Origin of the sequence: Paenibacillus sp. FSL H8-0122 (genome assembly GCF_038005345.1) — a bacterium.
In the GTDB taxonomy this organism is placed as follows: Bacteria; Bacillota; Bacilli; order Paenibacillales; family Paenibacillaceae; genus Paenibacillus_AQ.
Genome location: NZ_JBBOTB010000001.1, coordinates 4151235 through 4266577, shown reverse-complemented (window position 1 = coordinate 4266577; position 115343 = coordinate 4151235). Strand labels below are relative to the sequence as shown.

General features: G+C 54.0%; 92 protein-coding genes, 3 tRNA genes and 3 pseudogenes. 63 read left to right on the top strand and 35 right to left on the bottom strand.

Going from position 1 to position 115343, the window contains the following annotated elements; genetic code table 11:
• Positions 1-67 precede the first annotated feature (67 nt).
• A complete protein-coding gene (locus NSS64_RS18475; protein ID WP_341141080.1) occupies positions 68-1771 on the top strand; it encodes a fumarate hydratase in 1704 nt (567 codons plus the stop codon).
• Positions 1772-1858: 87 nt separating this feature from the next.
• On the opposite strand, the gene bioB is transcribed toward NSS64_RS18475, so the two are convergent.
• Entirely contained in the window at positions 1859-2857 is a 999-nt protein-coding gene (gene bioB, locus NSS64_RS18470) for a biotin synthase BioB (RefSeq protein ID WP_445667803.1), read from the bottom strand.
• 407 nt (positions 2858-3264) lie between these two features.
• Between bioB and NSS64_RS18465 the strand changes: the two genes are divergently transcribed.
• From NSS64_RS18465 to NSS64_RS18415, 11 genes are all read left to right on the top strand, one after another.
• Positions 3265-6276 (top strand): carbohydrate binding domain-containing protein, encoded by a 3012-nt coding sequence (locus NSS64_RS18465; RefSeq protein ID WP_341141079.1) that lies wholly within the window; start codon positions 3265-3267, stop codon positions 6274-6276.
• An 83-nt stretch (positions 6277-6359) separates the two neighbouring features.
• Positions 6360-10280: a carbohydrate binding domain-containing protein gene (locus tag NSS64_RS18460; protein ID WP_341141078.1), complete on the top strand. Its 3921-nt coding sequence runs from the start codon at positions 6360-6362 to the stop codon at positions 10278-10280.
• Between the two features lie 808 nt (positions 10281-11088).
• Positions 11089-12882, top strand: coding sequence for a two-component system histidine kinase PnpS (gene pnpS / locus NSS64_RS18455; protein WP_341141077.1), 1794 nt, complete (start codon positions 11089-11091; stop codon positions 12880-12882).
• Between the two features lie 130 nt (positions 12883-13012).
• Positions 13013-13741 carry a response regulator transcription factor gene (locus tag NSS64_RS18450; protein ID WP_076082862.1) on the top strand — a complete coding sequence of 243 codons (729 nt, stop codon included), beginning with the start codon at positions 13013-13015 and terminating at the stop codon, positions 13739-13741.
• Between the two features lie 160 nt (positions 13742-13901).
• Positions 13902-14657 carry a phosphate ABC transporter ATP-binding protein PstB gene (pstB, locus tag NSS64_RS18445; protein ID WP_036725565.1) on the top strand — a complete coding sequence of 252 codons (756 nt, stop codon included), beginning with the start codon at positions 13902-13904 and terminating at the stop codon, positions 14655-14657.
• An 80-nt stretch (positions 14658-14737) separates the two neighbouring features.
• Positions 14738-15397 (top strand): phosphate signaling complex protein PhoU, encoded by a 660-nt coding sequence (gene phoU, locus NSS64_RS18440; RefSeq protein WP_076082856.1) that lies wholly within the window; start codon positions 14738-14740, stop codon positions 15395-15397.
• Between the two features lie 128 nt (positions 15398-15525).
• Entirely contained in the window at positions 15526-18198 is a 2673-nt protein-coding gene (polA, locus tag NSS64_RS18435) for a DNA polymerase I (RefSeq protein ID WP_341141076.1), read from the top strand.
• 51 nt (positions 18199-18249) lie between these two features.
• Positions 18250-19092: a DNA-formamidopyrimidine glycosylase gene (gene mutM / locus NSS64_RS18430; protein ID WP_341142841.1), complete on the top strand. Its 843-nt coding sequence runs from the start codon at positions 18250-18252 to the stop codon at positions 19090-19092.
• Positions 19093-19291: 199 nt separating this feature from the next.
• On the top strand, positions 19292-20014 hold the full coding sequence (locus NSS64_RS18425; RefSeq protein WP_340942212.1) for a manganese efflux pump: 723 nt from the start codon (positions 19292-19294) through the stop codon (positions 20012-20014).
• 9 nt (positions 20015-20023) lie between these two features.
• Entirely contained in the window at positions 20024-20620 is a 597-nt protein-coding gene (gene coaE, locus NSS64_RS18420) for a dephospho-CoA kinase (protein ID WP_341141075.1), read from the top strand.
• Complete coding sequence (locus NSS64_RS18415) at positions 20620-21183, top strand: lytic transglycosylase domain-containing protein (RefSeq protein WP_340995568.1); 564 nt, start codon at positions 20620-20622, stop codon at positions 21181-21183. Before coaE ends, NSS64_RS18415 begins: the two co-directional genes overlap by 1 nt.
• Before the next feature lie 101 nt (positions 21184-21284).
• Here the strand turns inward: NSS64_RS18415 and NSS64_RS18410 are convergent, their stop codons facing one another.
• Positions 21285-21503, bottom strand: coding sequence for an alpha/beta-type small acid-soluble spore protein (locus NSS64_RS18410; RefSeq protein ID WP_036695868.1), 219 nt, complete (start codon positions 21501-21503; stop codon positions 21285-21287).
• A gap of 165 nt (positions 21504-21668) precedes the next feature.
• On the opposite strand from NSS64_RS18410, the gene nrdR reads away from it, so the two are divergent.
• The 3 genes from nrdR to NSS64_RS18395 all read left to right on the top strand — a co-directional run bounded on the left by nrdR (position 21669) and on the right by NSS64_RS18395 (position 22551).
• A complete protein-coding gene (gene nrdR / locus NSS64_RS18405; protein ID WP_036695870.1) occupies positions 21669-22145 on the top strand; it encodes a transcriptional regulator NrdR in 477 nt (158 codons plus the stop codon).
• A 248-nt stretch (positions 22146-22393) separates the two neighbouring features.
• Positions 22394-22469: transfer RNA gene (locus tag NSS64_RS18400), tRNA-Ala, on the top strand.
• A gap of 9 nt (positions 22470-22478) precedes the next feature.
• Positions 22479-22551, top strand: a tRNA-Lys gene (locus tag NSS64_RS18395).
• Positions 22552-23001: 450 nt separating this feature from the next.
• On the opposite strand, the pseudogene NSS64_RS18390 reads toward NSS64_RS18395, so the two are convergent.
• Positions 23002-23542, bottom strand: a pseudogene (locus NSS64_RS18390) (transcriptional regulator).
• Between the two features lie 213 nt (positions 23543-23755).
• Between NSS64_RS18390 and NSS64_RS18385 the strand changes: the two are divergent.
• The 4 genes from NSS64_RS18385 to NSS64_RS18370 all read left to right on the top strand — a co-directional run bounded on the left by NSS64_RS18385 (position 23756) and on the right by NSS64_RS18370 (position 25539).
• Positions 23756-23917 carry a hypothetical protein gene (locus tag NSS64_RS18385; protein WP_340992095.1) on the top strand — a complete coding sequence of 54 codons (162 nt, stop codon included), beginning with the start codon at positions 23756-23758 and terminating at the stop codon, positions 23915-23917.
• 203 nt (positions 23918-24120) lie between these two features.
• Positions 24121-24258 (top strand): hypothetical protein, encoded by a 138-nt coding sequence (locus tag NSS64_RS18380; protein ID WP_341141074.1) that lies wholly within the window; start codon positions 24121-24123, stop codon positions 24256-24258.
• Between the two features lie 214 nt (positions 24259-24472).
• Positions 24473-25066, top strand: a complete 594-nt coding sequence (locus NSS64_RS18375; protein ID WP_341141073.1) for a TetR/AcrR family transcriptional regulator — start codon at positions 24473-24475, stop codon at positions 25064-25066.
• A 20-nt stretch (positions 25067-25086) separates the two neighbouring features.
• Positions 25087-25539, top strand: coding sequence for a DoxX family protein (locus tag NSS64_RS18370; protein WP_341141072.1), 453 nt, complete (start codon positions 25087-25089; stop codon positions 25537-25539).
• On the opposite strand, the gene NSS64_RS18365 is transcribed toward NSS64_RS18370, so the two are convergent.
• Positions 25522-26418 carry a LysR family transcriptional regulator gene (locus NSS64_RS18365; RefSeq protein WP_341141071.1) on the bottom strand — a complete coding sequence of 299 codons (897 nt, stop codon included), beginning with the start codon at positions 26416-26418 and terminating at the stop codon, positions 25522-25524. The two genes, NSS64_RS18370 and NSS64_RS18365, sit on opposite strands and share 18 nt — an antisense overlap.
• 110 nt (positions 26419-26528) lie before the next feature.
• On the opposite strand from NSS64_RS18365, the gene NSS64_RS18360 reads away from it, so the two are divergent.
• From NSS64_RS18360 to NSS64_RS18345, 4 genes are all read left to right on the top strand, one after another.
• On the top strand, positions 26529-26915 hold the full coding sequence (locus NSS64_RS18360) for a tautomerase family protein (protein ID WP_341141070.1): 387 nt from the start codon (positions 26529-26531) through the stop codon (positions 26913-26915).
• A gap of 30 nt (positions 26916-26945) precedes the next feature.
• The gene (locus tag NSS64_RS18355) at positions 26946-27272 is read left to right on the top strand and encodes a carboxymuconolactone decarboxylase family protein (RefSeq protein WP_341141069.1); all 327 of its coding nucleotides are present in this window, start codon (positions 26946-26948) and stop codon (positions 27270-27272) included.
• A gap of 276 nt (positions 27273-27548) precedes the next feature.
• The gene (locus tag NSS64_RS18350; RefSeq protein ID WP_341141068.1) at positions 27549-32306 is read left to right on the top strand and encodes an Ig-like domain-containing protein; all 4758 of its coding nucleotides are present in this window, start codon (positions 27549-27551) and stop codon (positions 32304-32306) included.
• Positions 32307-32429: 123 nt separating this feature from the next.
• Positions 32430-32672 carry a hypothetical protein gene (locus NSS64_RS18345; protein ID WP_341141067.1) on the top strand — a complete coding sequence of 81 codons (243 nt, stop codon included), beginning with the start codon at positions 32430-32432 and terminating at the stop codon, positions 32670-32672.
• Between the two features lie 64 nt (positions 32673-32736).
• On the opposite strand, the gene NSS64_RS18340 is transcribed toward NSS64_RS18345, so the two are convergent.
• The 4 genes from NSS64_RS18340 to NSS64_RS18325 all read right to left on the bottom strand — a co-directional run bounded on the left by NSS64_RS18340 (position 32737) and on the right by NSS64_RS18325 (position 36898).
• Entirely contained in the window at positions 32737-34044 is a 1308-nt protein-coding gene (locus NSS64_RS18340) for a TerD family protein (RefSeq protein WP_341141066.1), read from the bottom strand.
• Between the two features lie 55 nt (positions 34045-34099).
• Positions 34100-34663: a hypothetical protein gene (locus tag NSS64_RS18335; RefSeq protein ID WP_209874654.1), complete on the bottom strand. Its 564-nt coding sequence runs from the start codon at positions 34661-34663 to the stop codon at positions 34100-34102.
• Positions 34664-34802: 139 nt separating this feature from the next.
• Positions 34803-36185: a sensor histidine kinase gene (locus NSS64_RS18330; protein ID WP_341141065.1), complete on the bottom strand. Its 1383-nt coding sequence runs from the start codon at positions 36183-36185 to the stop codon at positions 34803-34805.
• Positions 36185-36898 carry a response regulator transcription factor gene (locus tag NSS64_RS18325; RefSeq protein ID WP_341141064.1) on the bottom strand — a complete coding sequence of 238 codons (714 nt, stop codon included), beginning with the start codon at positions 36896-36898 and terminating at the stop codon, positions 36185-36187. The genes NSS64_RS18330 and NSS64_RS18325 overlap by 1 nt, the downstream gene beginning before the upstream one ends.
• Before the next feature lie 163 nt (positions 36899-37061).
• Here NSS64_RS18325 and NSS64_RS18320 point away from each other — a divergent pair, with 163 nt between their 5' ends.
• The 3 genes from NSS64_RS18320 to NSS64_RS18310 are packed head-to-tail and all read left to right on the top strand — an operon-like array spanning position 37062 to position 39466.
• Positions 37062-37979 (top strand): ABC transporter ATP-binding protein, encoded by a 918-nt coding sequence (locus tag NSS64_RS18320; protein ID WP_341141063.1) that lies wholly within the window; start codon positions 37062-37064, stop codon positions 37977-37979.
• Complete coding sequence (locus tag NSS64_RS18315) at positions 37976-38728, top strand: ABC transporter permease (RefSeq protein ID WP_341141062.1); 753 nt, start codon at positions 37976-37978, stop codon at positions 38726-38728. The genes NSS64_RS18320 and NSS64_RS18315 overlap by 4 nt, the downstream gene beginning before the upstream one ends.
• A gap of 12 nt (positions 38729-38740) precedes the next feature.
• Complete coding sequence (locus NSS64_RS18310) at positions 38741-39466, top strand: ABC transporter permease (protein WP_341141061.1); 726 nt, start codon at positions 38741-38743, stop codon at positions 39464-39466.
• Between the two features lie 75 nt (positions 39467-39541).
• Here the strand turns inward: NSS64_RS18310 and NSS64_RS18305 are convergent, their stop codons facing one another.
• Positions 39542-40684, bottom strand: a complete 1143-nt coding sequence (locus NSS64_RS18305; protein ID WP_341141060.1) for an asparaginase — start codon at positions 40682-40684, stop codon at positions 39542-39544.
• Positions 40685-41272: 588 nt separating this feature from the next.
• Here NSS64_RS18305 and NSS64_RS18300 point away from each other — a divergent pair.
• The 5 genes from NSS64_RS18300 (at position 41273) to NSS64_RS18280 (ending at position 47717) form a co-directional block, all read left to right on the top strand.
• Positions 41273-42310 carry an ABC transporter substrate-binding protein gene (locus NSS64_RS18300; protein ID WP_341141059.1) on the top strand — a complete coding sequence of 346 codons (1038 nt, stop codon included), beginning with the start codon at positions 41273-41275 and terminating at the stop codon, positions 42308-42310.
• A 45-nt stretch (positions 42311-42355) separates the two neighbouring features.
• Entirely contained in the window at positions 42356-43462 is a 1107-nt protein-coding gene (locus NSS64_RS18295) for an ABC transporter ATP-binding protein (RefSeq protein ID WP_341141058.1), read from the top strand.
• Entirely contained in the window at positions 43459-45114 is a 1656-nt protein-coding gene (locus NSS64_RS18290) for an ABC transporter permease (RefSeq protein ID WP_340942171.1), read from the top strand. The genes NSS64_RS18295 and NSS64_RS18290 overlap by 4 nt, the downstream gene beginning before the upstream one ends.
• An 82-nt stretch (positions 45115-45196) precedes the next feature.
• On the top strand, positions 45197-46915 hold the full coding sequence (locus NSS64_RS18285) for a sensor histidine kinase (protein WP_341141057.1): 1719 nt from the start codon (positions 45197-45199) through the stop codon (positions 46913-46915).
• A complete protein-coding gene (locus tag NSS64_RS18280) occupies positions 46887-47717 on the top strand; it encodes a response regulator transcription factor (RefSeq protein ID WP_341141056.1) in 831 nt (276 codons plus the stop codon). Before NSS64_RS18285 ends, NSS64_RS18280 begins: the two co-directional genes overlap by 29 nt.
• 64 nt (positions 47718-47781) lie before the next feature.
• Here NSS64_RS18280 and NSS64_RS18275 read toward each other — a convergent pair whose 3' ends face one another.
• Both NSS64_RS18275 and NSS64_RS18270 read right to left on the bottom strand, forming a co-directional pair.
• Positions 47782-48549, bottom strand: coding sequence for an ABC transporter ATP-binding protein (locus NSS64_RS18275; protein WP_341141055.1), 768 nt, complete (start codon positions 48547-48549; stop codon positions 47782-47784).
• On the bottom strand, positions 48549-49655 hold the full coding sequence (locus NSS64_RS18270) for a FecCD family ABC transporter permease (protein ID WP_340942163.1): 1107 nt from the start codon (positions 49653-49655) through the stop codon (positions 48549-48551). The genes NSS64_RS18275 and NSS64_RS18270 overlap by 1 nt, the downstream gene beginning before the upstream one ends.
• 293 nt (positions 49656-49948) lie before the next feature.
• Between NSS64_RS18270 and NSS64_RS18265 the strand changes: the two genes are divergently transcribed.
• A complete protein-coding gene (locus NSS64_RS18265; protein WP_341141054.1) occupies positions 49949-51013 on the top strand; it encodes an ABC transporter substrate-binding protein in 1065 nt (354 codons plus the stop codon).
• A 43-nt stretch (positions 51014-51056) separates the two neighbouring features.
• Here NSS64_RS18265 and NSS64_RS18260 read toward each other — a convergent pair whose 3' ends face one another.
• Genes NSS64_RS18260 through NSS64_RS18245 form a run of 4 tightly spaced genes read right to left on the bottom strand, consistent with a single transcriptional unit; the run spans position 51057 to position 54896 of the window.
• On the bottom strand, positions 51057-52073 hold the full coding sequence (locus tag NSS64_RS18260) for an ABC transporter ATP-binding protein (RefSeq protein WP_341141053.1): 1017 nt from the start codon (positions 52071-52073) through the stop codon (positions 51057-51059).
• Entirely contained in the window at positions 52073-52855 is a 783-nt protein-coding gene (locus NSS64_RS18255; protein ID WP_340992112.1) for an ABC transporter permease, read from the bottom strand. The genes NSS64_RS18260 and NSS64_RS18255 overlap by 1 nt, the downstream gene beginning before the upstream one ends.
• Positions 52856-52884: 29 nt before the next feature.
• The gene (locus tag NSS64_RS18250) at positions 52885-53703 is read right to left on the bottom strand and encodes an ABC transporter permease (RefSeq protein WP_340942157.1); all 819 of its coding nucleotides are present in this window, start codon (positions 53701-53703) and stop codon (positions 52885-52887) included.
• Positions 53703-54896 carry a serine hydrolase domain-containing protein gene (locus tag NSS64_RS18245; RefSeq protein WP_341141052.1) on the bottom strand — a complete coding sequence of 398 codons (1194 nt, stop codon included), beginning with the start codon at positions 54894-54896 and terminating at the stop codon, positions 53703-53705. The genes NSS64_RS18250 and NSS64_RS18245 overlap by 1 nt, the downstream gene beginning before the upstream one ends.
• Before the next feature lie 220 nt (positions 54897-55116).
• Between NSS64_RS18245 and NSS64_RS18240 the strand changes: the two genes are divergently transcribed.
• From NSS64_RS18240 to NSS64_RS18230, 3 genes are all read left to right on the top strand, one after another.
• A complete protein-coding gene (locus NSS64_RS18240) occupies positions 55117-56424 on the top strand; it encodes an APC family permease (RefSeq protein WP_341141051.1) in 1308 nt (435 codons plus the stop codon).
• Positions 56425-56568: 144 nt separating this feature from the next.
• Positions 56569-56641, top strand: a tRNA-Lys gene (locus NSS64_RS18235).
• Between the two features lie 459 nt (positions 56642-57100).
• The gene (locus NSS64_RS18230) at positions 57101-58768 is read left to right on the top strand and encodes a DUF6138 family protein (RefSeq protein ID WP_341142840.1); all 1668 of its coding nucleotides are present in this window, start codon (positions 57101-57103) and stop codon (positions 58766-58768) included.
• Between the two features lie 92 nt (positions 58769-58860).
• On the opposite strand, the gene NSS64_RS18225 is transcribed toward NSS64_RS18230, so the two are convergent.
• Positions 58861-59229: a VOC family protein gene (locus NSS64_RS18225; RefSeq protein ID WP_341141050.1), complete on the bottom strand. Its 369-nt coding sequence runs from the start codon at positions 59227-59229 to the stop codon at positions 58861-58863.
• A gap of 84 nt (positions 59230-59313) precedes the next feature.
• Here NSS64_RS18225 and NSS64_RS18220 point away from each other — a divergent pair, with 84 nt between their 5' ends.
• From NSS64_RS18220 to NSS64_RS18210, 3 genes are all read left to right on the top strand, one after another.
• Entirely contained in the window at positions 59314-59679 is a 366-nt protein-coding gene (locus NSS64_RS18220; RefSeq protein WP_341141049.1) for a DUF4180 domain-containing protein, read from the top strand.
• A gap of 132 nt (positions 59680-59811) precedes the next feature.
• Positions 59812-62742: an insulinase family protein gene (locus tag NSS64_RS18215; RefSeq protein WP_341141048.1), complete on the top strand. Its 2931-nt coding sequence runs from the start codon at positions 59812-59814 to the stop codon at positions 62740-62742.
• 161 nt (positions 62743-62903) lie between these two features.
• Entirely contained in the window at positions 62904-63953 is a 1050-nt protein-coding gene (locus NSS64_RS18210) for an Atu2307/SP_0267 family LLM class monooxygenase (protein ID WP_341141047.1), read from the top strand.
• A gap of 103 nt (positions 63954-64056) precedes the next feature.
• On the opposite strand, the gene NSS64_RS18205 is transcribed toward NSS64_RS18210, so the two are convergent.
• On the bottom strand, positions 64057-64944 hold the full coding sequence (locus tag NSS64_RS18205; protein ID WP_340992120.1) for a fructose bisphosphate aldolase: 888 nt from the start codon (positions 64942-64944) through the stop codon (positions 64057-64059).
• Positions 64945-65118: 174 nt separating this feature from the next.
• On the opposite strand from NSS64_RS18205, the gene NSS64_RS18200 reads away from it, so the two are divergent.
• Complete coding sequence (locus tag NSS64_RS18200; RefSeq protein ID WP_340942146.1) at positions 65119-65766, top strand: hypothetical protein; 648 nt, start codon at positions 65119-65121, stop codon at positions 65764-65766.
• A gap of 307 nt (positions 65767-66073) precedes the next feature.
• Positions 66074-67315 (top strand): RICIN domain-containing protein, encoded by a 1242-nt coding sequence (locus NSS64_RS18195; protein ID WP_341141046.1) that lies wholly within the window; start codon positions 66074-66076, stop codon positions 67313-67315.
• A gap of 111 nt (positions 67316-67426) precedes the next feature.
• Here NSS64_RS18195 and NSS64_RS18190 read toward each other — a convergent pair whose 3' ends face one another.
• Together NSS64_RS18190 and NSS64_RS18185 are read right to left on the bottom strand one after the other, a co-directional pair.
• Positions 67427-68947 (bottom strand): DUF4179 domain-containing protein, encoded by a 1521-nt coding sequence (locus tag NSS64_RS18190; RefSeq protein ID WP_341141045.1) that lies wholly within the window; start codon positions 68945-68947, stop codon positions 67427-67429.
• A 20-nt stretch (positions 68948-68967) separates the two neighbouring features.
• On the bottom strand, positions 68968-69459 hold the full coding sequence (locus tag NSS64_RS18185; RefSeq protein ID WP_339255164.1) for a sigma-70 family RNA polymerase sigma factor: 492 nt from the start codon (positions 69457-69459) through the stop codon (positions 68968-68970).
• A gap of 259 nt (positions 69460-69718) precedes the next feature.
• Between NSS64_RS18185 and NSS64_RS18180 the strand changes: the two genes are divergently transcribed.
• Genes NSS64_RS18180 through NSS64_RS18165 form a run of 4 tightly spaced genes read left to right on the top strand, consistent with a single transcriptional unit; the run spans position 69719 to position 72083 of the window.
• On the top strand, positions 69719-70435 hold the full coding sequence (locus NSS64_RS18180; RefSeq protein ID WP_341141044.1) for an alpha/beta hydrolase: 717 nt from the start codon (positions 69719-69721) through the stop codon (positions 70433-70435).
• Positions 70436-70453: 18 nt separating this feature from the next.
• Positions 70454-70651 (top strand): hypothetical protein, encoded by a 198-nt coding sequence (locus tag NSS64_RS18175; protein ID WP_341141043.1) that lies wholly within the window; start codon positions 70454-70456, stop codon positions 70649-70651.
• A complete protein-coding gene (locus NSS64_RS18170) occupies positions 70648-71670 on the top strand; it encodes an aminoglycoside phosphotransferase family protein (protein WP_341141042.1) in 1023 nt (340 codons plus the stop codon). Before NSS64_RS18175 ends, NSS64_RS18170 begins: the two co-directional genes overlap by 4 nt.
• A gap of 26 nt (positions 71671-71696) precedes the next feature.
• Positions 71697-72083 (top strand): iron chaperone, encoded by a 387-nt coding sequence (locus NSS64_RS18165; RefSeq protein ID WP_341141041.1) that lies wholly within the window; start codon positions 71697-71699, stop codon positions 72081-72083.
• A 472-nt stretch (positions 72084-72555) separates the two neighbouring features.
• On the opposite strand, the gene NSS64_RS18160 is transcribed toward NSS64_RS18165, so the two are convergent.
• Entirely contained in the window at positions 72556-74247 is a 1692-nt protein-coding gene (locus NSS64_RS18160; RefSeq protein WP_341141040.1) for a M3 family oligoendopeptidase, read from the bottom strand.
• 385 nt (positions 74248-74632) lie between these two features.
• Here NSS64_RS18160 and NSS64_RS18155 point away from each other — a divergent pair, with 385 nt between their 5' ends.
• Positions 74633-74908 (top strand): CD3324 family protein, encoded by a 276-nt coding sequence (locus tag NSS64_RS18155; RefSeq protein WP_209874583.1) that lies wholly within the window; start codon positions 74633-74635, stop codon positions 74906-74908.
• 720 nt (positions 74909-75628) lie between these two features.
• Here the strand turns inward: NSS64_RS18155 and NSS64_RS18150 are convergent.
• Positions 75629-76276, bottom strand: coding sequence for a transcriptional regulator (locus NSS64_RS18150; protein ID WP_341141039.1), 648 nt, complete (start codon positions 76274-76276; stop codon positions 75629-75631).
• Positions 76277-76613: 337 nt separating this feature from the next.
• Here NSS64_RS18150 and NSS64_RS18145 point away from each other — a divergent pair, with 337 nt between their 5' ends.
• The 3 genes from NSS64_RS18145 (at position 76614) to NSS64_RS18135 (ending at position 79006) form a co-directional block, all read left to right on the top strand.
• Positions 76614-77051 (top strand): LytTR family DNA-binding domain-containing protein, encoded by a 438-nt coding sequence (locus NSS64_RS18145; protein ID WP_341141038.1) that lies wholly within the window; start codon positions 76614-76616, stop codon positions 77049-77051.
• Between the two features lie 34 nt (positions 77052-77085).
• Positions 77086-77541, top strand: a complete 456-nt coding sequence (locus NSS64_RS18140) for a hypothetical protein (protein WP_341141037.1) — start codon at positions 77086-77088, stop codon at positions 77539-77541.
• Positions 77542-77698: 157 nt separating this feature from the next.
• Positions 77699-79006, top strand: coding sequence for an amidase (locus NSS64_RS18135; RefSeq protein WP_341141036.1), 1308 nt, complete (start codon positions 77699-77701; stop codon positions 79004-79006).
• 92 nt (positions 79007-79098) lie between these two features.
• Here NSS64_RS18135 and NSS64_RS18130 read toward each other — a convergent pair whose 3' ends face one another.
• Complete coding sequence (locus tag NSS64_RS18130) at positions 79099-80382, bottom strand: S8 family peptidase (RefSeq protein ID WP_341141035.1); 1284 nt, start codon at positions 80380-80382, stop codon at positions 79099-79101.
• Positions 80383-80547: 165 nt separating this feature from the next.
• Here NSS64_RS18130 and NSS64_RS18125 point away from each other — a divergent pair, with 165 nt between their 5' ends.
• Together NSS64_RS18125 and NSS64_RS18120 are read left to right on the top strand one after the other, a co-directional pair.
• Positions 80548-80910 carry a hypothetical protein gene (locus NSS64_RS18125; RefSeq protein ID WP_341141034.1) on the top strand — a complete coding sequence of 121 codons (363 nt, stop codon included), beginning with the start codon at positions 80548-80550 and terminating at the stop codon, positions 80908-80910.
• Positions 80911-81281: 371 nt separating this feature from the next.
• The gene (locus NSS64_RS18120) at positions 81282-82685 is read left to right on the top strand and encodes an NAD(P)/FAD-dependent oxidoreductase (protein ID WP_341142839.1); all 1404 of its coding nucleotides are present in this window, start codon (positions 81282-81284) and stop codon (positions 82683-82685) included.
• A 108-nt stretch (positions 82686-82793) separates the two neighbouring features.
• Here NSS64_RS18120 and NSS64_RS18115 read toward each other — a convergent pair whose 3' ends face one another.
• Positions 82794-83882, bottom strand: coding sequence for a low temperature requirement protein A (locus NSS64_RS18115; RefSeq protein ID WP_341141033.1), 1089 nt, complete (start codon positions 83880-83882; stop codon positions 82794-82796).
• Between the two features lie 187 nt (positions 83883-84069).
• Here NSS64_RS18115 and NSS64_RS18110 point away from each other — a divergent pair, with 187 nt between their 5' ends.
• Positions 84070-85917, top strand: coding sequence for a UbiD family decarboxylase (locus tag NSS64_RS18110; protein WP_341141032.1), 1848 nt, complete (start codon positions 84070-84072; stop codon positions 85915-85917).
• A gap of 356 nt (positions 85918-86273) precedes the next feature.
• On the opposite strand, the gene NSS64_RS18105 is transcribed toward NSS64_RS18110, so the two are convergent.
• The 4 genes from NSS64_RS18105 to NSS64_RS18090 form a co-directional block, all read right to left on the bottom strand.
• Positions 86274-86663 (bottom strand): hypothetical protein, encoded by a 390-nt coding sequence (locus NSS64_RS18105; RefSeq protein ID WP_341141031.1) that lies wholly within the window; start codon positions 86661-86663, stop codon positions 86274-86276.
• Between the two features lie 96 nt (positions 86664-86759).
• Positions 86760-87932, bottom strand: coding sequence for a copper amine oxidase N-terminal domain-containing protein (locus NSS64_RS18100; protein ID WP_341141030.1), 1173 nt, complete (start codon positions 87930-87932; stop codon positions 86760-86762).
• 143 nt (positions 87933-88075) lie between these two features.
• Positions 88076-89473: a transcriptional regulator gene (locus NSS64_RS18095; protein ID WP_341141029.1), complete on the bottom strand. Its 1398-nt coding sequence runs from the start codon at positions 89471-89473 to the stop codon at positions 88076-88078.
• A gap of 168 nt (positions 89474-89641) precedes the next feature.
• Positions 89642-90799 carry a glycosyltransferase family 4 protein gene (locus NSS64_RS18090; protein ID WP_341141028.1) on the bottom strand — a complete coding sequence of 386 codons (1158 nt, stop codon included), beginning with the start codon at positions 90797-90799 and terminating at the stop codon, positions 89642-89644.
• Positions 90800-91091: 292 nt separating this feature from the next.
• Here NSS64_RS18090 and NSS64_RS18085 point away from each other — a divergent pair, with 292 nt between their 5' ends.
• Positions 91092-91280: a hypothetical protein gene (locus NSS64_RS18085; protein ID WP_209994245.1), complete on the top strand. Its 189-nt coding sequence runs from the start codon at positions 91092-91094 to the stop codon at positions 91278-91280.
• A gap of 780 nt (positions 91281-92060) precedes the next feature.
• Here NSS64_RS18085 and NSS64_RS18080 read toward each other — a convergent pair.
• The 4 genes from NSS64_RS18080 to NSS64_RS18065 form a co-directional block, all read right to left on the bottom strand.
• Positions 92061-93044 carry a zinc dependent phospholipase C family protein gene (locus tag NSS64_RS18080; RefSeq protein WP_341141027.1) on the bottom strand — a complete coding sequence of 328 codons (984 nt, stop codon included), beginning with the start codon at positions 93042-93044 and terminating at the stop codon, positions 92061-92063.
• A 251-nt stretch (positions 93045-93295) separates the two neighbouring features.
• Entirely contained in the window at positions 93296-93775 is a 480-nt protein-coding gene (locus NSS64_RS18075; RefSeq protein ID WP_340942110.1) for a GNAT family N-acetyltransferase, read from the bottom strand.
• Positions 93775-95586, bottom strand: a complete 1812-nt coding sequence (locus NSS64_RS18070; protein WP_341141026.1) for a family 20 glycosylhydrolase — start codon at positions 95584-95586, stop codon at positions 93775-93777. Before NSS64_RS18070 ends, NSS64_RS18075 begins: the two co-directional genes overlap by 1 nt.
• Entirely contained in the window at positions 95583-96347 is a 765-nt protein-coding gene (locus NSS64_RS18065) for an SIS domain-containing protein (protein WP_341141025.1), read from the bottom strand. The genes NSS64_RS18070 and NSS64_RS18065 overlap by 4 nt, the downstream gene beginning before the upstream one ends.
• A gap of 353 nt (positions 96348-96700) precedes the next feature.
• Between NSS64_RS18065 and NSS64_RS18060 the strand changes: the two genes are divergently transcribed.
• The 7 genes from NSS64_RS18060 to NSS64_RS18030 all read left to right on the top strand — a co-directional run bounded on the left by NSS64_RS18060 (position 96701) and on the right by NSS64_RS18030 (position 105418).
• Positions 96701-97555: a carbohydrate ABC transporter permease gene (locus NSS64_RS18060; protein ID WP_036725519.1), complete on the top strand. Its 855-nt coding sequence runs from the start codon at positions 96701-96703 to the stop codon at positions 97553-97555.
• 67 nt (positions 97556-97622) lie between these two features.
• Positions 97623-98411, top strand: coding sequence for a carbohydrate ABC transporter permease (locus NSS64_RS18055; protein ID WP_051478036.1), 789 nt, complete (start codon positions 97623-97625; stop codon positions 98409-98411).
• 115 nt (positions 98412-98526) lie between these two features.
• Positions 98527-99888, top strand: a complete 1362-nt coding sequence (locus NSS64_RS18050; RefSeq protein WP_340942101.1) for an ABC transporter substrate-binding protein — start codon at positions 98527-98529, stop codon at positions 99886-99888.
• 125 nt (positions 99889-100013) lie between these two features.
• Positions 100014-101840: a cache domain-containing sensor histidine kinase gene (locus tag NSS64_RS18045; RefSeq protein WP_341141023.1), complete on the top strand. Its 1827-nt coding sequence runs from the start codon at positions 100014-100016 to the stop codon at positions 101838-101840.
• A complete protein-coding gene (locus NSS64_RS18040) occupies positions 101833-103476 on the top strand; it encodes a response regulator transcription factor (RefSeq protein ID WP_341141022.1) in 1644 nt (547 codons plus the stop codon). Before NSS64_RS18045 ends, NSS64_RS18040 begins: the two co-directional genes overlap by 8 nt.
• A complete protein-coding gene (locus NSS64_RS18035) occupies positions 103470-104249 on the top strand; it encodes a glucosamine-6-phosphate deaminase (RefSeq protein WP_340942095.1) in 780 nt (259 codons plus the stop codon). The genes NSS64_RS18040 and NSS64_RS18035 overlap by 7 nt, the downstream gene beginning before the upstream one ends.
• The gene (locus tag NSS64_RS18030) at positions 104246-105418 is read left to right on the top strand and encodes an N-acetylglucosamine-6-phosphate deacetylase (RefSeq protein ID WP_341141021.1); all 1173 of its coding nucleotides are present in this window, start codon (positions 104246-104248) and stop codon (positions 105416-105418) included. Before NSS64_RS18035 ends, NSS64_RS18030 begins: the two co-directional genes overlap by 4 nt.
• Positions 105419-106092: 674 nt before the next feature.
• On the opposite strand, the gene NSS64_RS18025 is transcribed toward NSS64_RS18030, so the two are convergent.
• Complete coding sequence (locus NSS64_RS18025) at positions 106093-106662, bottom strand: YdeI/OmpD-associated family protein (protein ID WP_341141020.1); 570 nt, start codon at positions 106660-106662, stop codon at positions 106093-106095.
• Between the two features lie 386 nt (positions 106663-107048).
• Here NSS64_RS18025 and NSS64_RS18020 point away from each other — a divergent pair, with 386 nt between their 5' ends.
• Entirely contained in the window at positions 107049-109136 is a 2088-nt protein-coding gene (locus tag NSS64_RS18020) for a methyl-accepting chemotaxis protein (RefSeq protein ID WP_341141019.1), read from the top strand.
• On the opposite strand, the gene NSS64_RS18015 is transcribed toward NSS64_RS18020, so the two are convergent.
• Both NSS64_RS18015 and NSS64_RS18010 read right to left on the bottom strand, forming a co-directional pair.
• Positions 109116-110015, bottom strand: a complete 900-nt coding sequence (locus NSS64_RS18015; RefSeq protein ID WP_341141018.1) for an NAD-dependent epimerase/dehydratase family protein — start codon at positions 110013-110015, stop codon at positions 109116-109118. The genes NSS64_RS18020 and NSS64_RS18015 overlap by 21 nt on opposite strands.
• Before the next feature lie 50 nt (positions 110016-110065).
• Entirely contained in the window at positions 110066-110836 is a 771-nt protein-coding gene (locus tag NSS64_RS18010; RefSeq protein ID WP_341141017.1) for an RNA polymerase sigma factor, read from the bottom strand.
• Positions 110837-111012: 176 nt separating this feature from the next.
• Between NSS64_RS18010 and NSS64_RS18005 the strand changes: the two are divergent.
• A pseudogene (locus NSS64_RS18005) lies at positions 111013-111600 on the top strand (ATP-dependent Clp protease proteolytic subunit); the annotation flags it as partial.
• A gap of 19 nt (positions 111601-111619) precedes the next feature.
• On the top strand, positions 111620-111826 hold the full coding sequence (locus NSS64_RS18000) for a hypothetical protein (protein WP_340942085.1): 207 nt from the start codon (positions 111620-111622) through the stop codon (positions 111824-111826).
• Positions 111827-113596: 1770 nt separating this feature from the next.
• On the opposite strand, the pseudogene NSS64_RS32780 reads toward NSS64_RS18000, so the two are convergent.
• Positions 113597-113755, bottom strand: a pseudogene (locus tag NSS64_RS32780) (DapH/DapD/GlmU-related protein); the annotation flags it as partial.
• Between the two features lie 574 nt (positions 113756-114329).
• On the opposite strand from NSS64_RS32780, the gene NSS64_RS17990 reads away from it, so the two are divergent.
• A complete protein-coding gene (locus tag NSS64_RS17990) occupies positions 114330-115166 on the top strand; it encodes an AraC family transcriptional regulator (RefSeq protein ID WP_341141015.1) in 837 nt (278 codons plus the stop codon).
• Positions 115167-115343 lie beyond the last annotated feature (177 nt).

Below are 115343 nucleotides of genomic sequence, written 5' to 3'. Positions count from 1 at the left end.
TATTATAGTAACTAATTGTACCAGAGTTAGGGCCGCTTGAACCAGATGGAGAGGAGACTGAATGAAGATGCAGCATTTTGAAGAGAGCATTTATAATTTGATTGTAGAGACCTCCACGAACCTGCCGGGCGATGTGCGCCGGGCAGTGGCCAGAGGGCGGGCGCTGGAAGACCGGGCGACACGCTCCGGACTGGCACTAACCACGATAGCGCAGAATATCGGAATGGCGGAGCAGCAAATATCGCCGATCTGCCAGGATACGGGGATGCCGACTTTTATAATTCATACGCCGGTGGGCGTGAATCAGATAGAGATGAAGAAGGATATTCACAGCGCAATTATCCGCGCTACGAAGAACGGGAAGCTGCGGCCCAATTCCGTAGATTCGCTAACCGGCGAGAACAGCGGGGATAATCTGGGGGCAGGCACTCCGGTGATTCACTTCGAGCAGTGGGAGGAAGAGAGCATTGATGTCCGGCTGATTCTGAAGGGCGGCGGCTGCGAGAATAAGAACATCCAGTACAGCCTTCCGGCAGAGCTGGAGGGACTCGGCAAAGCCGGACGCGACCTCGACGGTATCCGCAAGTGCATCCTGCATTCCGTGTACCAGGCGCAGGGCCAAGGCTGTAGCGCAGGATTCATTGGTGTAGGCATTGGCGGCGACCGTACCACGGGCTATGAGCTGGCGAAGAAGCAGCTGTTCCGCAAGGTTGAGGATGTGAATCCTAATGAAGATTTGGGCAAGCTGGAGCATTACATTATGGAGAATGCCAACAAGCTCGGAATCGGCACGATGGGCTTCGGCGGTGAAGTGACGCTGCTGGGCTGCAAAATCGGAGTAATGAACCGGCTGCCAGCCAGCTTCTTTGTCTCCGTAGCCTATAACTGCTGGGCCTTCCGCCGTCAGGGCATTCTGGTTCATCCGGCTACCGGTGACATTCAGGATTGGCTGTATGAGAGCGGCACCGGGATATCTGTTGAGGGGGAAGCGGCACCGCAGCCTGTTGCTGAACCTGTGGGTGTAGCTGCGGCAGAACGGACAGCTTCCGGCGTGGTGCCAGAGGATGCTACGATTCCTGCGGCACCGGCTATTGTATCCGGGACGGGTGAAGCAGCTTCGGATGCGGCCGTCTCAGGGAATGGGGCAGCATCTGAACCGGCTGCGGCAGCTTCCGCCGGCTCAGGCGGCTCGCGCGAGATCCGCCTGACCACACCGATCAGTGAGGAGGATATCCGCAGCCTGCGCGTCGGCGATGTGGTGATCCTCTCCGGCGAGATGCACACCGGCCGCGATGCCCTGCACAAATACCTCATGGATCACGATACCCCTGTCGATCTCAACGGTGCTGTCATCTATCACTGTGGCCCGGTCATGCTGAAGGATGATGAAGGCTGGCATGTGAAGGCGGCTGGCCCGACGACCAGTATCCGCGAGGAGCCGTATCAGGGCGATATTATCAAGAAGTTCGGTATCCGCGCCGTAATCGGCAAAGGCGGTATGGGACCCAAGACCCTTAAGGCCTTAGGGGAGCACGGCGCGGTCTACCTCAATGCCATCGGCGGTGCAGCGCAGTATTACGCAGAATGTATCAAGAAGGTCAACGCGGTAGACTTCATGGAATTCGGTATTCCTGAAGCGATGTGGCATTTACAGGTGGACGGCTTCGCAGCGATAGTGACTATGGATGCGCACGGCAACAGCCTGCATGCCGATGTCGAGAAGGATTCCGCCGCCAAGCTGGCCCAGTTCCGGGAACCGGTGTTTAAGTAACCCATAAAAGAAACAGCGGCAGTTAAGGACGAGAAATTGAAGTCCGGACTGCCGCTTTTTTTTATTGAATGAATGCTCTGCACCTTCCTAAAGGGCATTTTGTTCAATCTCAAAGCCCAAGTCCTCAATCATTTGATGATCAGCCGATATGTCTTGGCCTGTTGTCGTTAGATAATCACCTACAAAGAGTGAATTTGCAGCGAACAGAGATAAAGGCTGCAGCGTACGGAGGCTGATCTCCCGGCCGCCAGCCACGCGGATTTCTTTAGACGGACAAATGAAACGGAACAGGGCGAGTACCTTCAACGCTTTAGTCGACGGCGTGCGGCCAGCGTGCTGCAAGGGTGTTCCCGGTATGGAATTCAGGAAATTGATTGGAATCGAATCCGCATCCAGTTCGCGGAGCGCATAGGCCATTTCAACAATTTCTTGATTGGTTTCGCCCATACCGATAATGACACCAGAGCAGGGGGACATGCCGTGTGCTTTTACCTTCTCCACAGTTTCAATACGTTGATCAAAGGTATGGGTCGTCGAGATGGAAGGATAATTGGCTCTACTGGTGTTCAAGTTGTGGTTGTACCGATGTACGCCGGCTTCAGCAAGACGTCTGGCTTGATCATCCCTGAGAATGCCCAGACATGCGCAAATTTTTAGCGGCATTGTCTTGCGGATTTCTCTAACCGCGTCCGCCACTTGGTCTAGCTCCTTGTCTGTCGGCCCTTTTCCGGATGCTACAATGCAATAGGTCCCGGCTTTGCGTGCTATAGCTTCACGTGCGCCTGAGAGCAAGGTGTCTTTATCTAGCAAGGGGTATTTTTTAACCGGAGCCGTCGACACAATAGATTGCGAGCAGTAGCCGCAGTCCTCGGGGCAAAGGCCGCTTTTGGCGTTGATGATCATATTGAGCTTGACTTTTTTACTGTAAAAATGCTTTCGCACCTTAAACGCTGCATGCATGAGCAGAAGCAGCTCATCGTCGTTGGCTTCGAGTACAGCATGTCCTTCCTCTAATGTTAAACATTCTCCACGTAGTGCTTTATCGGCAAGCAGTTGCCATTCCATCTCCGCTCCCATTGTGGTCATTTCAATCATCCTCCCATAGGTTGAACAGCCAATTAAGCTCGAATTGTATTGTTTTTGGTACGCTGAAGTATTAGAGCGCCGTATATTTCTATTGTAGACCTAATAACTAATTTAGGTTTACAATTAGCTTTGGATATTCTAGCAGACCTGAACATCTCTGTAAAGGGAATTTTAAGAGCTGTGCTGAATAATGATTTTTTCATGTTTTGCAGAGTCGGCAGCCCATATAGGAACCCGCTTGCGGAAGTCATAAATTATTATGTCTTGACAGCGCATACAGGGACATGTTAATTTTTAGTGGGGAAACCGGTTTCCCCGATGTTTAGTTAGACTCAAGTTATTGACGGCAAGAGTATCCGCTGGCTCCAAAGTGTTGCATTCGGTTTTACATGAGAGGGAGATGAGGAATGAAAAGAAAACGTAACCGCCTGCTTGTTCCCGTTCTAATCACATCCATTGTATTGTCGGTCATGATGAATCTGTTTGTCCTGCCGCAAGCTAAGGTGGAAGCAGCCAGTATTGGCACCGTAACCGAGAATGACACGATTTATCAGATTATGGTTGACCGCTTCCATGACGGGGATTCTTCCAATAATGCAACAGGTGCGGCTATCCGCTTCGGGGAGAACTCCGAGGAGGACTTCCGTTATATGAAGGGCGGCGACTGGCAGGGGGTCATTGACAAGCTCCCGTATATTCACAATATGGGCTATACCGCGATCTGGATCTCACCGGTAGCCGAGCCGCAGATGACTAACCGCGAGAACAACGGCACAGGCAAGAACACGGCCTACCACGGCTACAATGTCAAAGATCCAAACAAGGCCAACCCTTACTTCGGCACCAAAGAAAAGCTGAAAGAGCTCGTAGACTCCGCGCATGCGCTCGGAATTAAGGTGATCATCGATGTCGTTCCCAACCACATCGGCGATTACATGCTGGGCACCCAGGCTTATTATGATATCCCTTCCTTGCAGCCTGCCGCTCCATTCAATAATCCGGCCTGGTATCACCACAACGGTGACATTAACTGGTCGCTTGCCGATGGACGCTACGATCAGTGGGCCCAGGATTATCTGGAGAATCATGATCTGGGCGGTCTGGATGATATCGACTTCGATGTTCCTGCTGCCAAGCAGGCCATCTTCAGCTCAATTAAGGGCTGGTTTGATTATACGGGGGCAGACGGCGCCCGGGTCGATGCGGCCAAGCTGATGAAGCCGACCGATATCGGCGAGCTGCAGAATTTACTGGGCGTGAATACTTTTGGGGAGAATTTCGACGGCAATGCCGAATTCGTCTCCCGCTGGGTCGGTACCAATAAGGAGTGGGGGATGCTCGACTTCCCGTTGTTCTTCTCCGTGCTGAACAGCTTCGCGTACGGGCAGTCTTTTGACGCGAAGATTAAAGGCACCCTGGCTCAAGATTCCTACTACGGCGGCAACGCTAACCATATGGTAACCTTCATCGACAATCATGACCGCAACCGCTTCCTGACCGAGGCCGGGGGCAGTGTAGAGAAGCTGCAGAATGCTTTGTCCTTTATCTTCACCGTGCGCGGAACGCCTGTGGTCTTCCAGGGAACCGAGCAGAACAAGGGCAACGGCAACGGGCAGATTATGACGGGCGGAATCGCGGATACGTGGAACCGCTGGTCGATGGTGAAGCGGGATGCAAACGGCAATGTACTGGAGAATTATTTCAATGAGAATGCCAGTACCTTCAAGCATGTAGCCAAGCTGAACGAGATCCGTAAAAACAACCCGGCCCTGCGCACCGGCACCCAGCGCGAAATGTGGTCCGCACAGAATCTGTACGCCTTCTCCCGGCGGATTGATACAGGCACGAATGTCGGCCAGGAAGTGATCTCCGCATTCAGTAATGCGTCTGGGGGATCACAGACAGTGACGCTGCCGCTGCGCGCCGAAAGCACGCTTACCGCAGGTACGGTTCTGGTGAATCAGCTGAACCCCTCCGATACTGTGACCGTGCAGGCAGGCGGTGTCACTGGTAAGCAAATTACAGTTACCCTGGGCGCCAATTCGGCCAAAATCTACTCCAAAACCCAGCCGGTAACCGATACGCAGGCACCAAGTGTTCCGGGGAATGTAACGGCCACCGTACAGAATGCCTCCAGCGCGCTGGTATCCTGGTCAGCTTCCACTGATAATGTCGGGGTTACCGGCTACGAGATTTACCGCAACGGGGTGAAGATCGGGACTTCGGCAACGACCTCTTTTACAGATAACGGACTTGTAGGCAGCACTAATTATTCTTATACGGTAAAAGCGTATGACGCCGCCATGAATCTGTCGGCCTTCAGCGCAGCCGCTCTGATCGTTACCCCTGCCGGTAACAGTGTGACGATCTACTACAAGCAGGGTTACACCAATCCATATATTCATTACCGCCCGGTGGGCGGGACTTGGACGACATCTCCGGGGGTAGCCATTCCAGCCGCCGAAGTAGCAGGCTATAACAAAATCACGATTAACATTGGCGCAGCCACCCAGCTCGAAGCCTGCTTCAATAACGGCAGCGGCACTTGGGACAGCAACGGCGGCAGCAATTACCTGTTCGGCACAGGCACTTGGACCTATACGCCTACAGGCAATATCCAGGCAGGTGGTCCAGTGACGCCAACGGCTACGCCGACCGCGACACCGACCGCGACACCGACGGTAGCACCAACAGCGACACCAACCGTGACGCCAACACCAACCGTAGCACCAACAGCGACACCAACTGTAGCGCCGACGGCAACACCTACACCGACTGTAGCGCCAACGGCGACACCTGTGCCAACCGCTACTCCGGCGGGCAACACGGCGACGATCTATTACAAGAATACGGCCTTCAGCAATTCGTATATCCATTACAAGCTGGACGGGGCAACCACCTGGACGACTTCACCGGGAGTGCCTATGCAGGCCTCAACCTTCAGCGGCTATAAGTCCATTACCATTCCGCTCGGCACTGCCACAGGACTAACCGCAGCTTTCAATAACGGCAGCGGCACCTGGGATAACAATGGCGGGAATAACTATCATTTTGGTACCGGCAGCTCCAGTCTGGTTGGAGGAAGCTTGACCTCCGGGGAACCGCAGGCGGACAGCGTCACCTTCCGGGTGAGCGTTCCGGGCTCGACTCCAGCGAATGCTCCGGTCTATCTGACGGGTTCATTCAATAGCTGGAATGCGGCTGATCCCGCCTACCTGCTGACCCGTGGCAGTGACGGCGTCTATTCCATCACCTTGAGCCTTCCGGCAGGCAGCGCCGTGACGTATAAGCTGACGCGCGGGAGCTGGGCCACGGTAGAGACCGCGTCCAACGGTACAGATATCGCGAACCGGACGCTTACACCGGCAGGCGGAGCACAGACAGTGACGCTAAGTGTGCAGCGCTGGAAGGATCAGTAAGCAGCTTGAGGGGGTGAGGGATAGATGTCCGTCGCCCCCGTTTTTTTTGACAAAGAATGAACCCGATCAGAAGGAGTTGACCAATGACCAAGCAATCCAGGTACCTGCGCAAAATTACAGCCCTGCTCCTGGGCGGGCTTCTGACCGTTCCGGCATTAGTGTCCCCTGTCTCGGCAGATATTGCCGCTACGCATGTCTATCATAATCATATGCCGAATTTCTGGGCTTACTATGATCTGAACACTTATAATTCCACGCCTGTAGGCAGCCCGATCCGTTATACCTACGATGGTGAAGTCATCCAGCTGAAGCAGAATCCGCCCGCGGGATATCCCTATTATCTGCCGAATGGATCTCCCATGCCCCACGATGACCTGGTCTCTTACTATTCCCATCACGCCAAGACAGGCGCGTATTTAACCTGGCCCTGGAGTGTGGCGAACACGCTGCAAAGCAATCATCCCCAGGCACAGATGCATGTCACCATGTCGGGGTCAGTAGTGAACAATGTGAACAGTATTATTCAACAAGGAAATGTAAGCGGATACAATAATTCGGCCTGGGGAACCCCTTGGAAGAACGCTGTGAATCAGCTTCGGACCACAGGCGGCGACAACATGCTCGACCTGATACATTTCTCCGGACACCATTCTATGGGACCTCTGGTCGGCAACGATTATTTGCTCAAGGATATGATCTATCATGGAGCTACGATGGCTCAGCCTTATTTCCTGAGCAGCAGCTATAAGTCATCGAAGGGATTTTTTCCGACAGAGCTGGGGTTCTCAGAGCGGATCATCCCGGTGCTGAATAAGCTCGGCATCCAGTGGTCCGTGATCGGCAATAACCATTTCTCCCGCACACTTAAGGATTATCCGCTGCTGGACAGTCCAGGCACAGATACGATGATCTCACCGCCCAACCGCAGCGATCTGCAGAATGTAAGCACGGCCGGGGCCTGGGTGAGTGAACCGATGTTCAATGAACAGCAGGTGGTTCACAATAAATATCCTTTTGCCTCAACGGCCCATTGGGTCCGTTATGTGGACCCGGCAACCGGGGCAGAATCGAGAGTGGTTGGTGTGCCTGTTGCCCAGGCGCAGTCCTGGGAAGAAGGATATCTGGGCCAGGTAAAAGCAGATGCGCTTAAGCCGTATGAGAATCTGGTTGCGCAGAAGCAGATTTTTGTCGTGGCCCATGACGGGGATAATTCTTCGGGCCGGGCTGGCTCCGAGGAGACCTGGCGCAATGCCGGGAATGTCACCTATGCCAGCAGCGGTGTGACTGGAATGGGGATCGATGAGTATCTGCGCAGCAATACACCGGCCGCTTCCGATGTGGTCCATGTGCAGGACGGCTCCTGGATCGATACCCGGGATTCGTCCTCCGATCCAACCTGGTACCACTGGCATCTGCCGTTTGGGATCTGGAAAGGCCAGTTCGCGGCCTTCAATCAGGTGAACGGGACTGCTTACGCCCCGAAGAAGAATCTGGCGGGTGCCGAGGAAGGCATGACGGTATCCTTCGAGAAGGGCTATCATTATCTGGAGCGTAATTTCGCGTTATTACAAGCTTCCCTGAACTATGCCAAGACCGCCGAGCAGATCTGGCTGGAGGAGCATCCGAATTACTGGAAGCCGGCGAACCCGCTGGACCGTGAGGTGACCTACGAAGGCAACCAATTGAATCCGTGGATGCTTTCTTATCCTGTGAAGGGGAACGCTGCGAATGATTACGCCGGAGGTGCCAATCCCGCTGAGCTGGCCTGGTATTTCCTGCTGCCTGCGATGGACTCGGGGTTCGGCTATTACGATGAGAATGTGGATGACAGTGTGAAGCCGGCGTTGTCCTTCAATCAATCGCTGTATTTCTCGAAGCCCTATGTGTCGCAAAAGCTGGCCAAAGACAAAACCGGCCCCTCCGTCTGGTGGCCCCAGCGTTACCCGTACAATCCGGGCAGCGCCAATGTCAGCAAGGCAGAGGGCTGGACCCTGCAGCATTACAATAATGCTTTTGCCATCTATACGTATGCCTTCGACACCAGCGGAATCAGCGAGATCAAGGTAAAGGTCCGGCCACACCGCGATAAGACGGCAGACGCAGCGGATAATACTTTCAAAGTATATGATCCCGCAGGTCTGTCCGCAGCAGGAGTACCTGATATTGATCCCGCCAAGGTTGGTGCGTGGACAGAATACCCGATGAATGTCCGTGACCTGAGCGCCGATATCAACGGTGTCGACTGGCAGCCGAGCAGCAAGACGATTATGCAGAAGGTTCCGGCCACGGATATCGGGAACCTGTATTTCTCCTACATCTCCGATTACCGGGATCAGCTGTTAGACTACTATATTGAAGCCAAGGATGCCAAAGGCAATGTGACCAAAAGTGATATCCAGCAGGTCTATGTCGGCGCCGGCAAATATAAGCTGGAGAACGGCAAATATAAGGAGAGCATGCAAGGTACTATTGAAGGAACGCATCCGTTCATCACAGATGTGCCCGCTGTCCCGGATACTGAAGCTCCGGCTGTTCCAGGTAATTTTCAGGCCACAGTGGTTAATGCTTCCTCTATCGGGCTGACCTGGAATGCCGCTACAGATAATATCCGTGTCACCGGCTATGAAATCTACCGCAATGGCGTCCGAATCGGAACAACAACTTCTACCTCATATACAGACAGCGGCTTGTCAGCCAATACAGCATATGAATACAGAGTTAAAGCCTATGATGCCTCCGGCAATCTCTCCGGCTTCAGTGCGGCAGCAACTGCCACCACACCGGCGGGCAATAATGTAACGCTCTATTATAAGCAGGGTTATTCGACTCCGTACATCCATTACCGCCCGGCTGGGGGGACTTGGACGACAGCCCCTGGCGTAGCGATTCCGGCGGCGCAAGTGGCAGGCTATCACAAAATCACCATTAATATCGGCGCAGCCAGCCAGCTCGAAGCCTGCTTCAACAACGGCAGCGGCACCTGGGACAGCAACGGCGGCAGCAATTATCTGTTCGGCACCGGTACCTGGACCTACACCGGGTCTGGTAAAATCCAGCCGGGCCCCCCGGCTGAGTCAACGGCAACGCCGAGTGTTACGCCCACTGTAGCTCCGACAGCTACACCAACCGTAGCACCAACAGCGACAGTTAAGCCAAGTGCAACGCCTGTTGTAACACCGACCGCAACACCGACCGCAACACCGACCATGGCGCCTACTCCAACACCAACGGCAACGCCAACGGTGGCACCGACAGTTAAACCAAGTGCAACGCCTATTGCAACGCCAACAGCTACACCAACTGTATCGCCGACCGCCACACCGACTGTAGCACCAACGGTAGCACCGAGCGCAACACCAACCATAGCACCAACACCGACCCCTGTGCCAACCGCCACTCCGGCGGGCAACACCGCGACGATCTATTACAAGAATACGGCATTCAGTAACTCATACATTCATTACAAGCTGGATGGAGTGACAACCTGGACTACTTCACCAGGTGTGCAGATGCAGGCCTCAACCTTCAGCGGCTATAAGTCCATTACCATTCCACTCGGCACTGCCACCGGATTGACCGCAGCTTTCAATAATGGCAGCGGGACCTGGGATAACAATGGCGGGAATAACTATCATTTTGGTACCGGCAGCTCCAGTCTGACGGGAGGCCACCTGATTACCAGCGAACCGCAGGCGGATAGCGTAACCTTCCGGGTCAGCGTTCCCGGGTCCACTCCGGCGAATGCTCCGGTCTATCTGACGGGTTCATTCAATAGCTGGAATGCGGCAGATCCGGCCTACCTGCTGACCCGTGGCAGTGACGGCGTCTATTCCGTCACCTTGAGCCTTCCGGCAGGCAGCGTCGTGACGTATAAGCTGACGCGCGGAAGCTGGGGCACGGTAGAGACCGCATCCAGCGGTGCAGATATTGCGAACCGCACGCTCACGCCGGCAGGCGGTGCACAGACAGTGACGTTAAGCGTGCAGCGCTGGAAGGACCAATAGCGCTTGTAGCTTGTAAGTAACAAGCAGTAACGCCTTTTCTAAATGGTGCGGTCGCCATTTAGGAGGGCGTTTTCTGGTTGGTGAGGTAAGCGGATCAAATGTAATCGAAAAACCGATCACAATGCGCAGCGGCAGGGTGAGCGAGCCAAATGTAATCGAAAAAACGATTACAATGCGCCGGTCTGGGGTAAGCGAGCCAAATGTAATCGAAAAACCGATTACAATGCGCAGCGTCGGGGTAAGCGGACCCAATGTAATCGGAAAACCGATTACAATGCGCCGGTCGGGGGTGAGCGGATCAAATGTAATCGAGAAACCGATTACAATGCGCTGGAGCGAGGATGCACGAGCTAAATGTATGCGGGGGGTTGAGGTATACAGGGTTTACTGTAACTCCCACTCTCAAACAGCGTAGCGGGCGGACTGATTGTGGAGAAGCGGTAGCGTTCGCCTTTGTGTCCGGATTTTCACCGATCAGGTAAAAATAATAAAAATCTGGACACAACAGCGATCGGAACAACGGTCCGTTTGCGGAGCGTCCATTAGAACTCCCACAACGGTCCGTTTGCGGAGCGTCCATTATAGATCCCACAGCGCTCCATCCTCGGCCCAGGCTCTTGGATCTCAGATACCGCTCCTCCCTCAACTTAATATCCCAATCCTCCCTGGCGCTTCCTCCCAGCCCCCGCATCCCGCTGAGCACACATTTTACACCCCGTTGATAATCGCCGCCGGAACTGGTATTTTGCCGAAAATGAAGGTAGAGTGTTCTCATGGACATAAACACGAGGGAAGAGGACCGCCGCCGATGAAACCATTCCGCATTCGACTTACCATCATACTTATGGCATTGATAGGAATATCAATGACCGGGGCCGGGATCACCATGGCTCAGCTGTTCAAGGATTCGCATATTTCCGTGCTGGAAGAGAACATGTCCCGGGAAATAAAGCTGCTCTCCGGCACCTTCTCATTCATGGATACCAGCAGCCCGGATGCCCTGAACTACTATACAGAACAGGCAGAGAGGATATCCGTCTTGACCGGATCACGCGTCACCTTCATTACGAAGCAAGGCCGGGTCATTGGGGACTCGGAGAAGAATCCGCGTGAGATGGACAACCACTCTACCCGCGAAGAGGAGCTGCTGGCCGCGAAGGAAGGGATTGGCCGGGCGATCCGTTACAGCGATACATTAGACCGTGAAATGATGTATGTGGCGGGTTCCGTGTCCTCGGATCAGGGCTTTGACGGGTATATACGGCTGTCTATGGGGCTGGATACCGTATCCGAAGGACTGAACCGGGCGTGGATGATCATGGCAGGGGGGCTGGTGCTGCTGTTCATTGCCGCAACCTTGGTGAGCTACAAGGTGGCTTCCAGTATGACCTCACCGCTGGAGCAGATCACCAGAGTGGCGCGGCGGATTACCGATCTCGATTACGATGCCCGGGTGCCCATGAAGCGCAAGGATGAGATCGGCCAGCTGGCTACAGCCATCAACGCGATGGCCGACAGTCTCCAGGCCCAGCTGAAAACCATCCGCGACAATGAGGACCTGCTGCAGAGCGTACTCGACAATATGACCGGCGGTATCGTGATGATCAACGCTGAAGGGGAGATTGCTCTGCTCAACCGGGCCGCCGAACGGCTGCTCGATGTGAAGCACAGCGAGATGACTGGACATTCCTATAAGGAGATTAAGCATCATTATGAGCTTACCCGGCTGATTGATGATGGAGTGTCCGCAGGTGTACCTATTCACGAGGAGCGCAGCATTTATAATCCGGTGGAGCGGATTGTGCGTCTGGACGGGGTGCCGATGATTCAGGACGGCTGCTCCCGGGGCATGCTGTTCCTGCTTCAGGAGGTTACAGAGATTCGTAGGCTTGAGAAAATGCGCAGCGAATTCGTCGCCAATGTCTCCCACGAGCTGAAGACCCCTGTCGCTGCGGTAAAAGGCTTCGCCGAGACCCTCCTCGGGGGTGGCGTTACGGATGAGAAGACGGCGCGTTCGTTCCTGCAGATTATTTACGATGAGAACGAACGGCTGAACCGCCTGATCGGCGACATCCTGGAGCTGTCCAAAATCGAATCCAAACGCGTTCAGCTGGAATGCTCCCCGGTTCATCTGATCGAGTTCTTCGACTCCGTGCTGGAAACGCTCAGCAAGGTAGCGGAGAAGAAGAAGATTACGCTCAGCTCGGATGTGCCTGCGGAGTTATTCATTGAGGGAGATGAAGACAAGCTTCGCCAGATCTTCATGAATCTGCTCTCCAATGCGATCAACTACACCCAGGACGGGGGCAATGTCAGAGTCACCGCAGTGAGCATCCAGAAGAAGGATGGCACCGAGAGCGTGCGCTTTACAGTCAGTGATACGGGGATGGGAATTCCGCGCAAGGATCTGCCCCGGATCTTTGAACGCTTTTACCGGGTGGACAAAGCCCGCTCCAGAAGCTCCGGCGGAACCGGCCTCGGTCTATCCATCGTGAAGCATCTGGTCGAGCTGCACCGCGGGTCCATTAACGTTGAGAGCGATCTGGGCATCGGCAGCTCGTTCATCCTTGAACTGCCGTTGCTGCAGGAAGAGAATCTATAACCCTTCAGATCATAGCGGATCATCATAGAGAATAAATTTATGATTTTACACCAAGTTAACATTGTGGTGCTATGATGTGCATGTGTGCAGTTTTGTAAAATTAATAACCTATGAAAAGACGGGGGAACCTATGGCACAACGATTGCTTGTCATTGAAGACGAACCGACACTGGCCCGGCTGCTGTCTTATAACCTGACACAGGAAGGCTACGAGGTGACGGTGGAGGATCATGGAACGGCAGGATATGACCGTGCGACTAGAGAACCTTTTGACTTGATCGTACTGGATCTGATGCTGCCCGGCATGAACGGCATTGACATTCTGGATAAATTGCGTGGACAAGGCATCCGCACACCGGTTATAGTGCTGACGGCCAAGAATGCGGAAGAGGATGTCGTCCGCGGACTGAAGTCCGGGGCGGATGACTATATTACGAAGCCCTTCGGCGTATCCGAGCTGCTGGCGCGGGTCAGCGCTGTACTGCGGCGGATCTCAGGTATTGCCGAAGAAGCTCCGCCCGAGACGGCGGTGTCTGCATCGACGATTATTCTCGGACAGCTGGAGATCTACCCCGAGCGTTATGAAGTCTCGCTGGGCGGACAGAGCATCAATCTGCGGCCGAAGGAATTTGAAGTGCTGCTGTATCTGGCCCGCAAGCCGGGCGTCGTCCTGACACGGGATGATCTGATGAATGCGGTCTGGGGCTTCGACTATATCGGAGGCCAGCGTACCGTCGATGTGCATGTCAGCTCCCTGCGCAAGAAGCTGGAGCTTGACCCTGAATCCGTGCATATTGATTCCATCCGCGGCGTGGGCTACAAGCTGGTCGTCAACAAGAAGAGAACACCGGTCATTTAACATGACGGTGTTCTTTTCTCACAAGAAAAGCATCTTCTCCTCCGGTATTGTCTAACTGTACAAGGATTTTTACACTGCGTTAACAATTCTCTGGAGCTCTATTTACACTGAAAGCTTATCATGGGGAACGAAGATGATGAGAAGGAGACAACAGAAACTAATGAAATCCATCATTGACATAGAGAAGCTAGATCTCTACTATGAGTCATTCCATGCCCTGAAGAAGGTGGATTTGCAGATTCCGGAGAAGCAGGTGACTGCGTTTATCGGACCCTCCGGCTGCGGGAAATCCACATTGCTGCGTACCCTTAACCGTATGAACGACATGATTCCCGGAACACGTATTGAAGGTAAAGTGAATATCGGCGGCAAAAACATCTACAGCGACGAGATCGAAGTGGAGAGTCTGCGCAAGCAGGTGGGGATGGTGTTCCAGCAGCCCAATCCTTTTCCCAAGTCGATCTATGATAACGTGGCTTATGGCCCGCGCCTGCACGGTGTGAAGAGCAAAGCCGAGCTGGATGTCCTGGTAGAGCAAAGCCTGCGCCAGTCTGCACTCTGGGAGGAAGTGAAGGATTTCCTCAAGAAGTCTGCCTTAAGTCTGTCCGGAGGCCAGCAGCAGCGTCTCTGTATTGCCAGAGCCCTTGCCGTACAGCCGGATATTCTGCTGATGGATGAGGCGACTTCAGCGCTCGACCCGGTGTCCACACTCAAGATTGAAGAGCTGGTCCAGGAGCTGCGGGATAAGTATACCATTGTAATGGTCACGCATAATATGCATCAGGCCGCCCGGGTATCGGGACGCACTGTATTTTTCCTGAACGGTGTTATTGTGGAGGCTGCGGACACGGAGCTGCTGTTCTCGAACCCTAAGGATTCCCGCACAGAAGACTATATTTCCGGCCGCTTCGGCTAAGAATGGCTGATTCGTAAGTCTAAGGTTCACTCTTGTTCACCCGATATGACCAAATGTTTGTGAGGAGGATCACTTTCGATATGATTCGCAGAAAAGAATTCGATAAAGATCTGGAAGAACTGCGCTCCCTGCTGCAGCAGATGGGCGAGCATGTAACGGATGCACTCGACGGTGCGATACTGGCCCTGCAGACCCTTGATACGGTACGGGCGCAGGAGATTGTCAAAGCGGACCTGCGGCTGAACGCCATGGAAGACCGGATTATGGAGATCGGCTCACGGCTGATCATCACCCAGCAGCCGGTGGCGAAGGATCTGCGCCGCATTATTGTAGCCTTCAAAATCTCCAGCGATCTGGAGCGGATGGGTGATCTGGCACTGGATGTAGCCAAGGTAACGATGCGCATTCAGGGACAGCAGCTGATTAAGCCGCTTGTGGATATTCCGCGCATGGCTGAGCTTGTCACGATCATGACCACAGAGGCTATTCAGTCTTATCTGGACGAGAATACGGATCTGGCCTACAAAATGGCGCAGGATGACGATCAGGTCGATGGCCTGTACAGCGCGATGATTAACGAACTGTACACTTATATGGTTCAGAAGCCTGAAACAGTGAATCAGGCGATGCTGCTCACACTGGTTGGCCGTTACATTGAGCGGATTGCCGATCATGCCACGAATATTGGCGAGAGTGTAGTGTATCTGGTTACAGGTAAACGTCCGGATTTGAATCAATAAAAGCACAGCGTACGACAGCAAGCCTTCATTCCCGGGGGCTTGCTTTTTTTTGTGCAAGGCGATTTCAACTTGGTGCGGAGCATATGTTACTATGTAAGGAGAAAGCAAGAAAAAGGCGAGGTGCTAGTGTGGACAAGCTGATACTCATTGATGGAAATAATATCATTTACCGGGCGTTCTTCGCCATGCCGCCGCTGACGAATACAGCGGGACAACAGACGAATGCGGTATACGGTTTCACGACGATGCTGCTGCGTCTGCTGGAGGAGCATAAACCGACACATATGATTGTGGCCTTCGACGCGGGGAAGATTACCTTCCGGCATGAAGGCTATGAGGAGTATAAGGGCGGGCGCCAGAAGACCCCGCCGGAGCTGTCCGAGCAGTTCCCGCTGCTCAAGGAGCTGCTGAAGGGTCTGGGGGTTCCGCAATTCGAGATTGCAGGCTACGAGGCTGACGATATTATCGGCACCATCTCCAGGGAAGCGGATGCCGCCGGCCGTCAGGTGATGATTGTGTCCGGGGATAAGGATATGCTGCAGCTGGCTTCCGAGCATAGCACCATAGCGCTGGTGCGCAAGGGAGTTACGGAAGTGGAGCTCTACGGACCTAAGCAGATCCGTGACAAATATGATCTCACCCCTGAGCAGATCATTGATCTGAAGGGGCTGATGGGCGATGCCAGCGACAATATTCCCGGGGTGCCGGGAGTCGGAGAGAAGACAGCGCTTAAGCTGCTCCAGCAGTTCGGATCGGTGGAGGGCGTGCTGGCCGGAACCGGTGAGCTGAAGGGGAAGATGAAGGAGAAGCTGGAAGAACACGCGGACAGCGCCGTCATGAGCAAAAAGCTGGCGACGATCTACCGCGAGGTTCCGCTTGAGCATACGTGGGAGGATATGGTGTTCAGCGGGATTAACACGGACACGGCTGGGCCTGCGCTCGCCAAGCTAGAATTCCGCTCGCTGCTGGAACGCCTGTCGCTGAGCGCCTATTCGCATGCGGCGGACGGCGGTCTGTCCGGCCCCGCAGCGGTGGAAGCGGCAGAGCTTACGATTACGATCGTTGAAGAAGCCGGCATAGGCGGGCTGGTTCAGGCACTGCCGGGCATCTCCGCCCTGCATGTGGAATCTAACGGGGAGAACCCGCACCGTTCCGAAGTGATCGGCCTCGGGCTGTCTTCGCCGGAGCAGCATTATTTTGTGCCTTTTGCCCTGCTGAAGAGTAAGGCTGCGGCACCTCTGCTGGACTGGCTCGGTGACGAGCAGGCGCCGAAGAGCGGGTATGATCTGCACCGTGCCGATCTGGCGCTGCATTGGCAGGGGATTGCTTTTGCCGGAGCCGCTAACGATGTTCAGCTTGCCGCTTACCTGCTGGACCCGACCGAAGCGAGCCAGAATCTGAATGACCTGACCACGAAATACGGCCTGCCCCGCTTGTCGCCGGATGAGGATGTCTTCGGTAAAGGGGCCAAATATAGAATTCCTGAGCTTAAGATTCTTGGTGAGCATGTCGCCCGTAAGAGTGCGACCGTGCTAGGCATTGTGCAGAAGCAGCAGGTGGAGCTGGACAAGACGGACATGACCGGTCTGTTCCAGGACCTGGAGATGCCGCTGTCACGGATTCTCGCCGATATGGAGAAGCAGGGCATTGCTGTAAACAAGGATGATCTCGTCCAGCTCGGTAAGGAATTTGAAGCCCAAATCTCCCGGCTGGTCACTGAGATCTACTCTGCCTGCGGAACCGAATTCAATCTTAATTCTCCGAAGCAGCTGGGCGAGGTTCTGTTCGTGAAGCTGGGTCTGCCGGTCGTGAAGAAGACGAAGACCGGGTATTCGACGGATGCCGAGGTACTGGAAAAGCTTGCGCCTTATCATGACGCCGTGCGCCTGATCCTGCAATACCGATCCATTGCCAAGCTGCAATCCACGTATGTGGAAGGTCTGATGAAGGAAATCTCGCCGGAGACCGGCAAGGTACACACCTTCTACCGGCAGACGATTGCCGCCACGGGCCGGCTAAGCAGCCAGTTCCCGAACCTGCAGAATATTCCGATCCGGCTCGAAGAGGGCCGCAAGATCCGTAAGGTATTCGTCCCCTCCGAGCCGGGCTGGTCGATTCTGGCGGCGGATTACTCGCAGATCGAGCTGCGTGTGCTGGCGCATATCTCGGGTGATGAGCGGATGAAGGAAGCTTTTGTAGAGGATATGGATATCCATACCAAGACAGCTATGGACGTATTCGGCGTTCCTGCCGAGAGTGTGGACAGCAATATGCGCCGCTCCGCCAAAGCGGTTAACTTCGGCATTGTGTACGGCATCAGCGATTACGGCCTGTCGCAGAACCTGAACATTCCCCGTAAGGAAGCTGCCCGGTTCATTGAACAGTATTTCGACGTGTTCCAGGGTGTGCGCCGTTACATGGATGATATTGTGGTCGAGGCCCGTAAGCAGGGGTATGTGACTACGCTGCTGGAGCGCCGCCGTTATCTGCCGGAGATTAATGCGAAGAACTTCAATCTGCGTTCCTTCGCAGAACGTACGGCGATGAATACGCCGATCCAGGGAACCGCTGCGGATATTATCAAGCTGGCCATGGTCCATATGGATAAGGCGCTGCATGAGCGCGGCCTGAAGAGCCGGATGCTGCTCCAGGTACACGATGAGTTAGTGTTCGAGGTGCCGGAGGAGGAGCTGGAAGAGATGAAGCAGCTGCTGCCTGAGGTGATGGCCGGAGCGCTGCAGCTGTCTGTTCCGCTGAAGGCAGAGGTAAGTTATGGCAGCAACTGGTACGAAGCGAAATAGGCTCCCCGCACATGGCAGATATCCGGTATAATGGAGTAGAGGTGAGCCATGATGCCGGAATTGCCGGAAGTCGAAACAGTCAGAAGAACACTTAATGAGTTAATTACAGGTAAGCAGATAGAGCATGTCACCGTCCGGCTGCCGCGGATTATTCAGCGCCCGGATGATATTCAGGCCTTTGCCCATATGCTGGCCGGCCATAGTGTGGTTACAGTTGAACGCAGAGGCAAGTTTCTGCGGTTCGTCTTTGACGGGCTGGTGATGGTCTCCCATCTGCGGATGGAGGGCCGTTACGGAGTGTACCGTGAGGGCGAACTGCTGGACAAGCATACGCATGTTATTTTCCATTTCACAGATGGGACGGAGCTGCGTTATACGGATGTGCGCCAATTCGGGACGATGCATCTGTTCCAGCCGGGAGAGGATCTGCAGCTGAAGCCGCTGAACAAGCTGGGGCAGGAGCCGCTGGATGCCGATTTCACGCTGGAGCGGTTCAAGGAGATTGTCGCCAAGCGGAGCACCAAGATCAAGCCGCTGCTGCTCAATCAGGAATATATAGTAGGTATCGGCAATATTTATGTAGATGAGTCCCTGCACCGTGCAGGCATCCACCCGGAGGAGACCGCGAAATCCCTCACGGAGGATCAGTTGGCCAGACTGCACCATGCTATCGTCGCAACGCTGACGGAAGCGGTGAATGCCGGAGGCTCCTCGGTGAAGTCGTATGTCAACGGCCAGGGGGAGAGCGGAAGCTACCAGGATCAGCACAAGATCTACGGACGCAAGGATCAGCCGTGTGCCACCTGCGGCACGCTGATTGAGAAGAGCGTGGTCGGCGGACGGGGAACGCATTATTGTCCCCGCTGCCAGCCGGTACCTGTATTGATTCTATGATTTTTATTTAGAGTCAGCGCTGCATTTACAGCCCGTTTCCGGATTAGTTACACCTGAGTTACAACCGTTATGTATAAAGGCAGGCACTTCCTGCCCGTCCCGCCCATATAATGTGTGAAGATTGCTGATTATGGCGAAACGGAGATCCGGCTTGGATACTTAATCCACCGGCTCCGGTTCTTCACGGGAGGGATTGCGGGTGCTTAGCCCATTGTTGTCACTGCTGTTGCTTGCGTTTGCGCTTAGTCTGGATGGATTTGGTGTAGGCATTACATATGGACTGCGTAAAATGAAAATTCCCCTGCTCTCCATTATCATTATCTCGCTCTGTTCAGGGGTCGTCATTTATGGTTCTATGCAGGTCGGCGTGCTGCTGGCCAAGGTAGTCTCCCCGAATGCCGCTTCCAGTGTCGGAGCGGTTATTCTCGTCTTAATGGGCTGCTGGTCCCTGTTCCAGATGCTGACGCAGAAGGAGAAGGAGCAGGAAGAGCCTGCGCCGGCAGCCGATAAAGGCTATTCGGGGCAGGAGACCAGGCAGGAGACGGCTGCTGCCGCACAACTTGCTGAGACAGAGCTGAAGCCGGCCGTATTCTCGCTGGAGCTTCGCCATCTGGGCGTGGTTATACAGATTCTCCGCACACCATCTTCTGCGGATATGGATGCCTCGGGGAGCATCTCCTCCATGGAAGCCATGATTCTGGGGATTGCGTTGTCGCTGGATGCCTTCGGAGCCGGTCTTGGTGCAGCGTTGCTCGGATTCAGCCCGTGGTCCACCTCGCTGATGATCGCTGTATTCAGCGGGACCTTTCTGCTGATGGGGATGAAGACAGGACTGAGATTATCAGGCAGCTACTGGATGAAGCATGCGGCTGCGCTGCCCGCGATATTATTAATTGTAATGGGTATAATGAAGTTATTATGAGGTGAGTACATGATTATAGGCTTAACCGGAGGCATCGCTTCGGGAAAAAGCACCGTGTCTGCACTGTTTGTCCGCAAGGGAGCTGCGCTGGTGGATGCTGATGTCATCGCCCGAGAGGTGATGCTCCCCGGACACCCGGTACTGGCGGCAGCGGTGGAGGCTTTTGGAGACCGCATCCTGCTGCCTGACGGTTCGCTGGACCGGGCAGGTCTTGGCGAGATTGTCTTCCGGGACCCGGAGGCGCTTAAGACACTGAATAACCTGACCCATCCGGCAATCCGCAGGGAGATCACGGACAGGATGTATGCGCTTGAACAGGAGAATCCGCAACGGCTGGTCATTGTGGATATTCCGCTGCTCTTCGAATCAGAGCTGGATTCCTTGTTTGATCAGATTATTGTGGTCTATGTTCCGAGGAGGGTGCAGTTAGCCCGCCTCATGGAGCGCAGCGGAATGAAGCTGGAACAGGCGGAGGACCGGCTGCGGTCCCAGATGGATATTGAACTGAAGCGCAGGAAAGCAACATTTGTGATCGACAATAGCGGTGATCTGGAGTCTGCAGAGCTTCAGGTTGCCCGGCTCTGGGACAGGCTGGGCCTGATATGATGAAGTGGCTGCGTAAAAAAAGAGTTCTGCTGCTGCTGTTCATCGGCTTCACCGCGATCCTGTTTCTTGGCTCCAACTGGATGTCATGGTTTTATCCTATTCATTATAAAGCAGAGATCCGCCAGCACAGCCAGACGTATGAGATGGACCCGTTTCTGGTGGCGTCCATCATCCGTGTGGAGACCAATTATAAGACCGGCCGCGAATCCAAAAAAGGCGCACTGGGGCTCATGCAGCTCATGCCGGATACCGCCAAGTGGGCGCTCGAAAAGGCCAAGCTCCCCGACGTGTCGCTGGAGCGGCTGAAGCAAGAGCCCTCCTCCAATATTGAACTGGGCACCTGGTATTTGTCTACGCTGTCCAAGCAGTTCGACGGCAACCGTATAGCGGTCATAGCCGCCTATAATGCCGGGCCCGGTAAGGTGCAGAGCTGGTTGGATGAAGGGCAATGGGACGGAACAGAAGCCTCTGTGAAGGACATTCCGTTCGGTGAGACGCGTCACTACGTGCAGCGTGTAATTTATTATTATGATCAATACACCGAGCTCTACAGTGAGTTCTAGGGTGCTTGTTACTTCTGCTGCTGTTATGTAAAAAGAAGCATCAAACGGCCGGAGGCCGTTCGATACTTCTTAGGCAAGCTCATGTCGCGCTTAGCAGGTTATTATTTGTACTGACCTGCCAATTGCTGTTCAGCCAGGGTTACAAGACGTTTAGTGATGTAACCACCGATCGAACCGTTTTCGTAAGAAGTTTTATTGCCTTGGTATCCGTCTGGGGAGAGGGTGATACCTAGTTCCTGGGCAACTTCATATTTCAGTTGTTCCAAGGCACCGCGTGAGTTTGGAGCTACCAGGTTATTGGAGTTGTTATTTTGGCTCATTGCTGTTCACCTCCTATCGGTTGGTAACTGTATTATGTGCCGGACATGTCAGATTCATAACAACAAATAAACGGTGTTTTCTGGAAATTAAATTAATCCCGCATAGCCCTTGTGTATCAAGGGGCGGGGCCTGACCATTCTAATGATGAGGAAGTGAAGAAGCTTATGAAATGTCCTTACTGCGACCACACCAATACCAAAGTCCTGGACTCGCGCCCGGCCAATGAGAATAAGTCCATCCGCCGCAGGCGGGAATGCGAGCTGTGCAGCCGCCGTTTCACCACCTTCGAGATGATTGAAGAGACCCCCCTGATTGTGATCAAAAAAGGCGGCAGCCGTGAAGAGTTCAGCCGTGACAAAATCCTCCGTGGCCTGATCCGTGCCTGCGAGAAGCGTCCGGTCCCTGTTGAGCGCCTGGAGGTCATCGTATCCGAGGTGGAAAAAAGCCTGCGCGGCATCGCCCTCGCCGAGATCGAGAGCCGCCAGATCGGCGAGCTGGTCATGGAGCAGCTCTACCCTGTCGACGAGGTAGCCTACGTCCGCTTCGCGTCCGTGTACCGCCAGTTCAAGGACATTAACATGTTCATGAAGGAACTGAAGGGACTGCTGTCCAAGAACACGGAGGAGCTGGACGGGCTGTAAGCGGTTTAGGGAGTAGAGGGGTTTGATTGGGGTAGCGGGGCTGGCTCTGGGGTTATAGGGCCAGTTCCCGGGTAGGGCGTTTGTCCTCAAAAATAATTTCGAAAAAGTGTTGACACTGAAAGCAGATTTCTGTATTATATAGAAGTCGCCTACGAAACACATTGATGAATAAGCGGCTTGAGCTTATCACTAAGGTTAGATTTTAGAATACATAATGTAATTCTAAATTGGCAAAATTGTAAAATTATGGGGCCATAGCTCAGCTGGGAGAGCGCATCGCTGGCAGCGATGAGGTCAGGGGTTCGATCCCCCTTGGCTCCACCAATTTCATACGGACTCTTAGCTCAGTTGGTAGAGCAGTAGACTCTTAATCTATTTGTCCAGGGTTCGAGCCCCTGAGAGTCCATCACATGAAGAACGGCAGAGATGCTGTTCTTTTGCTGTTTCAGGGGATGCGGATGATTAAGTGGGGGAACAGCAAGGGCTTGAGATCCATTCCCGAACCGTGAACCCCCGAACCTCAACTGCGAAGTATGGTTTCCGTCTATATCCTTCGGTTCTAAATGTGTCTAAAGGACTGCTACGGACTCCACAGCCCTTATTTTCTCTATTCAACATAATTAAAAGGGCTAACGGACCTTATCGCGCTTATTGTTTCATCACCATCCATATATGAGATGAAATCTAGTAAATAGCGCCATCTGAGTCCGTAAGCTTGGTGAAATTGTGCTTTTTGTAGAAATAGGCGCGCCTCGGTCCGTTACAGCTGATTGATACCTCTACTTCTCACGCTCACAGCCACGGAATTCAAGTGTTTTTACCATATCAGCTTTATAATTATGCTCCTAAACATACGTTACACTCTAAGCTGATATGTCCGGTTGCGCTGCTGTCCTCCAGCGACATCCAGTAACTGTTGTTCGACCAAATGATGCAGAATTCGTCTGGAGTGCCTGTCCGTTACCCTGAGATGCTTAGCAAGCTCCAAAGGTGTGAATGCCCTGAGCAGACGTCTTGCGTAACGAAGGGTCTCCGCTTCGAGCCAAGTTAAGGTGGAAGCAACATCCGTCGCAATGAATTTGCCGATAAAAGACAACACCAACTGTTGACATTGCTTGGGTTCTTCGATAATCGAAGCCTTGAATCTCAATCCCGCCTTTTGCACCTCCAGGCATATAAGCTAAGTCCAGATAGCGGTACCCGTTATTGAAATCACGCACTTCCCATTCTGGAAACAAATGATCGAAATTGCCTATTGCCGGAAACCATACCTTGCGGAGAAATTCAACTGTTCCGTGGCCTAATCCTTTGCCAAGTAGCTCCTTTCGCCTGTGGTTGCTCTCATTCTTAAGATTGCTAACTAACCATTCCTCGTACTGCTGCTCAAATCGCGGCATCCGTACTCCTCCTCGAACGCTCAACTTAGTGTTTATTTTTCCCGCAAAAAAGCCGCCTCAATACTCAACCCTCTCCAAGAAACTAACTCGGAAGGGGCAAAGCATTACAAGCGGCGTGTGCTTCACAACCTATGTTTCTTATTATAGCGCTACAAATCCAGGAATCAATAAGTTATACTACCCTTAAGTCCTCATAGGAGGCTGAAATCAGACATGCTTGTGCCAAAAAGAATGGAAAAACAAACAACTAATGGGCTAGCTGAAGATGACTATTCAATTGACGATATTCTTGAATCTGAAGGTATACTGACGCCTAATGAAGCAAAAGAACTGTACAATGAGATTCGGAGAATGCGTGAGGAAGAGTGGAATTGATAAAAGGGGAGAGTCTGATGACTAAGAATGAACAAGCCAGATTATTCAAAGTAACCTTAAGCGACTGGAACGGTGCGGTGCGTGGACGGCCGAACCGGAGGATTGCAATATCTGCAAAGGCATCGCTGTAGGATCTTGCGGCAGTTACGAATACCCCCAAACATAAGCTGCTCCTCTTATTCGATTATGGCGATGAGTGGAGAATGATTATTCAATATCTGGGAGAGACAGAAGTGAAGCCGGGACAAAAGCTGCCTATGATTACGGAGATCGAGGGAGAGGCACCGGATCAACATGGAGATTTTGATGATGCTGAAGACGAAGAGGATGAAGAGGCATAACTGGATATAAGATCCAGATCGGACAGGTATTAAAATCACGGGTGCGGTAGTCGGAGAAATGATGGAGGAATTAATCCACGTTATCCGGAACATTCCGAGCCTTTTTTTATTTACACACCAATTTACAAACCGACGGTCGGTATGTATAATCAACAGTAATCATATCCTAATTTAATCTAATCTTAACTATGCCAGGCAGAAGAGGAGAATAGCGATGAAGAACGCAGACCGGCGGGAGCAGACGATCCGGCAGCTGCTGGAGGCTACCAAGCAGCTGCTGCGGGATAAGAGCTGTCATGCCATCACTTTGAAGGACATTATGGAGCAATCGCAATTGTCGAAGGGGGCTATATTTCATTACGTGAAGAGTAAGGATGAGATTTTTGCCTGGGTGCTGGAGGAGCGGCTTGACGCTGTGAATAATCGTTTTGAGGAGGAGGTGGCAGGCAGTCCGGATAAAGCTTTTGACGGGCCGATGCTGGCCATTGCCAGAAGTCTGGCTGGTCTTGAGGACAGCCATGAAGCGACCAACAAGGTGCTCCTATATCTGCTGGGCAAGGAGAATGAACCGGCGGTAGCGGAGGTACTTGAGCATTTTCATGAGCGGTCGGTGTCAGTCTCCAGACAGTGGATTATCACGGGGCAAAAATACGGGGTGATCAAAGACAGCGTTAATCCTGATGAGACGGCGGAGCTGTTCGTCCTGCTGTCGCTGGGTCTGCGGGTACGCACCTCCATGCGCGCCTCTCCCGAGTCCCTGTCAGCGAAAGAGGTAGCCGGCTTTATGGCGGGTATCCTGAAGAATTAATGGTGAAGGAGGAGTATACAATGGTTCCTTTTATCGCGCTTATCGCATCCTTTTTGCTGTTCCGGGGGATGGGTCTCCTGGGCTTGACATATTGGAATGACTGGCAAACCGCCCTTCAGTGGGCCGTAGCCATTATGCTGCTTCTGGGTGCTTCGGCTCACTGGGGACGGCGGCGGGCTGATCTGGTCAGAATGGTACCGCCCCTTTTTCCAAGGAAGGAATGGATTGTTACGGTTACCGGAATGCTGGAGATCGCCGGGGCTATTGGATTATTGCTGCCAGCTGTTTCCTTGGCCGCTGCCGTGTGCCTGATTGTGCTGCTGATTGCCATGCTCCCCGCCAATATCTATGCAGCACGCACTCGGTTGACGATTGGCGGCAAGCCGGTCCCGAAATTACCGGTCCGCATAGGGATTCAGCTCGTTTTTATCACTGCAGTGCTGCTCGCATCCCCGTTACTCTACCTGCCTTAATCGTGGACAGGACTCCAGCTCCTCTTTTACAAATTGCATTAAAAGCTTCTTGGATGAGGAATGATACTCAACGTTGCGTGATTGCAGCAGGCCTACGGGAATGGCGGCGTTCTTCAGCTCAACATGAAGTCTTACGACATTCGGCGGTAACGGCGTAGATTCGAGGACGGCTCCGATAGAAGGGATTTGCCGGACGAAGCCCGCAATGGCGGAGATTTGACTTACTGTATGCAGAAAAGGAGTGTCGGTGTACCGGGAGAAATGCTTCGCTAATTGGGAATGATATAGACAGGTAGCTCCCCCGGCAATGATTGGATAACCAAGCAATTCCTCGAAAGCGATCTCATCTTTTGCGGCCAAAGGGTGGTTGTTCCCTGCGATAAAAGATATCCGCTCCTGATACAAGGGTTCGAAGTGATACGAAGATAGGTCAACAGGCTCTCCACAGATGGCAAAATCCAATTGATTCTGAAGCAGTGCATGCGAGAGTGAAGCGGTGTTACCGATCACAAAATGGCAGGATACATTAGGCTTATGCTCCATGAAGCGAAGAAGCGACTTTGGCAGTACATGCTCCGTCAACGTTTCCAGCCCGCCGATACTAAGCGTACCGATCTCTTCTTTTTGCAGAGCCTTGGCCTGACCCGCAACATAGGTCCAATGTCGAATCAGACTATCGATCTCAGCGGCAAATATCCGCCCCGAAGCTGTAAGCTCAGAGTCCCAGCCCCGTTTGAACAGCTTGATGCCCAGTTCCTTCTCCAGACGTTGAACCTGATTGGTGATTGTGGACTGCGCGTAGTTCAGTTTGGCGGCGGCTTTAGAGAAGTTTCCTTCTTGCAGGATGGTTTGAAATGTAGTTAGTTCTTTTAGGTCCATTAGCAGATATCTCCATCGAATAAATTGAATTTTTATATCATTTAATTCAATTATACAGAATGAGAGGCGGAGAGTACAATGAAGTTACACCAGTAAAGGAGTGAAGTGACATGCCTTTTGTCAGAGTCAGTTACTTGGAGAACAAATATGATGACCAACAGCTGCCCATCATTAGCCGTGAAATTATGAGTGCTCTCGTGGAGCATTTTAACGTGCCGCCAGATGATTTCTTTCAGGTATTTCATGCCCATAAAGCAAGCGGATTTTATTACAGCCCGAATTACTTAAACATAGAGCGGAGTGATGGGTTGCTCTTTATTCAAATTACGCTGAAATCCGGGAGAAGCAAGGAGCAGAAAAGGGGCTTTTACAGCAAGCTGGCTGAGACGTTGTCGAGCACACTGGGCATCAGGAAAGAAGACGTCTTCGTCGTACTGGTCGATACAGAATTCGAGGATTGGACGTTTGGCAATGGCATCGCTCAGATGATTGAATGAATGATCCTTGAAGGAAATGGAGGTTTTGGAATGAAGCATCGGAAAATTGCATCGAATGCCCATGAGGCCTTCGGAGATATTGCTCCTTCGTTCGCGCGTTATTCGGAGGAGGTGCTCTTCGGGGAGGTATGGAGAAGGGAACAGTTATCGCTTCGGGAACGCAGTCTCCTGACGATATCGGCCCTGGTTGCCGGCGGGCTTACCGGACAGTTACCCTTTCATATCCGTCTGGCCCTGGACAACGGTCTATCCGAGGAAGAATTGATCGAGGCCATGACTCATCTCGCCTTTTATGCAGGCTGGCCGCGTGCCGCATCGGCGATACTGGTTGCCAAGGGGATTTTCGAGGAAATATAACCACAATTGCGCATGTGAGCGAAAGCTCCGTGCGCTTTTTTTGGTTTAGACAATTTTTTTGATAAGTGGTTAGAAAATCGCTGTTTTTTCATTTTTTTTAGAGCTATACCCCAATTAGGTCCTGGTGAATCGGTTTTTGTCGAGAATTGTTAAGAGTTTGTTTAGAGCTGTCTGCTAGAATGGAGCCCAGATATGAATTTTCTAAGGGGGCAGGTGCTACACTCCAGCAGAATTTGCAATATAGCACAGGATGAATGAACAAGGGGGAGCGATACATTGTTTAAGGGTAAGGGATTGAAAAAATATTTCTCGTTGTTACTCGTGATCAGCTTAGTTTGGACCGGAGCCTTTCCGGTATATGCGGGTTCGACAGACAATGGTGCGGCAAGCTGGTTGTCTCTCGATACGGCGCCAGGCGGAATTACATTAAATGCAGTAGCAATAGGCACCGGTACAGTAATGGTGGGCAATGGAGGAGAAATTGGTGCATTAAGCAGCTCCATGACCTGGACAGACCGCGAATCAGGTGTGACCGAGAATTTGAACGATATTATCCATACGGGTACAGATGGCGAATATGTTGCAGTCGGTGACTATGGGATAGTCCTAACGTCAACAGATGGCGTGTCCTGGACACCCTCCGATGGATCCGCCGGTTTTAACTGGAATGGAGTCAGTTACGGTGATGAAAAATTAGTTCTAGTCGGCGATTCAGGATTTATCATGATAAAAAATGACAACGGCACTGACTGGGATATACGATACTCAGACACTACTGAGAATCTGAACGCTGTGGCTTACGGCAACGGTACGTTTGTAGCAGTGGGCGATAACGGTACGGTGGTAATTTCCGAGGATGGACTTGAGTGGACCCCGGTAACACGTAAAACAACCGAAAATTTAAAGGGCATCAGCTTCGGCGGTGGCATGTTCATGGCTGTCGGGGCGTCGGGAACCATTATTATCTCTCCGGAAAGTAAAAAAGGCGTTGAGCAGACCCTGGATTCTAAAGTGAATCTGAACGGAGTGGCTTCCGGGAACGGGGTATTTATGGCCGCAGGAGACGGCGGTAAGGTTTTCTCTACTAGTGATATGGGGCAGAATTGGAAGCCTGAAAATACAGGTGTGACTACAACCCTTAATGGAATTGCATTTAATCAGAACCATAACCGCTTTATCGCTGTGGGTGTAACGGGTGTGATCATTGAGTCCAATGCCGTTCCAAACATTCCGCGGGTGCTCAGTCTGACTCCGGGAAATGATGAGACCGATGTAGCAGTAGATGCAAACCTGCAGCTGATGTTTAATCAGCCGGTGACGGCAGCCACTGGAGACGACTTTAATATTAAAATATTCAAGGCTGCGGATCTGTCCGCTCCGGTTGAAATCATCCCGGCGGATGACACCAGCAGAGTAACGGTAAATCCAGCTACCAATACGGTAACGGTTAATCCGGGTAAGAATTTCGATCAAGGTACGAAATATGCTGTAACAATTGACGCGGATGCTTTCACTAACGGTGACAGCGGCAATGCAGCTATCGCAGCGGGTGATTGGAGCTTCACGACTGTTGCTGGACCAGGAGATGAGACCGCTCCAACCGTTATCGATTATTCTCCTGTGCCAGGGGCGACAGGGGTTGATATTGAATCGAATCTGACGCTTACGTTCGATGAGCCTGTGACGAAGGATAGCGGCAACATTGAGATTTACAAAAGTACGGATGAAGTTAATCCGGTAGAAGTCATTCAGCTTGATGATGTTACAGTTCTTGATAAGGTGGTAACGATTGATCCTTATGCAAAACTGGAATATGGTACAACCTACTATGTAATCATTAGTGACGGAGCTTTCAAAGATCTGGCAGAAAACTCTAACTCTTATACAGGTATCTCGGATAAGGAAACCTGGCAGTTCACAACAGAAGAAGCTCCCGATACAACACCGCCGGTGGCAAGCGGGTTTACTCCTGAGAATGGAGCAAAGAATGTAGAGATTGGCACCAATCTGAGCTTTATTTTCAACGAGGATGTACAGAGATCGGAAGGCAGTATTAAAATTTACAACAGCACGAACAGCAGTGCTCCACCGGTCACGATTCCTGCCGATTCTATGCAAGTCATTATTGACGCCAACGTAGTAACGATCAATCTGGAGGCTGACCTTGATTACAGTACAACCTACTATGTACAGATTGAGAACAATGCATTTGCGGATATGGCGGGCAACAGCTATGCGGGCATCACTAACGATACAACCTGGCGCTTTAGTACCACCAGCGAACCCGATAAGACGGCACCCATCGTAAGCACATACTCGCCTGAGAATGGGGCAACAGAGGTAGCTATCGGAGCTAACCTGGAGCTTGCTTTCAGCGAGAATGTAGTGGCAGGGGAAGGCAGCATTAAGATCTACAGCCCTGACTCCGACAAAGCGGTAGCTACTATTGCTGCCAGTGATGCAATCATTCTGAACAATAAAGCAACAATCCATCTGGCTCAACATCTGGAGTATGGTACAAGCTACTATGTAAGAATTACAGGCGATGCTTTCGCAGATCTATCCGGTAACTTCTACTCTGGTATCGCAGACGATACTACCTGGCAGTTCACCACCCCGGCTGCGCCGGATACAACTGCACCTGTGTTAAACGCGTACTCACCTGCGAATGGTGCAACGGGTGTAGCTATTGGGACTAATCTGGAACTTACCTTCAGCGAGAATGTAAAAGCAGGGGAAGGCAATATCGTAATCTACAATAGTGCGAATCATGCACCGGCAGCGACGATTCCTGCGGCTTCCGGAAATGTAAGCATCCAGAGCAATGTGGTGACGATTAATCCTACGGATGATCTGAAGTACGGTGCGAGCTACTATGTACAGATTGGAGCCGGGGCATTTACTGATCTCGCAGGCAACAGCTATGCCGGCAATGCGGAGAGCACAATCTGGCAATTCACAACCACAGATGCACCGGATCGGATCTCGCCTACGGTGATTACGTATTCGCCGGAGCCGTGGGCCACCGAAGTGGCAGTGAATGCGAATCTGGTCCTGACCTTCAGCGAAAATGTACGGGCGGCAGCGGGTACCATTGAGATTTTCCGCAGCACCGATGACATTCATCCGGTCGTGACGATTCCTGCCCTTTCGGACATGATAACGATCCTGAACAATGTCGTAACCATCAATCCGGCGGATAACCTGGAGCATGGGACGAGTTACTTTGTACGTATTTCCGAAGGATCATTTACAGATCTCGCAGGCAACAGCTATACCGGCATTGCAGGCATTAACGCCTGGCGGTTTGTGACCACCAGTGCGCCAGATACAGCAGCCCCGGTAGTAACATCTTACAGTCCGGCAGGTAATGCAACGCATGTACCTGTATCTACTGCACTCATATTGACCTTTAACGAGAATGTGCTTGCTGGAAATGCCAATATTGAGCTTGTTAATGCAGAGAATGGTGAGGTCGTTAAGTCGATTAAAGCGGACGATAAGACGCTGGTTTCGATTGCGAACTCAACCGTCAGCATCAACACGAACGGCCTGCTTAAGCAGGGCGGCAGCTATTATGTGTTGATTCAGGCAGGTGCTTTTACAGATGAATCAGGTAACAGCTATGCAGGACTTGCGGATAGTAAGGTCTGGAGCTTCTCGGCAGTTCCTGTTCCGGTCACGCCAACTGATCCTCCTACACCGGCACCGGGCGGCGGCTCAGGATCAGGGGGAGGAGCACCGGCTCCGGTTCCAACACCCAGTCCTCAGACAGAAAGTATTAACGCAAACGTTGAAAACGGGGCTGCTCAAGGCTCCATGGTATCCTCCGTTATCATTACCCGCACCAAGGATGCGAACGGTGTGAAGAGTGATACCCTTACGTTCACATTGGAACAAGCCATCCGCGCGGTTAATGAGCTTAAGGCTGCGGGTTCGAGTATTGCCAGAATCATCGTGCCGGATCAGAAGGATGAGGTCGCCGGAACCAGATTGACCATTCCGGCAGCTTCCAGCAAGCAATTTGCTGATAATCAGATCACGCTGGATCTATTCACAGTGAATGCTGAGGTGAAGGTGCCGGGCAGCTCAATGGCTGGATTCGGTACAGATATTTATTTCAACCTCGTTCCACTGAAGACATCGCAGCAGAGCGCAGAGGTAGAAGCGCTTGCCAAAGCACAGGTGCAGAGTGTATCCCGCGGTGCTACAGTTACGCTGGTAAGCCGTCCGGTAACGATTGAAACCAATCTGCAGAGCCGTCCGGTTACCCTGGTATTGCCGCTTAGCAACAGTTCGTTAACAGCGGAGCAACTGAAGGCACTGGCGGTCTTTATCCAGCACAGCGACGGCACCAAAGAATTGGTCAAGGGTGAGATCGTACCTTTCGGCCAGACCGGAAAGTCAGGTATTCAATTCAGTATCAGCAAATTCAGTACATTTACAGTTGTTTTTGCACAAGATCCAGCGGCACAACTGAAGGCGTATATGACGGGGTATACCGATGGCACCTTCAAGCCGGGGAATAGCATCACCCGGGCAGAAGCGGCCAGCATCATTGCCCGCACCTTCAGCCAGTCCGCAGTCACTGCTGGTGTTGCGTATTCCGATGTTCCTGCCGGACACTGGGCTGCAGATGCAATCGGTCAAGTAACGCGAAGCGGCATCATGAAAGGTTATGGGGGCGGCAGCTTCAAGCCTAACCAGACGATTACAAGAGCTGAAATGGCGACGATCTTGTCCCGCTTGATTACAAGCGCTCAAACCCAAGCGGCCGGCTTCAGTGATATTGCCGGACACTGGGCTCAGGCAGCTGTTGAGCAGTTGTCCCAGGCAGGCATCATCACCGGCTACGAAGACGGCACGTTCCGTCCAGACCAGACGTTAACGCGTGCGGAAGCCGTAACCATCGTTAACCGTGCCCTTGGGATCGCTCCGCTGACCAGCGCAGTCCAGAAATGGACAGATGTTCCGGCTGGCTACTGGGCATTCGGCAGCATCCAGGCAGCTTCTGTAGATCATCCTGCAGAATAAAATAATTACAGCAAAACAGCCCTTACATCCGTTTTTGACGGGGAAGGGCTGTTTTGCGTGCGGCTGAGGCTATAGGCTGCCACGAGAGCACGTGGGCCCAATGTAATCGAAAAACCGACCACATTGGGCCAGCGTGGAGCGAGTGGGTCCAATGTAATCGAAAAACCGACCACATTGGTCTGGCGTGGAGCGAGTGAGCCCAATGTAATCGAAAAACCGACCACATTGGTCCGGCGTGGAGCGAGTGGGCGGAATGTAATCGAAAAACCGACCACATTGGTCTGGCGTGGAGCGAGTGAGCCCAATGTAATCGAAAAACCGACCACATTGGTCTGGCAGAAGGTGGCTCAGCGCTATCGGCGGTAACACCCGCCCGCCAGGGGACGTTGTTCCTGATCGTGCTGGCCGCTACTTGCTGCCTACTTGCCCCCTACTTACTCCCCAACTCCCACCGCAGATTCCAGTGGTAACGCTGGTCCAGCTCCTCGTGCCCGCTGAAATACTCTACAAGCCGTTCCACGCTGAAGCTGCCGTCCTGCTGGCTGCGAAGCATGGCGATGGCGCACATTCCCTTATCGTTGTTATGCTCGTCCAGCTGCACCTTGATCGCCGGCCCGCCCTGCTGGCTGATGGTTATAACGGCGCCGGCTTGTGACCAGTTCGTAACGCCTTCATAGATAAAAGCAAAGATGACGATCCGGCTGATCTCGGACAGGTGATGGCCGTTAATCCGCAGGTTCTCGCCAGTGGCGATGGAGCCGGTACGGTCATCCCCGTCTAGGAGGATGTAAGGCGGGCGGTTCAAGCTGCCGAACGATTCGCCGAGCGCCTGGACCGTACCCTTAAGGCCGTTCTTCAACTCGAACAGGCAGCCCAGATCCAGGTCAATGCCTCTGCTCCCGAACCAGCCGGAGGATGGAGTCTGAAGCCAGTTAAGATTGATAAGAATCTCTCCTGAGGCTCCTGCTCCCTGCTGGAGACGGAGGGTCTCCCCGTGCCGCTTGAGAACGATGGTGTCCGGGTTCAAGGGCGAAGCGGAAGGAGCGGGTGGTGCTGCGGGAGGCAATGAATCGACTGGCTTAGGCCGTGACCGCAGCTCCGGAAGAACAAAGGGGGAGTTGCGGGCGGGTTCGGGTGCTCTGGAAGCTTGAACAACAGGCAGGATGTCCTTGACCTGTATTCCGTAGCTGTGGCAGAGCGCGGCTAAGCCTCCCGCATAACCGGAGCCGACCGCGCTGAATTTCCATTCGTTCTGATATCTGTAGATCTCCCCTGCCACAATGGCAGTCTCCACGGAATAACCGCCGCCCAGGCGGTACTGGAGGAGCTCCGTTCCATCCGCAGCGTTCATAATGCGCAGATAGGGATCGGAGAGCAGCGAGAAGCTCTGCTGTCTTGATTCCGCCTCATAGATCGTCAGGGCGAAGGCAATCCGCTCAACCTCCGCAGGAATTAGACTAAGCTCTATAGCAATTTGTGTATCGTCAGCGGGTCCGCTATGGACTCGTTGCGCGGGCGGCAATATCACTACAGACTGGTCCGGGGCCGCAGGATTGCCATAGAAAATAAGATCCTTCTCTGTTGCAACCTTCTGCGACGCGGTAAGTAAAAATACGGAGAAATCAATCTCGACCCCAGCCCTTGCTTCATTCCAGCCCATGCCTACGATGATGCGGCCGAGGAGAGGATTGTCTTTGGTTAAGCTGCATTTTTGCCCCTTGATAAGCTCAAGTGTCATGAGAACCAGCCTTTCCTATGAGTAGTTCAAGCTTGTATAAGTGCGGGTGGCAGACTCAGAATCTGCCCCGGCTTCCGGCATCCAGATTGGGACCATTCAGATCCGTCAGGCGCTCCAGGGATTGCTCGTAGATCCGTACAATATCCTGTATCTTCTGGAACTCGGGGTCCGAGGGGCCCAGGTTGTCCATGAACATGCGCTGTAGAATTTCTTGGTAAAAGGAGATACGGCTCCCCACCAGCTTGCATTCGTAGTCAATGACCTCTTCAATCGAGTGCTGCTGAACGAATTCCATCAGATCGTCTGCAGGATTACCGCGTGACTCGCGTTCATTGCGTGCGGCAACCGGCGCGCTGACATTATCCAGATTGACGGTGGAGCGTATGTCAGTGAACAGAATCCCTTCCTTGGCCAGCATCACCTGAAAAGGCTTGTGCTTGAACAGCTCCTGCGCAACCAGCGTACACATTGCCTGATTCCTCAGCAGCATCCCGTCAAACGGATGCAGCACCCACCCGCTGTCATCCCGGAACAGGTTGAATGTAAAATATTCACCCCCATACTCATATCTCAAGTTGATAGCTGTCTCAGATGTAAGCTCGTATTGAAATGCATCCATTCTATTGCGCGCCTCCTGCTTCTACTTTGGATTTCTATTAGCATAGCAGAAAATGGGGAATCTTGGAGAGAGGATTTTAGCCTAAATGAAAGAACCTCTTGCGCCGCAAGAGGCTCTTCCATTCGCTGTCAATCCGTCTTCACGCCAAAGGGGGAAAACGCAGGGTGGCCCGCAGTCCGTGGCCGGCGCTGCTCTCCAGAACAAGCTTGCCCTTATGGGCTTCGGCAATGCGGGCGACCATCGGAAGGCCAAGCCCGTGGCCCTGCCGGACGGGGCGGGTCCGCTTCCCGGAGTACGGCAGCAGGACCAGCTCCGGCAAAAGCTCTGACGGAACACCCTGACCATTGTCCGATACGGACAAGGCGAGACAGGAGTCTTCCTCGCTGCGGAGGATGCTAACCACAATCCGGCACCCATCCGGGTTATGCCGGATGCTGTTCTGGACCAGATTGCTTACTGCACGGTACAGCAGCTTCTCATCTCCCATCACCTTCAGGCTCTCATCAGTAAGGCAGAGGTCAATCGTATACCGCTCCTCCAGGCCGTTATTCATGAAGTCGGATACCACGGTCCGGGCCAGAGCGGATAAGCGTACCGGCTTAAGCTGCAACGGTTGCATGTCATACTCCAGCATAGAGACGAGGTTCAAGTCGCTCACCAGCGACCTTAGCTGCTCGCCTTGGCGGCGGATAATGGCAGCCTGCTGGCGTTGCTCTCCGGTCAGGTTATCTTGTTCCTCCAGATTGCTCGCGTAGCCAAGGATCATCGAGAGCGGGGTGCGGATGTCATGGGAGATCCCGGCGATCCAGTTGGAGCGGGCTTCATCCCGTGATTTCAGCTGCGCGCTCCGGGTCTGCAGGGTAGCGGAAGCCGAATTAATGCTCTCGGACAAATCACTGAAGAGTCCGGCAGTCTCCAGGTTAACCGGCTTGTCTTTGGCCAGGGCATGAATGCTGTTGATCAGGGGCCGGATATTGCGGATCAGCCGGGTGCCGATGAACAAGGAGAGGGCCACGGCCAGTACCGCATTGCAGATCAGGAGCAGCAGCACTCTTAAGGGAAGGGAGCGCAGCCAGTCCGTCAGGTATCCGAGCTGATATTTTTCATATGAATATTTAGGATAGCCTACGACAATAAGTCCTTCTGGATGCTCCCACATATACACAGGATATTCCAGCAAGTAGTAGCGTGAGAACTTCGCCACCTCTACGATGTTGTAAGCGCGCGGAACCTCCGGCGGCAGCTGCTCACTCCACGTTACCTTGCCTCCGGCATCCAGCAGCATGGCCCAGGCCCGGTTCTGCTGAAGCAGCGCGGCCGCCTTGGGATTCAGGGAGTACTTGCCGTCTGACCCTTGCAGATCTGAGGATATTTCCCTTACGACCTTCTCCGGCGAAGCCTCCTGATGGGTCTCCTTGAAGATTAGCAAGCCGAGCAGAATCAGATTGAACAGGAGCAGGAGCGCAGAGACCAGCAGGGTGGAGCCTACGAATTTGCGTAAAATCCGGACCGCACTGTCCATTAGAGCGCCTCCTGTACAATGAGCTTATAGCCCAGCCCTCTGACCGTCAGCAATTGCACCGGCTTCGAAGGGTCGGCTTCGATCTTCTCGCGGATACGCCGGATATGTACCATTAAGGTATTCTCATACCCGTAGCTGTCATCTCCCCATACCGCCAGGCAGAGAGCATCGCTGGTCACAATCCGGCCGCGGTTCTCATAGAGCTTGACCAGAATGGCGTGCTCCTTAGCCGTCAGGGGCAGCTCCTGGCCGTCTCTTCGTACCACAGCGCTGTCCAGATCCACCACCTGCTCCCCCGACCTGAAGACAGGAAGCCGCTCCGGAACGGAGGGCGCATACACCCGCTTCAGCACAGCCGTCAGACGCAGCATTAGCTCCCTCGGCAGAAAAGGCTTGACGATATAATCGTCGGCCCCAAGGCCCAGTCCCAGCAGGCGGTCCTCATCTTCGCCGCGTGCCGACACGAAGAGTACCGGCATATCGGAGAAGGTTCGTATGGCGGAGAGAAGCGAGAACCCGTCCCCGTCCGGCAGCATCACATCAAGAATGGCGATATCCGGTTTTTCCTGGCGGCACATGGCGAGGGCACTGCTATAATCTCCAGACGCATATATGCGGTAATACCCTTCTTTTCTTAAAAAAAGCTCGATCATCTCACGTATTTTTGGCTCGTCCTCAACGATCATTATTTTGCGGTTCTTCATGTTATTCAATCGTCATCACCCATAAATTAGTATACACGATTAGGCGGTGAAGAATGGGAGGTGCCGGTGTATTTAAGGTAGGCGTAAGGTTATCTTCAGCCTGGAGCAAGGGAAGGCCTCTATGCTAGGAAGCAAGAGCCGACTTGAGAGAAATGGAGCTGAAATGGAACCTATGAACATTCAACCAATTATCGAGACACAGCAATTGACCAAAACCTATGGGGGAACGCCCCGGGTGGATCAGGTAAATCTGAAGGTGCAGCAGGGAGAGATTTTTGGCTTCCTTGGTCCGAACGGAGCAGGGAAGACGACTGCGCTTAAGATGCTGCTGGGACTGGTGCAACCCACCCAAGGAACCGTTAAGCTGTTCGGGCAAGAGCTGCGGAACCACCGGCTGGAGATTCTGAACCGGACGGGTTCGCTGATTGAGTCGCCTTCCTATTACGGACATCTGACGGGCCTTGAGAATCTGAGAGTCATGCAGCGGCTGCGCAGCCTGCCTGCCAAAAATATTGATAAGGTACTGCAGATTGTCCGGCTGGACAATCACCGGCACAAGCCTGCCGGGCAGTATTCACTCGGAATGAAGCAGCGTCTGGGTCTGGCTATGGCCTTGCTGGCTTTCCCGAGTCTGCTGATTCTGGACGAGCCTACGAATGGACTCGATCCTGCGGGGATCGGAGAGATCCGGGAGCTGATTAAATCCTTGCCTGCCCAGTATGACATGACGATTGTGGTATCCAGCCACCTGTTGTCGGAGATTGAGCAGACTGCTACATCGGTTGGCATCATCAGTGACGGCAAGCTGCTGTTCCAGGGGGCGATGGCTGCACTTCAGGCGCAGAACCGGGCGGCCGTTCACTTTCGGGTCGGTGATCCCGTCCGGGCAGTCCGGATACTGTCGGAGCACGGGTATAGGCCTAGAATGCAGGAGCAGCAGCTGGTGTTCAGCGCCATGCCGGACGCTGAGGTGGCCCGGGTCAATGAGATTCTGGTGTCCGGGCAGATTGCTGTGAGCCGGATCGTGGAATTCAAGCAGAGTCTGGAGGATATCTTCCTGGATCTCACCGGAAAGGAGCGGAGCCTGTGATGAAGGTCTTGTTGCTCGAATATTACAAAATCCGGCGGAGAAAGGTATGGGCGATGCTGACGCTCTTTCTGGCCGCCGAGCTGGGGTGGGCGGCCATGTCCATGAGCATCTCGATCTCGCGGAGTGCGGACAATGCCACCTGGGAAGCGCTGATTTTCAGCCTCTCGTCCATGAACGGGCTGTTCCTGCCGATTCTGTCGGCGATTGTGGTATCAAGGATTTGCGACATGGAGCATAAAGGGGATACCTGGAAAATGCTGATGACCACTTCTGTCGGACGCCAGGCGGTCTATGCCGCCAAATTCGTCTGTGCCGGAAGTCTGATCCTCTACGGCATTCTGGCCCAGGTTGTTTTTATTGCCGGCTTCGGCATGTTCCATAGACTCACAGAACCGCTTCCGGCAGGCCTGCTGCTGCAGTTCACTGCGGGTACTCTGATTGCCAGTCTGCTGATTATTGCGATGCAGCAATGGATATCGCTGGCGGTGAAGAATCAGGCATTTGCCCTGTGTCTTGGCATGCTGGGCGGGTTCCTGGGGACGACCGCAAGCTTGTTCCCTGCCGCTGTCCGGCAGTTGGTCGTCTGGTCCTATTATCTGGATCTCAGTCCGGTGACTTATGTGTATAAGGCTTCATCAGGAACTTATGTTACAGGAAGCATGCCTCTGATTCAGTTAAGTGCAGCTCTGATACTGACACTGGTTCTGTATGTTGCCGGGAATACCCATGTCTCCAAACAATCGGTCTAAGGAGGAGAACTTATGCTTAGAAGTGTTGCTGCCGAATGGCCCAAGCTGCGCCGCTCGCGGATGGGACTGGTGCTGGTCAGTCTGCCTGTGGTCAGCCTGATGATCGGCTGTGCTAATTTTGTGATGAACCGGGAGGCCTTGCAGGGAGAGTGGTATAGTCTATGGACTCAGGTAAGCTTATTTTATGGAGAGTTCTTCCTGCCGATTCTGATTGCCATCTGCTGCGCCTTTGTCTGCAGGCTGGAGCATGTGAACCGGAACTGGAACATGATCCTGGCTGCTCCAGTATCCATAACCAGTCTCTTTATAGCCAAGCTTGTTATTGTCGGCGTGCTGATTGCGGGAGCGCAGGGCATGTTTCTGTTATTGTACTGGACTGCTGGGCAGATGCTCTCCTTTAGCGGGCCTTTTCCGCCGGAAATGGTGATCTGGACCCTTCGCGGCTGGGTAGCTTCGCTGAGCATTGCCGCTCTGCAGCTCGGGTTGTCCATCCGTATCCGCAGCTTTGCGACACCGGTCGGAATCAGCCTGTGTGCGGTTTTTGTGGGGCTGGGTCTATATGTGCTGAAGCTGGGGCTGCTGTTCCCATATTCGCTGCTGACCATTGGCATGGGCGTGCTTACCCAGCGCGGACTGACGGCTATGGAGAATCTGCTATTCTTCCTGATGAATGGAGTGTACCTCGTAGTTCTATCGGTCTGGTCGATCCGCAGATTGAGATATAAGGATGTAGGCTGATGCGTGGAGGGCAGGTGTAGAAGCATTAAGCAGCAGTAAGCGGAGGCCGGGGGCCTCCGCTTATCTTTTGTTGTCTTATTTGCTCATATCGTAATCCGGCATTCCAATGGTAGAGAACCACTGACGGATCTGCTCCTGGTCCTTGGAGAAGGTAAGACCCAGCTGAAGCAGGATTCTTGCCTTTTGCGGGAGTAAATCGCCTGCACCGATGATACCTTTGGCTCCGGTGTCGTATACTGCCCCTGAGCCTGCTCGCGTAGCGCTTACGAATAGAACGCCCTTCTCGATAGCTGCTGTACGGGCTGCCTGCTGTGCGGTGGAGATGCCTCCGGCACCGTGACCCGCAGTTACGATCCCCTTAACCCCTTCATCAGCCAAGGCAGTAATGGGGGTTGCGGAGGCTTCCGTATAGCTGTATACAACATCAACCTTAGCCAGATCCTCCGGCTGGATCGTACTGAGATCAAAAGGAGTTTTCCACTTCTCGGTTCCGGCATCCTTGACGCGGGCCGGTGCACGAACCGCACGAATCCGGTTCTCATCTACCGTCCCCAGAGCGCCGTAGCGGCCCCCGCCGAAGGTATCCAGACGCAGCGCATCCGTCTTGGTAACTTCTCTGGCTGCAAAGAACTCATCATTCATCATCAGAACTGTACCATAGTAAGTGGTTTTCTGACTTGCAGCCAGCCGGATGGCATTCAGCAGATTAGCTTCTCCGTCGAAGGAGATCGTATTGGACTGTCGCATGGACCCGGTGAAGATAACAGGCTTGGGACTGCGGACAGTGAGATCAGTCCAGTAAGCCAGCTCTTCCATGATGTTGGTGCCGGTAGTAACAACTACAGCATGAACAGCCGGGTTGGCCAGTTCCTTGTCGATAGCGATGGTAAGGTTGTATAAGTCCTTGGAGGTGGTTTGCGCAGAGCTGATATTGCTTAGCTCTGTACTGGTGACATTGGCTATTTTGGATAGCTCGGGCTGTAGTCTTTGGATAATATCATTAATGGGTACCTTTGGCGTGCCGTAAGTCTGAAACAGCTCTCTGGAAGGAGAAGTGGAGGTAATGGTTCCTCCGACACCGACGACTACGACATTGGGAATGATTCTCCCGGGTGTGGTGACTTCGGCGGCCTTCGTAATAGATGGGAAGGATAACATGGTGAAGAGAACCAACAGAGCGGTAAAGAGACTTAGACTTCTTTTGTGCATAAGATTCATAAGTGACCTCCTCTTAATTTGATCTCTGTGTAAGTATATATGACATTTTTCATAATTGTCAAAATGATAATTTTACTTTTATGTAAAATAAATTCATAAATATGCATAAAAATTTAATTAAAATTAATTTTATGTGATTATACAATACATATAAATTACACATACATAACATATAAGTTCGTAACGATGAGCGATCGCCCATCAGGTGTATAGAGGGGATTTCATCTGGAGCTGCAATTAATCTGTCAAAAGCCTGGTAAAGATCCAGCTTCTCTTCCAGTGGAACTGCATGCTCATCACTGGTATCGCTCTGCGATTGATCCTCCATGTAAGTCACCCGTTTGTTTCGGTTAAGATGGTCAATAGCGATGTTGATGACAATCCGGGACATCCGGGCCTCGAAATACTGCGGGTTTCAGTATCCGGCAAAAAGTTATAAAACGATTTCCATTTTGTTTTAATGTCAGTTAACATAACGCAAATCGTTATTTTAGTTGCGCATTTTAGATGATTCTGTCGAATAATAGGATTTTAATGAAATTTCAAGCTGCTAAAATAGACCTATATCCAAATAAGGGGTGAATGAAAATGAAAAAGTGGTTGAAGGTGTCACTTATTGTGACAATGATGGTGGTTGTGCTCTCGGCGTGCGGAGGAAACAAAGCGAATGAAGGCGCGGCGGGCGGCAGCACGAATAAGCTGGTAGTCTATACCCCTAATAGTGAAGCGATGATTAACGCACTTATTCCGGCCTTTGAGAAGCAGACAGGCGTTACCGTAGAGCTGGTATCGGCGGGCAGCGGTGAGCTGATCAAGCGGATTCAGTCAGAGAAAACAAACCCGTACGCGGACGTTATGTTCGGCGGAGCTTTCGCCCTGTTCAATGATAATGCGGACCTGTTCGAGGAATATGTCTCTTCTAATGATAAGGATCTGTTGCAGGGACACACGAATACGACAGGGATCATGACCTCTTATGTCTCTGACGGAAGTGTGCTGCTGGTGAATACGAATCTGGCAGGCGACATTCCGATTAAGGGCTATGCGGATCTGCTTAATCCGGCGCTGAAGGGCAAGATTGCCATGGCGGACCCGGCCAACTCCAGCTCGGCATTTGCCCAATTGACGAATATGCTCAGAGCGATGGGCGGCGACTATACCTCAGAGGCAGGCTGGGAGTATGTAGCTAAGCTGCTGGAGAATCTGGATGGCAAAATTGCAGGCGGCTCCAGTAAAGCGCACAAGAGCGTCGCAGACGGCGAATATGTGGTGGCTTTGACATACGAAGATCCGGCAGTCAGCTATGTCAGAGACGGTGCCCCGGTCAAGGTCGTGTACCCCGAAGAGGGCGCGGTATTTCTGGATGCGGTAGCGGGAGTGGTCAAGGGCTCGCCGAATCAGGAGAACGCCAAGAAGTTCATTGACTTCCTCATTTCCAAAGAAGGACAGGATGCACTGGGACAAGAGACCACGAACCGTCCGTTACGCTCGGATGCGGTAATCGCAGACTTCATGACACCGATGGACCAGATCAAGGTAATCGATGAGGATGTGGCTTATGTTGCTGAGAATAAGGCGGCGATTGTGGAACGTTATAACGAGTTGTTTACGAGTATTGCTAAATAATCCAAGCTACTGAGCAGCTAAATAGAGAGAAAGCGGGTGTGCAACATGAGCGTCGCAATATCCTTCAAGAATATTGTCAAAAAATATGGCGACACCACCGTAATCCCCGAGCTGTCCCTGAACATCCAGAAGGGTGAGTTCTTCACCCTCTTGGGTCCTTCAGGCTGCGGGAAGACGACACTGCTGCGGATGGTGGCTGGCTTCAACAGTATTGAAGGCGGGGATCTCGGCTTCAACGATAAAGTCATGAACAACGTCCCTCCGGGCAAACGGAACATCGGAATGGTCTTTCAGAATTACGCCATTTTTCCCCATCTAAGCGTGTCGGAGAATGTAGCCTTCGGGCTGGAGAACCGTAAAGTGGGCAAGGAGGAGCGGCAGCGCAGAGTCGCAGAGATTCTGGATACGGTGCAGATTGAAATTTACAAGCACAGAATGCCCAAAAATCTGTCAGGCGGTCAGCAGCAGCGCGTAGCCCTTGCCCGTGCTATCGTCATTAATCCCGATGTGCTGCTGATGGATGAGCCGCTGTCCAATCTGGATGCGCAGCTCCGCGTGGATATGCGTAACGCTATCAAGCGTATCCAGCGTGAGGTGGGAATTACGACAGTCTACGTCACGCATGATCAGGAAGAGGCGATGGCGGTATCCGACCGGATCGCGGTGATGAAGTCCGGTACCATCCAGCAGGTGGGAACACCGCGGGATATCTATCAGCGTCCGGCCAATCTGTTCGTCGCCACCTTCATCGGGCGGACCAATGTTATTGCAGCGAAGCTGGAGAGGGGAGCCGGAGGCAACGCAGTTCTTCATATGGGCAGCAGCTATTCACTGGAAATCCCGGGGCTTCAAGAGGAATTAATATCCGCTGCAACGGCAGAGGTGAAGCTCTCGGTCCGGCCGGAGGAATTCGTACTGGCTGAAGACGGAACAGGTCTCACGGGAACTGTGGTGAACAATGTATTCCTGGGGCTGAACACCCACCTGGTGGTGGCGCTTGAGAACGGGCAGGAGGTGGAGATCATCCAGCAGTCAGCCTCCACTCAGGCGGTGGAGATCGGACAGCAGGTGACGCTTGCCATTCTCCCTGGAACGGTCAATGTCTATGATGAAGCCGGGGAACGCAATCTGAACCGGGGGATTCGGCTATGAGCGGCCGGATGAAGCGCTGGGACATCTGGTCGCTGATTACCTTTGTTATTTTTGCCGGATATCTGGTATTCCTGGCTCTGCCCTTGTTCATGCTATTGATAAAAAGCTTCTTCGACGGTAACACCGGAGAGTTCTCACTCGCCTACTTCCATAAATTCTTCAGCAAGGCTTATTATATGAACGCAGTGTGGAACAGCATCAAGGTTACAGTAAGTGTTACCCTGCTGTCTATCCTGGTTGCTGGGCCGCTGGCCTACATTATGACGATTGCCAGAATCAAAGGCAGCGCTGCGGTGCGGATTCTGATTCTGATCTCCTCCATGTCCGCTCCGTTTATCGGGGCGTATGCCTGGATTCTGCTGCTCGGACGCAGCGGGGTGATCACTGCCTTCATGTCCCGGGTCTTCGGGTTCACGATGCCAGATATTTACGGTTTCTCCGGCATTCTGCTGGTGCTGACGCTTCAGTTGTCTCCGCTGATCTTCATGTATGTATCAGGGGCGCTGAAGAATGTGGACAACTCCCTGATGGAAGCGGCGGAGAGTATGAACTGTACGGGGCTGCGCAAAATGTGGAAAATCCTCGTGCCCCTGATTACGCCGACCCTTCTCGCCGGAGGACTGCTTGTCTTCATGCGGGCGTTCGCGGATTTCGGCACACCGATGCTGATCGGTGAAGGGTACCGGACGGTGCCTGTCCTGATTTTCAACGAATTCATCAGTGAAGTCGGGGGAGATGACGGCTTTGCTGCGGCAATCAGTGTGATTGTTGTGTTGTTCGCGGTCGCAGTATTCCTGCTCCAGAAGTACGTGGCGAACCGGAAGTCGTACAGCATGAGTGCGCTGAATCCGATTGAACCGAAGAAGCTGAAGGGTGCGGCCAATCTGGCGGCCCACGCCTATGTGTATCTGTTCACGTTACTGGCGCTGATGCCTCAGGTCTATGTTGCCTATACCTCCTTTCTGAAGACCTCCGGCAAAATATTCGTCGACGGGTATTCGCTGGACAGCTACCGGGCGGCCTTCTCCAAAGTGGGAGATGCGATCTACAACACCTTCATGATGGCCAGTATCACGATTGTGATCATTACGCTGGCAGCGGTGCTGATCGCCTATGTAACGGTGAAACGCAAAGGTGCGGCAGCGAATGTTCTCGATACCTTCACGATGCTGCCTTATATCGTACCGGGCTCGATTCTGGGGATAGCCCTGCTCGTGACCTTCAATAAAGAACCACTGGTGCTGAGCGGCACCGCCGTGATTCTGATTGCTGCTTTTGTCATCCGGCGTCTGCCTTATACGATCCGCTCCAGTGCTGCTGTGCTCCATCAGGTGAATGACAGCATAGAGGAGGCGGCGATCAGTCTCGGAGCCTCTACCTTGCGGACGTTCTTCAAGATTACAGTGCCGATGATGATCTCCGGGGTATTCGCCGGGGCAATTATCAGCTGGATCAGCATTATTACAGAGCTTAGCACCTCGATTATTCTGTATACAGGGAAGACCCGGACGATGACAGTAGCGGTCTACACTGAAGTAGTACGCGGCAATTATGGTGTAGCTGCTGCCTTATCGACACTGCTGACGGCGATCACTGTACTGTCCCTGCTGCTGTTCTTCAAGCTCTCCGGCAAAAAAGAAGTAACCATGTAGCTGTAGTCCGGGCCCGCGCCAGCGGGTACCGGGCTTTGCTGCATCCTGATGTATAATAGCAGGACGAATAGGAGGAGAAGGCATGGGGGCAAAAAGGAGCTTCAAGGACTCGCTGCGCAGACTGTTTTTGCTGCATACGCTTGTGCCGATTTCCATTCTGTTTGTGCTGTTCCTGATGTTCATGATGATCAATTCGCGGTTCCTGCTCATCAATCAGACGACAGAAGCGGGCAAAAAAATCAAGCTGGCGATGGAGGAGGTCTACAGCTCCTACGTTAAGGAAATGAATGAAGCTTCGGCGCTGGATTCCGTTAGGGCGTTCACAAGTGTGCAGTTCCGAGGTCCTGAGGTGTTCGAGCGGTTCTATGCCTTCAATAACCGGCAGCGGGTGAAGAGTATTATGTATATCATGGGTACAGACGGAGACATTCTGGCCTCCTCTGCCAACTATGGCTCTGATTCCTCTGACCTTGCGCTGCAGGCTATCGCCCGGCGGATGCACACTCAGGGCCTGACGGAATTGGCCGAGACCAACCCTATCCGCTTCTCGCATGACCGCTATACTGCTTATACGTTTGCCAAGGCAATTACCGGCAGCGGGGGAGTGCAAGGGTATCTGATCTATCAATTGTACGAGCTGGATCTGCAGAAGCTGCTCTTTGTGCAGAATAACGAAATTGCCGTAGTCACCGATCCCTACCGGACCATCATTGCCACAACCAATAATCTGACTCAAGGCCTGATGAACAAATACAGCCTGACCACTGATTCCAAGGGCTACGTATGGATCGATAACGGAAAATATTACAGTAAGGAAACGTACCTCCCGTTGTCGCAATGGCGCATTTACACGTTAAGTGCCGCCGAAGGGAACCGGAGCGCCTATTTATCTCTGGCTGTATTTTTTGTGATGGCAAGTCTGCTGCTCTGGATTGTCATTTGGTATTCGGCCCGCATTATCTCCACGCGCCAATCGAGGGCGATCGATAAGCTGATCTATGCCGTCAGAGAGCTGCAATCCGGCAATATGGATTCTTACGTGTACATCGGAACCGGTGACGAGTTCGAGACGCTGGCGAATCAGTATAACCAGATGCTTCAGCGCCTGAATGAGCTTGTCGCCCAGAATACAGAACTGTCTGATCTGCGCAGAGTCATTGAAGTGAAGCATCTGCAATCGCAGTTTCATCCGCATTTCATATTCAATGTACTGGAGACGCTCCGTTACGCCATTATCGTGGATAATCGGCTTGCCCAGGATATGGTGCTTACGTTGTCCCGCCATCTGCGCTACAGTATAGGCAACGAGCAGGATCATGTGGTGCTCGGGAATGATCTGGAATATATAGCAGGCTATATGAAGCTTCAGCAGATCCGCTTCAAGGACAGGCTCCATTACCACGAGGAGGTGGATCAGGCGGCCCGGACGGCGCTCGTTCCCCGGCTGATGCTCCAGCCCGTGATTGAGAATACCATTAAATACGGCTACCGCCAGCGTCAATCGGTTGCGGTTACGGTGCTGGGCTGGGTAGAGGGGACGGATCTCATTCTTGAAGTGAAGGATGATGCCGGAGGAATGAGCAGGGAGCGGCTTGCGGAGGTACGGGACATCATGCATTCACAGGATAACCGTGCCCCGCATATCGGGCTGCATAATCTGCACCGGCGGCTGGTGCTGATGTACGGCGACCGTTACGGGATTGAGCTGGACAGCACGCAGGGAGAAGGCACCGTCGTTACATTCAGATTGCCATACCGGAAGGAGGAGACAGATGTTCAAGGTGCTGCTGGTAGAGGATGAGGAGATGATCCGCAAGGGGCTGCGTTTCACCTTCGATTGGATGGGGGCAGGCTGTGTCGTGGTAGGGGAAGCCGAGAATGGCGAGGACGGACTGCGTCAGATCGCCGAGCTCCGGCCTGATATCGTCATTGTTGATGTGAATATGCCGCTGCTGGACGGAATTGGCATGATTGAGCAGAGCGTAGAAGAGGCCGATTGCAGTTACATTATCCTATCGGGCTACGATGAGTTCAGACTGGCCAAGGATGCCATCCGGCTTGGCGTGACCGAGTACCTGTTGAAGCCACTGGAGCAGGAGCAGCTATTGGCTGCACTGGAGCGGGCCAAGGGGCAGCTGGCGATGAAGCGGCAGTACTCGGCTATGCTGACATCAGGTGGTACTAACGGGGAAGCGCTACAAGCTTCTGTCGTTAAGCTCCCCGGGAAATCGTCCCGTTACGTGTCGAGGATGATCCGGTATGTTCAGGAGCATTATGCGGAGAAAATCGGGATTAAGGATCTCGTGGAAAGCCTGGGAGTAAGCGCCACCTACTTGAATCAGAAATTCAAAAGTGAAACGACCTATACCTTCAACGATTTCTTGAACCGTTACCGTATCCAGAAGGCGATGGATCTGCTGCGCAGCGGCGAGGACAAGGTGTATGCCATTGCCGCCGATGTCGGCTATAAGGACTATAAATATTTCATTGCAATCTTCAAGAAATATGCAGGCTGCACACCCAGCTACTACCAGGAGCGGTACGGCCTTGGACAGAACAGCAGGGAAGCGGCAAGAGACAGTCATACGAAACAGGCAGACTAAGGGGCGGCGGTAAGCGCCGCCGCTTCTTAGTCTGCCTAAGTGTAACGTGTCATTAAGCTGATAGTTACCTTGTCTCCAGATAGGCAATGCCCAGCGCCCCGGTGACCGGATTGCGGTAGGTCTCGCACTCCACATCGAAGACCTCGCGGATTAATTCCTTCGTTAGAATATCCTCAGGGACTCCGCTGGCCGCGACCCGGCCTTCCTTCATCACATACAGATAGTCGCAGTATTCGGCGGCCAGGGTGAGATCGTGGAGGGCGGCGAGAATGCCGATATCCAGCTTTCGGACGATATTCAGAATCTGCAGCTGGTATTTGATATCCAGATGGTTGGTCGGTTCGTCCAGGATCATGAATTCCGGCTGCTGGGCCAGCACACGCGCCAGAATGACACGCTGCTTCTCGCCCCCGGATAAGGAGTTATAGCTGCGGCCTGTGTGCCCCTCCAGATTAACCTTGCGGAGTGCAGCCGATACAATGTCAGCGTCCTGCTGGCTGTCGGTTTCCAGCATCCCCTTGTGGGGCGTCCGGCCCATCGCCACCATCTCACGAACGGTGAAGTCGAAGCTCAGCTCGTTGAACTGGCCGACTACGCCCAGCTTACGGGCCACAAGCTTCGGGCTGGCCTTGATCACATTAAGCTCCGAGAGGAAGACTTCTCCCTGACGGGGCTTGATGACCTTGTAGATGCTTTTGAGCAGCGTCGATTTGCCGCAGCCGTTCGGGCCGATCAGGCCGACGAATTGCTTATTTTGAACCCTTAGAGAGACCTCCTGTACAATCTTCGCCTCGCCGAAAGAGACGCTTAGCCGTTCAACATTCAGATTCATCAGCTTTTCCCTCCGAAGGCGTAGCCTTTTCTAATCAGCATGTACATGAACATTGGCGCTCCAATCAGGGCGGTAATGATCCCGATCGGCAGCTCCACATTCGGAACGATGGTCCGGGCAATGACATCCGTCCAGATCAGGAAGATGGCCCCGAACAGAATCGACGCCGGCAGCAGCCTGCGGTGGTCCGAGCCTACAAGTCCCCGCACCAGATGGGGGATAATCAGTCCCACGAAGCCGATCATCCCGCAGCTTGCTACCATAACGCCGGTAATCAGCGCTGTGAGAATCATGTAGACTCTGCGGTAGGCACCCAGATGAATGCCCAGCGTAACCGCCGCCTCATCTCCGAGCAGCATGGTATTCAGCACACGGAACTGCGAGAGGAACAGGATAACGGCGAGCAGGACGGTGACCGAGATCAGCGGCAGCTTGTCCCAGCTTGCGGCTGCCAGGCTGCCCATCGTCCAGAAGGTAACCGTCTTGATGCCTTCGGCATTGTTGGCGAAATAGACGATAAAGTTGGCAAAAGCGGTACATAGAGCGTTAATGACCATCCCGGCGAGCACCAGCTTGACGGAGGTCATTTTGCCGCCCGCACTGGCAAGTGTGAGCACCAGCAGAGAAGCGCCAACCGCCCCTGCAAAAGCCCAGAAAGCGACTCCCGACTGGCCGAGTAGCCCCATCGAGCCGAAGCCGATCAGGATGGCGAAGGTTGCGCCCAGCGAAGCGCCGGAGGAAATACCGAGTATGTATGGATCAGCCAGGGGATTCTGTACCGCCGCCTGCATGATCGTCCCGCATAGCGTAAGTCCGGCGCCGATGAACATCGCCATCAGGACACGCGGAAAGCGGATTTTCCAGATAATATCCACGAAAGAACCGTTCGTCAGCTCCTGCATATCTCCAATCTGGATGCCTGTGATGTGGTGCAGCAGAATCCGGTAGGATTGGGAGACAGGAATGTCCACCTGGCCGAAGGAGACCGCAGCTCCGGCAGACAGCAGGGTAATAATGAACAGGACGCCTATAACAGCCATGAAGCCGTAACGGGAATGAATGAGAGATTGCTTAGGCTGTGAGGGTACGGCTATTTCGGTATGCATGTCAGTAATAAAGCTCCTTCATTGAAAGAATAAGAACACACAGCAGCATGCGTTTGGGCCGAATGTACGTGAAAAACCGAATACAATGTGCCAGATACAAGGCAGCGCTAGTACGCAGCGGGAGGGTCTTTTTTAATATAAGGCACACTGAGAACGATTGTCAATGATAATAATTCTCATTGACATGCTGTCCAACTTTCTATATTCTACGGAGGTATCCCCTGCAAGGCTATGGGCTTAATGCCATACCCGCAGGATCAATAACATACATACAGAAAAGGGGACTTAAGAGAATGAAGAAAATATTCAAACGATATGTACCGCTGCTGGCGGTTCTGGTGATGGCGGTTATGCTGGCGGCTTGTTCTTCCGCTACAGGCAATGAGAAGGACGCGGCGGCAACGGCTGCACCTGCATCGGCCAGTCCTGCACCGGCGGAGACTGCACAGGCTGCGAAGACTGTATATCCGCTCACGATAGAAAACCATACGAATAATGGGGAAGGCACCGAATGGACGGCTAAAGCGCAGACCTTCGATAAGGCTCCCGAGAAGGTAGTAGCGAATACCCAAGGTGCGGCGGAGCTGCTGATTAAGCTGGGGCTTACCGACAAAATGGTCGGGGTTGCGGCTCTCTACGGTGCAGGCGATCCGGCGGTTCAGGAAGAGTTCAAGAAGATTCCAGTCATCTCCCAGGATTATGCAAGCAAAGAGCTGGTTGTGGGCAGAGGCCCGGATCTGGTGATGGGCCGCGGCGGCCTGTTCGCAGATGCGGATTGGGGAGTAGGGACGGTAGGCGGACTCAATGAGCTGGGCATCAAGACCTTCGTGCAGAGCACCAGTCTGCAAGGGGCAACGCTAGACAGCCTGTATAAGGATATTGAACAGCTTGGCCAGATCTTTGATGTGCAAGAGAAGGCTACTGCATATATTGCAGAGCTGAAGGAGCGTGCAGCGAAGCTGAAGGAAGGGGCAGCAGCAGGAGGGAAGACCTTTGCTTACGTCTCTGACGGGGGCAACGGCGCGATCGCTGTCTATAGCGGGAACGTGGATACTTTTGCGGGAGATGTGCTGGGACTGCTTGGACTGACCAACAGCTACGCGGATGTGACCGGTGAGATCAGCAAGGAGCAATTGATCGCGACCAACCCGGATGTCCTGCTGATCTCGGTGTACACAGGCGGTATTGATGCTGACCAGTCGATACAGGCGTTCTATGCCGATCCGTCACTGCAGAGTCTGAAGGCGATCCAGAACAAAGCGATCCATAAGATTGATTTCAACCAGTTCTGGGGCTACAGCTATTCCATCTTTGACGGGGCGGAGAAGCTTGCGTCTGAGCTTGCTGCTGCGAAGTAAGCCGGAGCTAATATTAATCTGTCAAAAAAAGCAGCCTGAGCTGTCACTCCAACGGGTGACGGTTCAGGCTGCTTTTGGCATTCTCATAGATATTCATAACCACCTGCTGGATCGGCAGCTCCTTGACGGAAATATCCGAGAAGGCATGCTTCCGGGAGATATTCTCCAGGAAATCGCTGATGGAGATCCGGGCGGTGTCTACCTCAAGCGTAATCTGTAAGTCGGAGGGGCGTTCCATAACCTTGGTCCAGTCGTTGTCGAAAAGGGTGTTCCGCACAGACTCGTTAAACGTAAAGCTCACGCGCTTCTTCTCTCCGAGGAACAGCTTCAGCCGCTGCAGCGAGTCATCAAACACCTTCTCGCCGTGGTTAATGACAATCACCCGGTGGGCTAACTCCTCTACATCCTCCAGATCATGGGTGGTGAGAATACAGGTCATGTTCTGCTGCTTGTTCATCTGGCGGATGAACTCACGGATTTTGAGCTTGGCAATCACATCCAGCCCGATGGTCGGCTCATCCAGGAACAGGATGTCCGGCCGGTGCAGCATCGCCATGACGAATTCGCATTTCATGCGTTCGCCAAGCGACAGCACCCGGGTGGGCTTCTCCATCACTCCAGCGATATCCAGCAGCGTTGCCAGCTCGTCCAGACGGTTGCTGAAATCCGTGGCCGAGATACCGTAGATTGCTTTGTTCATCTTGAAGCTGTCGATGGGCGGGATATCCCAGATGAGCTGGGATTTCTGGCCGAAGACGGCCCCGATGGTGCGGACATAATGCTTCCGGTCCCGGGCCGGGGAATAACCGAGTACTTCGATCTCCCCGCTGGTCGGGTAGAGGGCGCCGCAGAGCATTTTGATCGCAGTGGATTTGCCTGCCCCGTTCGGACCCAGCATCCCGCAGATTTCGCCTTGCTCGATGGCGAAGCTGATATCGTTCACGGCCTGGACAGAGACGGCTTCACGCCGGAAAAAGCTCGTGAAGGTCTGCTTCATGCCTGCGCCTCGCTTATAGGTGGTATAGGACTTCGTTAAATGCTTGACATCAATCACCGGCATCAGCCGCCAACCCCCTCATATAATCTGATCATGTGCCGGTATACCCAAATGCCTGCCCAGAGAAAGACAAAGCAGGGTAGAATAGCGATGAAATCACCGGCCTGTACCCGGCCAAGCAGTGCGGAGGCCGGGAGGTAGCCGACCATCCCCACGGGAATGATCAGCGTAGCTGCCGCCTGCACCGCCTTCGGGAAGATCGGAAGCGGATATTTGCCGACATGCAGCACACTGTCCGCCAGCTCGGAAATCCGCGAATTACCGACCCATTTGAAGGACATCGCCGCCATCATCAGCGATAATCCGGCGAGTACAGCCGTCCCGGCCAGGAACATTCCGGCGAATTGCAGCCAGGCGAGGGCGGAGATAGCGCCAATATGCATAGCGGAGAAGATGAATAATGCAGCCCCGCCAAGGAATAATCCGACACTCTCTACAGAGAAGGTAGTGGCTACAATGTAGAACAGCGGATTCAGCGGCCTCAGCAGAATGACCTCGAAGCTCCCCTCCCGCACATGCGACATCGTTGTCCATAACAATCCTCCGAAGACGAGACTGGAGAGACCGCTGGACATGGTGAATATAGACTGGATCAACAGCACCTCGTATAAGCTCCAGCCGGGAAAGCTGGTGCCCGCCCGGTAGATTAACAGCGTCACCAGCGGAAACAGAATGTTGCCGATGAGTGTAATCAGACTGCTGACGATGAAGTTCATCCGGTAGGCCGAAGCCGTCTGGATAGCAGAGTACATGCACTGCTTGTATACATCCACATATTTTTTCATAACAGGACCGTTCCTTTCCCTCCGGGTATTCATGCGCCGACCGCCGTGAACTGCTTCATGGCCCGGCGGCGGACGAGCTCATTGCAGCCGAACATCACTAGCACAGCAGCGGCCTGCATACCTACGGCTTCGGGAAGGGATAGCTCAAGACCGCCAAGTGAATAATGCCCGGTGAACACCATGGCAGGCATATAAGCAATGTACTGAAAAGGCAGGAACAGCTGAGTGACCTGAAGCCAGTGCGGGAAGAAATCAAGCGGAATCAGCGCCCCCGAGAAAATACCCGACACGAGCAGGAAGGCGCTGCGAATCCCGCCGGATTGCACCAGCCAGAAGGAGGTCAGGCCAATCGTATAATTGACATAGAAATTCATGAGAAAGGCAAGCAGCACAGACACCAATGTCCACGGGAGGCTTGCCGGCCGCATATCGATCCCGAAGATGAAGATAAAGATCAGGAGACACGGCAGGAACTCAAACAAGAAGCCAAGCATCCGGTGCCCCAGCTTCTGGAACAAGGCGAAGGAACGGTGATCCACCGGACGCAGATGGAAGGTCAGGAATTTGCCGGTGCGGACCAGCATCGACAGGTTCCAGTCGGCGAAATCCATAATCAGATACCCGATCAGCGCCGTGGCCCCGAAATAGCGGATCATCTGCTGGAGATCAAGCCCGCCGAGCGTAGTCTGCCCGCCATAGACTGCGGTCCAGATGAAATATTGCACCATGAAATACACCGGGCCGACAATAACAGAGACCAAGGAATGGGTGCGGTAGGCACTCCATTCCTTGTAGGTAACCTCTGCAACGGCCCGGCATATGAGCCAGTTATGCCTGAGACGGTTCATTACATCAGTCCTGACCAGATCACATTGGTTACATTGAACAGGGCTTCCGCATGCCAGTTATCATCCGTGAAGGGCACGAACCATACCGCGGTGAGCTGCTCCACCGGATCGATTACCATACAGCAGGCGCCGGCACCTTCATGAAAATAACTGCCCTCGGAATAGAGAAATGCGGGGCCTCTCCGCATATCCAGCCCAATGCCATAGCTCCGGTCTTTGACATTGTTGCCCCAGCAGTAATCAGGCGTGCCATAGAGCGTGCGGGTGGTGAGCTTCTCAACGGCTTTACGGCCCACAATGCGGGTGCCGTCCAAGGTACCCATGCCGAGCAGCATATTGGCGAAGCGGATAAGGTCGGCCGGGGTAGAGGAGAGTCCTCCCCCTGTACTGGATACGTTGTCCCACAGCTTCTCACCCGGCGGAATTTCAGCAGGGTTCTCCGCGATCAGGTCATGGAGCTGCTTTTCTTTGCGTTCATTTCTAATAATGAAGCGCTTCGCCAATTCGGGAGTCGGCTCCCACCGGGTATCATTCATACCAAGCGGCTTCAGAATCTGCTCCTCTATGTACTGTTCAGCGGACATGCCTGTAACCTTCTTAATGATCTCACCAAGAATACAGAAGCCGAAGGAGCAGTATTGCCATTCCTCACCGACCGGTTTGTTGATCCCGCAGCTCAGTGCAGCTGTGATCCAGTCTAGCTCCCCGTCCTCCGGATTGTACTTGTCGAAATATTCGCCAATCAGCTGCCAGTAGGACTTATGATAAGGAATCATGCTGCTGGCGCAGTCCGGGAACAGGCCGGAGGTATGAGTCAGCAGGCTGTAGATGTCGATTTTATTGAACGGATCTGCGTTAAACGGTTCCAGAAAGGCACCAACGGGAAGGTCAAACCGGAGAATGCCGTCCTCCACGAGCTTGGCAATAGCCACCGAGGTAACCGCTTTGGTAATGGAAGCAATCTGATGAACCGATGTCGGCAGCAGCGGGTCCGCAGGGTCTTGACGGTAGGAACGGGGACCGATCGCGCCGTGCATGAACGTCTTGCCGTATCTGGATACGCAGTACGCCGCAGCCTGAATCTTGTGGTCGTCGATTAGCTGTTGAAGGTGGTTATGCAGCACATCGATTCTTGAAGCGTCGTATTGGACCTCTGCCGGTGAGCAGTCGGTAATGCCTGGAGTGTACAGCATAAAGATATATGCCTCCTCGAAGGATAGTGGCGCTGAGCGAACCAGCTATGCCCAGGGAAATGCGCCCAGGCTTCAGTATATCTTCCATATAGTGTTAGTTACAATGGGAAGTTTGGTTTATAACCAATTTCTCCGGCTCAAAAAGAGGGGTGAACAGGACAAATAGAGAAATAAAAGCATGATAAATATTTCACAGAACGGAAGGACAATGAATCGCATCATGACAACAAAGCCGTTAACCAAAAGTATTACGTTCCTGCAAGCCCTGGCCCTAGTGGTCGGGATGATTATCGGATCGGGGATTTTTTTGAAGCCCGGAATTGTATTGGACAATGCGGGCAGCCCGTGGCTCAGTATTCTTGCCTGGGGCGTTGGAGGGATCATTACCCTGGCTTCGGCGCTGAGCGTGGCGGAGATTGCAGCCGCCATTCCGAAGTCGGGAGGTCTATATACTTATTTAAGTGAATTGTACGGCGGGGTATTCGGATATCTGCTTGGCTGGGTGCAGGCGGTGATTTCCTACCCTGCTTCTGTGGCGGCGCTGGCTATTGCTTTTGCAACCTATTCCGGTTACTTCCTGCCGCTGAATGCATGGCAGCAAAAGCTGCTTGCAGTAGGCATTCTGGCCTTCATTCTGCTGATGAATGTCATCGCGACGAAGTTCGGCGGGATCATTCAGACGGTGGCCACGGTCGGGAAGCTGATTCCGGTAGCGGGCATTGTGGGCGTCGGGCTGTTCTCAGATCTGGCTCCCGGCTTCGGCGGCATCGGTATAGCGGCTGCGGGTGCAGGCTTTGGGGCTGCGGTGCTCGGCACACTCTGGGCCTATGATGGGTGGATCAGCGTGACCAATATGGCGGGAGAGATCAAAGACCCGGCCAGGACGCTGCCGAAAGTCATTTCGATCGGTGTTATTTTTGTCATCGCCGTATATGTATTGTTCAATATTGCGGTGTTTCAGGCGCTGCCCTATGACCAGATTGTGTCGTCCCAGACTCCGGGAGCCGATACGGCTGAAGCGCTGTTCGGCAGCGGCGGCGGAGCCTTTATTACGGCAGGCATTATCGTCTCCGTGCTGGGAGCGCTGAATGGTTATCTCATGACCGCAGCACGGGTGCCGCAGGCAATGGGGGAGCGGGGACAGCTTCCGTTCTCGCGGGTGCTGAGCAGCATTCATCCGAAGTTCCAGACACCGGCGAATGCGCTTGTTTTTCAGAGTGTGCTGGCGGTAGTCTACATCTTCTCGGGAACCTTCAATACGCTGACGGATCTGCTGGTGTTTGTGCTGTGGATCTTCTTCACCATGGGCGTGTTCGGCGTATTCCTTCTGCGCAGGAAGCTGCCGCGCGAGCAGGGCCGCTACCGTGTGCCGCTCTATCCGTTCACCCCGATTCTTGGCGTAGCAGGGGGGCTCTATATTCTGGCCAGCACGATCATCAGTGATCCGCTGCGCTCGCTTATAGGGATTGGCATCACGCTGGCCGGACTCCCCGTGTATGTGCTGATGATGCGGAAGAATCGCGTGTAGACAGCTGTTCATAGCCAGGAGTGAGAAAGTTTTAATAAAACAGTTGACAGCGCCCGCTCAAAAAAGTATACTATGAAAGTACTTTTGAGCGGGCGCAGTCAGCTTAGAGATTATCGTCTAGAGAATCATACATAGACACCATACGGACTCTTAGCTCAGTTGGTAGAGCAGTAGACTCTTAATCTATTTGTCCAGGGTTCGAGCCCCTGAGAGTCCATCCCTTAAGAAACGGCAGAAATGCCGTTTTTTTGCTGTTTTGGATAAGTGGCGCGCAGGTATGGTGGCCCGGATGAGGTACACAAGTGCACCTGAATCGCCCGAACACGGGCTAAGCGAGCGGATGTGGGGTGTCGCAAAAGCAGATACTCTACGGGTGGAAATAAATCCCGTACTCCATCTTAAAAGCTTAAATTGTAAGAAAGGAGCGATTCTCCGTTATTCGTGGATCGCTCCTTTGCGTTTTATGTTCCTCCACCTGCTTGCTTCAGCAGGTTGTGGAGCGAGAGCCAACCAGCCCCTAGCGTCACTTTTTCAAAATCGCGAAATTACTGATTGCATGTTCATATAAAAACGGCTTGATTTCCCTCATATCGTTTGTCGCAGCCAAGATGATGGGTAATAGATAAAATGTACAAAACCATACATAACCCTTAAGAGGTGATACGGATTGACGGAAATGAATCAGCTTCACACATTAGCGGCGGAGATCATGGCTGCTGTGGCGGAATGGCTGCAGGAGAGTGAGGAGGAGAAGGGGAAAGCGATCCAGGAAGCGGTTAACCGCACTTCGCTGCAGGCCGGCATCCATGACTTGGTTTATATGCAGGTGGAGCAAGGGGAATTTAAGCTGTCTACCTGGATCAGCGACTATGGCTCGCCGGAATTTGAACGGCCCATCCATCCGCCGGACCCGCCCATTACCCGGCAGCAAGCCGAGACAGTGTTGATTCCGTTGCTGGCGGAGGGAATTGGTGGAATACTGCAAGGCTATGCGGACAATCCTCTGATAGATTATCATCTTCAGGTAAGCCTTGAGCTTGATGATTTTGGGATTCTTCCGGTTCTGCATACGATTAATGAGCGCAAACGCGGTCTGCTGCTGGAGCGCATCCAAACGTATATCGCTAAGCTGGAGAATCATGCTTACCCAACCGATCCGCTGGAAAGCTTCTTTTTGGCGCAGCACCTGGTTGATCCACTGCTGTTCCCGGAGCTTAATTCCGCTTTTGTGTTGCGCATCTATGAGCTGGTGATAGAACGCAATCGGGACAATCCGGCCAAGCTGAAGGAGCACCGCGGCAACTTTATCCGCGCTTTTACCGTGTGGGTAGAGGAAGAATTTCTGCCGGCCTATTATCATCGGATCAAGCCAAAGTGGGGAGTGGTGGAATATACGCTTAAAGCGGATGTGGATAAGGCGTCGATCGATCAAGAGCATCTGGAACTTGTGCTGCAAACGGCCATCTTGATCATCAAATACGAACCGAACTACAGCCGGCAGAGAGGACTCGATTTGCTGGCTCGTTTGCAGGAACTGGGTTATGCGAAGGCGGCGCGGGTGATCAAGGAGGGCAGCGGCACGCTCCCTGCCGATGCAATTCACTATAAGGATCAGCAGCTTGAGTGCCAGGCACATGATGTGTTCTCCACGATCACCATTCGCATCAAAGAAGAGTGTGCGGACAGCTACGGCAAAGGGCTGGATTATATCTCGAACCTGCACACGCTGGGATTCTTCCGCAGCTACCAAATCAAGCTGAAATCTTCGGTTAAGCAGGCAGTGGACGTTCCCGGTCTGGCCAAATCGCAAACACACCGTTTTTTTGCCAACGCGTTGCAATACGAGGAACTGCATCCCAAGCTTGAGGCATACGCAAGGCTGGCGATGGTCGAATTTGAGTGGTATGAGGATACCGAGGGGGAGAAAAATTGTATGCCCGGCACCTATGCTGTGTTTGGCCTTGGGCTAACGGACCCGCGCTATTATCCGCTGGTACAGGAATATATGAAGGTGGTGGACAGTGAGCATCAATCGGTGCAAGCGGCCTTCACTGCGGCTTTTATCCACCGGTTCGGTGTTGATGAAGCCAGCCTGCCGACGATAACGGCTTGTCTGCTCGCCTGCGAGGATGGCAAGTTCACCAAGCATGGACCGGCATTTGAAACAGCAAGCAATCTGCACGCGCTCGCCGGGATTCTGGCAACCCTTGAGCCGTACGAGGCCCGTCATATTGTCGAATTGGTCTGGGGAAGCACAGCGAAGCTGGAGAAGAAAGCGAAAGCGGCAAAAGGCGAGCTTACGGAAGGCTTCGCGCGGGTGCGCGATGCAGTGAACCAACAATAATCAGAGCAGAGGAGAAGGATGATGACGACACGACTTTAAGTACACACCCGCTTCTCCACGTCCGTACGTTACTTTATCCCATCCGAACGCCGCTACATATGCTCCGCAAGCTGGACCTCGAAGCCGTCGGGGTCCAGAATGTAGAAGAAGCGCAGGCTGGGATTCGGCGCGATGGGGCCGCGGGCTACCGGGATTCCTTCCTTGCTAAGCTCCGCCATAGCCTCGTCCAGCGACCTGACCTCGAACCCTACAGACACTCCGCACTCCGGCTTCACTGGCGGGTCACTTCCTTCTATCAACTCAAGCTTGGGCTGCCCCTCTATCCCCAGCATGACGATCTGCTTCCCTCTGCTCTCGAATCTGCGCTCCACCGGAAGCCCTAGAATTCTGTGATAGAAATCAAGGGAAGCCTCCAGATTCCGTACTCTGAGTGTCATCCAATTCATACTAAGCTTCATCATTATCCATCCTTTGCTGTACAATTCAGTTGCTGCTGTTATAAGCTATCCGCATATTTTAACATATTCGATCAGGAGGTTATAACCATGAACATAACAACTATAGAAGCTGGAGGCACGATTATCGCTGTAGTGAGCGGCAACGAAGCCGTGGTGGGGGATGTCCAGAGCGCACTGGATCTTATGGCAACGGTCCGCTATGAGACGGACTGCGACCGGATCGTGATCCATAAGGCGCTGCTGAGCGAGGAGTTCTTCGACCTCAAGACTCGGCTGGCCGGTGAGATTCTGCAGAAGTTCATTAATTATCAGGTGAAGGCTGCAATAGTCGGGGACTTCAGTGGCTATACCAGCCGCAGTATGCGCGATTTCATCTATGAATGCAACCAGGGGAAGGATATATTTTTCGTAGCGGATGAACAGCAGGCGGTTGAGCGGCTCATCCGGGTCTAGATTCTCGCAGCGTTAGAGCTAAGGGCTTGCAACGTTAGCCTGGTCCTCTATGCAGCTCATACTGGAACCGGAAACCCCGGATATGATAAGCTCATGGAATCAGGGCAGCCCTGAACCAAGGAGGGAAAAGTTATGAGCAGCTTAATAGCAGGTGAAGTTTATTCCGGGTTTGAAGTCATACGTAAGGAGTACATACGGGAAATCGAATCCTCCGTATACACGCTGGAGCATCAGCAGAGCGGCGCACGGCTGCTCTATGTACAAAATCAGGATGACAATAAGGTGTTCAGTGTCACGTTCCGGACTCCGCCTGCGGACAGCACGGGAGTGTTTCATATTCTGGAGCATTCGGTCCTCTGCGGCTCCGGCAAATTCCCGGTGAAGGAACCGTTCGTGGAGCTGCTGAAGGGCTCGATGAAGACGTTCCTGAACGCTTTTACCTTTGGCGACAAAACGATGTATCCGGTAGCCAGCCAGAATGACCAGGATTTTGCCAATCTGATGGAGGTCTATCTGGACAGCGTCTTTCAGCCGAATATTTACAGTCAGCCGGAGATCTTCGAGCAGGAGGGCTGGCATTATGAGCTCCCGCACTCCGGGGATGAGCTGATCTACAAGGGCGTTGTCTATAATGAGATGAAGGGCTCGTACTCCTCGCCGGTGACGGTGCTGATTGACCGGATCAAAAAATCGCTCTACCCGGGTACGATCTACCGTCACTCCTCCGGCGGTGATCCGCAGCATATCCCTGCCTTGACCTATGAGCAGTTTCTGGAGGCGCACCGGAATTATTATCACCCCTCGAACAGTTATTTCTATCTCTATGGCGATCTGAATATCGAGGCACGGCTGCAGTTTATCCATGAGGAATACCTCAGCCGCTATACCCGCAAGTCTATGGATACTTCGATTGCACTACAGGCACCGACCGGCATGACCCAGCTTACGGCGGAGTATCCCATTCTGGAGACGGAAACGGCTGCCGACAAGACATACTTGAGCCTGAATTATGTAATGGGCACCTCTGTGGACCGGGTGCTGAATCTGGCCTTTGCCATTCTGAAAAGCATGCTGATGGACAGCAACGCCGCCCCGCTGAAGCAAGCGCTGCTGGAGAGCGGCCTTGGCAAGGATGTGGTTGCCTTTTATTCGGATAGCATGGCTCAGCCTATGCTGGGTATTGCCTTGACGCATTCCAACCCCGGTGCCAAGGAAGAATTCGTGAATCTCGTCAGAACAACCTTAAGCCGCCTGGCAGCGGACGGACTGGACGAGAAGCTGGTGCTGGCTGCGGTGAACAGCAAGGAATTTGAACTGCGGGAAGCCGATTTCAGCCAATATCCGAAGGGTCTCACCTACAACATGGAAGTGATGAAGGCCTGGCTGTATGACGGCTTGCCGTCCACCTATCTGGAGTACGAAGCGGCGATTACGGCGATCCGTGAGCAAAGTGGCGAGCGGTATTTCGAGCGCCTGATTGAGACCTACCTGCTGAACAGTAACCACTGCAGTGTCGTTGTCCTCCAGCCCTCTCAGACTCTGGCGCGGGAAAAGGATGCGGCGGTCCGCAGCCGTCTGGCGTCATACAAAGCGTCTTTGGACCCGGCACAGCTGGATGAGCTGGTGCTTAGCACGCAGAAGCTGCTGGCCCGGCAGAACACTCCAGACCCCGCAGAGGAGCTGGAGAAGCTGCCGAAGCTGACCTTGCAGGACATTAACCCTGTCGCCCCGGCCGGGGTACCCACAGTGGAGGTTGCGCTGGACGGGATTAAGGTGCTCCATCATGAAGTGGCTGCCGGGGCCATCGCCTATATCAAGCTGTACTGGGACACCAGCGTGCTTGCCGGGCAGCAGATTCCTTATCTGGAGCTGCTGGCGAGAGTGCTTGGACAGCTGGAGACGGAAGCCTACAGTATCGAGGAGCTGACCAGTGAGATCGGGATCACGACCGGGGGCATCCGTTTTCAGAATGAGGTGTTCGGAGCCGGGAAGTCTGCGCAAGGAAGCTATCAGGCCAAGTTCAGCGCGCGGATCAAGGTCATGCAGGGCAACATCGGCGGTTCTCTGAAGCTGCTGCATGAGCTGCTCTACGGCAGCAATCTGGATAACCTGTCCAAGCTGCAGGAGATTGTCCGCCGGGAAGCCTCCGGGATGGAAGCGATGCTGACCCAGAAGGGCAATGAGATTGCAGCCAGCCGGGTGCTGTCCTATTTCTCGGACCGGGGGATGTACGAAGAGCAGCTTAGCGGCGTGGCGTATTACCGCTTCATCAAGGAGCTGGCCCGCACCATTGACCAGCAGGCTGAGGGACTTGCGGATACCTTGAAGGAAATCTGCGGGCTGTTGTTCAATACGCAGAATCTGACGCTCTCGCTCACTGGTACGGCGGATTCGTATGCAGAATTCGCCGCACATGTGAAGGAGCTGGACCTGAGCAGACGGGTAGTAGACTCCCAGCCGCTCTTATCAGCACAGGGGCAGGCGGTCAACGAAGGCTTCATGTCCGCGAGCCAGGTGCAGTATGTAGTCAAAGGTTATGACTACAAGAAGCTGGGCTTCGCCTATTCCGGCAAGCTGCAGGTGCTCAAGAAGATCCTCAGCCTGACCTACCTGTGGAATACGGTCCGGGTCAAGGGCGGTGCGTATGGCGGCAATCTGCTCCTGCGCCGCGACGGGGTAATCCTGTTCACTTCCTACCGCGACCCGAACCTGCTGGAGACGCTGGAGATCTATGACCGGGCCTCTCAGTTTGCCGGAGAATATTCGGCAGATGAAGCGGAGATGGAGAGGGCAATTATCGGGACTCTGGCCATGCTTGACCAACCGCTTAGCCCCGGCGCGCAAGGCCGTCAGGCGGACCGGCATTATTTTGAGCAGATTACGGCGGAAGACCTTCAGCAGGAGCGTAATGAAATCCTGTCGGCCACAGCTGGGGATATGAGAAGCTATGCGGGTCTGCTTAGGGCGGTAACGCAGCAGAATTACTTCTGTGTGGTCGGAGGCGAATCCAAGCTGAAATCAGCTTCCGGTGCCTTTGGCAGTCTGGAGGAGCTGGTGAAATAAGCGGAAGCGGCTGCGATTAACCAGCTAACACACAATTGGGTGCCTCAGGAGCTGTTGACACAGCCGGGGCACCCTGTTTGCTGAGGGTAGAAGTTTTCTTTGAATATTTGACTATTTAGTTTTAGAATATAAAGATTACTGACTTCTAGGAGGAACAATACGTGGAACTTGGAATAAGCACCTTTGTCGAGACAACACCTGATGTGAATACCGGAGTGACGCTAAGCCATGCGGAGCGGCTGCGCGAAGTGGTAGAGGAGATCGTGCTTGCGGATCAGGTGGGACTGGATGTATACGGCGTGGGTGAGCATCACCGGCCTGATTTTGCAGCTTCATCGCCTGCTGTGCTGATGGCGGCCGCTGTACCGCTGACGACCCGCATCCGCCTGACCAGTGCGGTCATGATTCTGTCCTCAGCCGATCCGGTGCGGGTATTTCAGGATTTCGCGACATTGGACGGAATATCGGGCGGCCGTGCCGAGATTATGGTGGGCCGGGGCTCGTTCACCGAGTCGTTTCCTCTATTCGGCTATGATCTGAAGGACTACGAAGAGCTATTTGACGAGAAGCTGGACCTGCTGCTCAAGCTGCGTGAGCCCGGCAAGGTGAACTGGAGCGGCAAGCACCGTCCGGCTATAACGAATCTGGAGATCTATCCGCGCCCGGAGCAGAATCCGCTACCGGTATGGATTGCGAGTGCGGGAACTCCGGAGTCTGCGGTACGTGCGGGTACCCTGGGACTACCCTTTGCCCTGGCGATTATAGGCAATGTGAACCCTTCAGATTATGCCATGCATGTACGGCTCTACAAGGAAGCAGCGGCCAAGGCCGGTCATGATGTGTCCAAGCTTCCGATTGCCTCACACTCTCATGGTTATGTTGCGGAGACGGAGGAGCTTGCGGTAGAGGGCTTCTTCCCGTCCACACATGCGCGGACGAATATCCGGGCGGTGGAGAAAGGACTGCCTTCGTATCAACGTGCGGATTACGATGCTGCCCGCAGCTTTGACGGTGCTCTATATGTGGGTGACCCGGACACAGTTGCCCACAAAATCATCCACCTCTACGAGCATGTAGGGATCACCCGCTTCCTGCTACATGTCCCGCACGGCTCCATGCCGCATGCCCAGGTAATACAGGCCATCCGTCTCTTCGGGACAGAGGTAGCGCCTAGAGTGCGGGAGGGAATTAAGCGGTTGAAGGAAGCCTAACTGCCGTTACGAGCTTAGACAACAGTGAACAGCCCCCGTGCCTTATGGCCCGGGGGCTTAAGTCTGCAAATCTATGAAACCAGAGAACAGGCAGCCAGAGGGCTTAAGTAATCGAAGCCTCATAGATGGCCTGGATCGACGCAGCGAGGGTGCTGTTAAATTCATCTTCCGTCTGCTGATCGCTGAGACCCTGGGACAAAGCGCGGGAGAAGCTGGCAATCACTCCATGCTGCCGGGCCAGCTTCTCGTTGGCTTCAGCCTGGGTATACCCTCCTGAGAGGGCTACGATCCGAACCACATGGGGATCTGCGGCGAGCTCGCTGTATAAATTATCCTCCGTCGGGATCGACAGCTTGAGCATGACCTTCACGCCATCTGCCAGCTCAGACAAGCGGGCGGCCAGTTCACGCTTCAGCAATTGCTCTGACGCCTGCTTGTCCTTACTGAGGATGTCTACTTCCGGTTCAATAATCGGAACGAGTCCGAAGGCGGCGATCTGCTTGGCCAGCTCGAACTGCTGTTCCACTACCTGCCGGATACCCTCCGGGTTCGCCTCATGGATCACGGAGCGCATCTTGGTGCCGAAGATATGCTTGCTGACTGCCCGCTTCAGCAGGTCATCGAGGGCCGGGATAGGCTTCATGAGCTGGACTCCGTGCTGAGGAGCGGCCAGTCCCTGGTCAATTTTGAGAAAAGGCACGACGCCCTTCTGCTCCCACAGGTAATCGGCGGTATATTGCCCGTCTATGAGGCGGTCCATCGTGTTCTCGAATAGAATTGCACCGAGAATATGCTCGCCTGTAAAGGCAGGACTCTGAATAATGCGTGTTCTCATGCTGTGAACCATGGTGTACATCTCTTCGTCTCCGGAATAACGGTCTTCCTTAATACCGTATTGCAGCAGCGCTTTGGGGGTGCTTCCTCCGCTCTGATCCAGAGCAGCTATAAAGCCTTGGCCAGTGTGAATCCGGTCCAATTGTTCAGTATTCATGGTTAGGTTCATTCCCTTCTGCAAAATGAGATGGTTAGTGTACCCTGTCTAGTATAGCACTTGCACATAAGGACATACATGCGGGTCCGGCAGAGCTTTCCATTTGAGTTGAGAGATATGGTATGTTACCTTGTTCAATAGGATGGTATGATAGAAAGTGGGGTGAATTTAATTATGACAAACGAAACAACCAATGAGACCACGAATGAGCCGGTCAACGGTGAGGCGGAAGCTGCCGAGCAGGCCATGACCGAAGAGAACTGGAATGAGCTGCTCAAGGCTGTTTTTCATAACGGCATTGTAGCGCTCAAAATGAGCTTCAGCGATGTGGAAGGACAGGTGCTGAACCTGGACAACTACGGCCCGGTATATGTATTCCGTGTGAAGGATAAAGATAACGCTGATTATTACTGCGGCTTCTTCCTTCGTGAGCTGGCTGCCCGGTTCCAGTCCGGCAACAGTCCGGAGATCTGGATGGCCTCTTTCTTCCACGAACTGATGAAGACCAAGGGAGGCAACTCCATGCCTAAGCCGCTCGCCAGTGAAGAGGAAGCCAAGGCCGCTGTCGATAATGTGCTGGTTCCGATGTGTATCGCCGCTGTAACGGAGGAGTTCGCACCGGAGCAGGTGCATGCCGGACTGGCCTGGAACGAGGAGCATGGACCGGTCTTTGAAGCAGGCTTCCCTGCAATTACGGACGGAAATAACGTATGCGCTATCCCGCTCCATCTGTTACTGACCCATCTGCAGCTTAACCGTGATCCTTCGGAGCTGCTCGTGCAAGGGATGTACAAGATCCGCGAAGAGCACGGACTCGAGTAGTACGGCAATCAAGGTATCATCTTTGCAAAAGCATGAACCGCCTCCTTTGGAGAGCGGTTTTTTGCTGTGGCTGGGCTTGATGAGGCAGTGTCTTCCGAAAGGACGGCCCTTACTTTCCGCCGGGTTCGCTGAATTGTCAAATTTCTGGTTCTTCCGGGAAGCAAAAACGATATATATGGGATGTAGCAGAAGAAGGCGCTGCCAATATCCATATCCGAAACCGGTTGGGTAAGGTTTCAACTGCACGAACGTACGCGTGCATTGAAATAAGGCTGGCAATTTTGAAAGGCAAAAGAGGAGGACGAAGATGGTTAGAAGAGGTAAAGTCTTAAGCTTGTTCATGCTGTTCACGTTATTAATCGCACTGGTCCCTGCGGGGAGTGCAAGCGCAGCAACCTGGAATCTGGCCTGGAGCGATGAGTTCGACGGCTCCTCGCTGAACACCGCCAACTGGACGGCTGAGACGGGCACAGGCAGCGGCGGCTGGGGCAACAATGAACTGCAATACTATACGAACCGTTCACAGAACCTGAAGGTAACCGGCGGGAACTTGGTCATCACGGCGCAGAAAGAATCCTATGAAGGCATGAATTATACCTCGGCACGGATTAAGACACAGGGACTCAAGAATTTCACCTATGGCAAAATCGAAGCCAGAATCAAACTGCCTTCCGGCCAGGGATTATGGCCTGCGTTCTGGATGCTCGGCTCCAATATCAACACCCCGCCCGGCTGGCCGGCCTGCGGAGAGATCGATATTATGGAGCGGGTAAATAATAACGCTGCTGTCAACGGTACGGTGCACTGGGATGCAGGCGGCCATGCCGAATTCGGAAGGGTATCCGGTAATCTGGACTTCTCCCAATACCATGTATACAGTGTGGAATGGGATTCGAAGTACATCAGATGGTTCGTCGACGGCAACCAGTTCAATGAATTCTATATTGAGAACGGAACCGGCAATACGGAGGAATTCCAGAAGCCGTTCTTCCTGCTGCTGAACCTCGCGGTAGGCGGTAACTGGCCGGGCGCTCCGAACAGCTCCACCCCCTTCCCGGCGCAGATGCTTGTGGATTATGTACGGGTGTATCAGGCGGGTGCGCCTTCGACCGGCATTGTCAGCGGCGGGGTCTACACCTTAATGAACAAGGCAAGCGGCAAGGTAGTGGATGTGAAGGATGTGTCTACGGCAGACGGAGCGAAGCTGCATCAGTGGACCAATTATACCGCAGCCAATCAGCAATTCAGAGTGGAGAGTACAGGAGACGGCTTCTACAAGCTTACAGCGATGCATAGCGGCAAACTGCTGGATGTGCCGAATGCCTCCACGGCAAGCGGAGTCCAGCTCCAGCAAGCGAATGACAATGGAAGCAATGCCCAGCGGTGGAGCATCATCGATGTGGGCGGCGGATATTATAAGCTGATCTCCAAAGCCAGCGGGCTGGCCATGGATGTCTCTAACTCCTCTACCGCAGACGGAGCGGTCGTGCAGCAATGGACGGACAACGGAACCGACGCCCAGAAATGGCAGCTTATTAAAATTAATTAGGAGCGGACGAAGCAGCGGAATGCTTGTACTGCTGCAAAAGGGCTATAAGAAAGGGAGAAGCCCCGCAAGCCTGTCGGCTGGGCGGGGCTTCTTGCTGTTTGCGGCAAGCTTCTATTTCTTCGCGAACAGCTCAATACTGTGTGTCTCCACAATTGGATTCCAGATACGCTCTACCGATAGGGTAAGCGGCTGCGGATAATCTGCAGCTTGACTGTCAAAAGATAAACTTATCTCACTGGTTCCCGTACCATCTCTAGAGATCATGGTGCCGCCGAAGTCGATTAGTGGCGTTTCCCGATTCGTTCTATTATGCACCTGGCCGTTCGCATCGGTGAATTTGTCAGCCAGTTGTGCGCCGATGTTCTCCGCCTGTACCGCCCCTTGCGAATCGGTGAAATAAGACAGATGGGTCACCTTACGCCGGAGCAGAATCTCTGCTGCTGTTGCATGATGTTCTTCCTTGGATGTGACCATGTCCCAGTCGTTTGCCGGTGCTTCAATCACCTGCTGCTTGTTCAGATCGACCACAAATTTCATACGGTCCGGCTCCAGCGCCGAGATCCCGGCAATCTTTAGCGTGGTGGAGTCCGGCTGGTTAAGCTCGGTATGCCTGAACACCAGCGTGGCCTGCGAGGTGTCTTTGTACACCTCGGAATTATCGGCCGTGATTCTGCCCGGATAAACTAATTTCTCGGTTTGACTCCCGGTTGTTGCGGTCAGAACAGGATTCAGCAGGCTGAAAATCTGTTTGGTGTTTGCCTTGTCATACTCCAGATCGACATAAGTATTGAACGGAGTATACTGTACTTGGCGCACTTTGATCTTTTGACCATCCACGGTAAGCGTGCGATTCACAGGCAGTGTGTGCTCCTGGTCTTTGAATCTGTTCGGATCAAGCCCGAACGATACCTCAAGGCTGGTCCGATACTTGTTGCTGCTGGAAGCGAGTGCCTGGTTGGACGTTCCGGTGAGAATTAAAGTGAACTTCAACTCCTTGGAATCAGTGATGGAAGCCGGATAATTAGTGGAATAAATAAAATCTTTGCTCCCGCCGGGCTGAATCCGGGAGTCGCTATCGTACGCCATTTCCAAGGCTGCGCCCCGATGTGGATATGGAACCTCGTAATCACCAAACTGAATTTTCGTATCCGCAGGTATAATTTCTGTATCCGAATCGTTCTGCACGCTGAACAGGATATACACTTTACGGCCATCCGTGACAGCGCCATCTACATCCATGCGGTATCCATTGTTTGTTGCACTTTGACGGACCGGATTTACCAGATTTCGTTCCAGGATGTCGCCAACCACCCGGTTCGTTAATGGCTGTTTGCGATAGTCCGCAAAATCATTCCAGCTTTTGGTGCTGGCCGCCTGCACTGAACCGCTGAGGCCGGAATCGTCTATACCTCCAGATGGCAAGCCGATGGATGAGACAAGCACAAAAATGGCTGCGGCCGCGGCTAATACGGCGCCGGCCCCATAGGAATAGAAACGCCGTTTGCTGCGTTTTTTCCCTTGCGCCATTCCGCTGCGCATTGCATTATGAATTTTCAATTCCTGAATCTCCTCTGCATGAAGATGGACCTCCTGGGCATCCTGTTTCAGGACACGCTCTTCTTTTTCCAACATTTCTGTCACCTCCGATTTGCTCACAGATATTTCCGCAACAGCCTAAGTCCTTCACGCAGCCAGGTTTTGATCGTGCCTTCGGGCTTATTCAGTACCTTGGCAATTTCAGTGGTCGTCATATCCTGGTAATACTTGAGCATCACAGCATGCCGGTATTTCGGCTTCATCCGGCTCATCGCCCGCTCCAGATCGAGACGGTCGCTGCTCCTCATCTCCTGGGGCTCCTCCTCCAGCTTCTCTGTCAGCACAACGCGTTTTTTACGCCTTAGCTCATCCATGCAGCAGTTGATGGTAATCCGGAGCAGCCACGGTGTGAAGGCCTGCTCGTTCTTAAGCTGTTTGCGCTTCATCCAGGCCCGGCACGAGGCTTCCTGCACCGCTTCCAGGGCATCTGCTTCTGAGCGCAGATAGCTGTACGCGAGTGCATACAGTTTACGGTGCTCCTTTGCAAGCCGCTCATAGAACACCTCTTCATCCATCAGCGCCAGATCTGCTGTATTGGCTTTGTTCATTGTCTTCCCCCCATTCACCATCCCCTCTTCCTTATTGTGTTGGTCTATGGAAGAAGTCGTCCTTTAAATATGTTTTCATAAGTAAGACGGAGCTAACCGGAAAAACGATTGATTTTTATTAAAACACATATCAGTTAGGCCAACCAGTGACAAACAGGCCGCAGCCAAGCGCTATAATTGTACTACTATAAATATCCAGAATTGTGGTACTGTTAATTGTAAGCGCTACGATTGTGGCGGAGAACGGGAGGCGGTCGATATGAAAGGTTCTCGAAGCTCCTGCCTGTGTCTGCTTCTGATCATACTGTATATAGTGCTGGGTGGTTGTTCACGGAACTCAGGCGAAGACTCTCAAGGGGCAGCAGACAAGGTTGAGACGGCACCGCTGCAAAGCCCGGGGGTACAGAATCTGGTTTTTCACAGTGAAGCCCTGGACCGGGAGATGCGGCTCAGTGTCTATCTTCCTGCAGGGTACAATGCCTCTCAGCGTTATCCGGTGCTCTATTTCATCCATGGCTACGGCAGCCGGGAGACGGATATTTTTGACGGACTGAACCTTCAGCAGAATGCAGAACGACTGATTGAGGCCGGTCAAATCGAGCCGCTCATTATCGTCGCTCCCCAGATGGACAACAACTATGGGCTGAATGCTGTAGTTAATCCAGGTGATCCCGCAGCGCTGGGCGGTGAACGGTATGAGGATTATCTGGTCAAGGATGTTATAGAGTATACAGATTCGCATTTCAATACTCTGGCTGAGCGCGATTCCCGCTATATTGGCGGTATATCGATGGGTGGTTTTATCAGCCTGCATTCGGCGTTTTTGCATAGCGATGTCTATAGCAGGGTTGGCGGGCATAGCTCGGCGCTGTTCCTGGATGACTGGTCTCTTGCCGGAGGCGAGAACGGCCTGGTCCAGTTTCTCTATCCGACGGAAGCGCTGCGGCAGGAGCGTGACCCGCTTCTTTTGGCGTAGAACAGGGACTTATCGAAGTTGAGTATCTACCTGGACTGCGGGGCGGAGGATAGCTACCGGTTCTATGAAGGCACGGAGCAGCTGTATACCCTGCTTAAGGAGAAGGGCGTGCCGGTAGAATATCACCTCAGAGCAGGCCAGCATGACGGGGACTATTGGAAGAGCCACATGGACGAATATTTGAAGTTCTATGCCGGGAGGACAGATGGATCATGACGCTTACGAATTACAATTTGAATTTTGAAAAGCTGTGTGCTACATATAAGTTGGGCTTACTGAGTGGTGTGCCGGAGCAAATCTTCGGCGGTTTCCTCCACCGGATGTATCGTGTGACCACGAATCAGGCAGAGTATGCAGTGAAGGCGCTTAACCCGCAGCTGATGCGGAAGGAAGCTGTGATGAACAATATGATAGCAGCCGAAAAGGTAGCCATGCTGGCCCGCAGCCAGGGAGTGAACGCACTTTCTGCACTGCTGAATGAGGGAAGCTGTATACATGAAGCGGATGGGCAATATTATTTGCTGTTCCCTTGGATAGAAGGCCGTTCCATCTCTGCGGCTGAAGCGGGGCTGGAGCAATGCATTCTGATCGGACAAGCTCTGGCTGACATCCATGCGGCGGACTTCACTCCCCTCCATAACGAGCTCCAAAGGGACAGCACAGCGGAGGAATTACGGACAGATTGGCAAGGGTATGCCTTGCAGGGCGAAGCTATGGGCCTACCATGGGCTGCACCCCTTAAGGCTAATCTGGATAAGCTAAGCTGCTATGAAAAGCAGGTCAATGCCGCTATGGCGGTCCTTAGCGGGAACATAGTCATCAGCCACCGGGATCTGGACCCGAAGAATGTAATGTGGAGCTCTGAAGGCCAGCCCGTGATCATTGACTGGGAGGCCGCAGGCTGGGTTAACCCGGCGCAGGAGCTGATGGAAGTGGCGCTCTATTGGTCAGACTTTGAGAGTGGTCACATCCGCAAGGCAGATTTCTGTGCAGTAATCCATGCTTACCGTAATCAAGGGGGAGAAATTACTGATCCCTGGCCCGAGGTGCTAAGCAGCGGCTTCCATGGCAAAATAGGCTGGCTGGAGTATAGCCTCCGGCGGTCTCTGGGCCTGGAAGGACCGGATGCGACCGAGCGGGAGCTTGGAACGAGTCAGGTGCTGCCTACCCTGCAAGCATTGAATAACTATGCCGGATTCATTCCGGTATGCCTGCAATGGCTTGAAGATCTTTGAACCAACCCAAGGGAGATGAAGCCGAAGTGGAAAAGGACAAAGTTACCTATGAATCGGTGGACCAGTATATTGCCGCCTTTGCGCCGGAGGTCCAGGAGCTACTGCAGAGCTTGCGTAAGGTCATTTCGGAAGCCGCGCCGGAGGCAGAGGAGAAGATCAGCTATCAGATGCCGACCTGGTTCCTGCATAAGAATCTGGTGCATTTTGCCGCCTACAAGACGCATATTGGGTTCTACCCGGCACCCAGTGGAATCGAAGCCTTCAAGGAGGAACTGGCGCAGTACAAAGGAGCCAAGGGTTCGGTGCAGTTTCCCATCAAGGAGCCGCTCCCTTATGAGCTCATTACCAGAATCGTCAATTACAGAGTGGAAGAGAATCAGCAGCAGGCCGCAGAGAAGCGGAAGAAGAAGTAAGAGGACGGGCTCATGTCGATCCAATTTAAAATAAGGGGCTGTCCCGAAGCCGTGAACTGGCTACTTGGGACAGCCCCTAATAGTTGACGCTGTGCTTGATGGTGAACGTAACATAATTGTATTTCGTGCAATTAAAAACCGGAGAAAAAGAAAATCTTCCGGGATAACTGCAGTTTGTACAACTAATAATGTGACTGCGGGACATTTTTCAATAAATAAGGATATATAGTTGCACAGACTACAGCTAAAGCTCCCGCAACTCAAATTTCGCTCACTTTAGTTGTACAAACTACACTTAGTTAATCCCGCCAATGTCGGCTAGTCGCAGTATTTGCATGCAGTCACGAGAATGGCGGTTACTCGCAGCATTTACATTCAATCACGCCAATAGCGGTCAGACGCAGCATAGCCGCAGGTCTTGTAATTTGTAACCTGGAGGAAGAGCAGCTTGAATTCAGGTCCAGCCCCTGCCCTACAGTGCCTTATCGTCTATGCTGTTCAGCCAGCCCTCAATCTCTCCGATGACGGAGCCGATACAGCCATCCTCGAACGGGGAGGTTAGTCCGGCAAGCTTCACCAGCTCCGTGAAGGAACGGCTGCCTCCGGCCTGGCAGAGCTTCAGGTAATCCGGCCAAGCCGAGGTGAAGTCCTCGTTCGAGCGTTTCCAGAACTGGAAGGCGCAGAGCTGGGCCAGGGTATAGTCGATATAGTAGAACGGGGAACGGAAGATATGAGCCTGCTTGTGCCAGAAGCCGCCTTGTTCCAGATAAGCATTGCCGTCGTAATCACGGTGCGGCAGGTATTTCCGTTCAATGTCCCGCCAAGCCTGTTTGCGTTCCTGCGGCGTAGCTTCCGGATGCTCGTACACAAAATGCTGGAATTCATCGACAGAGACGCCATAAGGAATGAACTCCAGACTGTCCGCCAGGTGGTTGAAGCGGTACTTGTCCGCCTCCTCCTTGAAGAACAGGTCCATCCATGGCCAGGCGAAGAACTCCATACTCATCGAATGAATCTCAGCGGCTTCGGAGGTCGGGAACGCATATTCAGGGACCTCCATATTCCGGCTGGAATACACCTGGAAGGCGTGCCCGACCTCGTGGGTCAGCACATCGATATCCCCGGAGGTTCCATTGAAGTTGGAGAAAATGAACGGAGCACGGTAGTCGCTGAAGAAGGTGCAGTAGCCGCCGAATTCCTTGCCTTTTTTGCTGACCAGATCCATCAGCCCGTTCTCCTGCATGAAGGTGAAGAATTCACCGGTCTGCGGGGACATCTCCTGGTACATCTTCGCACCATTCGCCACGATCCAGTCCGGGTCTCCCTTAGGGGTAGCGTTGCCGGAATTGAACTTAATACCCTCATCGTAAAATTTCAGCCCGTCCAGCTGAAGGCGTTCGCGCTGGCGCTGCTTCAGCTTCCCTGCAACCGGCACGATATGCTCATGCACCTGCTTGCGGAAGTTCGCTACCATGTCCGCGTTGTAATCGGTACGTCCCATCCGGTCATACCCGAGCTCCACGAAGCTCTTGTATCCCAGCTTGGCAGCGATTCCCGCCCGGACCTTCACCAGCTCGTCATAGATCCGGTCGAATTCGGGTTCATGCTCTGCCATGAAGGCATTACGGGCTTCGAATACGCCTTTGCGGACTTCACGGTGCGTGGAAGAATCGAACGGAATCAGCTGTGCCAGCGTGCGTTCTTCGCCCTGGAACAGGATTTTGGCGGACGCGATCAATTGGGAGTATTCGGAGGACAGCTTATTCTCCAGCTGCAGATCTTCAATGACTTCAGGGCTGAAGGTACGCAGTGAGATTTCGGCCAGGCTTAGGAGCTGTGTTCCCCATTCCTGCTCGAACTCGGCTCTATATTTGGAGTTGACGACGGCTCTGTAATAATCCGTGATGTACTCCTGGATTACCGGTCCGGTCTCATCCATATAATCCTTCTCTGCCTTGTAGAATGCATCCTCCGTATCGATGGAGTGGCGGACACTCACGAGGGTCTCCATCGTATCGAAGCGGCTGCGCAGCTTATTGATTGCTGCCACGGCAGCCTTTTGCTCCTCCAGATTGCCTGTCTCCAGGTCCTTCAGCAGAGTGGTGAACTCCTGCTTGAATTGCTCCACATCCGGGCGTTCGTATACATATTCTGTGAATTTCATTTGCTGTATCGCATCCTTTCTTTACCATATAGATCTTATTATATAATCGGCGTCCGCAAAAAACTAATGTTCTTCCGGTAAACTTTGATTATAGCTAAACACTATACTCCTGGCACCGCGCACATCCGTTGTTGAACCAATATGGAAATTATTCTAGAATAGAGTTAATCTGCACCAATTATTAAATCCCGGGAGGTGATGACCCATGTTTCGGATGAGTCAGTATGTGAACGGCACGCTCCATGCAAAGCCTGTGAAATAACTAAGGCGAAAGCTTGGCATGGAGCGGATTCATATTCGCCTGAAGTATGTTTTAAGAAATACAGTTATTTATACACAGGCTTTGCCCTTAAAAGATTAATATATTTTAAGGAGCGAGCCAGAGATGCAATGTATAAATGCAGCAAAGCTGTTGCCAGACCACCTGCTGAAGGAGATTCAGCAATATATTCAAGGGGAAGCCCTGTATATCCCAACCTGCAAGAGCAAACGCCGAAAATGGGGCGAAAGCTCAGGGGCAGCCGATTACTATAAAGTCCGCAATGCTGAGATCCGTAGCCGCTTCCAAGAAGGTGCAGAGTTGTACCAATTGTGCGAGCAATACGGCTTATCCATCGACAGCATCCGTAAAATTGTATATTCCAAAAACCCGCAGAGCTGATCTGCGGGTTTTTGCGGTTGGAGAGGGCGTGGCTGCCCGGGAAAAGTGCCAAGCGGATGCCGTGTATGGTCAAGTGTGCATCGGTAATAGACAGTGGATGGTCAAGAGACATCAGCCAAGCTGCTATAGTTGAGTGCTGATCGGCTAAGGGTGCGATTTTCACAAAGGCTACGGACTGAGATTCCGCTATTGTGGATTTTCAGGACCAAGTGGAACTTTGGCGGACTGACAATCCGTTATTGCTGCTCAGACAGGCCGTTTGGGTGGTTTGTAAGGCGGATAGCGGAATCTCAGTCCGCGAACAAGCGAATAAGTAACAATTTCGGTAAAATAGCGGATTCTCAGTCCGCGCCATCAGGCTCGTGCGTCTCGTGTACCTCCGACATCAGTCTCCCGCACATCAGCTACCCCAAGCTCGTCGTAAAAACTAATATTCCAGGGACCCGCAGAGCTGAACTGCGGGTTTTTTTGAGGTTGGTGGGGGGCTACGGACTGAGATTCCGCTAATGTGGATTTACAGCGCCATATGGACTTTCGGCGGACTGACAATCCGTTATTGCTGCTTAGACAGGCCGTTTGGGTGGTATCTAAGGCGGATAGCGGAATCTCAGTCCGCGGCATTAGGCTCGTGCACATCGCCCCATCAGGCTCACGCACCTCCACGCCGGCAGACTCGTCCACCAAAAGTGGGGGAGTCAGGATTAGCGGTTCTTAGCAAAGTTAGACCCGGAGCTTATACGTGCGAACCCGCTCTGTACCACTCGCCACCTCCAGGACTTGTAGCTCAACGAGATGATGAAGAATGCGCCTCGCTTGGCGGTCACACACCCGCAAATGCGCGGCCAGCTCCAGCGGCGTCAGCGGACGCAGAATACGCCGGGCCAGGCGGACGGTTTCTGCCTCCAGCCAGGATAATGATGCAGATACATCAGTAGCAGCGAATCTGCCAATGAACGCAAGCACAAGCTGCTGGCATAGCTGAGGTTCTTCTGTAATAGACGGATAGGCAATGGGCAAAAAGGTCCAACCGTCCAGCGCCAGCAGACAATGCCGTCTGCATAAGTCTTTGAACCGTCTGACATCAAGGTCCCGCGCATGGGGACCAAAGCCTTGAATCTCGATGCCGCCTTTGGCACCGCCAGGCATGTACGCCAGGTCTAAGTAACGGTAACCGTTGTTGAAGTCACGGACCTCCCACTCCGCATACAAAGAATTGAAATTGCCGACAGCGGGAAACCAGACTGAGCGCAGAAACTCTACGGTCCCGTGCCCCAACCCCTTATTAAGAAACTCCAACCTTATTGAACTTGTCTCCGCATGAATCTGTTCCTGAAGCCATTCCTCAACATGCTGCTCGAATCTCGACAATGAAGCTTCCCCTTTACTGTAGATTAGCCGTGAAATCCGCAGTGATCCTGAACACAAGAAAAGCCGCCTCCATAGAGACGCATCCAGAGTTAGCTCCAGATAAACGCTCTATTGAGGCGGCGTGTTCTTCACGACCTATACCGGTTATTATACCGTATTTCTTTTTATAACCGGTACCATTTATTGCAGAAGAACCAATGAAGGAGTTGAGCCTGGTTGGACCTCCCAAACCTGCAGCTTGAACCCGCTGGAGCGCAGCTTGCGCAGAGGCCATTGTATAAGTCATTTTACAAAAATATACTGTAGCTGTAGGGAGAGAAGGCGGGAGGCGGTAGCGGTGAAAATCACGATTGAGCAGGTTCCGGAGGGCGGTGAGCCTGAAATTATTCTCAGGTGCAATGACCCGGATGAAGCTTTGCTGGGGCTGATCTACTCGGTGAACGCAGGCGCAAGGAAGCTGATTGGCATGAACGGGCTGCAAATGCACATCATCCATCAGCAGGAGGTCTATTATTTCGAGGCGGTCGATCATAAGGTGTTCATCTACTGCCAGGAGAAGGTGTATGAGTCAAGGCTGAAGCTGTATGAGCTGGAGACGGAGTATGAGTCTGGCGATTTTTTCAGAGCATCCAAATCCAGTATTCTGAATGTGGCCAAGATCGAGTCGCTCCGCCCGGTGCTCTACGGAAGATACGAGGCGCTGCTGCACAACGGTGAGAAGGTCTACATCTCCAGACAATACGTCCCGGTGCTCAAACGGAAGCTAGGGTTATAGCTGTGCTGTCAACACTTGAATAGGAGGAAAACTCATGATTACAACCAGAAAGTATGTGTCTTTGTTCGTGAAGGATCTGCTGGTGGCTTGCGGGGGGCTGATGGTGCTCGCGGCGGTTGTGCTGGCTCTGAACTCTACGGAGATGATCCGGGGCTCGCTGCTGGTGCAGCTGTTCCTGGGGGCTTCGGCATTTACCTGCTTCCGCTATGCGCTGGTGAATACGTATGAGGTAGATCCCAAAGTGCAGACGATCAGCTTCTATCTCTGCTTCATCCTTGCCGATGTGCTGGTAATTCTCTGGCTGTGGCAGTTCGCGGATGGCCCGCTGATGGATAAGGGAGTGCTGGTGCCGTTCGTCATTGTTATTCTGGTGGTCAAAAGTATGGTGTACGCCATGATGCACATCGACGGGAAGCGGGAAGCCAAGCAGCTTAATCAGAAGCTGAATGAGTATAAGCAGGGCGGGGATCAAGGAGACGAAGAGCTTTAGGAATCTCTGGTGATAGGGTTTATGAAAGCCATCTTGGAGGGGAAGCGGCCCGGGTGGCTTTTTTGGTGCTGAGTAAGCATGGGGATTTTTGTTACCTTTTGCAGACTGAACCGTAATAAGCCAAATGCTATACATAATCTTCCATGGAGATGATCTTATGCTGCTTCACAAGGTATCCCTGACAGAAATGATGAGCCGGATTCACGAACCCGGATATTCACCCGAAACTGTGCTTGACCAGTACATGGAGCGTTACAGACGACTTGAGCCGCATATCCATGCATTTGTCCCTGAGGATGAGGTTGAAGGGCGTTTGGTTTCGGAAAAAGCTCTGCTGCAACGTACCTACAGCGGAGATGAACGTAAACCGGCCCTATTCGGCATTCCTGTGGGCATTAAGGATCTGCTGCATGTAGACGGTCTGCCGACCCGGGCGGGGTCGCAGCTATCCGCTGAGCTGTTAGCCGGTGCCCAGGGGTCTCTGGTCACTAAGCTGCGTGCCCTCGGGGCAGTAATTGCAGGCAAGACGGTGACCGAGGAATTCGCCTATAACGGGCCGATTGCTACGCTTAATCCGCATAATACTGCGCATACTCCCGGCGGTTCCAGTGCAGGCTCCGCCGCAGCGGTGGCTGCGGGGCTCTGTCCGCTGGCTGTGGGCACACAGACGCTGCGTTCGGTGATCGCCCCGGCGTCCTTTTGCGGAGTGGTCGGGTTCAAGCCCAGCTATGGCCGGGTTCCGCTGGATGGGGTGCTGCTGTTCTCACCGTCTTTTGACACAGTAGGGTTCTTCACACAAAACTTGCCTGATATGGAGGCAGCGGCAGCCTTGCTTGTCCCGGACTGGGAGGCTCCTGCTGCCCCAATCCCCCGTAAGCCGGTTCTGGGTATCCCCAAGGGAGTCTATATGGAGCTGATGAGCGCGGAAGTCAAAGGGGTGTTCGAGGCTCAGATCACAGGACTTAAGCAGCTTGGATATGAAGTCCGTTATGTCCAAATGCCGTGGGAGGATGAACTCATCTACGGAAATGCCATGCTGCGTTTCATTGAGGGGGAGCTGGCACGGGAGCATAAAGATAGATTCGCGGTGCATAGAGTAGAATACGGCGATCCCGTGCAGGAAGCGATCCTTAGAGGACAGCAGATTCCGGAGGAAGAGCTGGAGCAGTACCGCACCCGGCAACAGGAGCTGCGGCGTGATCTGATGGAGCTTATGGAGCAAGAGGGAATCGACCTGTGGGTCTCTCCGGCCCAAGGGGGGACTGCGCCGAAGATCGAGGAGCGGAATACGGGCTGGGCAGGGATGCCTGCGGTCTGGGGCTTCGCGGGAGTGCCGACGGTCAGTCTGCCTGCGGCAATGCTTGAAGGCATGCCGCTCGGCTTCCAGTGTATAGGAAGATACGGAGAAGACGAGATGCTGTTAGCCTGGGCGCGCCAGCTATGGCCGCAGCTGGCGGAGGAGTAACCGCTCCCCGTGATATAAGGAGCGGTTGCCGGGCCGGTTATTTTGTTTGGGGGTCCCCGCAAAGTACCTGAATATCCTTCGAAGCTAAAGTCTCACTTTGTGGGGTTTCTTGGGGGGGAGCAGCGGCGCTTCAGGAACCGTACGTCGATCTCCCCGCTGCCGCCGGTATTCGGCTTCAGGCGGAGAGGGAAGGCGTTACGCTTCAGCAAGAGCTTCACCTGGCGCGGCGTGAGACGAGGCGCAAGCTGGAGCAGCTGTGCGGCGGCACCGGACACGATGGGCGTGGAGATGCTGGTGCCGGACAGCTTGAAATACCGCTTGCCGACCTTATTGCGCGGCAATTCACGGACCAGCCGGGAGCCGGGGGCGCGCAGCGAGATCACTGAATTGCCGGGGGCGACCAGATCCGGCTTCACCTTGCCGCCGGGAGCGGGTCCCCGGCTGGAATAGACGGCGATCCGGTCATCCTTCTGCGTCAGCGTCCGGCGGTCATTGACGGCTCCGACGGTGATCGCGGAGGGGCTGATCCCGGGGGACTCTACGGTCCTGCGCCGAGGGCCGGCATTGCCGGCGGCGATGACTACGGTGAGGCCGGCTTTGACGGCTTTTTCCACGGCCTGGACGAGAAGATCATCCTTGACATGCGGAGCCACCGGTCCGCCGAAGGACATGGAGAGGATGCGCAGCTTCAGTTTTTTGCGGCGGGTGATGCAGTATTCAATCGCCTTGATGATGGTGGAGTCATAGCCGTCCCCATACTTATCCAGCACCTTGATTCCGACAATCCCCGCTTCCGGCGCGGGTCCCCGGTACTTGCCCCGGCTGGACCAGCCGTTACCGGCGGCATCCCCGGTGATATGCGTCCCGTGTCCGTTGTCGTCATACGGGCATTTCCGGTGATTGATATAATCCTTGAACGCCAGGATGCGGTTCACCGGCCGGGTCAGATCGGGATGCGGATAGACTCCGGTATCGAGCACAGCGATATTGATGCCTTTGCCGGTAAGTCCTCTTGAGCGTCTAACTGCTGTAGCGCCTATGGATGGAGTTGCTATGTTGAGCGTAGCCTTCTTGATTCCATCCAGATAGACTTTATGGACTCCATTCCAGCGGCATACATGCTCCAGACATTTCAGGGAGACCTGTGAAGCTACGGCCTGATGCAGCCGCAGATGATGCTTGACCGGGAGGACATGCCGTCCCAGGTGCTTCCTTAGTTCGCGGAGTCCCGCCGGAGTAACTGGTTGTCTGAATTGTATGATCACCGGTATAGCAGCATTTGCAGCAGTAGTGGAATAGGCTCTGCGGATCTTATGCTTCAGGGGCCGGTTGAGCTTGGCGGCATGATGCCTGACCCATGATGGTACACTCTTCATAATGTAATCACCTCTATGAAGCAGTGTATGCGGCAAGCTGCCTCGTGGGTACGAAACCATGAATCGGTACAGCGATACATTTATGTAAATAACAGGCGATAACGCGTTTCGGCTGATTCTTCTATTGCATTTACTACTGTATTCCAATAGAAAGTGGTGAAGTAAATGAGAGAATCAGAGAAGAAGGCATTGCTGGCAAAACGTCAATTGATGGCTAAAAAAGCAAGAGCAGCGGCGGTAGTAAGACCCAAGAGACGGCGGATCAGACAGGTGCTTAATAATTTCATCGTGCTTGCCGTGAACAATAACAATGTCCCTTACGAAACACAGGGCTGGACGGCAACACTGACCCGGAGCTCCGGCACTGTGATCACGGCACAATTCGATGAATTCGGCGTTGCCCAGTTTAATACGATCAGTACGCTGACAACAGTCAGCTACACGCTCCGAATTATCGACGCGGATAATGTGCAGCGCACACAGAAGTTTGTCCCGTCGAACCGCGAGTTTTTTGTAGCACGCTTCTAAGGCTGTGCGCCTATTTATATTCTATGAACAGTGCAAGATAGAGAGCTAGATTGCATAGTGTATCTATGAATGACGGAATGAAAGAGCTGTTTCCAGGGCCGGAGGGCTGATGGGGGCAGCTCTTTTGATATATGTGTGAGATAATATTTCGTTTGTCAAGCATTAAGGGGAGTTGGCGTTAAAATATTGGCTCAATGTACAATCCCGTCCGCAGAATTCAGCTCTTATGACAATAAACCTTCCATCAATATTCAAAAGCGGGGGCATACCCTATATAATATCGCCATAGATGTATATCAGGGATTGTGGAGCAGGATGCCAAGCGGGCAGCAGCTATGAGCTGAAGATGCCCTGGAAAGGTCTGAGGAATGATGAGCCTGGAAGCCTTGAATGAACGTGTGAATACGGATCTCTCTTATCTCGCCTATGGCGGCGCGGACTGGGTCCGCCCTGTGGAGCATGAGGAAGGCCATGTCTATGATGTCGTCATTGTGGGCGGGGGCCAGAGCGGGCTCGGTGCGGCTTTTGGCCTGCTGCGCGAACGGATCTCGAATCTGCTGATCATCGATGAGAATCGTGACGGGCTGGAGGGGCCGTGGGAGACCTATGCCCGGATGGTGACGCTGCGCACACCAAAGCATCTGATCTCGATTGATCTCGGAATCCCGTCGCTGACCTTCCGCTCCTGGTGGGAGGCTCAGCATGGGGCGGGGGCCTGGAGTGAGGTGGATAAAATTCCGCGCGGGCAGTGGATGGAGTATCTGCGCTGGTACCGGCAGATTCTGAAGCTGCCGGTACGTAACGAGGTGCAGCTAATGCTGGTTGAACCTGGTAACGATGGAATCTACCGTCTGCAGGTTACAGGAGCGGGTGCGCCGGCCGGAACGCTGCTGGCCCGTAAGGTGGTGCTGGCTACCGGTATTCAAGGCGGAGGGCAGTGGCATGTTCCGCCAATGATTGCAGATCATCTGCCGGAGCGCCTGTATGCCCATACTTCCCGGCAGATTGACTTCGCTGCCCTTCGCGGCAAGCGGGTGGGGATTCTCGGCGGCGGGGCGTCTGCCTTCGACAATGCCAATTACGCGCTTCAGGAGGGCGCGTCTGAGGCCCAGGTCTTCGTCCGCCGGACGCAGCTGCCGGGGGTGAATCCGATCCGCCAGATGGAGGGCTCGGGAATGATTGAGCGGTTCCATACCCTGGCGGATGCGGACAAATATACAGTCATCTCGCATTTCTTCCAGTATAATCAGCCGCCGACGGGCGATACCTTCCGCCGGGCAGCGGCATGGCCCGGCTTCCGGCTGCATCTCGGCTCGCCGTGGCTGAAGGTGGAGGCTGCGGGGGAGCAGGCGGTGGTGACTACACCTGCCGGTGAGTTCAGCTTCGACTATCTGATCATCAGCACGGGCCTGCTCAGCGATCCTGCCCTGCGGCCGGAGCTGCGGCAGGTGGAGCCTCATATTGCCCGCTGGAGCGACCGGTACACAGCGCCTGCGGGAGCGGCGAATCCGCTGCTGGATGCACACCCTTACCTTAGTCCAGGCTTTGCCCTTCAGAGCCGGGATGAAGCAGGCCGCAAGCTGCTGCATGGCTTATTCGTGTTCAACTATTCCGCGCTGGCCAGCTGCGGGTTATCGGCATCGGCGATCTCGGGACTGCGCAATGCGATTCCGAGACTGGTCAGCGGCGTGGCAGACCAGCTGTTCCTGGATGACCGGGAGCAGATCCTGCAGGCTTATTATGATTACGATGAGATTGAATTTACAGGCCAGTAAGACGGCCGGAAGAGGCTGTACCTGAGGCGGGCAATGACCTCTGGTGCAGCCTCTTGGCGTGCAGAGCGGATAGATTGGCCAGTGCCTGAGAGCTGACTGGCAGCCGGTTCAGGCAGTAATCCTGGCGTACAGCGCGAAGAACACCGCCAGCTCGCCCATAATCAGGACATTCGGTACATGGACTAGAAGATCCAGCACATAGAAGCAGGCCAGAATGACGGTCAGCCCTGCCAGCGGCTTCATTCCCAGCCGATGCTGCTGATGTCTGTAGACCTGGAAGACCAGTACTGTGGAAGCGAAGTAGAGCAGTACGGAGCCGAACAACAGGTTCAGCATCGGCCCATAATGTAGCTGATCCAGGAACAGCAGCTGGATGGACGCAGCAAGCATACATAGCGACAGATAGATGAACAGATGCCCGTAGATAATCGTCTGTCCGGCAGTCTGGATGTGCATATCGACCTTCTTCTCCAGGTTGTCATAATACTGCCACCATATGGCGATGATCAGCACAAAGGTGAGCGCAGCGAAGCCGACCGATTGTCCGGTCCAGCTGCTGGATTGCAGTACGGCGAGAATGCTGACCACGGATTCGCCGAGCAGGATCAAGGCGAACAGGGAGAAGCGCTCCAGCAGATGATGGGTATTGGCGGGCGTCTTCACCAGAATCCTCCGTCCCGTCAGCGGGAGAATAATGTCTAGTATAATCCCGGCGTACAGTACCGCATACCGCAGCCAAGAATCGAAGAACAGAGAGCAGGCCGAAATCGTAAGTCCAATCCAGAAGCGTGATCCCAGATAACGGGCGGTGCTCCGCAGATGTCCGCTTTCTCTGGAATGGCTGTAATGATACTGGACCGCAGTCATGATCCGGAGTCCGAGGTAGCCAATCAGAAACGGCAGATAGTTGGCATCGAAATCCACAGACAGACTGGCCGTCATGATCAGCACGAAGAATAATTGAATGATCAGAAACACGCGGTGCGGGACGGTATCCTTCCCATAGCGGTTAACGAAGAGCGTCTGGCCGACCCAGGCCCACCAGATCGGAATGAAGATCAGTATGAATTTGCCCAGTGTCTCAAGGGACAGGGTCTCGTGTTCTACATGCAGCAGCACATGGCTGGCTTTGGAGACCGCAGCGACAAACAGCAGATCGTAGAAGAGCTCCAGCCAGGTTACCTTTTTGATGATCATTGCGTTAGTCCCCTTTGCCGTTTGTTGTCCGGAGCTGTCCGGTTTACAAGTATAATAATGGCTCTCCACAGAAGAAGGCAAGAATATCTGTGACAATTGGAGAGGTTGCCCTGGCGGGAATTGACCTGACGGACACACTCATTGATAATAAAGAGGTTCATATTCTTGAGAGAATGGGAGTAGAAGCATGTCATATCGCAATATGGAAGAATGTATTATTGACCTGGAGAAGCACGGGCATTTAATTCGCATACATGAAGAGGTGGACCCGCATCTGGAGATGGCGGCGATACATATGAAGGTCTATGAGGCAGGCGGTCCCGCTCTGCTGTTCGAGAAGGTCCGGGGCTCGAAGTACCGTGCAGTCTCGAATCTGTTCGGAACAATCGAGCGGAGCAAGTTCATCTTCCGCGACACGTGGGAATCCTCGCAGGCGGTTATCGCCCTGCGCAGCAATCCCATGAAGGCGCTCAAGCAGCCTTTGCGGTATATCGGGACAGGCCTTGCCGCCCGTAAAGCGCTGCCGATCAAGAAGGGCAGCGGTGTACCGGCCGGGTTCGAGGAGATTAGGATCTCCGATCTTCCGCAGATTAAGCACTGGCAGGGCGACGGAGGGGCGTTCGTCACGCTTCCGCAGGTGTATTCCGAGGACCCCGATAAGCCGGGCATCATGAACTCCAATCTGGGGATGTACCGTATTCAGCTTAGCGGTAACGAATATGAGCTGAATAAGGAAGTGGGCGTCCATTACCAGATTCACCGCGGGATCGGCATTCATCAGGCCCACGCGAACAGACGCGGCGAGCCGCTGAAGGTTAGCTGCTTCATCGGCGGCCCGCCTGCGCATACGCTCTCGGCGGTGATGCCGCTGCCGGAGGGCTTAAGTGAAATGACCTTTGCCGGGCTGCTCTCGGGGCGTCATTTCCGCTACAGCTATGTAGACGGCTTCTGCGTCAGCAGCGATGCCGACTTCGTCATTACCGGAGAGATTCATCCCGGGGAGACGAAGCCGGAGGGGCCGTTCGGCGATCATCTGGGCTATTATAGCCTGACTCACCCGTTTCCGGTGATGAGAGTACACAAGGTTTACGCCAAAAAAGGGGCCATCTTCCCCTTCACGGTGGTCGGCCGTCCGCCGCAGGAGGACACTGCCTTCGGTGAGCTCATCCATGAGCTGACCGGCGGGGCGATCCGCTCGGAGATTCCCGGCGTGAAGGAGGTACATGCGATAGATGCTGCGGGAGTGCACCCGCTGCTGTTCGCGATCGGCAGTGAGCGGTATACCCCGTATCAGCAGCTGAAGCAGCCTGCAGAGCTGCTGACGATCAGCAACCGGATTCTCGGAACCGGACAGCTCAGTCTGGCGAAATACCTGTTCATCACGGCAGAAGAGGACAAGCCGGTCAGCACGCATGATATCGCCGGGTTCCTGACCTACATTCTGGAGCGGATCAATCTGCGCCGCGATATTCACTTCCAGACGAATACAACGATTGATACGCTGGATTATTCCGGTACGGGGATCAACAGCGGAAGCAAGGTGGTCTTCGCAGCCGTAGGAGAGCAGAAGCGGAGCTTGTGCACGGAGGTGCCTGAGGTTCTTCAGCGGGTGGAGCAGGGCTGGGGTCCGGCGGCCATGATTATGCCTGGGATTGCCGCCATGCAGGGGAAGCCGTTCCGGGATTACGCCTCGGCGGCAGAGGAGATCTCCGGCCTGAGCGCTGCTATTGCAGCGCAGGGGGCGCTTGATTCCTGCCCGATGATTATTCTGTGCGATGACAGCAGCTTCATGTCGGAGTCGCTGAACAACTTCCTGTGGGCGACCTTCACCCGCAGCAATCCTTCCCATGACATCCATGGGGTGAACAGCACGGTGGAGTATAAGCACTGGGCCTGTGATAATGTGATCATCGATGCCCGGGTGAAGCCGCATCAAGCGCCGCCGTTAATTCCTGACCCCGAGGTGCAGCGGAGGATTGAGCGGGTATTTAGTGAAGGAGCAAGCTTGGGTGGACTGCAGAGCCGTAAGGGGTGAAGCAGCACTTCTATAACCGCTGAAAAGAGGGGTTGTATGGCTGAGCTATTCGGGGTGCTTTTCGAAGTTATGCTGGAGCTCGTATTGGGCCGTAAGGACCGTAAGCGGAGGAGAGAACGAAGAAGACAGAGAAGAATGGAGCGGAGAATGAAAAGGCAGGGGCGTTTGTAGACGCCCTGTCTTTCATTTGGTGGCTGTTGGATGTTAGACGCATAAACGTCATTTATTATAATAATGACGTTTATGCGTTTTTTGTCATGGCGGAAAATGTATGCGAAAACAAATATGTCTTTCAAGACACAACTCCAGCATAAAAATGCGCAGCGTGGCAAAAAAACAGAACGTCGTCTGTTTATTTATTTAACATAATTTAACAGAACGCTTAACACAATTGGACTGAGGCACCCGCGTAGGCCGAATGTAATCGAAAAACCGATCACAATACGCAGCGTGGAGGCGAGCAGACCAAATGTAATCGAAAAACCGACCACAATGCGCAGCGTGGAGGCGAGCGGACCAAATGTAATCGAAAAACCGATCACAATACGCAGCGTGGAGGTGTGCAGACCAAATGTAATCGAAAAACCGATCACAATGCGCATCGTGGAGGTGTGCGGACCAAATGTAATCGAAAAACCGATTACAATACGCAGCACGGAGGTGTGCGGACCAAATGTAATCGAAAAACCGATTACAATGCGCAGCACGGAGGTGTGCGGACCAAATGTAATCGAAAAACCGATCACAATTGGACTGGAGACGCCGCGTAGGTCGTGCGTTTATCGCAAGAGACGTATTTTCACAGAAAAACCGAGTGCAATCGAATGTGAAAGTGTAGCTGCTCAGTTCTGACTGCCGGGCCATGTGTAGGTCTTGATGATATCCTGGCTGCCGTCCATTCTGTGAAGCTTGAAGGTGAAGACATTGTCAGTACGTCCGGTGAAGTAGATATAGTCACCCGGGAACATAAAATCGGGCTGCTCTACCTCGCGCTGGCGCTCTGCACTGAGTAACTGCTTGTATAACACAGTCTGCTTACCAGTAGCACGGTCAACTAGGGTCAGGAAGGCGGTGTCTGTAGGGCGGACCAGCAGAACATCCGGGTAGACGGCTTCGACGTTGTAGTAGACATCCTGGGCAACGGTGGTGCCCAGCAGTTTCGGTAGATTTACCGTCTCGCTGACCGCTCCGGTTCCATCCTCAATGAGCCTTAGTGTGCGGCCGTCATTGAATACCAGCTTGCCGTCAGCCCAGACCGGGGCTGTGCCGAAGGAGGTATGGATATTCGTATGCCCCTGGCGGATCACACTGTTGTTCTTCACTAGATAGGTGTAATACTCTGCGTGTACATGGGGCTCGCCATACGAATTCACGACCTGAAGCAGAGTCAGACCGGCAGGTGTGCGCTCGAAGGTGAAATCCACTACATCCAGCCCTCTGCCGAGAACATCCAGCTTATGCTTAGTGTTCTGCTTCGTGGTCAGATACAGCTCGCCGCTGTCCAGCGACAGGGAGTACACTCCGCCGTCGAACACTTCCGAATAACCGCGGTACATATGCAGACCGTTGGCCCGTATCGTATTCGTGGCGGCATCCCATCTTACGAGCCCGCCTTCAAGAGCCGCTACCACAAACTTGACGGGTACATACAGTTGCTTATCCGCCATATAAGGTGTGCCTCCAAGGGAGACCTTCTTCCCGTCGAGTACGCCGGTGGATTGACCAAGCTTCATGCTGAAGCTTTTGTTCCACCCGCTGAAGGTAGCGGTTTTGTCTGCATTACTCCACTTGCCCTCAAGACCCATGATTGTGACCAGGTTAGCGGGCATATAAGAGACTCCGTTCTTGATCTGTGCGGTGCCTCCGGCCATGCCTGATATCCCGCTTCCGCTGCTGTAGGTTAATTGAAGTTGTACCTTCGGGGGGGGCTTGGCCGAAGCCGGAACGGCTTCAGCCCCTCCGGCCAGAGCCAGTGCAAGTGCGGGGAGGAGTAATAACCTCCGGTTGATCTTCATGTTCGTCATCCTTTCTGCGGGCGCGGCCGCTGCTGGATCAGCCGTCCCCCGTCCCGTGACCCATAGGCTGAACCTGGGATTGTACGGTAGTCTCTCTTACAGATTCATAACCCCCCAGGGGGTGAACAGCTATAACGGCCAAGCTACATGACACTAGAAGCATAATCATTTTTCTTATCATTGGATTCTTGCACCTCTCCAATCAGAAGTCTGTATTGCTCTGTCTGTTCCTCAGTGGCTTGATGCCGGAATTGTTCAAACAGATTCACACATTTAATGATTATGCTATCACTCTTTATTTTAGCAGAAGATTCCAGACTTTGGAGCAGGAAGCCCATTCCTTCGGGGCGGTGATTGCGTAAATAATAGTTGGCTAATTCCGCGAGAAAGGTAGAGTACTGGTCGGCCAGGATCTGCTGGTTGTGAAGCTCCCCGAAGTCCTTCAGGTTGGTCCGGTAAGGGATATAGGAAGGGAACTGTTCAAGCACCTCATCGACATTCCAGGAGAAGCGGTTGGCTGAGATCATAATATGGTACAGGGCAACGAAAATCTCACTGGCTTGCGGAGCAATATAGGCCACATATTCAGGCAGCGCTCCATGATCACCGGACATCATCCGGTAGAGAAGGGTGTTGGCCGTGCCCCACTCCTGGAATTGGTCCAGGATGCGCCGGGTGTCTTCCCCTTTTTCGCGTATCCAGCTCCTATCCATATATAGAGCTACGTATTTCAGCGCCGATTCATAGTCCCGGAATTCTTCGCACACGCTTGCCCGCATCAGATGCGAATACAGCGCATAGAAGAATACCGGCTTCTCCGGGCATTTATCCTGGCGGTCTCTGCGCTGCGGCCGGTGCAGATGGTGGTAGCTGAGCATGGCAAGACGGTGCATCTCCTGGGCCAGGGCATCCACCTTGTCCCACTTGTGCAGCGAGTAATAGACATGCATCAGAGCTTTCAGTCCATCGAGCTGATCCGGCACCTCAAGCCGTTCAATATAACATTCGAACAAAAGAGCAGCCTGGAGGTTGAGTGTTTGGCTGTCTCCGAGGGTAATGCGGAACAAACGGTACTGGCAGAGGGCCAGCCGCTCGGAATGCTGATACTTCTCGCTTGCGCTGATATTCTTGTAGAGCACGGCCGCCGCTTGCCAGTGATGCTCCTGGAACAAGTCCTCGGCCACTTCAAAAAGCATCGGGGCGTAGGTCAGGTTGTCCAGCAGATTTTTGACTACAAGCTCAATACAGTCCAGCCGCCCCAGCTCCGCTGAATTCAGGATGAAGGGGCGCAGCCGCCGCCAGGTTGGTGCCGAATATAAGAAGCACTCATCGACATACATGCTATAGAAATGATCCTCCGGCAATGACATGCCCCGGGTAATCAATTTCAGGTGGTTCATGGCAATCGGCTGCTGGCCGCTAAGGATACGGCTTAAGGTGCCGGAATTAACACCGGACAGAATGGAGAACTGGTTGATGGACAACTGCTGGGAATAGAGATAAGCCTCAAGATGACTGCGAATCGTTGTGAGAGGCTTCAAGGGATCACCGCCTGACTGAATTCCATATTTTGGATTATTGTATATGTGTATAATATAAGTCATTATTCCAATGGTCAATAGAGTGATGGGGAGAAACCGTGAACAATGGAAAAAAGCATTCCCATAGTCCCAGGAACGCTTAGTCTTCATAGGGGGGCAGACAGCGGATCAGGCGGTATAAATCCCTGCTTCATTCTTGATCCTGCGGTGCTCGATGACTTCTTCATAATCCTTAATCAGTCTGTCAAAAATCTGCTCCCAGGAGCGCTGGAGAGCTTGACGCCGCCCTTCGCGGCCCATTGCGCTCCGCAGCAGGGGCCTGGCGGCGGCGGCGCAGATCTGCTCTGCCATGGCTGCCGGGCTGCGGGGCTCGAACAGCATGCCGGTGACACCGGGTGCGATCAGCTCCCGCGTTCCGCCTGCATCTGCGGCGATTACGGGAAGCCCCGACGCCATGGCTTCAAGCACGACGTTGCCGAAGGTCTCCGTGCAGGAGGGGAAGACGAACAGATCGGCGGAGGCGTACAGCTCTGCCAGCTCTTCGCCGTGTCTGGCACCGGTGAAGGTGACATTCTCCTGTACCTGCGATTTAAGCTCAGGCAGCAGCGGGCCATCGCCGGTAATCACCAGCTGAACCTTTGAACGCACGGACTCCGGCAGGAGCTGCGTAGCCTGAAGGAGGGTGGTGAGATCTTTTTCCGGGGCAATCCGTCCGACATAGAGCATCATCAGCGCTGCTCCCTTGCCGTAACGTTCCCTGGTCTCTTCGCTTCGTCTCTCCGGCGAGTAGAGGGTACAGTCCACGCCTCTGGACCACAGGCGCAGCCGGGTGAAGCCCTCCATGCGCAAGCTGGTTAGGGTCTCGCGGGAAGGGGCCAGGACGGCATCGCAGGAACGGTGATACCACTTCATGTATTTCCAGTAGAGCGGGAGGATTCTTCTCATTTTGTAATATTCGAGGTAACGGTCGAAGTGGGTGTGATAGGAGGCGACATGGGGGAGCTGCTGCTTGCGGGCATACCGGAGGCCGGTTAAGCCGATATTGAACGGGGTGGCGAGATGGAGCAGGTCAGGGGCGAACGCAGTCAGTTCACTCTGCATGGAGGACATGCCGGGCAGGGCCAGCCTGCACTCGGGATAGAGGAAAAAGGGGATGCTGGCCACGGGTCTGACAGGATCGGGGTAGCTGCTCTCCGGGGCGGATTTTGGCGTGAACAGCAGATGATCGATTCCCCGGCGGTGCAGGTGGCCGGTCAGCCGGCCGAGTGTACGGGCAACGCCATTGGTCTGCGGAAGAAAGGTGTCCGTGAATAGAGCCAGACGCATCGGTATCCCTCCCAGTAATCTTGTTGCCTTGATCTTAACAACCAACTATTACTTGGAGATCAACCGCAGGTTAAACATCTTGCATGAAGAGGGGAATTTACAGGGAGGGTCGGAGAGAAGCCGGGAGGACAAGGGAGGACAAGGGAAGACCAAGGGGGACTAGGGAGGACTAGGGAGGACCAAGGGGGACTAGGGAGGACTAGGGAAGACCAGGAAGGACTTGGACAATAAGGTTAAGGGAGGAGCGGAACGGGTATACATGAGGTATCAGGAATGAAGGAGGTATATGGATATGAGCAAAGATCTGCCGCCGGAGGTTCCGCCGAAGGTTGTCCCCGATGTGAAGCCGGATATCCTCCCGGAGCCGGTTGTGATCCCGCCGGAGATTGTGCCGGAGAAGCATCCCGAAATCGTGCCGCCAGAGCAGCCCGAGATTATCCCGCCGGCCCCGCCGGAGATTCTTCCGAATGATCCGCTGTAAGCTGGAATGCTGTCTGACAGCAGACTAAAGACTGACTGACAGAAGAATAGTGGATAGATTATGCTAAGCGCCCGGGGAACCGGGCGTTTTGCGATTATATAGGAAACTAAAGTTTCCTGCTGTAGAAAAGGTATGTGTACATTTGTGAATATGAGTTCTTGGAATGATTCGTAAAATGACCTTGTTGCTGAATGTGGCTGAGGGCTGAATGTATGTGAAAAACAGCATACAATGTGCTCACAAGCAGGCATATGGACCAAATGTATGTGAAAAACAGTATACATTGTGTTCGCAAGCAGGCATATAGACCAGATGTATGTGAAAAACAGTATACATTGTGTTCGCAAGCAGGCATATGACCAAATGTATGTGAAAAACAGCATACATTGTGTTCGCACGAAGGTAATCTTATTCGTCCGTAGGATGATTTTGCTGTGTGCTCTGTTCCGCGTAAAGTACCTGGGCAGGTATCGGAGCTAGAGCCAAAATCCACTTGTTACCTGATATTCTTGAGAAACTGGCGAAATAAGATACGTTTTTCCAATTGTTAGTGGCAGGCACCTGTTTCCTGAGGTGGAGAAGAGCGTGGCAGTAATATGGACGGGTCAGGTGTTTGTTAAGCAGCTGGCTTCCTGTTCCAGGTTGGCGGTGCCCGGTGACCGGTTCCCGATCCTGGTTGACAGTCCCCGTTCCTGGTTGACAGTTCCCGATGCCCGGCTCCCTGTTCCAGGTTGGCGGTTCCCCGTTCCACCGTACCCGCTCTCCAATCTCCGCTCCCCCTTAACTACCCGGGAGACTTGTCCAGATCGGTTCGGCGTACTGATTCTGCAGATTCATGCTGCAATCCTTGCCGGTATCGTAGGAGCGGTTGCCCAGCACCTGGGCGAACTGCTCCTGCTTACGCCTTGCTGCAGCGGGTTCCTTGCTCTCCAGCCAATCGGCAAGCGCTCCGAGCACCGTCCGGCCTTCCGCAAGAGCCGCCTCCCATAGCTCCCACACCGATTCTGTGCGGACCTCGGAATAGAGTGCGGGATGCCGCCATTCGGAGTGCCGCTCATTTAGATAATCCAGCTGCTCCTCACGCGCGGTAAGCTTGCGGGAGAACAGCAGGCGGGTCCGTCCCCAGGTGATGGCCTTCTTCCAGCCTTTCGGGTCATACAGGCAGCGCTGGGCCAGCACCATATCGCGGTAAGAGGTCTGCCAGATCTCTTCAGGCAGCCGGGCCATCGCCTCCGGGTAATGCTTAAGGGCCGTAGTGTGAAGGATGCGGTGAACCGGACCGGGCAGGCGGGAGCCGGCGTCGATCAGAGACCAGGCCGGGTTCTGCCACGTGTTGAGCTTCCGCCGCCGGTTCATGAACAACGTGTCCAGATCAATCTCGAACCGCTGATGATCGCGGTATTGATAGCCCGCTTTCCAGTTAATATAGGGATGGAGATTGCGGTCCAGCAGATGATGGGTGAGGAAGCCGAGGAAGTAGAGCCGGGCCTGCTCCCCTTCAGCCCCGCTAAGGTTCCGCGCAGACTCCCAGAAGTCCATAAGTACAGGCCCGCAGCTTCGCGTATGCATCAGATCCCCGAGATGTAGCGCCCCGGCATCCTTGCTCCAGGGGAGAAAGCTGTGATACAGCAGAATATCCGGGCCCTGACAGCCAAGATGATAGAGAGGCTGCTGCTGCTCCAGCTGCTGAAGAAACGGAAGCCGATTACTGAATTCTCCGGCCAGCTGCCGCCCGTACTCGATATGCATCCAGATATTAGGCATGATCATTCCTCCTATCAGTTCATGTGTCAGCCGCAACTAAGGATATTCATATATTTTACCCCTTGTATGTAAGAAGAAAATCAGAAATTCCGCATAAAACAGCCTGCATTCTTTTACAATTCTGTGAATGAACTCAATTGAACCCATAGACCTGCATTTGGCCGGAAAATAACCCAGCAAACAGCGGCAGTCAGGGACGGAATGTCCCGGCTGCCGCTGTTTGCTGGGTGCTCACACAAAACAAATCGTATTCAGTCCATGCTGATCAGGTCACGGAATACCCCGGGAAAAGAGTCAGGGACCGCAATCGCACCCACGGTCTTCTCATAGAAAGGGACGGCGTCCGCCACCCAGCCGATAATGGCATAGCCATAACCGCTCTGGTGCATCGCGGACAGGCATTCCAGCAGCAGGGCCTTCCCGATGCCCAGCCCCCGGTAATCCTCCAGCACGCCGGTGGGGCCGAAGAAGTTCTTCACTACAACCTCGTGACAGGCGAAGCCGATCACCTCGCCCTGCTTCACGGCAATATAGCAGTGGACGGGCAGGTGGGCGAAGGCTACCTCGCATTCATTCCGCCAGCTCTCCGTGAAATGGCGGCCGACAAAATCGACAATAGCCTGCTTATCTCCGGTCATCGCCCGTTTAATAACAATGCCTTGTCCCCGCAGACGCTCCAGCAGCGCCCCGTTGTCCGGCAGATCGTATAGCTTCACAAGCATATCAGGCATCAGCTATCCCCCGCTTTCTGTTCTATGATCTCAAGATCGGTAATCATGGCATGCAGGTCCGCTTCAAACAGCTCCGGCCGGTAGAAACGGGAGCGGATGAACAGCTCCGCCATCTGCGGCACAAGCAGCTCGGCCAGCACGCTCTGCATTCTTAGCTTGGCCCGCCGGAGATCCCCGTATCCGCTCCGGTATTTGTCCCGGAGGAAGGTCAGCACTTCCTCGCTCCCCGGTGACATCGCTCCCCGGAAGAGGAAGGTATGCAGCGGGGAGCGGCGCTGCGCCGGGATCTCATACTGGATCATGGCGTCGATCAGCTCGGTGGTCAGGCGGTTCTTCCTCACCTCCGGCAGGAGCTGCGGAATCAGCGCGTAATAATCGGTTACCGCATAATCCGCCCATTCTTCCCCGCTGAGCCGGTCCGCAGGCAGGCCGTGGAACTGGTGCAGGAACCGTGTCAGGAAGGTTCCGGTCTCTGCTCCGGCGTTCCAGCTCTGCTCCGCAGCGAAGAAAGCCGGATAACGCGAGGTCTCGAACAAGCCGTAGGGGCTGCCTAACGAGAACGGGCAACCCCAGTTCGTATGAATAATGCCCTCAAGCTGCTCGGAGCGGGCGAGCTGAATCCAGTCCTGCACATTCTTGACCCGGTTATGGATGACCGGATAATTCTGGTCGCCGTTATCATCCCAGCAGCGGACGGACGAAGCGCCAAGGGTCTGGATGCCCGCATCCCGCAGCTTATGGAGAATCAGCCGGGCATCGGCCTTCATCCGGTGTCCGCCATAGATCCAGACAACGACTATAATGCGTTTGTCCAGCGCCGCAATCTCTTCCGCAGTCGCATGCATGATCATATCATGCCAGATCATCGGCTGCTTGCCAAGGCTGACCGTCTTCTCCGCCAGCTGATTGACGAAGCGGATGAACGAAGCCTCCGGGGTAAGCCCGGACCGCTTGCAGTCTTCACAGGTGCCCAGGGTCCAGACCTCATCACAGCCCAGATGAAGATATTCGCTGTGCGGATGAAGGGCGGCCACTTCCTCCAGAATGCCGGCCATCATCTCGAAGGAGCCTGCGCGGTGCGGGCATAGCTCCGAGACCGTCTCCGGGATCTCGCGCAGACCGATATAAGCCGGATGCTTCAGGATATATTCCAGATGGCCGAAGGACTGCTGCTTCGGAATCACGGTGACGAAGTGGTCATGTGCGGTCTTGAGCAGCCGCTGGTGTTCTTCTTCAGTGAAGGCAAGCTCAGGATGCCGCAGGAAATCCAGCTTACGGAAGGGCAGCTTGTCTTCATATTCAATGACCAGCGTATTGATCTTATAATCGGCCATCTCCGCGATATACTCCAGGATATGCTCATAGGTCGGATAGACCGTGCGCAGATCGAGATAATCGCTGCGCAGCTTCAGCTCCGCCCAGTCGGCAACCGTAAGTGCAGGCACAGTGCCTTCGCCGGAGGTTATCAGCTGCTCCAGCGTCTTAATGCCGTAGAACAGGCCGGAAGCACTTAGCGCATACAGTTCCATCCGGTCTGTGTCTGTAATGAGAACGTAACCGTCATGCTTGCCTTCTACCCGCCGGGCCATCAGCGGATTGAGCGGGGTACCCTCCGTGACCAGAGAGAATACACCGCTGCCGTCATGCGTAGTACGAACCGTCACCTCTGTGAATATCCTTTGCGCTGCCGTGAGCAACCGGACATCCTTCATGGGGAGCTGAAGCTGCACCGTCCAGCCGCTAATACCGCTGACCGGCTCCGGTCCCCGGCTCTGCACCACCTGAGGCTCTGGAATCAGCTGAAGGTTCATAACCAGCGGACCCGGCCCTTGAAGCGTTCAATGAAGCGGTTGTTCCACTCATCCCCGCCGGGAGCATTGCCGCTGCGCCAGACCGGCACCTCGATCCCTTTGGCCCCGAGACAGGCCGCTGTAGTCATCATCAGGGAATTGAGCAGAAAAGCGTTGGCGAAGGTTGAGGTCGAACCCATCTTCGGTTCAATCCCGTCAATATGCAGCGCAGCGTCACCGGGCTTCACCTTGCTGTCCAGGACATAGTCGCACAGCTCATACAGATTCTGCCCTGAGGGGTGGCGGGCAATATGATCCTTAGGCGTAGCTTCAGCATGGCCGACCGAAGTAACGGCAATCGTTGTGACTCCCCGGCGACGGGCTTCTACAGCCGCATCGACACAGGCGGTGTTAATCCCGTAAGCATTGGCAAGAATCAGAATATCGCCCTCGCCCAGCCGGTTGTCTTCAATAACAAGTGTTCCGTAGCCGGGAGTGCGTTCAACGGCCATTGAGCGCAGGGCGCCGTTCGAGATCATCGTGCCTTCATCTAATATGGCGCTGATATGCATCAGGCCGCCGGCGCGGAAGAAGACCTCAGTGGCATTCATATTGGAATGGCCGCCCGGGCCGTAGAGATAGACCAGCTTGTCCTGTGCGATATGATCCGCAAGCAGCTCTGCCACCTGCTGCAGCTTGTCCTGCGGTTCGTTCCGGATCTCATTCAGCAGCGCAACAATAGTATCCATATAAGCGGACATAATATCTGGCTTGGCGTTCATCTGGATTCCTCCTAAAAGTTTATAAGTACAAGCCCGTGTGTGCTTGCCTAGAAGATAACAAAGCGGGCAAACCAAGTAAATCAACTATTTTGCGCAAATCTGCACCGTTTTTGACCGATTTGCACCAGCAGTGTACCAGATGTCCGGGGAACGCTGATCATCCGCAGCGGCAGGTAAAAATTTTTCTGAACGGGTCAGGATCGTAGCTTATGTAAAATTCTTTGCTTTTCTATAATGAGAGATAAGATCACGCAAGAGGGGGGACAGAGCCTTTGAAGACGTCAGTTACCTTACCGCAGTCCCATAATAAACCAACCGCCGGCAGCAGAAAAAGAAAACGGATAGAAGCGGGGATGGGCTACTTTTTCGTCGGACCCATGCTGCTGGGGGTGCTGGTATTTACACTTATTCCGATGATATTCTCCTTCATGCTCAGCTTCACCAAATGGTCGTTCGTCACCGGGTTTGATAAGATCCGCTGGAGCGGCCTCGATAATTTCCGCCAGCTGTTCCAGGATGAGGTGTTCCTGAAGTCGCTGGGCAATAACTTCATTATGCTGCTGGCAGTGCCGGTAGGGATGGCCATAGCGCTGATCCTCGGGGTAATTATCACGAGTCATGTATATGCGCCGGGTGCCTTCAAGGTCATCTACTTCATGCCCCAGATCTCCAGTGTAGTTGCTGTGGCGGTAGTGTGGCAGGTACTCTTCCATCCTTCGTACGGTCCGGTCAACGGATTCCTGTCGGCGATCGGGGTGGACAATCCGCCCAAATGGCTGGCCGATCCCACGTATGCGCTTCCATCGGTCATGCTGCTGATGATCTGGATTGACCTTGGGGTCTCGCTGATTATCTACATTGCCGGGATCAAGAATATCCCTGCCGACCTGTATGAAGCGGCGACGATTGACGGCGCGTCCAAGCTCGCCCAGTTCCGCTCCATTACCTTTCCGCTGCTGACGCCGACAACCTTTTTCCTGCTGGTGACCGGGATTATCGGCAATTTCAAATCCTTCGCCCTGGTCAAGGTGCTGACGGACGGCGGACCGGCTAACTCCACTTCTGTCGTAGTGTACGATATGTACCAGACCGCATTTGTCGATCTTCAGACCGGTTATGCTTCATCCATGGTCATGATTCTGTTCGTCATCGTGCTTGCCATTACCGGCCTGCAGTGGCTGGGACAGCGTTATTGGGTCAATTACTAGATAAGGGAGGCACATACCTGTGAGAATAGGCAATCTGGACTGGGGAAAAGCCATCATCACCCTGATCATGGCACTGCTGGGCATTGTGTTTCTGCTCCCTTTTATATGGATGCTGTCCGCTTCGCTCAAGCCTGAGGCCGATGTGTTCAAATATCCGATCGAATGGATTCCGCAGACATGGAGGGCGGCGTTCAACTATCATTCCGTCTGGTTCGGCAAAGCCAACTTCACCCTGTATTACTGGAACTCGATTAAAGTCACAGCACTCACGACACTTCTCTCTGTAGCGGTGTCCAGCATGGCGGCCTATGGTTTCACCAAGATCCGTTTTCCCGGCAGAAATGCACTTTTCGTACTAGTGCTGGCCACTTATATGATTCCTGCGGAAGCTACGCTGGTGCCGCTGTTCATTATCTTCCGCTCCACCGGCCTGTACGATACGCATCTGGGCCTGATCCTGCTTGGCGGGTTCAGCGTGCTGGGCACCTTTCTGCTCCGCCAGTTTTTTGCCTCACTCTCGAATGAGTATATCGAATCGGCGCAGATCGACGGCGCGGGACATATCCGTATCTTCCTCTCGATTCTGTTCCCGCTGGTCCGTCCCGCCATTGCCACTTATGCCATTCTGCGGTTCATCTGGACCTGGAATGATTTTCAGACGCCGCTGGTCTTCCTGAACAGCAAGACACTTTATACGCTTCAATTGGGCATGAATGCTTTCGCTGACCGCAACGGCGCCTTCTATTCGCTCATCATGGCGGCTTCGGTCTCGGCGATTGTCCCGCTGCTGGTCGTGTTCATCCTCGGGCAGAAGCAGGTGATCGAAGGTATTTCCTTGGGGGGGGTGAAGGGGTGAGGGCTGGCAAGTTCCCGGAAGCTGCATAACCGGAAGACAGGCGGACGGATAGGACGGTCAGGAAGTGCATGAGAACTGCATGGAACTGTAGACCACATTAGAAGGGGTGTTAGTTATGAAAAAGAATGTGTTCGCTCTGGTATGGATCATCGTGCTTCTGGTAGCCCTGGCGGGCTGCGGCAATTCAAACAACACCAATGGTGCAACTCCCACTTCCGGCAGCACGGCTGCACCGGAGGCGGGGGAGAGTGCTGCACCTTCCGCAGAACCGGTAACGATCAAAGTCGCCAACTGGTCGCCTGCGGCGGATATGGAACCGATTCTGCAGGCGTACGAGGATTCCCATCCGGGAATTACACTGGAATACGTGGAGCTGGCTGACAACGGCGATTCGGTTGCCGGGATGAAGAAGCTGGATCTGCTCGTCGCATCCGGCGAGAACCTGGATGTGGTATTCATGCCGGGGGCAACTGACTATTCACAGCGTGCCGGACTCGGACTGCTGGCTCCGCTGAATGACCTGATCAGCAAGGAAGGCATTACGCTGACAGACGAGTATACGGTTGATCCATCCGTTGACGGCAAGGTATATGCACTTCCGGATACGCTGGAGAATTATTTCGTCCTGCTGAACAAGGACAAGCTGGATGCGGCAGGCTTAGCCGTTCCCACCGATTGGAGCTGGGACGATTACCTTGATTACGCAGCCAAGCTGACCAGCGGCACCGGGCCGTCCAAGACCTTCGGTACGTATTTCCATACCTGGGCCATGTACTGGGAGCTGGCCGTCATCAACCAGGAGAAGGACAATAATCTGGTCAACAATGGTATCGTGAATATCGACAGTGCGGGGATCCGCCAGTCCCTGGAGCTGCGCAGCAAGGCAGAAGCCTCGGGAGTAGCGGTGCCTTATGCCGACACCATCTCCCAGAAGCTTGCGTACCGCTCGGAGTTCTTCACCGGACATGCTGCGATGATCGTGACCGGCAACTGGATGATCGGCGAAGCAGGCGGGTCGGAAGAATTCCCGGCTACGTTCACCACCGCGTTCGCTCCGATGCCGTCCAATAGTGCCGGACAACCTGCGGGAGTCAGCATTGCCAACGGCAACTATGTAGGCATCCTGGAGAAGTCGGGACATCAGCAGGAAGCCTATGATTTCATCCGCTGGTACTCCACAGAGGGCGAGCAGATGCAGAATGTATATTCCGCGTGGAAGAAGCAGGATGTGGACAAGTTCATTGCCGGCGTCAAATCGGGTGCCATGAGCCCCGACAAGATTGACGAAGCCTCACTGGCCTATGTGATTAAGAATGCCAAGCCCGCACCGCTCAGCGTGCCGCCGACCTATCAAGGCGAGCTGGAAACAGCCTTTACCAAAGAAACCGAGCTGTACATCCTGAAACAGCAGGATCTGGAGACTACCATCAAGAAGGCGCAGGCTGAGCTGCAGAAGATAGTAGACGCCAACAAGTAAAAATTGGAAGCGCTGAACAGCCCTCTTTTACCGGAAATAATAGATTGAAATGAGCTGCTGGAGGCGGAAAGCTGATATGATAGAGGCATAGAAAACGATAGTCTGATTGTGAAGGAGGATTGCCATTGCTGCCTAGAGGATGGAGACTCGGTTTTCGCAATAAGCTGCTCGTCGCTTCTCTGCTCTGTCTGCTGCTTCCCGCCTCTATTACCTTGTATATCTCCAATTCCTACACCGAGCATATCCTCCGCTCCCAGGTGATTCAGAATGAACGCCGTTCGCTGGAGCAGGAGAGCCTATATATCTCTAACCTTCTCAGCAATATGGTGCTGGTGGCGAATTATATCCAGTTCGACCCCGGCATCACTCTTATTCTCAAAGAAAACTGGCAGCGCAGCAAGCTGCACGAGCCTGATACCGCCAAGCATATTCTCGATTTCAAAGAGGTGACGGACAAGCTGAACAGTGTCACCTCCATGATGGAAAAAACGTTCGTCACCGTTCTCACCTCAGATGGACAATATTATTCAAACTATGCTTACGCCAAGCTGGATGTCGGGGCACTGCTGAGGCAGCCCTGGATGGAGCAAGCCCGCCGGCAGCCTGCCTTCGAGCTATATTGGGCGGGTGTGCTTGCCAACTATATCCCGACTGCTGCCCCAAGCAGCCCGCAGGTGCTGACCATTGCCAGGAATCTCAAGCTGTCCTCCAATTCAACCTATGCTACCTTGGTGATCAGTATTGGCGAGAGCCGGATCAGCCAGATTTTTAATGACAACGGGCAGGGACAGGAGACGCTGCTGATTGCGCCTGACGGAACCGTTCTTGCCGCCAGGGACAAGACCCGGCTGGGCCAGCCGTTCGCGCTTATGGATGCTGTGAAGCATTCAGAAGGTTCGGGGTTTATGGATTACCGGGGCGAGCAATATCTGCTGAGCAGCCTGGAGATTCCTTACGGGAATTACCGGATTGTCAGCCTGGCGCCATACCGTGAGGCCGTGAGCCAGATCAGTGCGACCCACCGCTGGAGCAGTGCCGTGCAGATCGTATCGGGCGCTTTTTTCCTGCTGATCCTGGTGTTGCTGGTAAGGCAGTTCACCAAGCCGGTGATCCGGCTGGATCAGGTGGCGGCGCGGGTGGACCGGGGAGAGCTGGGCATCCGCTCAGGCGTCCGCGGCTATGATGAGATCGGACGGCTGGGCAAGTCCTTCGACCATATGCTGGACCGGGTGGAACGGATGATTATCCAGATCAAGGTGGAGCAGGCGCAGAAGCGCAAGGCCGAGCTGGCGATGCTGCAATCGCAGATCAATCCCCATTTCCTGTTCAATATTCTGAATTCGATCCGCCTGCGCATCATGATGCGGGGCGATGAGGAGAATGCGGAGCTGCTGTTCTCGCTCTCCCGGCTGCTGCGGATGACCATTCAACAGCGGGATGAGTACACTACCCTGCATGATGAGCTGCATATTGTCAGGAGTTATGTGGAGCTGCTGAATTTCCGCCAGTCCGAGGAGGTGACGCTGGATACAGACTGCACCTCGGAGAGCCTAGGCGTGAAGATCCCCCGGTTCCTGCTGCAGCCGGTCATCGAGAATGCCTACATTCATGGTCTGCATCAGGAGAGCGGACGTATTCTGATCCGGACCCGGACACAGGATCACCGGCTGCTCATCGAGATTGAAGACAACGGGCAGGGGATGGATGAGGTAACCTTAAACCGCCTGCGTGCCGAGTTAAGCTCTGAATGGCAAGAGAAGGAAGCGATGCCGTCCAGCAGACTGGCCCATATCGGCATGTCCAATGTCTATGAGCGGCTGTATCTGACTTACGGTGTTGCCTTCCAGATCACGATTGACAGCCTGCCCGGACAAGGAACGACCTTCCGGTTCGTGCTGCCTGAAGAGATTCCGGATCAAGGCTATGAAAGGGAGCGTGGAAGCGATGTATAGCGTAATGCTGGTGGATGATGATCAGCCGGTACTGGACTTTCTCTCGGCAATGATTCCCTGGGACGAGCTTGGATTAACGCTGCATTCGGCCTGCAAGAATGGTCTGGTTGCCCTGGAGAAGGCGCAGGCTGATATGCCCGATATTGTCATTACGGATATTGGCATGCCCTATATGGATGGTCTGGAGCTGATCCGCGAGCTGAAGCTGCGCAGCGAAGAGCTGCGTGTGGTGGTGCTGTCCTGCATGGATGACTTCACGTACGCCCAGCAGGCGGTGAAGCTGATGGTGAGCGACTATATTCTGAAGGAAATGATCAGCCGCGAGCTGATTACCGGGCTGCTGCGGGAGCTGTGTGAGGACCTGCGCCGCAGGGATGCGGACAAAGCCCAGACGCTGAAGTGGAAAAGCATGGCCGAGCATCAGAAGGTGCTACTGAAGCAAAGTGTGCTGCGGCGCATCGCTGCCCGCGAGCTGCCGGACAGCGAATGGCGGGCAGACGCCGCCGAGCTGGGAATTATGCCGGATCTCACGGCCCATGTAGCCGTGCTCTGCCGGATCAGCAGCAACGCCGGGGAGAGCGAACCGGAGGAGCTTGCGCTAATGTCATGGGTGGAATCCGCCGCCGAAGCCGTGCGGCAGGAGGATACCGCTGCCGTGTGCCTGCCCTACAGCGGCCGCGATTGTGTGCTGGTCTTCAGCGGCGGTATGGGCAATGGAGCGGACTCAGGCCATATCTCCATGCTGGGCAGGCTGCGTTCCGCCATTCAAGCGCTGCCGGGGGTTAAGGCTTCCTTTCAATATTTGTGTATACCGGCGGGCGGCGGGCATTTCCGGGAGGGTATTATTGATCTGCTTAGCCAAGGCCGCGAATATGCCTTCTATCTGAAGCCGGGAGAGCTGAACAGCCTGAAGACGCTCCCGCCGTTCACGGAGAAGGATCTGTTCCTCTATTATGCCGAAGCCTCGCAGGAGATCCGTGAGGCCTTCCTGGAGGAAGCGGCGGACAGGCTTGCGGCCTTGCTGTCGAAATGGATGAATACCATCCGGGCCAGACGTTATGCACCGCGCCAGGTGAAGGAGTGGATGCTCAAGCTGCTCTACGATAACCAGATGCGGCTGATGGCCCGCCAGCAATACCAGTCCACCTTTTCCCTGGAGCTTCTGCATGATACCCTGACGGCCATTGATCATATCGATCACCTGGAGGAATGGTCTCAGCAGTTCTTCAGCGAACGCCTGCCGGTGATCCGGGAGATGTACCAGGAGACCCGCCGGGATGAGATCAAGAAGGTGAAGCAGTATGTAGACCGCCATCTGAACCGTAAAATCACCCTGGAGGAGGTGGCGGAATACACGCATTTGAATTCGAGCTATTTCAGCCGCCTGTTCAAAAAAGAAACCGGAATGAGCTTCATCCACTATGTCACCCATACCAAAATGGAGCAAGCTAAAGAATGGCTGGACCAGTCTCCGCAAAGTGTGGAGCAGGTAGCGGAGCAGCTTGGATATGAGAATAAAAGCTATTTCACGAAGCTCTTCAAACTGCATACAGGCACTACGCCCGGAGAGTTCCGGGGGGAGGAAGGCAGCCGGTCTGCACAGACATCAGGCACAAGGAGGCACTACCCATGCTGAACATCAAACCGATTCATACAGAACTGTCAGGTGCTATGCTTGTCCGTGTATACAAGAACCGCTCACAGCTCGGAGCTGCTGCCGGGCGTGAGGCAGCGGCGGCCATCCGGGCGCTGCTGGCCTCCAAGGCACAGGTGCGGATCGTGTTCGCCGCTGCACCCTCTCAGAATGAATTTCTTGCGGAGCTTGCCGCTGCACCTGATCTGGACTGGAGCCGGATTACCGCGTTCCATATGGATGAATATATCGGCCTGCCGGCAGGCTCTCCGCAGAGCTTCGGCAGCTTCCTCCGGGAGGCGCTGTTCGGCAAGGTCTTGCCGGGAACGGTCCATTATCTGAACCCTGCCGCCAGCCCGGAAGCCGAATGCAAGCGTTACGGACGGCTGCTGGCAGAAGCGCCGATCGATATCGTCTGCCTCGGCATCGGGGAGAATGGTCACCTGGCCTTCAATGATCCGCCCGTGGCAGATTTCAATGACCCGCTTCCTGTGAAGCTGGTGGTACTGGATGAGGTCTGCCGGAACCAGCAGGTGAATGACGGGTGCTTCCCCAGCCTGGCGGAAGTGCCGCAGCAGGCCTTGACGTTGACGATTCCGGTCCTGCTGTCCGCGCAATGGCTGTTCTGCATGGTGCCGGGCGCTTCCAAGCGCGGCGCGGTTACCCGCACGCTGCATGAATCTGTCTCTACGGCATGTCCGTCCACGATCTTGCGCGAGCACGGGGATTGCCGGATGTTCGTGGACACCGACTCCTTCGGGGCGGTCCTCTCATGAACATTGACGCGCTGCATTACCGGACAGGCGAACCGGTCCGCATTACGCTGCAGGAGGGCTTCATTGCTGCAATTGAACCTCTTGATACGGAGCTGACGCTGGAGGAACGGGCGGAGCTGTCTATGGTTGCGCCGGGCCTGGTGGATCTGCAGATCAACGGCTATGGCGGATATGATTTCAATCATCCGGCACTGGGTGCAGAGGATGTCAAGAAGGCGGTCCGCGCTATATGGGGGGAGGGGGTGACCGGCTTCTACCCGACTGTGATTACCGGCGCCCCGTATACCATTCTCGGAGCGATGCGGGCGATTGCCCGGGCCTGTGAAGAGGATGAGGCCAGCGCGGCGACGATCAAGGGCATCCATCTGGAAGGCCCGTTCCTCTCGCCGGAGGACGGGCCGCGCGGGGCACATGCGCTGGAGCATATCCGTCCGCCGGATACGGCCTTGTTCGACCAGTGGCAGGAGGCTTCGGGCGGACGAATCTCCATTGTGACGCTGTCCCCCGAATGGGAGGGGAGCGCGGAATTCATCCGCCACTGCGTACGGCGGGGAGTGACGGTCTCCATCGGGCATACGTCAGCGGATACCGCGCAGATTGCCGGGGCGGTTGCCGCCGGAGCGCGGCTGTCCACGCATCTGGGCAATGGTGCCCATGCTATGCTGCCGCGCCATCCGAACTACCTGTGGACCCAGCTCGCCGAAGAGGCGCTGTGGTGCACCTTGATCGCCGACGGCTTCCACCTCCCGGATGAGGTGCTGAAGGTGGCGATGAAGGTCAAGGGCCGGCGGGCACTGCTGGTCAGCGATGCCGTTGCCCTCGCCGGGCTTGCGCCCGGCAGCTACGACACGCCGGTCGGCGGCCGTGTCGTGCTGACCCCGGCGGGCCGGCTGCATCTCGCCGGCGAGCCCGGGCTGCTGGCGGGCTCGGCGCAGATGCTGCTGCGCCACATCGCGCGCCTCAGCGCCGCGGGCCTGGCCAGCCTGCCGGACGCCTGGGACATGGCGTCCGTGCATCCGGCAGGCTTCATGGCCCTGCCGGCGGCCGCGGGCCTGGCCCCAGGAGCGCCGGCGGATCTGGCGCTGATCCGCCGCCCCGGCACCGGCGCGGCCGGGCTTGCGCTGACGGCGCTGTGCCAGGCCGGCGGCTGGGTGTACCGCCGGGACTGAGTGAGCGGCGGCGGTAAGGTGTGGGCAGGTCCCCGGTTAAGGGGGCCTGTTATGGTTTTTTTATGCCTTTAGCCAGTTGAGTGCGTGAAACATGCGAAATCAGGACCACCCGTCCAACGGATGGTCCTGATTTGGAAGTGAATCGCTTAACTTGAGCGATTACAGGCGGAGGGAGCGGCATGGGCAGGGCAGGGGGGTGGGGATGGCTGTTGCGACAGCGTCTGCTCCACGCCAGTAACATTAACAGTAAATGTGTTCTGTTTTCCGCACACATTTGCCCCGATCGCCTTCGGGCAGCGAGAATGTATGCTGTTTTTCACATACATTCGGGCCATGCGCCTGCGTGCCACCTCAATGTAATCGTTTTTCCGCATACACCCGCACTAGATATCTGCACTATGTCCGCACTAGCGTCAACGTTTGCGCCAGCGCCTGGACCAGTAGCTGCATCAGCATCAACATAGTTATCTGTACTAGCCTCAGCCCCGGGCTCACCACTAGCCCCAGCCTCACCGTCTGCATCAGCCCCACCCTCAGGAAGCAGTTGGACTTTTAGGTACTTGTTCAGGGGCGGAAGCGGGCACACTCCAAAGGACCAACTATAAGATACGTTTTTCCAACGATATAGATTGGAATTTTATTTTGTAACTTGTCCCAAAAAAGCACCCGCAGAACTAATAATCCAGCAGACGCCCGTTGTCATGCCAATCCCCGTACATTTTGTTCATGCGGGTATTCTCGATGAATTTGTCCAATCTGCGTTCGAACAGCTCCGGCTGGCGGATATAGCTCTGAATGGTGTCGATCCGCACCCGCTTATACAGCGCCGGAAAGGCCAGGAAATGGCGATACACCTGCTCGTCCTCCTTCAATCTCTGTTCAATCACAGGATCGATTCGAAAAGCTCCGACATTCATATCAGGCAGGCATCGCCGTCCCTCGCCGCGCATCAGCCCCAGCTTCTCCAGCCTTCGCACGCGCTCCTTATTAAGCTCAGTCCATGAACTCCGCTTGCTGCGTGGAGACAGCCGTTGCATCAGCTTGCCTTCAGCATTCACCTTCTTCACCCCGTCGATCCAGCCGAAGCACAGCGCTTCTTCCACGGCGTCAAGGTACAGTATTGTCCCCGGGACCGGCTTCAGACTGACCTCTGCCCAGCAAGAGCCCTCTGTGGTACTGTTCGCCATCAGCCAATCTCTTAATTCTTCCCTCGTTGTAGCTGCAAGCCTATTTTCAATGCTCATAGTTAGTGTTCACTCCCTTCTGACGTTAACCCGTTGCTCTCTTCCTGATCCAAATCCTGCACATTATACAACTTCTCCCTTATTAAACTAATCCAATTCTAAAAATATTGCACAAAAGGCAGCATTCCCTCTTCTCTAAGTGGCTAGGCGGCGACATTCCTGCATTTTTTGCAACAATCCTGCCATTCCGGCGGTATGTATGGTATTAATGCTGCAATTTGTGCAACATCCTCCGTTTTCCTTAAATTTTGCCGCTGTGTTAACACTTTCGCAACACATTCTTTACGCTGCGCATACACAACTTGAGAGAGTAATTAATATCCGGCTTTTACAATGAGGTTATTAGCATAATATACCTATTGCAAAATCAGGCTGGATATGAAGGGATGATACTTTTGAAGGGGAAGCCGCTGCACTTTTCGATGAAATGGAAGCTGATCTTGAGTTTCTCGGCGATTACACTTATTTTTCTGGGCGTGGCTGTGTACCAGGGACATAAAATCAAGCAGGTCGAGCTGTCCATGGAACGGCAGAAGAGCGAAATGGAGAATAGAATCACGGTCTCAACCATCACCCAGCAGCTGCAGGAGCTGAACCGTGCCGAGACTTCCTTGGCGGAATCCAGCGACCTGGAGCAGGCAGAATCTTTACAGGAGAAGCAGCAGCAGTTGTCTGCCGAACTCGCCAGGGTGAATTTTGAACAGGGCACGCCTGCATCCGCTAGCTTTAAGCTGTTGACTGCGCAGGCCGCAGAATACGGCGCTCTAATCAAGGAACTGGTAACTGTGATGTCGGACGAGACCCTTGACCCGCTAAGTGTTTTGGAGAAAATCGATGGAATACATACGAAGGCGCTCGCATTGAATCAGGACATGCTGAAGACGAACGGGAAGCTGTACACCGCCGCTGCCAAAAATGCCGAACAGGCGCAGAATGTCTCCTTCGCCCTGCTGGATGATACGGTATCCATCGTGACGTATGCTGCGATCGCAGTGTCCCTGTTCCTGCTGATGCTCGCCTGGCTGCTGATCCGCTCGTTCCTCACCCCGGTACGCAAGCTGCAGGCCGCGCTCAGACAGATCGCGGATGGCGATCTGCGGCAGCAGATTAACTCCCCGTACAATGACGAGCTGGGACAGCTGAGCCATCATTTCGACCATATGGTCAATAGGGTACAGGGGATGCTGCGGCAGACGTTGTCTGCGGCGGGGTCGCTTGCCGATTACGCGCAATCTTTTCAGGGGTCTTCGGCGGTTACAGCGCATACGAACCAGAATATTGTCAGAACCATACAGGAGATTTCGCTTGGAGCAGACCAGCAGGCCAGCCAGTCGGAGCAGAGCACGCAGCTCCTGGTGGAGCTGGCCTCCGGGGTTCAGGAGATTACTGACTATACCGATGTGATGCTGACTACGAGTGAAGCCGCTAACCGGAACAGACAGCTGGGCTCGGAGACCGTTACGGCGCTGCGCCAGAGCTCGCAGGATTCCCGGGTGTCCATCAGCAAGGTCTACGGGGCGCTGGACAAGCTGGTGAGCCAGTCCAAGGATATCTCGCGCATTACCCATTCGATCACCGAAATCTCGAAGCAGACGAATATTCTCTCGCTGAACGCCGCGATTGAAGCGGCCAGGGCCGGAGCAGCAGGCAAAGGCTTCGCCGTGATTGCCGATGAAGTGCGCCAGCTGTCCGTCCAGACGAATGGCTCCTCGGTGCATATCAGCAGAATTATTCAGGAGCTTGAGGCCGGTATGGCTGATTTCCAGGGACATATGATGGAGACCCGGGACCGTCTGGAGCAGCAGGACCATCAGGTGGAACAGACCCTGGCTTCCTTCGCCGCGATCGACGAATCGATTACAGGCATCAGCACACAGATCGGGCAAATTCACCTTAAGGTGGAACAGACCAGTGTCCTCAATTCGCGGCTGGCCGAATCTGTACATTCTGTTGCGGCTGTAGCTGAGCAGACAGCGGCCGGAGTTCAGGAGGTGAACGCTTCCAGTACCCAGCAGGATCAGGCCATCAGCGACATTGCCAGGCAGGCCGGGGAGATTAATGAAATCTCGCAGCGGCTGTTCCGGGAGATCAATGTGTTCAAAATTGCGGAGGCTGCTGAGGCCGGATTCGAGCTTGGAGTAGCGTCTGAGCTAGAGCCAGACCCAGATTCTGTTTCAGATTCAGGTGTAAGTTCAGCACATGCAGACCGAACGCTTCGCGGAAGGGTGCAGGAACCGGAAGAGCAGCAGGAAGCGGAGACAGCCGTGGAAATTCAGCCCAAGCTACAGCAGGAGATGCATACGAACCTCACGGAGCAGACAGACAAAAGGGCAGAAGCCGGAATTCACCGGCCCCTGCCTGCGGGAATACCGGTGCAGGAATGGCCTGCGCCCGGCCAGAGTATAATTGTGAATGAACCGCAGAAAGAAATCTCCAAAGAGCTGAAGGAGGAGCTACTGGTCCTTGCGAAGTGAATGGGTCAGCGACGAGACCAGCTCCGGGAACCACTCTGATAAGGACAGGAAGCTGAAGCCCGCACTGCGGGCTTTTGCCGTATCCATGAACCAGGATGCTGGTATCCCAAAAGGAGATTGATCCGCTTCAGCGGCGTCGTCCCGGATGACTGCCGTCAGTCCGGTAATCTCTTCAATGATGGAGATGACGCCGCCAATGGTGAGGGTTCCGTCCGAGCAGGCATTCACCGGCCCCGTGACGGCTGAGCCCTCCCGGCCTAGCCAATGCAGGAAATCAGCCGCTTCGTCCGAACGGATGAACGAGATCTCCGCCTGCGGATTAGGGATGCCCACCGGTTGACCCGCCAGAACATGCTCGATGTGAAAATGCAGCCGGCGCGTATAATCATCCGTGCCCAGCACAATCGGAAAGCGTATCGCAGCCACCGGGAAATCCGCTGTCTGAAGCAGAATGGCTTCGGCTTGCCTTTTGCCTTCCTGGTAACTGACATCCGCCTTCCCGCCAGACTTCAGCGGATAATGCCAAGGGTCAAAGTCCGTTTCAGCCAACGCCTCCGGCTGCGGATCGTACACCGACAAGCTGGAAGTCAGGATATACCGCTGGGCCCGCCCGGCAAAAATCCGCACCGCCGCCGCAGCCTCATCCGGCGAGAAGCAAATATTATCATATACGATATCCCATTCGGTATCTCCTACAGCCCGTTCAAGCGCCGCTTCATCCGTCCGGTCCACGGCCAGCCGCTTGACACGCTCACCGAAAGTATCCTCAGCGATCCCCCGGGTCAGAATGGTGACCTCGCTGTCCTGGTCCTGGAGCAGCAGCTCCACCAGTCTTTTGCCGAAAAATCTCGTTCCTCCAAGCACAAGCACCTTCTTCATGGAATCACTCTCCTAAGTTATAGTCAGAGCCACTGCTCCATTCATCCGTATTATGCAGCCATCCGAAGTTCGCCGTATGCAGGCGCTCCATGGGTGTAGGCGTATCTCGCGTTATCTGTGGACATGGAATACACCGACTGAACAGTAAATGTGCTTACAGCAGATGCTGCCTCCCCGGCGTTCTCCTGGCGGAGCAGCTCCAGCAATACTGGAATCTGCCCTTGCTCATAGGCCTCAGCCAACGCCCGCAGATACCCCCGGTAATCGGCATCCTGCGGTAGAGCGGGGCCTTCATGCTGGATCAGCTCTTCCCGGACCCTGCTCAAAGCCTGGCGTGCACGGTGCAGCGCTGCTTTGACCGCTCCTTCCGTGGTTGACAAGAGTCCGGCGGACTCAGCGGCTGAATACCCCAGCACATCGCGGAGGACCCAGGCGGTCCGCTGTGGCGGCGAGAGATGGGCGAGCAGCGCCTGGAAGGTCAGCTCCAGCCCGGAAAGCTCCTCTAGAGCTGCGGCCGCAGAAGCCGGTTCTGATGACGCTCCAGACCGCTGCATCGCGCGAATGAGGGACCCCTGGCGGCGGGAGGCGTCAATCCAGGTATTCTTGGCAATCCGCAGCAGCAGGGCTTCGGGATTGGGGCTGATGGTGAATTTGCGGTAGCCCAGCGCTTTGGCCCAGGTCTCCTGCGCCAGATCGTCGGCGTCGAAGCGGGAGCGGGTGAGCGACAGGCAGTAGCGCTGCAGTGTTGTTCCCAGCTCTTGAAGATGTCTTGTATCCATAGCTATCGTATCCGGTGTCCGGTGATGTTCAAGCATCGTCATAGTAGCCCTCTCCTTCGATGGATTGTGTTGCTTCTATTATATAAACGAACGGCGCATTGTAAAAGATACGCGCTCCCGCTATTTCCGCTTCTCTTCCGGCTTCCGTATCTTTTCGTGCAGGCTGACCGTTTACAGGGTATCAACACCAACACAGGAAGACAGATCAGAGGAGGCACACCAGAATGAGCGTAATACCTTATGTGATTGAACAGACAGCCAGAGGAGAGCGGTCTTATGATATTTATTCCCGGCTGCTGAAGGACCGGATTGTATTCGTGGGTGCGGCGATCGATGACGGGCTGGCTAATAGCATTATCGCGCAATTGCTGTTCCTGGCGGCGGATGAGCCGGAGAAGGATATCCAGATGTTCATTAACAGTCCGGGAGGTTCGACTACCGCAGGCTTCGGGATTTATGATACGATGCAGGTAATTAAACCTCAAGTCAACACGATCTGCACCGGTTTTGCCGCTTCGTTTGCTTCTCTGCTATTGCTCTCCGGCGCTACAGGCAAACGGTCGGCCCTGCCGAACAGCGAGATTATGATCCATCAGCCGCATGGCGGGGCGCAGGGGCAGGCGAGCGATATTGCGATCAGCGCCAGACGTATTCTTCAGATCCGCGAGAAGATTGTCGGGATCACCGCGCAGCGGACAGGTCAGCCGCCGGAGAAGGTGGAGAAGGACATGGACCGGGATTATTTCATGTCGGCTGAGGAGGCACTGGAGTACGGAATTATTGACACGATCATCACCCATTTGTGAGACGAAGGAGAGGAAGAGCATGCTGGAAGCGCTGAAGGGACAGGAAGTTCATATTCATTTTTTGGATGGTACAAGTGTTAGGGGAGGCGTACTGGAGGAGCTGGACGAGAGGTTCGTGAAATACAGCACCGAATATCAGACCCTCTACATTCCGATTACCTCGATCCGGGCGGTAGATGTGCAGACCAAGGAGCGTGAGCGTCCGCGCGTCGGCTTCGGGCAATAGTCGTTCGGGAGCTGCATGTAAAAGCGTACAACACCCCGTCATCTCTGCTCAGAACGAGCGGAGATGACGGGGTGTTTGCGCTTGTTCAGGAAATTATAGTTTCCACAACCGAATACAATAGGCTAGCGCTACGGCGCATGGCCCGAATGTACGTGAAAAACAGCATACATTGTGCTTGTAAGCAGGCACACGGACCGAATGTATGTTGAAAACAGCATACATTGTGCTGCAAGCAGGCATATGGATCAAATGTATGTGAAAAACAGCATACATTGAGGTGGCACGCAGTCGCATGGCCCGAATGTATGTGAAAAACAGCATACATTGAGGTGGCACGCAGTCGCATGGCCCGAATGTATGTGAAAAACAGCATACATTGTGCTCGTAAGCAGGCACACGGACCGAATGTATGTGAATAACAGCATACATTTGCTGTCGCGCAGGTAATCTCATTCACCCGCAGGGTGATTTTGTTCAAAGAGAATCGATATGCTCCGCTATACAGTATCCTTATCATTTCGCTGAAACGGTACCGCCATTTAAAGGACGACACAGCCGTTTCTACTTGTGAGCGAGTTCTGGCATACGTATGAACGCCAGTCCCGCTTATACGGATAACGAGAAGGCCGGGTCCGGGCGGTGCACACCCATTGGAGTGTACCCGAGCGACACGCTTATGCCGCATAGATCGGCTAACAAATAGATAATGCTCAGCCACATCTCCGTGCCTTGTAGGCCGGTGTCCTGCTGCCGGGATAACTGGAAGGCGAAGCCGCGCTCCGGAACCCAGAACTTCAGCACTTCGCTGAGCAGCTTCTCCGCCCAGGCACGGATCTCCGCCTGCCGGTAATCACTCTGCTTCTGGCAGAGCCAGAGCGGATGAACCACATCCAGTACGTTGCAGGCATTCAGCACCTCCGCCCGGAAGAACCTGCGGTCTCTGCTGTGGGCCAGCACGGTATCGATGCTGCGCTCCGGGTACGGCAGGGGCAGACCGAACTGGGCGTAAGTCGCGCGGGTAAGCCGGTAAAAGCCGTTCACCGGCTGCAGCCAGCCCTCCTCCGCGGTAGGCAGACCCCACAGCCCGGAGTCCCGGCGGCAATGCGTCGCCAGCCAGCCGAACAGATCATCCGGGCGCTTGCCGGAGCCGAAGGACTTCAGATTGTGATACAGGCCGGTAGCATAGCAATCGATCCAGTCACCAGCGCCCCAGGCATTGTCCGCCCATGGCAGACTATTCAGCTGCTGGTACAGTGTCACGGTATCCATATTCTCGGCCACGGCAACGGGGTAGGGCAAAGCAGATCCTAACACCTCCAGCGCGTAGCCTGCTGCAAGAAGATGATACCGGGAGAGATGATCGGATAATAACGCGGGCTGGTCCTCCTCTCCAGGCGGAGACCAGGGATCGGGCAGCAGTCCTGTGCTGCTGTCCTGAAATCCCTGCAGCTTGGCGATAAGCTCCTCCCGGGTCCAGCCGGGCGGCAGACTGCCGAACATCGCAGCGATCTCCACAGCGTCGCAGTACGCCCGTACGGTCCGCCCCGCTCCCGGCCGGTCCCGGAACAGCTTCTCTCCCTCTATCGTTTCCGAGTAGAACTCCAGCAGGGAAGTTAGCTGCTCCTGCACCTGCTTGCTGAAGTCCGCCAACTGCTCATCTATACCTTCGCCCAAACTTCCCGCCTCCCTGTCCATGCTATTCTTAATGCTCATTACTGAATCCTCCTCAGCTGTCCTTGGCTCAGCCGTTGCAGCTGTCTCCCCTGCCAGCCGGCTGCGGATCAGTCTGGCCGGATTGCCGCCGACAATGCTGTACGCGGGCACATCCCGGGTCACGATGGCACCCGCCGCAACAATGCTGTGCGACCCGATCCGCACTCCGTCAAGAATCACGGCATTCGCCCCGATCCACACATCATCTCCTATGACAATGCCCTTGACTGTCAAAGGCTGGCGGAAGACCGGAACATCCGTCACAGCATAGCCGTGATTGAAGCCGTATAGACTTGCATGGGAAGCGATCCGCACGCCATTACCCATGGTAATATCGCCTGACAATATGCTATAGCTGTTCATAGAGCAGTCGCTGCCCGTGACCAGCCGTGTGCTGCGGATAATCGCACCTCCGGCAATGTAGCTCCGGTCGCCGAGCACCAGCTGATCCGGCAGCACGATGGCTTGTGGCGAGACGAAGCAGGCTTCTCCGAAGGTGCAGGGATAATCCGCAGCAAGCTGCTGCTGGTGGCGGTCCTGCTGAAGCCGTTCTTGTTCGGACAGGCCAATCCAGGGCATGTAATCCAGGGCTTGTGCCGGGGTGGACAGGGTTTCAGTCATCTGGTATCTCTCCTTCATCATTTCAGCCGTAATGTCCTAAGTGTAGCAATGAATGCAGGGGAGTGGCATGGTATAATGAACAGAATTGGCATGTCAAAAACGCTTCATATCCCAGCCCGGATTGAACTCATTCCGGTAAATGGCATGCCGAGAAACGGAGGAGCTGTACATGGAGGAGATTCCGCAGAATCTGGTGATGGATATCCACTGGATTCATGATAAGACCACCTTCCCGCACTGGAAGGATATCCGTCAGAATAGACATATACACAGTCTGTACTGGATTCAGGAGGGGGAGGGAGTGTTCTGGACAGACACAGAGGAGCATACGGTGTCGCCGGACATGCTGTTCTATTTGCGGCCGGGCCTGTCCATGGAGATGAGCAGCGGAGGCGGGGAGCCGCTGCGGATCACCATGATCCTGCTCTCGCTGTATACATTGTCTCCGTCTGCGGACAATCAGGGCAGGGTGGAGCCGCTTCATGCGCTGCCCTTGCCGTTCCGCCTGAAGCCCGGAAGGGAGCCGGGCAGACAGTTGGGTCAACTCTTCCGCCGGATTGCTGACGGCTGGGTTCCCGGAAGTCCCGGAAGCCAGCTACAGACTCAGGCGCTGCTCTATCAGCTTTTGCATGAATTGCTCCAGGTCCGGGCCATTGACCATCCAGACCGTGGACAGGGCTATGAACTGTTTGTACGGATGATGGAGGAGCTTGAGCGGCGCTACAGTGAACCCTTGCAGATCCATGAGCTAGCGGTGCGCTACGGGATATCGCCCTCGTATGTGCGCAGTCTTTTTCAGCAATATCTGCACAAGAGTCCCAAAGGGTATTTAAGTGAAATCCGCTATGAGCATGCGAAGAAGCAGCTGCTGTACACCAGGCTAACACTGAAGGAGATTGCGGCCGCCTGCGGGTACAGCGATGAGTTTCATTTCAGCAAAGCCTTCAAGCAGCTCAGCGGACAGCCGCCGTCTGCCATGAGGTTCCGCGAATCCCGCAACGGCTAGGCACGACAGAGGTATGGGATAGAGCGGGTTACGCATAATAAAAGGATGGACCGGATCAGAGTAGTCAACACTGGGCGGCGGCCTTTACAATGATCAGTTAACGGCAGCGAAAAACGGGTAATTTATTATTATGTGTCTCATTGGCACTTTTGTCTGGCTGATCTTGCTTAAATTTGA

What these genes read in the sequence shown, in the direction of transcription:
- NSS64_RS18475 (WP_341141080.1), top strand. Translation starts at nt 68, where the DNA reads ATGCAGCATTTTGAAGAGAGCATTTATAATTTGATTGTAGAGACCTCC.
- bioB (WP_445667803.1), bottom strand. Translation starts at nt 2,857, where the DNA reads ATGACCACAATGGGAGCGGAGATGGAATGGCAACTGCTTGCCGATAAA.
- NSS64_RS18465 (WP_341141079.1), top strand. Translation starts at nt 3,265, where the DNA reads ATGAAAAGAAAACGTAACCGCCTGCTTGTTCCCGTTCTAATCACATCC.
- NSS64_RS18460 (WP_341141078.1), top strand. Translation starts at nt 6,360, where the DNA reads ATGACCAAGCAATCCAGGTACCTGCGCAAAATTACAGCCCTGCTCCTG.
- pnpS (WP_341141077.1), top strand. Translation starts at nt 11,089, where the DNA reads ATGAAACCATTCCGCATTCGACTTACCATCATACTTATGGCATTGATA.
- NSS64_RS18450 (WP_076082862.1), top strand. Translation starts at nt 13,013, where the DNA reads ATGGCACAACGATTGCTTGTCATTGAAGACGAACCGACACTGGCCCGG.
- pstB (WP_036725565.1), top strand. Translation starts at nt 13,902, where the DNA reads ATGAAATCCATCATTGACATAGAGAAGCTAGATCTCTACTATGAGTCA.
- phoU (WP_076082856.1), top strand. Translation starts at nt 14,738, where the DNA reads ATGATTCGCAGAAAAGAATTCGATAAAGATCTGGAAGAACTGCGCTCC.
- mutM (WP_341142841.1), top strand. Translation starts at nt 18,250, where the DNA reads ATGCCGGAATTGCCGGAAGTCGAAACAGTCAGAAGAACACTTAATGAG.
- coaE (WP_341141075.1), top strand. Translation starts at nt 20,024, where the DNA reads ATGATTATAGGCTTAACCGGAGGCATCGCTTCGGGAAAAAGCACCGTG.
- NSS64_RS18415 (WP_340995568.1), top strand. Translation starts at nt 20,620, where the DNA reads ATGAAGTGGCTGCGTAAAAAAAGAGTTCTGCTGCTGCTGTTCATCGGC.
- NSS64_RS18410 (WP_036695868.1), bottom strand. Translation starts at nt 21,503, where the DNA reads ATGAGCCAAAATAACAACTCCAATAACCTGGTAGCTCCAAACTCACGC.
- nrdR (WP_036695870.1), top strand. Translation starts at nt 21,669, where the DNA reads ATGAAATGTCCTTACTGCGACCACACCAATACCAAAGTCCTGGACTCG.
- NSS64_RS18385 (WP_340992095.1), top strand. Translation starts at nt 23,756, where the DNA reads ATGCTTGTGCCAAAAAGAATGGAAAAACAAACAACTAATGGGCTAGCT.
- NSS64_RS18380 (WP_341141074.1), top strand. Translation starts at nt 24,121, where the DNA reads ATGATTATTCAATATCTGGGAGAGACAGAAGTGAAGCCGGGACAAAAG.
- NSS64_RS18375 (WP_341141073.1), top strand. Translation starts at nt 24,473, where the DNA reads ATGAAGAACGCAGACCGGCGGGAGCAGACGATCCGGCAGCTGCTGGAG.
- NSS64_RS18370 (WP_341141072.1), top strand. Translation starts at nt 25,087, where the DNA reads ATGGTTCCTTTTATCGCGCTTATCGCATCCTTTTTGCTGTTCCGGGGG.
- NSS64_RS18365 (WP_341141071.1), bottom strand. Translation starts at nt 26,418, where the DNA reads ATGGACCTAAAAGAACTAACTACATTTCAAACCATCCTGCAAGAAGGA.
- NSS64_RS18360 (WP_341141070.1), top strand. Translation starts at nt 26,529, where the DNA reads ATGCCTTTTGTCAGAGTCAGTTACTTGGAGAACAAATATGATGACCAA.
- NSS64_RS18355 (WP_341141069.1), top strand. Translation starts at nt 26,946, where the DNA reads ATGAAGCATCGGAAAATTGCATCGAATGCCCATGAGGCCTTCGGAGAT.
- NSS64_RS18340 (WP_341141066.1), bottom strand. Translation starts at nt 34,044, where the DNA reads ATGACACTTGAGCTTATCAAGGGGCAAAAATGCAGCTTAACCAAAGAC.
- NSS64_RS18335 (WP_209874654.1), bottom strand. Translation starts at nt 34,663, where the DNA reads ATGGATGCATTTCAATACGAGCTTACATCTGAGACAGCTATCAACTTG.
- NSS64_RS18330 (WP_341141065.1), bottom strand. Translation starts at nt 36,185, where the DNA reads ATGGACAGTGCGGTCCGGATTTTACGCAAATTCGTAGGCTCCACCCTG.
- NSS64_RS18320 (WP_341141063.1), top strand. Translation starts at nt 37,062, where the DNA reads ATGAACATTCAACCAATTATCGAGACACAGCAATTGACCAAAACCTAT.
- NSS64_RS18310 (WP_341141061.1), top strand. Translation starts at nt 38,741, where the DNA reads ATGCTTAGAAGTGTTGCTGCCGAATGGCCCAAGCTGCGCCGCTCGCGG.
- NSS64_RS18305 (WP_341141060.1), bottom strand. Translation starts at nt 40,684, where the DNA reads ATGAATCTTATGCACAAAAGAAGTCTAAGTCTCTTTACCGCTCTGTTG.
- NSS64_RS18300 (WP_341141059.1), top strand. Translation starts at nt 41,273, where the DNA reads ATGAAAAAGTGGTTGAAGGTGTCACTTATTGTGACAATGATGGTGGTT.
- NSS64_RS18295 (WP_341141058.1), top strand. Translation starts at nt 42,356, where the DNA reads ATGAGCGTCGCAATATCCTTCAAGAATATTGTCAAAAAATATGGCGAC.
- NSS64_RS18290 (WP_340942171.1), top strand. Translation starts at nt 43,459, where the DNA reads ATGAGCGGCCGGATGAAGCGCTGGGACATCTGGTCGCTGATTACCTTT.
- NSS64_RS18285 (WP_341141057.1), top strand. Translation starts at nt 45,197, where the DNA reads ATGGGGGCAAAAAGGAGCTTCAAGGACTCGCTGCGCAGACTGTTTTTG.
- NSS64_RS18280 (WP_341141056.1), top strand. Translation starts at nt 46,887, where the DNA reads ATGTTCAAGGTGCTGCTGGTAGAGGATGAGGAGATGATCCGCAAGGGG.
- NSS64_RS18275 (WP_341141055.1), bottom strand. Translation starts at nt 48,549, where the DNA reads ATGAATCTGAATGTTGAACGGCTAAGCGTCTCTTTCGGCGAGGCGAAG.
- NSS64_RS18270 (WP_340942163.1), bottom strand. Translation starts at nt 49,655, where the DNA reads ATGCATACCGAAATAGCCGTACCCTCACAGCCTAAGCAATCTCTCATT.
- NSS64_RS18265 (WP_341141054.1), top strand. Translation starts at nt 49,949, where the DNA reads ATGAAGAAAATATTCAAACGATATGTACCGCTGCTGGCGGTTCTGGTG.
- NSS64_RS18260 (WP_341141053.1), bottom strand. Translation starts at nt 52,073, where the DNA reads ATGCCGGTGATTGATGTCAAGCATTTAACGAAGTCCTATACCACCTAT.
- NSS64_RS18255 (WP_340992112.1), bottom strand. Translation starts at nt 52,855, where the DNA reads ATGAAAAAATATGTGGATGTATACAAGCAGTGCATGTACTCTGCTATC.
- NSS64_RS18250 (WP_340942157.1), bottom strand. Translation starts at nt 53,703, where the DNA reads ATGAACCGTCTCAGGCATAACTGGCTCATATGCCGGGCCGTTGCAGAG.
- NSS64_RS18245 (WP_341141052.1), bottom strand. Translation starts at nt 54,896, where the DNA reads ATGCTGTACACTCCAGGCATTACCGACTGCTCACCGGCAGAGGTCCAA.
- NSS64_RS18240 (WP_341141051.1), top strand. Translation starts at nt 55,117, where the DNA reads ATGACAACAAAGCCGTTAACCAAAAGTATTACGTTCCTGCAAGCCCTG.
- NSS64_RS18230 (WP_341142840.1), top strand. Translation starts at nt 57,101, where the DNA reads ATGAATCAGCTTCACACATTAGCGGCGGAGATCATGGCTGCTGTGGCG.
- NSS64_RS18225 (WP_341141050.1), bottom strand. Translation starts at nt 59,229, where the DNA reads ATGATGAAGCTTAGTATGAATTGGATGACACTCAGAGTACGGAATCTG.
- NSS64_RS18220 (WP_341141049.1), top strand. Translation starts at nt 59,314, where the DNA reads ATGAACATAACAACTATAGAAGCTGGAGGCACGATTATCGCTGTAGTG.
- NSS64_RS18215 (WP_341141048.1), top strand. Translation starts at nt 59,812, where the DNA reads ATGAGCAGCTTAATAGCAGGTGAAGTTTATTCCGGGTTTGAAGTCATA.
- NSS64_RS18205 (WP_340992120.1), bottom strand. Translation starts at nt 64,944, where the DNA reads ATGAATACTGAACAATTGGACCGGATTCACACTGGCCAAGGCTTTATA.
- NSS64_RS18200 (WP_340942146.1), top strand. Translation starts at nt 65,119, where the DNA reads ATGACAAACGAAACAACCAATGAGACCACGAATGAGCCGGTCAACGGT.
- NSS64_RS18195 (WP_341141046.1), top strand. Translation starts at nt 66,074, where the DNA reads ATGGTTAGAAGAGGTAAAGTCTTAAGCTTGTTCATGCTGTTCACGTTA.
- NSS64_RS18190 (WP_341141045.1), bottom strand. Translation starts at nt 68,947, where the DNA reads ATGTTGGAAAAAGAAGAGCGTGTCCTGAAACAGGATGCCCAGGAGGTC.
- NSS64_RS18185 (WP_339255164.1), bottom strand. Translation starts at nt 69,459, where the DNA reads ATGAACAAAGCCAATACAGCAGATCTGGCGCTGATGGATGAAGAGGTG.
- NSS64_RS18180 (WP_341141044.1), top strand. Translation starts at nt 69,719, where the DNA reads ATGAAAGGTTCTCGAAGCTCCTGCCTGTGTCTGCTTCTGATCATACTG.
- NSS64_RS18170 (WP_341141042.1), top strand. Translation starts at nt 70,648, where the DNA reads ATGACGCTTACGAATTACAATTTGAATTTTGAAAAGCTGTGTGCTACA.
- NSS64_RS18160 (WP_341141040.1), bottom strand. Translation starts at nt 74,247, where the DNA reads ATGAAATTCACAGAATATGTATACGAACGCCCGGATGTGGAGCAATTC.
- NSS64_RS18155 (WP_209874583.1), top strand. Translation starts at nt 74,633, where the DNA reads ATGCAATGTATAAATGCAGCAAAGCTGTTGCCAGACCACCTGCTGAAG.
- NSS64_RS18140 (WP_341141037.1), top strand. Translation starts at nt 77,086, where the DNA reads ATGATTACAACCAGAAAGTATGTGTCTTTGTTCGTGAAGGATCTGCTG.
- NSS64_RS18135 (WP_341141036.1), top strand. Translation starts at nt 77,699, where the DNA reads ATGCTGCTTCACAAGGTATCCCTGACAGAAATGATGAGCCGGATTCAC.
- NSS64_RS18130 (WP_341141035.1), bottom strand. Translation starts at nt 80,382, where the DNA reads ATGAAGAGTGTACCATCATGGGTCAGGCATCATGCCGCCAAGCTCAAC.
- NSS64_RS18125 (WP_341141034.1), top strand. Translation starts at nt 80,548, where the DNA reads ATGAGAGAATCAGAGAAGAAGGCATTGCTGGCAAAACGTCAATTGATG.
- NSS64_RS18120 (WP_341142839.1), top strand. Translation starts at nt 81,282, where the DNA reads ATGAGCCTGGAAGCCTTGAATGAACGTGTGAATACGGATCTCTCTTAT.
- NSS64_RS18115 (WP_341141033.1), bottom strand. Translation starts at nt 83,882, where the DNA reads ATGATCATCAAAAAGGTAACCTGGCTGGAGCTCTTCTACGATCTGCTG.
- NSS64_RS18110 (WP_341141032.1), top strand. Translation starts at nt 84,070, where the DNA reads ATGTCATATCGCAATATGGAAGAATGTATTATTGACCTGGAGAAGCAC.
- NSS64_RS18100 (WP_341141030.1), bottom strand. Translation starts at nt 87,932, where the DNA reads ATGAAGATCAACCGGAGGTTATTACTCCTCCCCGCACTTGCACTGGCT.
- NSS64_RS18090 (WP_341141028.1), bottom strand. Translation starts at nt 90,799, where the DNA reads ATGCGTCTGGCTCTATTCACGGACACCTTTCTTCCGCAGACCAATGGC.
- NSS64_RS18085 (WP_209994245.1), top strand. Translation starts at nt 91,092, where the DNA reads ATGAGCAAAGATCTGCCGCCGGAGGTTCCGCCGAAGGTTGTCCCCGAT.
- NSS64_RS18080 (WP_341141027.1), bottom strand. Translation starts at nt 93,044, where the DNA reads ATGCCTAATATCTGGATGCATATCGAGTACGGGCGGCAGCTGGCCGGA.
- NSS64_RS18075 (WP_340942110.1), bottom strand. Translation starts at nt 93,775, where the DNA reads ATGCCTGATATGCTTGTGAAGCTATACGATCTGCCGGACAACGGGGCG.
- NSS64_RS18070 (WP_341141026.1), bottom strand. Translation starts at nt 95,586, where the DNA reads ATGAACCTTCAGCTGATTCCAGAGCCTCAGGTGGTGCAGAGCCGGGGA.
- NSS64_RS18065 (WP_341141025.1), bottom strand. Translation starts at nt 96,347, where the DNA reads ATGAACGCCAAGCCAGATATTATGTCCGCTTATATGGATACTATTGTT.
- NSS64_RS18060 (WP_036725519.1), top strand. Translation starts at nt 96,701, where the DNA reads ATGGGCTACTTTTTCGTCGGACCCATGCTGCTGGGGGTGCTGGTATTT.
- NSS64_RS18055 (WP_051478036.1), top strand. Translation starts at nt 97,623, where the DNA reads ATGGCACTGCTGGGCATTGTGTTTCTGCTCCCTTTTATATGGATGCTG.
- NSS64_RS18050 (WP_340942101.1), top strand. Translation starts at nt 98,527, where the DNA reads ATGAAAAAGAATGTGTTCGCTCTGGTATGGATCATCGTGCTTCTGGTA.
- NSS64_RS18040 (WP_341141022.1), top strand. Translation starts at nt 101,833, where the DNA reads ATGTATAGCGTAATGCTGGTGGATGATGATCAGCCGGTACTGGACTTT.
- NSS64_RS18035 (WP_340942095.1), top strand. Translation starts at nt 103,470, where the DNA reads ATGCTGAACATCAAACCGATTCATACAGAACTGTCAGGTGCTATGCTT.
- NSS64_RS18030 (WP_341141021.1), top strand. Translation starts at nt 104,246, where the DNA reads ATGAACATTGACGCGCTGCATTACCGGACAGGCGAACCGGTCCGCATT.
- NSS64_RS18025 (WP_341141020.1), bottom strand. Translation starts at nt 106,662, where the DNA reads ATGAGCATTGAAAATAGGCTTGCAGCTACAACGAGGGAAGAATTAAGA.
- NSS64_RS18020 (WP_341141019.1), top strand. Translation starts at nt 107,049, where the DNA reads ATGATACTTTTGAAGGGGAAGCCGCTGCACTTTTCGATGAAATGGAAG.
- NSS64_RS18015 (WP_341141018.1), bottom strand. Translation starts at nt 110,015, where the DNA reads ATGAAGAAGGTGCTTGTGCTTGGAGGAACGAGATTTTTCGGCAAAAGA.
- NSS64_RS18010 (WP_341141017.1), bottom strand. Translation starts at nt 110,836, where the DNA reads ATGACGATGCTTGAACATCACCGGACACCGGATACGATAGCTATGGAT.
- NSS64_RS18000 (WP_340942085.1), top strand. Translation starts at nt 111,620, where the DNA reads ATGCTGGAAGCGCTGAAGGGACAGGAAGTTCATATTCATTTTTTGGAT.
- NSS64_RS17990 (WP_341141015.1), top strand. Translation starts at nt 114,330, where the DNA reads ATGGAGGAGATTCCGCAGAATCTGGTGATGGATATCCACTGGATTCAT.